The 113,433-nt window shown below is 64.0% G+C and carries 104 protein-coding genes, 8 tRNA genes and 2 pseudogenes (1 of these 114 only partly in view); 42 read left to right on the top strand and 72 right to left on the bottom strand.

The genetic code is table 11. The annotated features are described in order from the left end of the window. Positions 1–486: 486 nt before the first annotated feature. Positions 487–966 (top strand): GNAT family N-acetyltransferase, encoded by a 480-nt coding sequence (locus RTH46_RS18310; protein ID WP_153789230.1) that lies wholly within the window; start codon positions 487–489, stop codon positions 964–966. 9 nt (positions 967–975) lie between these two features. Here RTH46_RS18310 and RTH46_RS18315 read toward each other — a convergent pair whose 3' ends face one another. Next, a complete protein-coding gene (locus RTH46_RS18315) occupies positions 976–1,548 on the bottom strand; it encodes an ACP phosphodiesterase (protein WP_316906291.1) in 573 nt (190 codons plus the stop codon). A 152-nt stretch (positions 1,549–1,700) separates the two neighbouring features. Between RTH46_RS18315 and RTH46_RS18320 the strand changes: the two genes are divergently transcribed. From RTH46_RS18320 to RTH46_RS18330, 3 genes are read left to right on the top strand one after another with little or no spacing between them, the layout of a single operon-like run. Continuing rightward, positions 1,701–2,003, top strand: a complete 303-nt coding sequence (locus RTH46_RS18320; RefSeq protein WP_153789228.1) for an ArsR/SmtB family transcription factor — start codon at positions 1,701–1,703, stop codon at positions 2,001–2,003. A 13-nt stretch (positions 2,004–2,016) separates the two neighbouring features. Continuing rightward, complete coding sequence (locus tag RTH46_RS18325) at positions 2,017–3,186, top strand: MFS transporter (protein ID WP_316906292.1); 1,170 nt, start codon at positions 2,017–2,019, stop codon at positions 3,184–3,186. A 19-nt stretch (positions 3,187–3,205) separates the two neighbouring features. Further along, on the top strand, positions 3,206–4,255 hold the full coding sequence (locus RTH46_RS18330) for an alkene reductase (RefSeq protein WP_153789226.1): 1,050 nt from the start codon (positions 3,206–3,208) through the stop codon (positions 4,253–4,255). 45 nt (positions 4,256–4,300) lie between these two features. Here RTH46_RS18330 and RTH46_RS18335 read toward each other — a convergent pair whose 3' ends face one another. After that, complete coding sequence (locus RTH46_RS18335) at positions 4,301–5,776, bottom strand: helicase HerA-like domain-containing protein (protein WP_316906293.1); 1,476 nt, start codon at positions 5,774–5,776, stop codon at positions 4,301–4,303. Between the two features lie 208 nt (positions 5,777–5,984). Here RTH46_RS18335 and RTH46_RS26330 point away from each other — a divergent pair. From RTH46_RS26330 to RTH46_RS18350, 4 genes and pseudogenes are all read left to right on the top strand, one after another. Then, a pseudogene (locus tag RTH46_RS26330) lies at positions 5,985–6,965 on the top strand (cache domain-containing protein); the annotation flags it as partial. Positions 6,966–7,058: 93 nt separating this feature from the next. Then, positions 7,059–7,823, top strand: coding sequence for a methyl-accepting chemotaxis protein (locus RTH46_RS26335; protein ID WP_371923764.1), 765 nt, complete (start codon positions 7,059–7,061; stop codon positions 7,821–7,823). A 218-nt stretch (positions 7,824–8,041) separates the two neighbouring features. Beyond that, positions 8,042–9,163, top strand: coding sequence for a glycosyltransferase family 1 protein (locus RTH46_RS18345; RefSeq protein ID WP_316906351.1), 1,122 nt, complete (start codon positions 8,042–8,044; stop codon positions 9,161–9,163). Then, on the top strand, positions 9,156–9,920 hold the full coding sequence (locus tag RTH46_RS18350) for a DUF2334 domain-containing protein (RefSeq protein WP_153789224.1): 765 nt from the start codon (positions 9,156–9,158) through the stop codon (positions 9,918–9,920). The genes RTH46_RS18345 and RTH46_RS18350 overlap by 8 nt, the downstream gene beginning before the upstream one ends. 72 nt (positions 9,921–9,992) lie before the next feature. On the opposite strand, the gene RTH46_RS18355 is transcribed toward RTH46_RS18350, so the two are convergent. Continuing rightward, positions 9,993–10,205 carry a hypothetical protein gene (locus tag RTH46_RS18355; protein ID WP_153789223.1) on the bottom strand — a complete coding sequence of 71 codons (213 nt, stop codon included), beginning with the start codon at positions 10,203–10,205 and terminating at the stop codon, positions 9,993–9,995. A gap of 2 nt (positions 10,206–10,207) precedes the next feature. After that, the gene (gene purU, locus RTH46_RS18360; protein WP_153789222.1) at positions 10,208–11,059 is read right to left on the bottom strand and encodes a formyltetrahydrofolate deformylase; all 852 of its coding nucleotides are present in this window, start codon (positions 11,057–11,059) and stop codon (positions 10,208–10,210) included. 298 nt (positions 11,060–11,357) lie between these two features. On the opposite strand from purU, the gene mvaT reads away from it, so the two are divergent. Continuing rightward, the gene (gene mvaT, locus RTH46_RS18365; RefSeq protein WP_110994923.1) at positions 11,358–11,735 is read left to right on the top strand and encodes a histone-like nucleoid-structuring protein MvaT; all 378 of its coding nucleotides are present in this window, start codon (positions 11,358–11,360) and stop codon (positions 11,733–11,735) included. Between the two features lie 73 nt (positions 11,736–11,808). Here the strand turns inward: mvaT and sbcB are convergent, their stop codons facing one another. The 3 genes from sbcB to RTH46_RS18380 form a co-directional block, all read right to left on the bottom strand. Next, on the bottom strand, positions 11,809–13,239 hold the full coding sequence (gene sbcB / locus RTH46_RS18370) for an exodeoxyribonuclease I (protein ID WP_153789221.1): 1,431 nt from the start codon (positions 13,237–13,239) through the stop codon (positions 11,809–11,811). 62 nt (positions 13,240–13,301) lie between these two features. Beyond that, positions 13,302–13,661: a PilZ domain-containing protein gene (locus RTH46_RS18375; RefSeq protein WP_153789220.1), complete on the bottom strand. Its 360-nt coding sequence runs from the start codon at positions 13,659–13,661 to the stop codon at positions 13,302–13,304. A 124-nt stretch (positions 13,662–13,785) separates the two neighbouring features. Then, the gene (locus tag RTH46_RS18380) at positions 13,786–14,169 is read right to left on the bottom strand and encodes a tetratricopeptide repeat protein (protein WP_316906294.1); all 384 of its coding nucleotides are present in this window, start codon (positions 14,167–14,169) and stop codon (positions 13,786–13,788) included. 241 nt (positions 14,170–14,410) lie between these two features. Here RTH46_RS18380 and pyk point away from each other — a divergent pair, with 241 nt between their 5' ends. Beyond that, positions 14,411–15,865 (top strand): pyruvate kinase, encoded by a 1,455-nt coding sequence (gene pyk, locus RTH46_RS18385; RefSeq protein ID WP_153789218.1) that lies wholly within the window; start codon positions 14,411–14,413, stop codon positions 15,863–15,865. 93 nt (positions 15,866–15,958) lie between these two features. Here pyk and RTH46_RS18390 read toward each other — a convergent pair whose 3' ends face one another. Next, positions 15,959–16,879, bottom strand: coding sequence for an iron-sulfur-binding ferredoxin reductase (locus tag RTH46_RS18390; protein ID WP_316906295.1), 921 nt, complete (start codon positions 16,877–16,879; stop codon positions 15,959–15,961). A 375-nt stretch (positions 16,880–17,254) separates the two neighbouring features. Here RTH46_RS18390 and RTH46_RS18395 point away from each other — a divergent pair, with 375 nt between their 5' ends. The 5 genes from RTH46_RS18395 (at position 17,255) to RTH46_RS18415 (ending at position 27,252) form a co-directional block, all read left to right on the top strand. After that, positions 17,255–18,775, top strand: a complete 1,521-nt coding sequence (locus RTH46_RS18395; protein ID WP_110994918.1) for a fumarate hydratase — start codon at positions 17,255–17,257, stop codon at positions 18,773–18,775. Between the two features lie 202 nt (positions 18,776–18,977). Then, entirely contained in the window at positions 18,978–20,990 is a 2,013-nt protein-coding gene (locus tag RTH46_RS18400; RefSeq protein ID WP_153788403.1) for a hypothetical protein, read from the top strand. Between the two features lie 176 nt (positions 20,991–21,166). Next, positions 21,167–22,129 (top strand): hypothetical protein, encoded by a 963-nt coding sequence (locus tag RTH46_RS18405; RefSeq protein WP_316906296.1) that lies wholly within the window; start codon positions 21,167–21,169, stop codon positions 22,127–22,129. Positions 22,130–22,192: 63 nt separating this feature from the next. Beyond that, on the top strand, positions 22,193–24,793 hold the full coding sequence (locus RTH46_RS18410) for a hypothetical protein (protein WP_316906297.1): 2,601 nt from the start codon (positions 22,193–22,195) through the stop codon (positions 24,791–24,793). Then, a complete protein-coding gene (locus RTH46_RS18415; RefSeq protein ID WP_316906298.1) occupies positions 24,790–27,252 on the top strand; it encodes an RHS repeat-associated core domain-containing protein in 2,463 nt (820 codons plus the stop codon). Before RTH46_RS18410 ends, RTH46_RS18415 begins: the two co-directional genes overlap by 4 nt. Here RTH46_RS18415 and RTH46_RS18420 read toward each other — a convergent pair. Then, the gene (locus tag RTH46_RS18420) at positions 27,240–28,124 is read right to left on the bottom strand and encodes a carbon-nitrogen hydrolase family protein (protein ID WP_153788407.1); all 885 of its coding nucleotides are present in this window, start codon (positions 28,122–28,124) and stop codon (positions 27,240–27,242) included. The genes RTH46_RS18415 and RTH46_RS18420 overlap by 13 nt on opposite strands. After that, on the bottom strand, positions 28,121–28,711 hold the full coding sequence (locus tag RTH46_RS18425; RefSeq protein WP_153788408.1) for a GNAT family acetyltransferase: 591 nt from the start codon (positions 28,709–28,711) through the stop codon (positions 28,121–28,123). Before RTH46_RS18425 ends, RTH46_RS18420 begins: the two co-directional genes overlap by 4 nt. A 115-nt stretch (positions 28,712–28,826) precedes the next feature. Here RTH46_RS18425 and RTH46_RS18430 point away from each other — a divergent pair, with 115 nt between their 5' ends. After that, on the top strand, positions 28,827–29,225 hold the full coding sequence (locus RTH46_RS18430) for a nuclear transport factor 2 family protein (RefSeq protein ID WP_125465434.1): 399 nt from the start codon (positions 28,827–28,829) through the stop codon (positions 29,223–29,225). Positions 29,226–29,378: 153 nt separating this feature from the next. Here the strand turns inward: RTH46_RS18430 and RTH46_RS18435 are convergent, their stop codons facing one another. The 6 genes from RTH46_RS18435 to RTH46_RS18460 all read right to left on the bottom strand — a co-directional run bounded on the left by RTH46_RS18435 (position 29,379) and on the right by RTH46_RS18460 (position 34,241). Beyond that, positions 29,379–29,957: a DJ-1/PfpI family protein gene (locus RTH46_RS18435; protein WP_279845856.1), complete on the bottom strand. Its 579-nt coding sequence runs from the start codon at positions 29,955–29,957 to the stop codon at positions 29,379–29,381. Positions 29,958–30,031: 74 nt separating this feature from the next. Next, on the bottom strand, positions 30,032–31,189 hold the full coding sequence (locus tag RTH46_RS18440; RefSeq protein ID WP_153788410.1) for a phospholipase D-like domain-containing protein: 1,158 nt from the start codon (positions 31,187–31,189) through the stop codon (positions 30,032–30,034). Position 31,190: 1 nt separating this feature from the next. Next, complete coding sequence (locus RTH46_RS18445; protein WP_316906299.1) at positions 31,191–31,784, bottom strand: YceI family protein; 594 nt, start codon at positions 31,782–31,784, stop codon at positions 31,191–31,193. Between the two features lie 44 nt (positions 31,785–31,828). Continuing rightward, the gene (locus RTH46_RS18450; RefSeq protein ID WP_316906300.1) at positions 31,829–32,125 is read right to left on the bottom strand and encodes an amidase; all 297 of its coding nucleotides are present in this window, start codon (positions 32,123–32,125) and stop codon (positions 31,829–31,831) included. Beyond that, on the bottom strand, positions 32,122–33,198 hold the full coding sequence (locus tag RTH46_RS18455) for a serine hydrolase (protein ID WP_316906301.1): 1,077 nt from the start codon (positions 33,196–33,198) through the stop codon (positions 32,122–32,124). The genes RTH46_RS18450 and RTH46_RS18455 overlap by 4 nt, the downstream gene beginning before the upstream one ends. 155 nt (positions 33,199–33,353) lie before the next feature. Continuing rightward, on the bottom strand, positions 33,354–34,241 hold the full coding sequence (locus RTH46_RS18460) for an acyl-CoA dehydrogenase (RefSeq protein ID WP_316906302.1): 888 nt from the start codon (positions 34,239–34,241) through the stop codon (positions 33,354–33,356). 146 nt (positions 34,242–34,387) lie between these two features. Here RTH46_RS18460 and olsB point away from each other — a divergent pair, with 146 nt between their 5' ends. Both olsB and RTH46_RS18470 read left to right on the top strand, forming a co-directional pair. Next, entirely contained in the window at positions 34,388–35,143 is a 756-nt protein-coding gene (olsB, locus tag RTH46_RS18465; RefSeq protein ID WP_153788415.1) for an L-ornithine N(alpha)-acyltransferase, read from the top strand. Further along, the gene (locus tag RTH46_RS18470; protein ID WP_316906303.1) at positions 35,143–35,931 is read left to right on the top strand and encodes a lysophospholipid acyltransferase family protein; all 789 of its coding nucleotides are present in this window, start codon (positions 35,143–35,145) and stop codon (positions 35,929–35,931) included. Before olsB ends, RTH46_RS18470 begins: the two co-directional genes overlap by 1 nt. A 3-nt stretch (positions 35,932–35,934) precedes the next feature. On the opposite strand, the gene phnE is transcribed toward RTH46_RS18470, so the two are convergent. The 4 genes from phnE to RTH46_RS18490 are packed head-to-tail and all read right to left on the bottom strand — an operon-like array spanning position 35,935 to position 39,165. Further along, positions 35,935–36,702 carry a phosphonate ABC transporter, permease protein PhnE gene (gene phnE, locus RTH46_RS18475; protein ID WP_316906304.1) on the bottom strand — a complete coding sequence of 256 codons (768 nt, stop codon included), beginning with the start codon at positions 36,700–36,702 and terminating at the stop codon, positions 35,935–35,937. Further along, complete coding sequence (locus tag RTH46_RS18480; protein ID WP_153788418.1) at positions 36,699–37,526, bottom strand: PhnE/PtxC family ABC transporter permease; 828 nt, start codon at positions 37,524–37,526, stop codon at positions 36,699–36,701. Before RTH46_RS18480 ends, phnE begins: the two co-directional genes overlap by 4 nt. After that, positions 37,520–38,314: a phosphonate ABC transporter ATP-binding protein gene (locus tag RTH46_RS18485; protein ID WP_316906305.1), complete on the bottom strand. Its 795-nt coding sequence runs from the start codon at positions 38,312–38,314 to the stop codon at positions 37,520–37,522. Before RTH46_RS18485 ends, RTH46_RS18480 begins: the two co-directional genes overlap by 7 nt. Continuing rightward, positions 38,311–39,165, bottom strand: coding sequence for a putative selenate ABC transporter substrate-binding protein (locus RTH46_RS18490; RefSeq protein WP_153788420.1), 855 nt, complete (start codon positions 39,163–39,165; stop codon positions 38,311–38,313). The genes RTH46_RS18485 and RTH46_RS18490 overlap by 4 nt, the downstream gene beginning before the upstream one ends. A 122-nt stretch (positions 39,166–39,287) precedes the next feature. On the opposite strand from RTH46_RS18490, the gene selD reads away from it, so the two are divergent. Both selD and mnmH read left to right on the top strand, forming a co-directional pair. Next, a complete protein-coding gene (gene selD, locus RTH46_RS18495; RefSeq protein WP_153788421.1) occupies positions 39,288–40,322 on the top strand; it encodes a selenide, water dikinase SelD in 1,035 nt (344 codons plus the stop codon). Next, positions 40,322–41,434, top strand: a complete 1,113-nt coding sequence (gene mnmH / locus RTH46_RS18500; RefSeq protein ID WP_316906306.1) for a tRNA 2-selenouridine(34) synthase MnmH — start codon at positions 40,322–40,324, stop codon at positions 41,432–41,434. The genes selD and mnmH overlap by 1 nt, the downstream gene beginning before the upstream one ends. Before the next feature lie 78 nt (positions 41,435–41,512). Here mnmH and RTH46_RS18505 read toward each other — a convergent pair whose 3' ends face one another. The 4 genes from RTH46_RS18505 to RTH46_RS18520 form a co-directional block, all read right to left on the bottom strand. Beyond that, entirely contained in the window at positions 41,513–41,929 is a 417-nt protein-coding gene (locus tag RTH46_RS18505) for a hypothetical protein (RefSeq protein WP_316906307.1), read from the bottom strand. Between the two features lie 3 nt (positions 41,930–41,932). Next, complete coding sequence (locus RTH46_RS18510; RefSeq protein WP_316906308.1) at positions 41,933–42,373, bottom strand: Panacea domain-containing protein; 441 nt, start codon at positions 42,371–42,373, stop codon at positions 41,933–41,935. 139 nt (positions 42,374–42,512) lie between these two features. Further along, positions 42,513–42,899, bottom strand: a complete 387-nt coding sequence (locus RTH46_RS18515; RefSeq protein WP_316906309.1) for a lysozyme inhibitor LprI family protein — start codon at positions 42,897–42,899, stop codon at positions 42,513–42,515. A 33-nt stretch (positions 42,900–42,932) separates the two neighbouring features. Continuing rightward, positions 42,933–43,853, bottom strand: a complete 921-nt coding sequence (locus RTH46_RS18520; RefSeq protein ID WP_316906310.1) for a LysR family transcriptional regulator — start codon at positions 43,851–43,853, stop codon at positions 42,933–42,935. Positions 43,854–43,944: 91 nt separating this feature from the next. Here RTH46_RS18520 and RTH46_RS18525 point away from each other — a divergent pair, with 91 nt between their 5' ends. After that, positions 43,945–44,412 carry a DMT family transporter gene (locus tag RTH46_RS18525; RefSeq protein ID WP_153788427.1) on the top strand — a complete coding sequence of 156 codons (468 nt, stop codon included), beginning with the start codon at positions 43,945–43,947 and terminating at the stop codon, positions 44,410–44,412. A gap of 30 nt (positions 44,413–44,442) precedes the next feature. Here RTH46_RS18525 and RTH46_RS18530 read toward each other — a convergent pair whose 3' ends face one another. The 3 genes from RTH46_RS18530 to RTH46_RS18540 are packed head-to-tail and all read right to left on the bottom strand — an operon-like array spanning position 44,443 to position 46,182. Further along, positions 44,443–44,982 carry a hypothetical protein gene (locus RTH46_RS18530; protein WP_316906311.1) on the bottom strand — a complete coding sequence of 180 codons (540 nt, stop codon included), beginning with the start codon at positions 44,980–44,982 and terminating at the stop codon, positions 44,443–44,445. Between the two features lie 54 nt (positions 44,983–45,036). Beyond that, positions 45,037–45,579: a hypothetical protein gene (locus tag RTH46_RS18535; protein ID WP_316906312.1), complete on the bottom strand. Its 543-nt coding sequence runs from the start codon at positions 45,577–45,579 to the stop codon at positions 45,037–45,039. Positions 45,580–45,618: 39 nt separating this feature from the next. Beyond that, positions 45,619–46,182, bottom strand: coding sequence for a GNAT family N-acetyltransferase (locus RTH46_RS18540; protein WP_110994889.1), 564 nt, complete (start codon positions 46,180–46,182; stop codon positions 45,619–45,621). A gap of 318 nt (positions 46,183–46,500) precedes the next feature. Between RTH46_RS18540 and RTH46_RS18545 the strand changes: the two genes are divergently transcribed. After that, the gene (locus RTH46_RS18545) at positions 46,501–46,983 is read left to right on the top strand and encodes an Hcp family type VI secretion system effector (RefSeq protein WP_316906313.1); all 483 of its coding nucleotides are present in this window, start codon (positions 46,501–46,503) and stop codon (positions 46,981–46,983) included. Further along, the gene (locus RTH46_RS18550; RefSeq protein WP_316906314.1) at positions 46,980–47,693 is read left to right on the top strand and encodes a DUF4225 domain-containing protein; all 714 of its coding nucleotides are present in this window, start codon (positions 46,980–46,982) and stop codon (positions 47,691–47,693) included. Before RTH46_RS18545 ends, RTH46_RS18550 begins: the two co-directional genes overlap by 4 nt. Positions 47,694–48,149: 456 nt before the next feature. Here RTH46_RS18550 and RTH46_RS18555 read toward each other — a convergent pair whose 3' ends face one another. Together RTH46_RS18555 and RTH46_RS18560 are read right to left on the bottom strand one after the other, a co-directional pair. Next, positions 48,150–48,539, bottom strand: a complete 390-nt coding sequence (locus RTH46_RS18555) for a hypothetical protein (protein ID WP_316906315.1) — start codon at positions 48,537–48,539, stop codon at positions 48,150–48,152. After that, positions 48,532–49,893, bottom strand: a complete 1,362-nt coding sequence (locus RTH46_RS18560; RefSeq protein WP_316906316.1) for a PAAR domain-containing protein — start codon at positions 49,891–49,893, stop codon at positions 48,532–48,534. The genes RTH46_RS18555 and RTH46_RS18560 overlap by 8 nt, the downstream gene beginning before the upstream one ends. 339 nt (positions 49,894–50,232) lie before the next feature. Between RTH46_RS18560 and RTH46_RS18565 the strand changes: the two genes are divergently transcribed. From RTH46_RS18565 to RTH46_RS18575, 3 genes are read left to right on the top strand one after another with little or no spacing between them, the layout of a single operon-like run. Next, positions 50,233–51,471, top strand: a complete 1,239-nt coding sequence (locus tag RTH46_RS18565) for an exonuclease SbcCD subunit D C-terminal domain-containing protein (RefSeq protein WP_316906317.1) — start codon at positions 50,233–50,235, stop codon at positions 51,469–51,471. Continuing rightward, the gene (locus RTH46_RS18570) at positions 51,468–55,112 is read left to right on the top strand and encodes an AAA family ATPase (protein WP_316906318.1); all 3,645 of its coding nucleotides are present in this window, start codon (positions 51,468–51,470) and stop codon (positions 55,110–55,112) included. Before RTH46_RS18565 ends, RTH46_RS18570 begins: the two co-directional genes overlap by 4 nt. Beyond that, entirely contained in the window at positions 55,109–55,702 is a 594-nt protein-coding gene (locus RTH46_RS18575) for a glutathione S-transferase (protein WP_279847179.1), read from the top strand. The genes RTH46_RS18570 and RTH46_RS18575 overlap by 4 nt, the downstream gene beginning before the upstream one ends. A gap of 149 nt (positions 55,703–55,851) precedes the next feature. Here RTH46_RS18575 and RTH46_RS18580 read toward each other — a convergent pair whose 3' ends face one another. The 11 genes from RTH46_RS18580 to RTH46_RS18630 all read right to left on the bottom strand — a co-directional run bounded on the left by RTH46_RS18580 (position 55,852) and on the right by RTH46_RS18630 (position 68,045). After that, entirely contained in the window at positions 55,852–56,028 is a 177-nt protein-coding gene (locus RTH46_RS18580; RefSeq protein ID WP_167409860.1) for a hypothetical protein, read from the bottom strand. Between the two features lie 304 nt (positions 56,029–56,332). Continuing rightward, on the bottom strand, positions 56,333–57,463 hold the full coding sequence (locus tag RTH46_RS18585) for a lactonase family protein (RefSeq protein WP_316906319.1): 1,131 nt from the start codon (positions 57,461–57,463) through the stop codon (positions 56,333–56,335). Then, positions 57,429–57,716 (bottom strand): DUF5629 family protein, encoded by a 288-nt coding sequence (locus tag RTH46_RS18590; RefSeq protein WP_316906320.1) that lies wholly within the window; start codon positions 57,714–57,716, stop codon positions 57,429–57,431. The genes RTH46_RS18585 and RTH46_RS18590 overlap by 35 nt, the downstream gene beginning before the upstream one ends. A gap of 168 nt (positions 57,717–57,884) precedes the next feature. Then, on the bottom strand, positions 57,885–60,278 hold the full coding sequence (locus RTH46_RS18595) for an efflux RND transporter permease subunit (RefSeq protein WP_153788631.1): 2,394 nt from the start codon (positions 60,276–60,278) through the stop codon (positions 57,885–57,887). After that, positions 60,275–61,306, bottom strand: coding sequence for a WD40/YVTN/BNR-like repeat-containing protein (locus RTH46_RS18600; protein WP_153788630.1), 1,032 nt, complete (start codon positions 61,304–61,306; stop codon positions 60,275–60,277). Before RTH46_RS18600 ends, RTH46_RS18595 begins: the two co-directional genes overlap by 4 nt. Positions 61,307–61,540: 234 nt before the next feature. Beyond that, complete coding sequence (pepN, locus tag RTH46_RS18605; RefSeq protein WP_316906321.1) at positions 61,541–64,198, bottom strand: aminopeptidase N; 2,658 nt, start codon at positions 64,196–64,198, stop codon at positions 61,541–61,543. 12 nt (positions 64,199–64,210) lie between these two features. Further along, on the bottom strand, positions 64,211–65,041 hold the full coding sequence (locus tag RTH46_RS18610) for a DUF2797 domain-containing protein (RefSeq protein ID WP_153788628.1): 831 nt from the start codon (positions 65,039–65,041) through the stop codon (positions 64,211–64,213). Continuing rightward, positions 65,038–65,298, bottom strand: a complete 261-nt coding sequence (locus RTH46_RS18615) for a YeaC family protein (RefSeq protein WP_110995859.1) — start codon at positions 65,296–65,298, stop codon at positions 65,038–65,040. Before RTH46_RS18615 ends, RTH46_RS18610 begins: the two co-directional genes overlap by 4 nt. A 13-nt stretch (positions 65,299–65,311) precedes the next feature. After that, on the bottom strand, positions 65,312–66,187 hold the full coding sequence (locus RTH46_RS18620) for a rhomboid family intramembrane serine protease (RefSeq protein WP_153788627.1): 876 nt from the start codon (positions 66,185–66,187) through the stop codon (positions 65,312–65,314). Further along, a complete protein-coding gene (locus RTH46_RS18625; protein ID WP_153788626.1) occupies positions 66,184–67,155 on the bottom strand; it encodes a metallophosphoesterase in 972 nt (323 codons plus the stop codon). The genes RTH46_RS18620 and RTH46_RS18625 overlap by 4 nt, the downstream gene beginning before the upstream one ends. Further along, positions 67,155–68,045 carry an NAD(+) kinase gene (locus tag RTH46_RS18630; protein WP_110995856.1) on the bottom strand — a complete coding sequence of 297 codons (891 nt, stop codon included), beginning with the start codon at positions 68,043–68,045 and terminating at the stop codon, positions 67,155–67,157. The genes RTH46_RS18625 and RTH46_RS18630 overlap by 1 nt, the downstream gene beginning before the upstream one ends. Before the next feature lie 44 nt (positions 68,046–68,089). Here RTH46_RS18630 and RTH46_RS18635 point away from each other — a divergent pair, with 44 nt between their 5' ends. Further along, a complete protein-coding gene (locus RTH46_RS18635; RefSeq protein ID WP_316906322.1) occupies positions 68,090–69,082 on the top strand; it encodes a DUF1853 family protein in 993 nt (330 codons plus the stop codon). Positions 69,083–69,304: 222 nt separating this feature from the next. Further along, on the top strand, positions 69,305–69,850 hold the full coding sequence (locus RTH46_RS18640; RefSeq protein WP_316906323.1) for a cytochrome b: 546 nt from the start codon (positions 69,305–69,307) through the stop codon (positions 69,848–69,850). Here the strand turns inward: RTH46_RS18640 and RTH46_RS18645 are convergent. After that, positions 69,841–70,734 (bottom strand): 1-aminocyclopropane-1-carboxylate deaminase/D-cysteine desulfhydrase, encoded by an 894-nt coding sequence (locus tag RTH46_RS18645; RefSeq protein ID WP_316906324.1) that lies wholly within the window; start codon positions 70,732–70,734, stop codon positions 69,841–69,843. The two genes, RTH46_RS18640 and RTH46_RS18645, sit on opposite strands and share 10 nt — an antisense overlap. Positions 70,735–70,831: 97 nt before the next feature. Beyond that, a complete protein-coding gene (locus RTH46_RS18650; protein ID WP_316906325.1) occupies positions 70,832–72,868 on the bottom strand; it encodes an NADPH-dependent 2,4-dienoyl-CoA reductase in 2,037 nt (678 codons plus the stop codon). A gap of 187 nt (positions 72,869–73,055) precedes the next feature. Between RTH46_RS18650 and RTH46_RS18655 the strand changes: the two genes are divergently transcribed. Further along, a complete protein-coding gene (locus RTH46_RS18655; RefSeq protein WP_153788621.1) occupies positions 73,056–74,174 on the top strand; it encodes a nitrilase-related carbon-nitrogen hydrolase in 1,119 nt (372 codons plus the stop codon). A gap of 4 nt (positions 74,175–74,178) precedes the next feature. Continuing rightward, on the top strand, positions 74,179–75,219 hold the full coding sequence (locus RTH46_RS18660) for an AraC family transcriptional regulator (protein WP_279847189.1): 1,041 nt from the start codon (positions 74,179–74,181) through the stop codon (positions 75,217–75,219). Positions 75,220–75,422: 203 nt separating this feature from the next. Here RTH46_RS18660 and RTH46_RS18665 read toward each other — a convergent pair whose 3' ends face one another. Beyond that, on the bottom strand, positions 75,423–76,292 hold the full coding sequence (locus tag RTH46_RS18665; RefSeq protein ID WP_316906326.1) for a DUF2242 domain-containing protein: 870 nt from the start codon (positions 76,290–76,292) through the stop codon (positions 75,423–75,425). A 742-nt stretch (positions 76,293–77,034) separates the two neighbouring features. Between RTH46_RS18665 and RTH46_RS26340 the strand changes: the two are divergent. Both RTH46_RS26340 and RTH46_RS26345 read left to right on the top strand, forming a co-directional pair. Further along, positions 77,035–77,229: pseudogene (locus RTH46_RS26340) on the top strand (HAMP domain-containing protein); the annotation flags it as partial. A 132-nt stretch (positions 77,230–77,361) separates the two neighbouring features. After that, complete coding sequence (locus RTH46_RS26345; protein WP_410478581.1) at positions 77,362–78,087, top strand: methyl-accepting chemotaxis protein; 726 nt, start codon at positions 77,362–77,364, stop codon at positions 78,085–78,087. Positions 78,088–78,181: 94 nt separating this feature from the next. On the opposite strand, the gene RTH46_RS18675 is transcribed toward RTH46_RS26345, so the two are convergent. From RTH46_RS18675 to RTH46_RS18755, 17 genes are all read right to left on the bottom strand, one after another. Further along, positions 78,182–78,258: transfer RNA gene (locus RTH46_RS18675), tRNA-Asp, on the bottom strand. Between the two features lie 142 nt (positions 78,259–78,400). Next, a tRNA-Asp gene (locus RTH46_RS18680) sits at positions 78,401–78,477 on the bottom strand. 100 nt (positions 78,478–78,577) lie between these two features. Beyond that, a tRNA-Asp gene (locus RTH46_RS18685) sits at positions 78,578–78,654 on the bottom strand. Positions 78,655–78,734: 80 nt separating this feature from the next. Continuing rightward, positions 78,735–78,810: transfer RNA gene (locus RTH46_RS18690), tRNA-Val, on the bottom strand. 238 nt (positions 78,811–79,048) lie between these two features. Then, positions 79,049–79,822, bottom strand: a complete 774-nt coding sequence (locus tag RTH46_RS18695) for an SDR family oxidoreductase (protein ID WP_153789269.1) — start codon at positions 79,820–79,822, stop codon at positions 79,049–79,051. Beyond that, complete coding sequence (locus RTH46_RS18700) at positions 79,819–81,030, bottom strand: O-succinylhomoserine sulfhydrylase (RefSeq protein ID WP_316906328.1); 1,212 nt, start codon at positions 81,028–81,030, stop codon at positions 79,819–79,821. The genes RTH46_RS18695 and RTH46_RS18700 overlap by 4 nt, the downstream gene beginning before the upstream one ends. Before the next feature lie 16 nt (positions 81,031–81,046). Continuing rightward, positions 81,047–82,552: an amidophosphoribosyltransferase gene (gene purF, locus RTH46_RS18705; protein WP_153789271.1), complete on the bottom strand. Its 1,506-nt coding sequence runs from the start codon at positions 82,550–82,552 to the stop codon at positions 81,047–81,049. Positions 82,553–82,594: 42 nt separating this feature from the next. Further along, positions 82,595–83,149 (bottom strand): CvpA family protein, encoded by a 555-nt coding sequence (locus tag RTH46_RS18710; RefSeq protein WP_110995843.1) that lies wholly within the window; start codon positions 83,147–83,149, stop codon positions 82,595–82,597. A 290-nt stretch (positions 83,150–83,439) separates the two neighbouring features. Further along, positions 83,440–84,126: an SPOR domain-containing protein gene (locus tag RTH46_RS18715; RefSeq protein ID WP_153789272.1), complete on the bottom strand. Its 687-nt coding sequence runs from the start codon at positions 84,124–84,126 to the stop codon at positions 83,440–83,442. Then, positions 84,110–85,417, bottom strand: coding sequence for a bifunctional tetrahydrofolate synthase/dihydrofolate synthase (gene folC / locus RTH46_RS18720; protein ID WP_153789273.1), 1,308 nt, complete (start codon positions 85,415–85,417; stop codon positions 84,110–84,112). Before folC ends, RTH46_RS18715 begins: the two co-directional genes overlap by 17 nt. Next, positions 85,417–86,310, bottom strand: a complete 894-nt coding sequence (accD, locus tag RTH46_RS18725; protein ID WP_153789274.1) for an acetyl-CoA carboxylase, carboxyltransferase subunit beta — start codon at positions 86,308–86,310, stop codon at positions 85,417–85,419. The genes folC and accD overlap by 1 nt, the downstream gene beginning before the upstream one ends. Before the next feature lie 228 nt (positions 86,311–86,538). Continuing rightward, the gene (locus tag RTH46_RS18730) at positions 86,539–87,159 is read right to left on the bottom strand and encodes a phosphoribosylanthranilate isomerase (protein ID WP_316906329.1); all 621 of its coding nucleotides are present in this window, start codon (positions 87,157–87,159) and stop codon (positions 86,539–86,541) included. 60 nt (positions 87,160–87,219) lie between these two features. Continuing rightward, entirely contained in the window at positions 87,220–88,074 is an 855-nt protein-coding gene (truA, locus tag RTH46_RS18735) for a tRNA pseudouridine(38-40) synthase TruA (protein WP_316906330.1), read from the bottom strand. A gap of 146 nt (positions 88,075–88,220) precedes the next feature. Beyond that, on the bottom strand, positions 88,221–90,857 hold the full coding sequence (locus tag RTH46_RS18740; RefSeq protein WP_316906331.1) for a FimV/HubP family polar landmark protein: 2,637 nt from the start codon (positions 90,855–90,857) through the stop codon (positions 88,221–88,223). A 72-nt stretch (positions 90,858–90,929) separates the two neighbouring features. Beyond that, entirely contained in the window at positions 90,930–91,934 is a 1,005-nt protein-coding gene (locus RTH46_RS18745) for an aspartate-semialdehyde dehydrogenase (protein WP_316906332.1), read from the bottom strand. A 1,060-nt stretch (positions 91,935–92,994) separates the two neighbouring features. Beyond that, positions 92,995–93,618: a response regulator transcription factor gene (locus tag RTH46_RS18750; protein WP_279914667.1), complete on the bottom strand. Its 624-nt coding sequence runs from the start codon at positions 93,616–93,618 to the stop codon at positions 92,995–92,997. Between the two features lie 11 nt (positions 93,619–93,629). Then, entirely contained in the window at positions 93,630–95,036 is a 1,407-nt protein-coding gene (locus tag RTH46_RS18755; protein ID WP_153788648.1) for a sensor histidine kinase, read from the bottom strand. Between the two features lie 183 nt (positions 95,037–95,219). Here RTH46_RS18755 and RTH46_RS18760 point away from each other — a divergent pair, with 183 nt between their 5' ends. Further along, positions 95,220–96,842 carry an acyl-CoA synthetase gene (locus RTH46_RS18760; protein WP_316906333.1) on the top strand — a complete coding sequence of 541 codons (1,623 nt, stop codon included), beginning with the start codon at positions 95,220–95,222 and terminating at the stop codon, positions 96,840–96,842. A 100-nt stretch (positions 96,843–96,942) separates the two neighbouring features. Next, positions 96,943–98,712, top strand: a complete 1,770-nt coding sequence (locus tag RTH46_RS18765) for an acyl-CoA dehydrogenase C-terminal domain-containing protein (RefSeq protein WP_316906334.1) — start codon at positions 96,943–96,945, stop codon at positions 98,710–98,712. 180 nt (positions 98,713–98,892) lie between these two features. Here the strand turns inward: RTH46_RS18765 and RTH46_RS18770 are convergent, their stop codons facing one another. From RTH46_RS18770 to RTH46_RS18795, 6 genes are all read right to left on the bottom strand, one after another. Further along, positions 98,893–99,123, bottom strand: coding sequence for a hypothetical protein (locus RTH46_RS18770; RefSeq protein WP_316906335.1), 231 nt, complete (start codon positions 99,121–99,123; stop codon positions 98,893–98,895). A 759-nt stretch (positions 99,124–99,882) separates the two neighbouring features. Further along, positions 99,883–102,318 carry a TonB-dependent siderophore receptor gene (locus tag RTH46_RS18775; RefSeq protein ID WP_316906336.1) on the bottom strand — a complete coding sequence of 812 codons (2,436 nt, stop codon included), beginning with the start codon at positions 102,316–102,318 and terminating at the stop codon, positions 99,883–99,885. Between the two features lie 89 nt (positions 102,319–102,407). Continuing rightward, a complete protein-coding gene (locus RTH46_RS18780) occupies positions 102,408–103,373 on the bottom strand; it encodes a FecR domain-containing protein (protein ID WP_316906337.1) in 966 nt (321 codons plus the stop codon). After that, on the bottom strand, positions 103,370–103,906 hold the full coding sequence (locus RTH46_RS18785) for a sigma-70 family RNA polymerase sigma factor (protein WP_316906338.1): 537 nt from the start codon (positions 103,904–103,906) through the stop codon (positions 103,370–103,372). Before RTH46_RS18785 ends, RTH46_RS18780 begins: the two co-directional genes overlap by 4 nt. A gap of 381 nt (positions 103,907–104,287) precedes the next feature. Next, positions 104,288–104,363, bottom strand: a tRNA-Thr gene (locus RTH46_RS18790). 58 nt (positions 104,364–104,421) lie between these two features. Continuing rightward, positions 104,422–104,832, bottom strand: a complete 411-nt coding sequence (locus tag RTH46_RS18795) for a pilin (RefSeq protein ID WP_316906339.1) — start codon at positions 104,830–104,832, stop codon at positions 104,422–104,424. A 210-nt stretch (positions 104,833–105,042) separates the two neighbouring features. Between RTH46_RS18795 and RTH46_RS18800 the strand changes: the two genes are divergently transcribed. Genes RTH46_RS18800 through yacG form a run of 4 tightly spaced genes read left to right on the top strand, consistent with a single transcriptional unit; the run spans position 105,043 to position 107,940 of the window. Further along, positions 105,043–106,251 carry a type II secretion system F family protein gene (locus RTH46_RS18800; protein WP_316906340.1) on the top strand — a complete coding sequence of 403 codons (1,209 nt, stop codon included), beginning with the start codon at positions 105,043–105,045 and terminating at the stop codon, positions 106,249–106,251. 2 nt (positions 106,252–106,253) lie between these two features. Then, positions 106,254–107,120, top strand: coding sequence for an A24 family peptidase (locus tag RTH46_RS18805; RefSeq protein ID WP_316906341.1), 867 nt, complete (start codon positions 106,254–106,256; stop codon positions 107,118–107,120). Continuing rightward, on the top strand, positions 107,120–107,743 hold the full coding sequence (gene coaE / locus RTH46_RS18810; protein WP_316906342.1) for a dephospho-CoA kinase: 624 nt from the start codon (positions 107,120–107,122) through the stop codon (positions 107,741–107,743). Before RTH46_RS18805 ends, coaE begins: the two co-directional genes overlap by 1 nt. Further along, positions 107,740–107,940: a DNA gyrase inhibitor YacG gene (gene yacG, locus RTH46_RS18815; protein ID WP_110991743.1), complete on the top strand. Its 201-nt coding sequence runs from the start codon at positions 107,740–107,742 to the stop codon at positions 107,938–107,940. The genes coaE and yacG overlap by 4 nt, the downstream gene beginning before the upstream one ends. Positions 107,941–108,242: 302 nt before the next feature. Here the strand turns inward: yacG and RTH46_RS18820 are convergent, their stop codons facing one another. Next, the gene (locus tag RTH46_RS18820) at positions 108,243–108,950 is read right to left on the bottom strand and encodes an energy-coupling factor ABC transporter permease (protein ID WP_153789242.1); all 708 of its coding nucleotides are present in this window, start codon (positions 108,948–108,950) and stop codon (positions 108,243–108,245) included. An 86-nt stretch (positions 108,951–109,036) separates the two neighbouring features. Between RTH46_RS18820 and RTH46_RS18825 the strand changes: the two genes are divergently transcribed. From RTH46_RS18825 to RTH46_RS18840, 4 genes are all read left to right on the top strand, one after another. After that, on the top strand, positions 109,037–109,468 hold the full coding sequence (locus tag RTH46_RS18825; protein WP_316906343.1) for a hypothetical protein: 432 nt from the start codon (positions 109,037–109,039) through the stop codon (positions 109,466–109,468). Between the two features lie 55 nt (positions 109,469–109,523). Continuing rightward, positions 109,524–110,153, top strand: a complete 630-nt coding sequence (locus RTH46_RS18830) for a DUF1780 domain-containing protein (protein WP_110991746.1) — start codon at positions 109,524–109,526, stop codon at positions 110,151–110,153. Positions 110,154–110,284: 131 nt separating this feature from the next. Next, entirely contained in the window at positions 110,285–110,458 is a 174-nt protein-coding gene (locus RTH46_RS18835; protein ID WP_110991747.1) for a DUF3094 family protein, read from the top strand. 84 nt (positions 110,459–110,542) lie between these two features. Then, positions 110,543–111,838 carry an NAD(P)/FAD-dependent oxidoreductase gene (locus tag RTH46_RS18840; RefSeq protein WP_153789244.1) on the top strand — a complete coding sequence of 432 codons (1,296 nt, stop codon included), beginning with the start codon at positions 110,543–110,545 and terminating at the stop codon, positions 111,836–111,838. A 198-nt stretch (positions 111,839–112,036) separates the two neighbouring features. Here RTH46_RS18840 and RTH46_RS18845 read toward each other — a convergent pair whose 3' ends face one another. The 5 genes from RTH46_RS18845 to clpB all read right to left on the bottom strand — a co-directional run. Then, a complete protein-coding gene (locus RTH46_RS18845) occupies positions 112,037–112,573 on the bottom strand; it encodes a dihydrofolate reductase family protein (RefSeq protein WP_153789245.1) in 537 nt (178 codons plus the stop codon). A gap of 102 nt (positions 112,574–112,675) precedes the next feature. After that, positions 112,676–112,751, bottom strand: a tRNA-Lys gene (locus RTH46_RS18850). A 6-nt stretch (positions 112,752–112,757) separates the two neighbouring features. Next, positions 112,758–112,834: transfer RNA gene (locus RTH46_RS18855), tRNA-Pro, on the bottom strand. Positions 112,835–112,838: 4 nt separating this feature from the next. Then, positions 112,839–112,914: transfer RNA gene (locus RTH46_RS18860), tRNA-Asn, on the bottom strand. Positions 112,915–113,348: 434 nt separating this feature from the next. Beyond that, a protein-coding gene (gene clpB, locus RTH46_RS18865; RefSeq protein WP_153788155.1) for an ATP-dependent chaperone ClpB crosses the window boundary here: on the bottom strand, positions 113,349–113,433 show its end. 2,480 nt of this gene lie beyond the right edge of the window; 85 of the gene's 2,565 nt are visible here — the last part of the coding sequence; the start codon falls outside the window, past its right edge; the stop codon is at positions 113,349–113,351.

The raw sequence follows: 113,433 nt of genomic DNA on the forward strand, positions 1-113,433 counted from the left end.
AAGCGTTTATTTTGAAGTTTTTTCCGAGAAACTCGTTTGGCTTCAACCGCTTAACTCGCTGCGATCTCTCGTAGCGGGAGGCGAATCATACAGCGTTACAACTTGCTGTCAACCGCCTTGCTGAAGATTTTTACGAAGTTGCTTYTTTCCGAGAAACTCGTTTGGCTTCAACCGCTTAACTCGCTGCGATCTCTCGTAGCGGGAGGCGAATCATACAGCGTTACAACTTGCTGTCAACCGCCTTGCTGAAGATTTTTACGAAGTTGCTTCTTTCAAAACACCTTCAACTTCAACAACTTACTGCCTTTCCCGCTGCGAGCGTCTCGCTGCGGGAGGCGAATAATACAGTATTGAATTGGGCCGTCAACCCCACCAGGTAATTAATTTCCTGGCGAGCTCCCCGCGCTCACTCCAGGAGCTTCCTAAGCCCCCACAAGGCATTACCCTACATAAGCTAATGCCCAACCCTTTCAGGATGAACCCCCCATGCCGCTGACCCACCGCCCAGTTCAAACCACCGACATCCCCGCCATCTGCTGCTTCCCCCAAGGCCAGGACGAACTGTTCTACATGTTCCCAAAAGCCACCTACCCGTTGACGCCCGCTCAACTGACCGAAGCCATCGCCCTGCGCAGCGGTTCGACAGTGATCGAGGAAGACGGCGTTCTACTGGGTTTTGCAAACTTCTATAAAGCAGAACAAGGCGGGATTTGTGCGCTCGGTAACGTGGTGATCGCTCCCGCTGCACGCGGCAAGGGCGTGGCACGCTATCTGGTGCAGTGCATGATCACACTGGCCCGCGAGCAGTTCGCCGCACGAGAAGTCTGGGTGTCTTGCTTCAACCACAACACTGCCGGTTTGTTGCTCTATCCACAGCTTGGGTTCACACCCTTCCATATAGAAGAACGCCGGGCACCGGATCGCAGCAGGGTTGCACTGATACAGATGAAACAAGTGCTGAGCTGATTGCGTGCGTCAGCGGCCCGCCGCCGCAAACGCCTGCAGCTGTGGATAAAACACCCGAAAATCCGCCAGCAGCGGCTCGTACAGTCTCTCCAGTTCCTGCATGACGCCCTGCAGCCCTTCCGGCCGGGATAAGCGCCGGCCGATACCGCTGAACACTTGCTCCAGCGTGGCGAAGTCACCATAGGCCCCCAGCCAATCGTCCGCCGCCATGAACGGCGCAATCCGCGCCAACCGCCCCGGCAGCTGCGGCTCTGCCAACAGCACACGGTAGAAGTCGCCGGTGAACTGCGCCAACGGCTGGTCGGCATACTCCTCCCAGTGCCGCGCCAGGCAGTGGTCGAAAAATACATCCAGGACGATCCCGGCATAACGCCTGCGCTCACGAGGGAAGCGCGCCAGCGCGGCCAACACCAACGGGTGGCTGTCGGTGTAGCTGTCGATCTGCCGGTGCAAGCGGATCGCGGCTTCCAGCTCTGGTGGAAAGCGGCCTTCCAGCGCGCCTTTGACGAAATCGCCATACAGGCTGCCGAGCAGTTGATGCGGCGCCGGGCCGCCGAGGTGCAAGTGTGCGAGGTAATTCATGGCCGCAGTCTAGCACCGCGCCAACCTATATCGTCATAACCCGATATAGCGATTCTCGATCAACTCAGAAGCTTTTCATATTTGTATATCGCGAAATACCGATTTATATTTCGCTCCATCGCGATATACCGCTATACACCACGAGCCTATCCATGCCACTCGATCTCGACGAAATAATAAAAGCCCTGTCCCACCCGGTACGGCGAGAAATCCTCAGCTGGCTGAAGGACCCGGCCGCGCAGTTCCCCGACCAGCATCACAGCACCGAGCACGGTGTGTGTGCCGGGCAGATCGATCAACGCTGCGGCCTGTCGCAGTCGACCGTCTCGGCCCACCTGGCGACCCTGCAACGCGCCGGCCTGATCAGCAGCCAGAAGATCGGCCAATGGCACTTCTTCAAACGCAACGAGGCCACCATCCAGGCGTTCCTCGCGCAGATGAGCCAAGAGCTCTGACAAGGACCTTGCAATGCCCCTTTCCTTATTGATCCTGGCGCTCAGCGCCTTCGCCATCGGCACCACCGAGTTCGTCATCATGGGCCTGCTGCCCGATGTCGCGCAGGACCTGGGGGTCAGCATCCCCGGTGCCGGCTGGCTGGTGACCGGCTACGCCCTGGGCGTGGCCATCGGCGCGCCGTTCATGGCCCTGGCCACCGCCCGCCTGCCACGCAAGGCCGCGCTGGTGGCGCTGATGGGCGTATTCATCATTGGCAACCTGCTGTGCGCGGTGGCCGCCGACTACAACCTGCTGATGTTCGCCCGGGTGGTCACCGCGTTGTGCCACGGCGCGTTCTTCGGCATCGGCTCGGTGGTGGCGGCCAGCCTGGTGCCAGCCAACCGCCGCGCCTCGGCCGTCGCGCTGATGTTCACCGGCCTTACCCTCGCCAACGTACTGGGTGTGCCGCTGGGCACTGCGCTGGGCCAAGTCGCCGGCTGGCGTTCGACATTCTGGGCGGTGACCGGCATCGGCGTGGTCGCACTGATCGGCCTGTTGCGTTTCCTGCCACGCCAGACCGAAGAGCAGAGCGTGAACATGCGCGCCGAACTGGCTGCGCTCAAAGGCGCCGGCATCTGGCTGTCGCTGAGCATGACCGTGCTGTTTTCGGCGTCGATGTTCGCCCTGTTCACCTACGTCGCGCCGCTGCTCGGTGATGTCACTGGCGTGTCGCCACGTGGCGTGACCTGGACCCTGCTGTTGATCGGCCTGGGCCTGACCCTGGGCAATATCGTCGGCGGCAAGCTCGCCGACCGGCGCCTGGGCGCCACCTTGATGGGCGTGTTCACCACCATGGCCGTGGTGTCCACCGCGCTGAGCTGGACCAGCACGGCGCTGGTGCCCGCCGAGATAACCCTGTTCCTCTGGGCCACCGCCGCCTTCGCCGCCGTACCGGCACTGCAGGTCAACGTGGTCACCTACGGCAAGGCCGCCCCTAACCTGGTGTCGACCCTCAATATCGGCGCGTTCAACCTGGGCAACGCCCTGGGCGCCTGGGTAGGCGGCAGCGTCATCGCCCACGGTTTCGGCCTGACCCGTGTGCCGCTGGCTGCGGCGGCCCTGGCTGTGCTGGCGCTGATCGTCACCCTGATCACTTTCAACCAGCGCGGCAGCGACGCCGAACTGGCCACGGTTTCCAATTGATAGCTGCGAGGCAATCGGTATGACCACGCTGTTCGATCCAATCACACTAGGCGACCTGGAACTGCCCAACCGCATCATCATGGCCCCGCTGACCCGCTGCCGTGCCGATGAAGGCCGGGTACCCAACGCACTGATGGCCGAGTACTACGTGCAACGCGCCAGCGCCGGGCTGATCCTCAGCGAAGCGACCTCCGTCACCCCGATGGGCGTCGGCTACCCCGACACCCCAGGCATCTGGAACGACGAGCAGGTACGCGGCTGGCACAACGTCACCAAGGCCATCCATGCCGCCGGCGGGCGCATCTTCCTGCAGCTGTGGCACGTCGGGCGCATTTCCCACCCGTCGTACCTGAACGGCGAGCTGCCGGTAGCCCCCAGCGCCATCCAGCCCAAGGGCCACGTGAGCCTGGTGCGCCCGCTCAGCAACTACCCCACCCCGCGCGCCCTGGAAACCGAAGAGATCGCCGACATCGTCGAGGCCTACCGCAGCGCTGCCGAAAACGCCAAGGCCGCGGGTTTCGACGGCGTGGAGATCCATGGCGCCAATGGCTACCTGCTCGACCAGTTCCTGCAGAGCAGCACCAACCAGCGCACCGACCGCTACGGCGGCTCGCTGGAAAGCCGTGCACGCCTGCTGCTGGAGGTGACCGATGCTGCCATCGAGGTGTGGGGAGCCGGCCGCGTCGGCGTACACCTGGCACCGCGCGCCGATGCCCACGACATGGGCGACGCCGACCGCGCCGAGACCTTCACCTACGTGGCCCGGGAACTGGGCAAGCGTGGTATCGCGTTCATCTGTTCACGGGAAAAGGAAGCCGACGACAGTATTGGCCTGCTTATAAAGGATGCGTTCGGCGGACCGTACATCGTCAACGAACGCTTCGACAAAGCCAGCGCCAATGCCGCCCTGGCCAGCGGCAAGGCCGATGCGGTGGCCTTTGGCATCCCGTTCATCGCCAACCCCGACCTCCCGGCACGGCTGGCGGCCGATGCGCCGCTCAATGCGCCGCATCCGGAAACCTTCTATGGCAAGGGGCCGGTGGGGTACATCGATTACCCGCGGCTCTGATAAAAAGAGAGCGCCGATTGGCGCTCTTCTTTTTTACCGAGCTGCTCAGCGCTTCTTGCCTCCGAGCAACGACCCCATCAACCCTCGCACCAACTGCCGCCCCAGCTGGTTGGCCGCCTGGCGCACCGCCGACTTGATCGCCTGCCCGGCCGCGCTCTGCAGAAACTCGCCGGCCTTGTCGGCCAGGCTTTCCTCATCGGCCTTGGGCTGGGGCGCAGGCTCCAGTGGCGCGCCTTTGCGCTGCAGGAGCATTTCATAGGCCGACTCGCGGTCGATCGGTTTGTCGTAACGGCCCAGCAATGGCGACGCCGCGATCAACGCGCTGCGCTCGGCCGCGCTCAACGGCCCGATCCGCGACTGCGGCGGAGCAATCAGCACCCGCTGGACCATGGCCGGTGTGCCCTTTTCTTCCAAGGTGCCCACCAGCGCCTCACCGATACCCAGTTCGGTCAGCACCGTCAGGCTGTCGAAGGCAGGGTTGGGGCGGAAGCCATCGGCCACGGCGCGCAATGATTTCTGCTCCTTGGCGGTGAACGCCCGCAGGCCGTGCTGGATACGCAACCCCAACTGGGCCAGCACGGTATCCGGGAGGTCGCCGGGCGACTGGGTGACGAAATAAACCCCCACGCCTTTGGAGCGGATCAGCCGCACCACTTGCTCCAGGCGGTCCTGCAACGCCTTTGGCGTATCGTTGAACAGCAAGTGGGCTTCATCGAAGAACAGCGCCAGCACCGGCTTGTCGGCATCACCGCGCTCGGGCAGTTGCTCGAACAGCTCGGCGAGCAGCCAAAGCAGGAAAGTCGCATAGACCTTGGGCGCCTCATGCACCAGGCGGCTGGCGTCGAGCAGATGGATGCGGCCACGGCCGTCGCTACCCGGGTGCAGCAAGTCCTCCAGTTGCAGCGCTGGCTCGCCGAACAGCGCCTCGGCGCCCTGCTGCTCCAGGGTGGCCAGGCGGCGCAGCAGGGCCTGGGTCGAGGCACTGGTCATCAGCGCGCTGTCCTCGCCGAGCAGTTGCGGGTTGTCCTTCAAGTGCGCCAACAAGGCCTTGAGGTCCTTGAGGTCGAGCAACAACAGCCCCTCACGGTCAGCCACCTTGAACGCCGCATACAAGGCCGCCTGCTGGCTGTCGGTAAGCTCCAGCAGGTTGCCCAGCAGCAAGGGGCCCATTTCACTCAGGGTGGTACGCAACGGGTGCCCCGACTGGCCGGCGATATCCCACAAGGTGACCGGGTAGGCCTGCGGGCGATGATTCAGCCAAGGCATCCCGGCGATGCGCTCGGCCACCTTGCCCTGCGGCGTGCCGGCCGCGCCCAGGCCACACAGGTCGCCCTTCACATCGGCGGCGAACACTGCCACACCGGCATCGCTGAACAGCTCGGCCAGATGCTGCAAGGTGACGGTCTTGCCGGTCCCTGTGGCACCCGCCACCAGCCCGTGGCGATTGGCCAGGCGCATGGCCTGGGACACCGGCTGGCCGTCAGGGCCAGCGCCTACAAGCATTTGAAAAGAATCCGGCATCTTGTTCATCCTTTGCTCAAGTTCTGCGTGGTAACGGCCGATATTTCAAAATGATTCCAAACAGAAAGACAGTTACAACCCGAAAAGGACCCCCGGGACCTGTTGCACTGTTTTCCCACCGTGCTTTGTGCGAACGACCCGATAAAAAAACCTTAGCGGACGCGATCACGTCATGAATAAAAGCCTTCGTTTCAGCCACAAGATTCTTATGGCGGCATCACTCATCGTGATCCTCGCCTTCAGCCTGTTCACCCTGTACAACGACTACCTCCAGCGTAATGCCATTCGCGAGAACCTGGAGAATTACCTGGCCGAGATGGGCGAATCCACGTCCACCAACATCCGCAACCTGTTCGAGGGCCGCATCAAGCTGGTCGAGAACGTTGCCCAGAACCTTGCCCAGTACCCACAGAACATCGGCACCCTGCTGGGCCAGAATGCCCTCACTTCCAGCTTTCTGACCATCTACCTCGGCCAGCCCGACGGCACCTTCACCGTGCGCCCGGACACCAAGATGCCCGATGGCTACGACCCTCGCGTGCGCCCCTGGTACAAGGATGGCATGAACGCCAACGGCCCGATGCTCACCGAACCCTACATCGACATGGCCACCAACAAGATGGTCATCTCGATCATCAGCACCGCTTCGCGCTCGGTCGGCGTGGTCGGTGGCGACCTGGCCCTCGACGGCCTGGTCGAGATCATCAACTCGCTGAACTTCGGCGGCATGGGCTATGCCTTCCTGGTCAACGACCAAGGCAAGATCCTGGTGCACCCGGACAAGAACCTGGTGATGAAGTCGCTGTCGGACCTGTTCCCGCAGCACACACCGAAACTGTCCCGTGAGTTGACCGAAGTCGAACTCGATGGCCAGACCCGCCTGCTGACCTTCACCCCGGTCAAGGGCCTGCCTTCGGCCAACTGGTACATCGGTCTGTCGGTAGACAAAGACAAAGCCTTCACCATGCTCAGCAACTTCCGCACCTCGGCGGTCATCGCCACCCTGGTGGCGGTGGTGATCATCATCGCCCTGCTCGGCCTGCTGATCCGTGTGCTGCTGCAGCCGCTGCACACCATGACCCGCGCCATGGAGAACATCGCCGAAGGTGAAGGCGACCTGACTCGCCGCCTGCAGATCGACAACCACGACGAGTTCGGCATTCTCGGCACGGCGTTCAACCGCTTCGTCGAACGCATCCACACCTCGATCCGCGAGGTGTCCTCGGCCACCGAGCAGGTCAACGAAGTGGCCCTGCGGGTGATCAGCGCCTCCAACTCGTCGATGACCAACTCCGACGAGCAGTCCAACCGCACCAACAGCGTCGCTGCCGCCATCAACCAGCTGGGTGCCGCCGCCCAGGAGATCGCCGGCAACGCCGCCCAGGCGTCGCAGCACGCCAGCTCCGCACGCCTGCTGGCAGAGGAAGGCCAACACGTGGTGCAGCGCAACATCGATGCGATGAACCGCCTGTCGGACCTGATCGTCACCTCCAGCTCGCACATCGAGACGCTCAACAACAAGACCGTCAACATCGGCCAGATTCTCGAGGTGATCACCAGCATCTCGCAGCAGACCAACCTGCTGGCGCTCAACGCCGCCATCGAGGCTGCGCGTGCCGGCGAAGCCGGGCGTGGCTTTGCCGTGGTCGCCGATGAAGTGCGCAACCTGGCCCACCGCACCCAGGAGTCGGCGCAACAGGTGCAGACCATGATCGAGGAGCTGCAAATCGGCGCCCGCGAGTCGGTCGACACCATGGGCCAGAGCCAGCGCCACAGCCAGGACAGCATGGAGATCGCCAACCAGGCCGGCGAGCGCCTGGGCAGCGTGACCCAGCGCATCGGCGAAATCGACGGCATGAACCAGTCCGTGGCCACCGCCACCGAAGAGCAGACCGCCGTGGTCGACTCGATCAACATGGACATCAACGAAATCAACATGCTCAACCAGGAAGGCGTCGAGAACCTGCAGGCCACCCTGCGCGCCTGCTCGGACCTCGAGCAGCAGGCCGGCCGCCTGAAGCACCTGGTCGGCAGCTTCCGCATCTGACCGTCCGACCGGGTTGCCTGCTTCGCAGGTGAACCCGCTCCCACAGGATCTGCGCAGTGCCTGAAACTGTCGCGATCACTGTGGGAGCGGGTTCACCCGCGAAGAAGCCAGCGCCGCTTCCCGATCGAACAAACTATCCTTCTGTAAGGTCAACCTTCAGGCGAATCATCGTCGGCGTATCACGCCCGATGACGATCTTGAAGTCGATCCGCGGAGGGATGCTGATCGTGCACATCGCCGACATCACCATGTTCTACGCTCCGGCCAGCGGTGGTGTACGGACGTATCTCGACGCCAAACACCACCGCCTCGGCGCCATGCCCGGCGTACGCCACAGCTTGTTGATCCCCGGTCCCAGCGCCAGCCACACCGATGGCATCCACCACGTCCCCGCCCCACCCCTGCCATTCGGCAACGGCTACCGCTTCCCCCTGCGCCTGGCCCCCTGGTGCAACATGCTGCGCCGCCTGCAGCCCGACCTGATCGAAGTCGGCGACCCCTATCTCACCGCCTGGGCCGCGCTGGAGGCCCGGCGCAAGCTCGCGGTACCGGTGATCGGCTTCTATCACTCCGACTTGCCGCTGCTAGTCAGCAACCGCATGGGCCACTGGTTCGAGCCCAATGTCGAGGCCTATGTGAGCAAGCTGTATGGCAACTTCGACCGGGTGCTGGCGCCAAGCCAGGTGATGGCCGACAAACTGCGTCGGCTCGGGATCAGGGATGTGCACGTGCAGCACCTGGGCGTTGACCTGGCCCTGTTCAACCCGGCCCGACACGACCCCGGCCTGCGCGCCGAGCTGGGCATCGCTGAAACCAGCCGCCTGCTGGTGTTTGCCGGGCGCGGCTCACGGGAAAAGAACCTGCCGGTACTGCTCGACTGCATGCGCCTGCTGGGCCAGCGCTACCACCTGCTGTTGCTGGGTTCGAACATGCCGGCCAGCGTGCCGGACAACGTCAGCGTGATCGACCATTTCTGCCCACCTCAGGAAGTCGCCCGGCTACTGGCCAGTGCCGACCTGCTGCTGCATGCCGGCGATCAGGAAACCTTTGGCCTGGTGATTCTCGAAGCCATGGCCAGCGCCACCGCGGTTGTCGCCGTACGTGCAGGCGCGTTCAGGGAAATCATCAACGAGCAGTGTGGCCGCCTGTGCCGCCCCAACGACAGCCAGGCCATGGCCGACGGGGTACACGAAGCGTTCGAGGACGGCGTGGGCCGCCTCGGTGCCCAGGCCCGCCTGCATGTCGAGCAGCACTATAGCTGGGACCAGGTGGTCAACGGCCTGCTGCTGCACTACCAGGCGGTACTCGGCCACCTGCCGCAGGTACGCGCCCATGGCTGAACCCGACGGCGCCGCACGTAGCCTGATGCTGGTACTGCACGATGTCGCGCCGCAAACCTGGCCCGACTACCAACCCTTCGTGCAGGCCATCGACAGCCTCGGCGGCGTGCCGATGACCTGGCTGGTGGTCCCGGACTTCCATCACCGCAACTACCTGGCCCGCTCACCGACCTTCTGCCGCCTGCTCGAGCGGCGCCTGGCACTGGGTGACGAGTTGGCCCTGCACGGTTACTACCATGCCGACGACGGGCCACCGCCCCGTGGGCCTGGCGAGTACTTCATGCGCCGTGTCTACACCCATGAAGGTGAGTTCTACGGGCTCGACCAGATGGCTGCCTTGCAACGCCTGCAAGCCGGGTTGGCGCTGTTCGGCCAGCAAGGCTGGCCCGTCGCCGGCTTCGTCGCCCCCGCATGGCTGATGAGTGAAGGTACCCGGCAGGCCTTGCGCCAACTGCCGCTGCGCTACACCAGCACTGCCCGATACCTGTATCGCCTGCCGGACTTCACCGCATTCAACGCCCCAGGCCTGGTGTGGAGTGCGCGCAGCGCCTGGCGCCGCAGCCTGTCGAAGCTGATCAACGAATGGCAGTACCGACGCTGGCAGCAGGCCGATACATTGCGCCTGGGATTACACCCGATTGATATGCGCCATCCAGCCTCCCGCAACTACTGGCTGGACACTCTGCACCGGCTGTTGGCCGAAGGCCGCGAACCCCTGACCAAATGCGCCTGGCTTGATCGCCAGGTCACTGCATGAAAGGCACCGACGGGTCTGGGGGTGAAGTTCGGCGGCTGTCGCGGCGATCCTGAGCTGACGCGCGGTTACCTGCTAATTCTCTCGGCTGGCCGAAAGGAGCAACTGCGCGTCCGCAGCTGGAGCGCTGGCGGCCTCAGACGGGTTGAGCGCTTGCCACAACGCAGCGGCACCGGGGAACTCGGTGCCGTCCTCGTCGCGCAGCGCTTCAGGGTCGAAACGCGCCAGGCAACCTTCGCCCAAGGTTGGCGGCGCGCAGGCGCCGGCCTTGTCGCGAGGGCCTGCCATGGTCAGTCGAAGACCACGGTCTTGTTGCCGTGCACCAGCACGCGGTCTTCGAGGTGATAACGCAGACCACGGGCCAGCACCATCTTCTCCACGTCACGGCCGAAACGCACCATGTCCTCGATGCTGTCGGCGTGGCTCACACGCACCACGTCCTGCTCGATGATCGGGCCGGCATCCAGCTCTTCGGTGACGTAGTGGCAGGTCGCGCCGATCAGCTTCACGCCACGCAGGGCAGCCTGGTGGTACGGCTTGGCACCGACGAACGACGGCAGGAAGCTGTGGTGGATGTTGATGACCTTTTCCGCGTAGTCACGGCACAGCTGTGGCGGCAGAATCTGCATGTAGCGCGCCAGCACCACCACGTCGGCACCGTGTTCCTGGACCAGGCGCGAGACCTCGGCGAAAGCCGGGGCCTTGTCCTTCGGGTCGACCGGCACGTGGAAGAACGGAATCCCATGCCACTCGACCATGCTGCGCAGGTCGTCGTGGTTGGAGATCACGCAGGGAATCTCGCAATCCAGTTCATCGGTGTGCCAGCGGTGCAGCAGGTCGGCCAGGCAGTGGGATTCACGGCTGGCCATCAGCACCACGCGCTTCTTCTGCGCCGAGTCGGTGATCCGCCAGGTCATGGAGAACTCTTCGGCGATCGGCGCAAACGCCTCGCGGAATGCATCGATGCCGAACGGCAGGGATTCGGCGCGGATTTCATGGCGCATGAAGAACCAGCCACTCTGTTCATCGGAGTGGTGGCTGGCCTCGTTGATCCAGCCATTATAGAGGGCCAGGAAATTACTGACTTTCGCCACGATGCCGACACGGTCGGGGCAGGCAATCACCAGTCGATAGGTGCGCATGAGGGGGCTCCAGAACTTCGCAAAGGCGCATATTCTAGCGGCCCGGGAAGAAAAACGCAGTATTGATCGACAGGCATCGCAGCGACGGCGACAGGGAAAATTCCCACGCGCCATCTCCCTTCTTCGTAAAGGGGTATGCCGATTAACCTGTCATTTATGTAAATTTTTTTTAACCAAACAGCGATCTGGCCATTCACTGCTATTAATTGATTCGTGACTTTTTAATTGTTTACTTGCGAGTATCGCCTGTCTATTATTGCCCGCACTGTCTCCCTGAACATGCATTAAGGAACACGCCATGTCGCTGATCAACGAATACCGCGCCACCGAAGAAGCCATCAAAGAACTTCAGGCCCGCCTGGCCAACCTGTCCCAGGATGACAAGCTGAAGAAAGAACTGGAGTTCGAAGGCAAACTGCGCACCCTGATGGGCGAATACTCCAAGTCGCTGCGCGACGTGATTGCCCTGCTCGACCCAGAAAGCAAACTGAGCAAGGCCCCGCGCGGTGCGACCAAAGTCACCGCCACCAAACGCGCACGCAAGGTCAAGCAGTACAAGAACCCGCACAATGGCGAGGTTATTGAAACCAAGGGTGGCAACCACAAGACCCTGAAAGAGTGGAAAGCCAAGTGGGGCGGCGACGTCGTTGAAGGCTGGGCCACCCTGCTGGACTGATACGCGTATCACGCAATCAGTTACAACTTGAAAAACGCCGGCAGCTGCCGGCGTTTTTTCTTACTGCTTGGGTTCAAATCTGGAACTGCGTTTTCAATTGCCCGGCATGTACCTGCCAGGCCTTCAATACCGCTCTCCCCGCCTCGTCAGCCTCGGCCCAACTGCTCTGCAACGCCTTCTCGAAGTCACCCAGGGTGTTCGGTGCGCCCAAACCAGGGTCGCTTAAGCGCTGCTGGCAGAATGCCTGCCAACGTGCCTGTTCTTGTGCATCGAGGGTGTCGGCAAAGTTGCGTGCACGATAACGGAACAACAGCTCGGGCAAGCGCGAATCATCGAACATCCAGTGTCCCTTGGCCAATTGCGCCGGGTCTGTGGTACGTACTTGTTCACACAAGCGTCTGTCTCGATCACCGATGAATCCGTCGTACAACTGTTGTTCCGGATCCTCACAGGGGGCAAAGTCTTCCTCCCCGTAAATAATCTCGAGCTTGTCGCGCCAATGGGCCTGCTGACTGGCCAATTGCTCAGCGTGCCTCTGCAGTTGCGCCATATCCAGGCCCAACCGTTGTTGATCGGCGGGACGCACTACCGACAAGGGTGCCAGCACCGGGCAGCGATTGACATGCACCAACTTCAACGGCACCGGTAGTTCGCCTTCAGCCAATGCTTCGCGCCGCGTGTACAACCGCTGACGCAGCACCTCGGCACTTTCCTGCAGCAGCGGCGAAGTTTCCTGCCCCAGGTCACAGACAATCAGGGCGTTGCGATTACGCGGATGCCAGGCCAATGGCAGCACCACACCGATGTAATTACGCTGGGCAGAGAAACGCCCTGATACATGTACCAATGGTTGCAGCAGGCGAATCTGCTCCATCACTTTGTGCTTGCTGCGCAACTGGAACAGCCAGTCATAGAGTTTCGGTTGTTTCTCGCGAATCAGTCGCGCCAGCGCGATGGTTGCCCGTACGTCGGACAACGCTTCATGGGCGTGGCCATGGTCGATGCCATTGGCCTTGCTGAGCAACTCCAGGCGCAGGCTGGTACGTCCCTCCTGCTGCGGCCAGACAATCCCTTCAGGGCGCAGGGCATACGCCGTACGCACCACGTCGATCAGATCCCAACGGCTGTTGCCGCCCTGCCATTCGCGGGCATAGGGGTCGAAAAAGTTGCGGTAAAGGCTGTAGCGGGTGACTTCGTCATCGAAACGCAGGGTGTTGTAGCCGGCACCACAGGTGCCTGGGCGGGCCAACTGCTCATGGATCCGGGTCATGAACTCGGCTTCGCACAAGCCCTGGCTGGCCAGTTGCTGCGGCGTGATACCGGTCACCAGGCACGCGGCGGGGTGCGGCAGGATGTCGTCGGAGGGACGGCAATAGAGGCTGATCGGCGCCTCGATCTCGTTGAGGTCGAGGTCGGTGCGTACACCGGCCACCTGCAACGGGCGGTCGTTACGTGGGTTGATGCCGGTGGTTTCGTAGTCGTGCCAGAAGATGCTGGAGCTCACGGGGTCTTCCTGTAACAAGGTCGACCAGAGTCTAGCGGGCGTAGTGGCGCCAGGGCCAGCGTTCAGGCAGAGGCGTTGAGCGGGCGGAAGCTGAAGTAGTCGCGCAGCGAGCGCACGAAATCATCGTATTCCTGGGGTGCCTGCAGCAGCATGAAGCCGGCATCGTAATGCCCCGGCGTCTCGTCTTCGCGGCACCACAGGCAACTGGCGGTGAGGTTGATCAGTTGCTGCCCGCCGCCGGCCTGCGGCACGCGCAGTTGCAGCTCGAAATCTGGCCCCACCAGCACCGGCAACTGGCTGATCAGCATCAGGCCGTCCTCGGAGGCATTGCCCAGGTACCCGATCTGCTGGTCGGTAAAGCGGTTGTAGACCTTGAGTACGCAAGGCAGTTGGTGGCGTTGTATATGACGTTCGGTAAACATGGTGGCTGTGTATTCCTGTACCCGGAGCCAGGAAGACAAGGTACTGGCAGTGATCGTTACAACTTGTTTAACAGATTAGCCCAGCCCGATGGGCCATTACCATGAAATCGGCGACACCTTGGGATTAACGCCAAGGTGTGCCTTTTACCGGGCTGGCCACTGCCGCTTCACCGCTCAGATAGCCCAGCCTTTCAAGGGTTTGCAGGCGAGCCTGGGCGCGATAGGCGTATTCGTTGCGCGGGTACTGCTGGATCAGGTACTGGTAGGTCTGCGCGGCATCTACGTAAAGTTTCTGCCGCTCCAGGCACTGGCCACGCAGCATCGACACTTCCGGATGGATGAACGGCCGTGCGCGGCTGGTGCGGTCGACCTGCGACAGCTCCAGCATGACCCGCGAGCAGTCGCCACGGTCATAGGCACGGTAGGCATTGTTCAAATGGTGGTCCATGGACCAGCGGGTGCAGCCGACGACACTGGCCGCCATGGTCAAAACGATCAGGGTGCGCATGGGAACTCTCCTTGGATGCCAAGTGTATCGGCGCCTGTGTGAAATTCTCCAGCATCAAGTTACAAGTGGCGAAATGCCTTAATCAGCCACTCATCCATCTGCTTGTAGCGTGCCGCTTGTAGCTTGCGTCTTTCAGCGTGCAAGCGACCGTTGATTCTGCCTCCCGGTAGTGCAACGGAACAATGACTACAGCTCAATTGAGGAGTAGCCTCTCGCTGCGCTTCACTATAGGAGTCTGTGCATGACCATCCGTCGTACCAAAATCGTCGCCACCCTTGGCCCCGCCAGCAATTCGCCGGAAGTGATCGAACAACTGATCCTCGCCGGCCTGGACGTGGCACGCCTGAACTTCTCCCACGGCACCCCGGACGAGCACAAGGCCCGCGCCCGCCTGATCCGCGACATCGCCGCCAAGAACGGCCGCCACGTCGCGCTGCTGGGCGACCTGCAGGGTCCGAAGATCCGCATCGCCAAATTCAGCAACAAGCGCATCGAACTGAAAGTCGGTGACAAGTTCACCTTCTCCACCGCCCACCCGCTCACCGAAGGCACTCAGGACATCGTCGGCATCGATTACCCCGACCTGGTCAAGGACTGCGGCGTCGGTGACGAACTGCTGCTCGACGACGGCCGTGTGGTCATGCGCGTCGAGACCGCCACCAGCGATGCCCTGCATTGCGTGGTGATCATCGGCGGCCCGCTGTCCGACCACAAAGGCATCAACCGCAAGGGTGGCGGCCTGACCGCGCCAGCCCTGACCGAAAAAGACAAAGCCGACATCAAGCTGGCCGCGGAAATGGACCTGGACTACCTGGCCGTCTCCTTCCCGCGTGACGCCAGCGACATGGAATACGCCCGCAAGCTGCGTGATGAAGCCGGCGGCAGCGCCTGGCTGGTGGCCAAGATCGAACGCGCCGAAGCGGTGGCCGACGACGAGACCCTCGACCAACTGATCCTCGCCTCCGACGCGGTGATGGTTGCGCGTGGCGACCTGGGCGTGGAAATCGGCGACGCCGAGTTGATCGCCATCCAGAAGAAGATCATCCAGCACGCCCGCCGCAACAACAAGGCGGTGATCGTCGCGACCCAGATGATGGAGTCGATGATCCAGAACCCGATGCCGACCCGCGCCGAAGTGTCCGACGTGGCCAACGCCGTGCTGGACAACACCGACGCGGTGATGCTGTCGGCCGAAAGCGCCGCCGGCAGCTACCCGATCGAAGCAGTCCAGGCCATGGCGCGGATCTGCTCGGGCGCTGAAAAGCACCCGACCAGCCAGAAGTCCAGCCACCGTCTGCATACCACCTTCGAGCGCTGCGACGAGTCCATTGCCCTCGCGGCGATGTACACCGCCAACCACTTCCCCGGCGTCAAGGCGATCATCGCCCTCACCGAAAGTGGCTACACCCCGCTGATCATGTCGCGCCTGCGCTCGCATGTGCCGATCTTCGCGCTGTCGCCGCACCGTGCCACCCAGGCCCGTGCCAACATGTTCCGCGGCGTCTACCCGATCGCATTCGACCCAGCCTCGCTGCCGGCCGACAAGGTCAGCCAGGCAGCCGTCGACGAGCTGCTCAAGCGCGGCCTGGTGGAGCAAGGTGACTGGGTCATCCTCACCAAGGGTGACAGCTACCACACCATCGGTGGCACCAACGGCATGAAGATCCTGCACGTAGGTGATCCGCTGGTCGGTTGATTCACACGCAGTACCTATCGCGGGGCAAGCCCGGTCCCACGCAGCCGATACAAGTTGCGTGGGAGCGGGCTTGCCCCGCGATCGTTTTAACGCCTAGACATGCTCGGTAAATACATCCGCAAGCACCTGGTTCCTCGGCACTCCAGCAATGAACAGCCGCCGGGAGAACCGCTCGACACGCCCCGGCGCTCCGCACACCAGCGCCATCGTCTGCCGCGATGACGGCCGCAAGGTCGCCAGTGCATCATCCAACTGGTCCGCCAGCACCAGTTCGACACTCACCCCATCCATGCGCATCAACGGTTCGGCCAGGTAGTGCCCTGTCCGATCGCGTGCCACGTGCAGCACCCGAATCTCCCCCTGATGCCCCTGGCGCAACGCTTCGCGCAAGATGCCCCACAATGGCGCCAGCCCCGTACCCGCCGCCAGCAACCAGAGCGGCCGCGTCTGCCAGTCGGGGTCGTAGTGCAAGGCACCACCACGCAGCTCGCCGAGCCTGATTTCATCACCCACGCTCATTTGCCGGGCCCGGTCGCAGAACGCACCGGGGCGGCTGCAATCGATATGAAACTCCAGGCAATCGTCCTCGCCCGGCAAGCTCGCCAGCGAATACGGACGGGCGACATCGCCACACCACAACACCAGATGCTGCCCTGCCCGGTAGCGCAGCGGCCTTTGCGGTTCGAGCCGCAGGCGCAGCACATCGCCGAACCAGTCCAGGGTGCTGACCCTGGCCGGCAAGCCATCGCGTTGCGGGTCGAACACCGCCACCCGCAGGTCACCGGCCACCGTGCACTGGCAGGCCAGTCGCCAGCCTTCGTCGCGCTTGTCGGCGCTCAGTGCCTCGGGTTTGGCATCGACGGGCAGACCGTCGAGGCAGCGCACCAGGCAGGCATGGCAACTGCCGGCGCGGCAACTGTAGGGCACGGCGCAACCGGCGTCGTTGAGTGCATCGAGCAGGTTGCTCGCGGTCGGCACCGTAAAGCGGCGCTCGCCCACGTAGAGTTCGGGCATGTCAGGTTCTCATCAGACTCATATTTGGGCACCACCGCCGGCGAGCGACGCAGGCTGCGTGGGAGCGGGCTTGCCCCGCGATGGGCCGCATCGGCTTTCGCCGCCATCGCGGGGCAAGCCCGCTCCCACGCAGTACTCTCTACGCTACAACGTCGGGCCACTCCATCCAACCGTCACAGCAAAAACGATGCCCGCCCCGCAGCCGACCAAGGTCCAGACCACCCGCAGGTGTTTCCCACGGCGGGGCGCGGTATACTGCCGCGCCTTTTTGCCCCGGCCCGACCAGCCGGAGCCTTGCCAGGCACTGCCGACATACCGGTGTGCGTTGTCGGTGTGCCTATTTGAATGTTCCCGTCTTTAAGAGGAGCGCGCTGCATGACCGTGATCAAGCAAGACGACCTGATTCAGAGCGTTGCCGACGCCCTGCAATTCATCTCGTACTACCACCCCGTCGACTTCATCCAGGCGATGCACGAGGCCTACCTGCGTGAAGAGTCGCCCGCCGCGCGTGACTCGATCGCCCAGATCCTGATCAACTCGCGCATGTGCGCCACCGGCCACCGCCCGATCTGCCAGGACACCGGTATCGTCACCGTGTTCGTGCGCGTGGGCATGGACGTACGCTGGGACGCCACCCTGAGCGTCGACGACATGATCAACGAAGGTGTGCGCCGCGCCTACAACCTGCCCGAGAACGTCCTGCGCGCCTCGATCCTGGCCGACCCGGCCGGTGCCCGCAAGAACACCAAGGACAACACCCCGGCCGTCATCCACTACTCCATCGTCCCCGGCGACAAGGTAGAGGTCGATGTCGCAGCCAAGGGCGGCGGTTCGGAAAACAAGTCGAAGATGGCCATGCTCAACCCGTCCGACTCGATCGTCGACTGGGTGCTCAAGACCGTCCCGACCATGGGCGCTGGCTGGTGCCCGCCAGGCATGCTGGGCATCGGCATCGGCGGTACCGCCGAGAAAGCCGCGGTCATGGCCAAGGAAGTGTTGATGGAGTCCATCGACATTCATGAGCTCAAGGCCCGTGGCCCGCAGAACCGCATCGAAGAGATCCGCCTGGAGCTGTTCGACAAGGTCAACCAGCTCGGCATCGGCGCCCAGGGCCTGGGCGGCCTGACCACCGTGCTCGACGTCAAGATCATGGACTACCCGACCCACGCCGCCTCCCTGCCGGTGTGCATGATCCCCAACTGCGCCGCCACCCGTCACGCCCACTTCGTGCTCGACGGTTCCGGCCCTGCCGAACTGGAAGCACCGTCGCTGGACGCCTACCCGGAAATCGTCTGGGAAGCCGGCCCGAGCGCCCGTCGCGTCAACCTCGACGAAATCACCCCGGAAGAGGTCGCCAGCTGGCAGCCAGGCGAGACCATCCTGCTCAACGGCAAGATGCTCACCGGCCGCGACGCCGCGCACAAGCGCATGGTCGAGATGCTCAACCGCGGCGAAGAGCTGCCGGTCGACCTCAAAGGCCGCTTCATCTATTACGTCGGCCCGGTCGACCCGGTCGGTGACGAAGTGGTAGGCCCAGCCGGCCCGACCACCGCCACCCGCATGGACAAGTTCACCCGCCAGATCCTCGAGCAGACCGGCCTTCTGGGCATGATCGGCAAGTCCGAACGTGGCCCGACCGCCATCGAAGCGATCAAGGACAACAAGGCCGTGTACCTGATGGCCGTCGGCGGCGCCGCCTACCTGGTGGCCCAGGCCATCCGCAAGTCGAAGGTCCTGGCCTTCGCCGAGCTGGGCATGGAAGCGATCTACGAGTTCGAAGTGAAGGACATGCCAGTCACCGTTGCGGTGGACAGCAAGGGTGAATCGGTGCACATCACCGGCCCTGCACTGTGGCAGAGCAAGATCGCCGAAAGCCTGGCGGTGGAAGTGAAGTAATCTTCGTCCACGCGATATAAAACGCCCGGCCATTGCCGGGCGTTTTTATTCAGTTTAATTATTTTCAATCTCATTTCCAGCCTCTCTCAGCATCCGCTACAGGGATACTGCCGGGATTACAACCTGTTATTGTTATCAGGTTTCAGCCGCCAGCTTCTTTAATAAAATCCTACCTGAACGCCCACAATCAGGTCAGGCCATCATGACAAGAATTCGCTCAATCACCGACTGGCTCAATCGCTTTGAAATCACTGTTTCATCCGCCAGCACCTCTGTTTACAACAATAGCCGGCAACAAGTGCAAGTCACCATTTTGGCGAGACCACAAGATGGAGAAACCATTAGCGAAACAGAATTTGCTTCATTGCGTATTGTCAGCCAGCAGGTCGTCGGCACTTACGTCCCACTTCCACAGAATCATGCCTCGGCGCCCTGGTTTTATAGCGACCAACACGACGAGCGATTCGACTATTTCCCCACCTTGACTCTCCCGGTGCCCCCCGAACCACCGACGCCTCCCGGAATGAACGAAAAGAATTTGATCCGTGAGGACAACATGTCCTATTGGCCGAATGACGACGAAACTCGCTACAAGCAGCTTTATATTCATAGTCGAGCGCCGGCTGGCAGCAAAGTGACCCTGCGAGTGGCCATCACCCGGGATGCCGATGGTGGCGGAAAGGGCGAGGACTATTACTCTGACGACGCCTATGAAAGTTCCATTGACCTCTATGCCCATCCGGCGCCCAATTACGCTTTCCCTCAAGACTATCAATGGACGCAGACCCGAAACGAAGGTGACACCGTCGGCGGTTCCCTCTTTATTCACGAGCACCGTTTGACGCCCATTGAAGTACCCTTTTCCTACGCGGCATTCGAGACGGGTGATACCAAAGGCATGATCCGCTGGCAGGATCATCAGCCAGATCAGACCTTCGCATCACACGTCGGCATCGCACTGCCTGGTGACAAGACGGTGCACTACGACACTGGTATCAGTCTGGGCGACCACTTCCCTGCGCGTCAGGTCAAAGAGGTCAAGACCGACAACACCGGCGCGGTCATCGTGCTACTGCAAGGTGACAACCAGATCCCCTACTACACCGCAGGCAGCGATCGCCAGGGCCCTTGCCGAATATCCGCCTATGATCGGCATGGTAACCGTCATCGCTTGTCCATCGCCTTTGACGATACACAGTCGGACCCGTTGGGCCGTCGCGTCAAGCTCACAGTGGTTAACACAAGCGCCCTGGACGAACAGACCACGCCTTCACGTGTCGCCAACATTGCGTTCTTTCAGGTGAAAGGCATCGGCTCGCCGAATAACAACACGGCCTGCAGACTTCACAATAGCGGCAGGCAAGCCACTTACATCGACATCGTGATACGCGCGCTCGATGACCAACAGCAGCCCGTAACCCTCACCCAAGACGAGTTGAGCAGGATCGTACTGGTAAGCTACGACACGGGGGCATTGCTGGGGAGCGAGTATTCGAACTACATGGATTATAACCGGCGTTTCCCAGATGACTTGTTCGATGTCCTGGATGCAGTGGTTTTGGCACCCACAACCTCCATGCAAAATGACCAGACCGTACGATTCTGGGTAAAAACCATCGCCACGACAAATTTGCAGGTTGCAGCTCGCCTGGTATTAGAGGGTGTCACGTACCACACTCATCAAAAAGACTTGCCTTTTGGAGGCAGCACGGTCTCCGGCAAGTCAAATAGCTCGGCAACCCTAAGCCCCGTCAGCAAGAGCTACAATCTCACCCCGTCCAGTTTCAGTTACGGCCGCACCGATCATTCCAACAACGACGGAAAGGACATAGATCTTTACAGGCTGTGGATAACAGATGGCCGGTTTAGATTGTCCTATTCCTCGGAAGGTGACCGATTGCACTACCAAAAATACGCTGATGAACAACAAAAAATCCAGCAACACTACGCGCTCGATCGAAAACGCACCGTCAGAGTGAGCCCACATCACACGGTCACCGCTGAAATAAATGCCATACCTGGGAATGCCTATGGATCACGACTGCTTACAACCGACGAATACAGTATTCCGTACACAGACGTCGGCTACCAGATAACTTACTACGATCAAAATGGTTATGGCTGGAAATTATGGGTTCACAACGAAACAGGCAGCTACGGAAATTCATTGCAATGGAGTGGTGCTAGATTCGTTGATCTAAAACAGGATCCATGATTTCCGCTGGCTGCAAGCAATCCTGTGGGAACGTTCGCTCCGGTATGCGTCCTTGCACGAGGGCGCTCAGGGGATATTGACCAGAATAGACAGGGGCCCAGGCAAGACATATATAACGCTCACCGCGCCCTTGGTCCCACTTTAATGAGCCCTCACCTCCCACAAAGGAAGGGCTCATGACCCACACACCAACCGCCAACCAATGGCTTCGTCGTTTCCGCCTCGATATCACCTCCAGCTCCAACCGCGTCTACGCCAATGGCCGCCAACAGGTGGAGATCACCGTCACCCTCGAGCCTCGGGACGGCGAGACCATCACCGAGCAGAACCTGGCCACCCTGGAACTGCTGCAGGTCGATGACGATGGCAACATCCGCGTCCTGGACAGCGAACTGCGCGCCCATGACGAACGCGACCCGCGCTTTGCCTACCACACGGCATCCGGTGTCGTGCCAAGCCCGCTCATGGAATCGTCCAGCCGTACCATTCGCCGCCGCTTCTACGTGACCTCGACCCTCCCGGGCGGCACCCTGAGCACTGTGTATGCCGGGATCTGGAAGGACGAGCAGAGCCATTTCGAAACCGACGTCGCTCCCTTCAAATCTTCAGTTGTCATCGAATCCATCGCACCACACCACCTACCCGACTCGGCCTTCCAGCTCGTGATGCAAGACAGGATCAGCTACAAGGAAAACAGCGGCAACTACTGGGATGACGAGATAGAGCACGACGTCGGCTACTTCGGTTTCAAGGATCCCAACAATCTCATCATCGAGAGCCTTGCGCGTGCGGTGCCCAGTGGCGAGACATTCTATGTAGCCAACCATTGGGACCATGCGTTGATTTCATTCGAACTCACCAACGACTACAGCCAGACCACCAGGCTTCGGGCCTATGCCGTGGGTGACGCGTTCGAGCTCGACGTCGGTGCGCCCCAAGGCCGACTGACCCAGCGCCCCCATCACATGACGTTGCACCGTTTCTACCGCAGGTTCTACAAGCGTCACTGGAATGGCCACGCCCAGGACCCGAGCCTGTGGACGATCATCGACCGCGACGGCAACGAGCACAGCGTCGAGTTCCTCGCCAGCAATGGCGGTAATGCCATCGACTTCCGAGTTCTCCCGAACCACGCCTGATGTGAATGCCCGTTGCCCTCTGGCTGCGCGACGGGTGCCCTCGGCTCAACTCAGGAGACTTGCATGTCCACCCTGCATACCCAAGCCAGCAACTTTCTGGACTGCTTCAAGACCGGCGTAGACAACCGTACAGGCCAGTTCACTTTGGCCATCGCGTTACCACTGCCCCCCGCCAACCAACTCTGCGGGCCTTCGCTTTCTCTGACCCTGAGCTTCGACATGCTGGCATCGACAGCCAATCGAGGCTATGGCCTGGGGTGGAACCTGGGCCTGTCCGAACTCGACTTGAATCAACAAGCACCGAGTCTGCGGCTGGTGTCGGGCGAACGTTTCGCCATTGACCTGGACGCATCGGCACTGTCGAACAATGGTCAATTGGCATTTTTCGACCTGAAACTGAATACCCTCCGCGTCACCACCCAGGCCGATGGCAGTTTTCGGGTGCAGCGCAAATCCGGGGAAAGCGAGATTCTCAGGCAGCAGGACAGCGACAGCAGTCGTTATCTGCTAAGCGAGTTGCACTCACCCGAGGGCCGTAGATTGTTCGTCGACTGGCTGCCCCACGCCGAAGGCGACTACGTGCTCCATCGCATCCGCGACGAACAGCGCACATTGCTCACACTTGATGAACGCCAGGGCGACCTGCACTTCACGCTCAACCCCCACACCGAACGCGCAGCGACCTTGCGTGCGCAACTGAGCAACGACTGGCTGACTCACCTTTACCTGCCGGGGATGGAACAACCGTTCACTATCGAGTACGAGCCCGTCGACCTGATCGGCGATACCCAATCTTTGCTTCCCAGCCACATCCGCAGCCCCCTGGGCGCCATGGACTTCATCCATTGGGCAATTGGCAGCGAGGGTCACCGTACGCCTGCCGGTTCACCATTGCCCTTCCTGCCACGCGTGGTCGCCTGGACCCACACCGCCGGTAGCCGTGACAACGAGCTCAACCGCAGCTACGAATGGATCGGCGACCACAACTTTCTGGGTTTCGGCAGCGACCAGGCCTTCGAATGGCACAGCGGGCGCGACAACCTGTACCAGGTGCAAAGCGACTATCACTACGAAGTCATCGAAACCCTGACCGACGGCCATGGCCGGACGCTCGGCATGCTCCACTTCACCTGGAACCGCTACCACCTGCTGGTCAGTGAACGGTCGCGCCTGGGGCACTGCGAGACACGCAAGGTCACCACCTATGGTGAAGACCCAAGCCTGGCCTGGGGCCAGCAACCGGCCTCGTGCCAGTTGCCCCATGAGGTCTCCATCACCTACGTAGACCATGCCCAGGGCGGCGCCAGCCGCAGCGAAGTCACTACCTACCGGTACGATGACTGGGGCAACATGCTGCTCGCTCGCCACCCGTCGGGTGTAGAGGAAATCAGCGAGTACTACCCAACGACAGGGGCCGAAGGCTGCCCCGCCGATGCCCTGGGCATGGTGCGGCTGCTCAGCAAGAAGACCGTGAAGCCTGCCCCGGCAGAGGGCCAGGCGCCGACGCTCGGCACCCTCTACACCTACCAGGCCCTGCCTTCGCTGATCGAGGGCGCACCGGCGCATATCGTAGTAGCGAGCGAACAAGGCCTGAGTGATACGGCGCAGCACGTGCTGGAGCACACCGAACAGTCCTATTGCAGGGTGCCAGGCCCACACTATGGGCGCCTGCAAAGCACCGCCACGACCTTGAATGGCAAGACCACCACCACCGAGTACCGCTACAGCATCGCGCAAGACGACCTGGTCACCCAGACCACCGTGATCGGCTTCGAGAACGATGCCGAGAACCGTTCGACCAGCAGTGATGGGCAATCCCTGCTGAGCGGGCTGATCACCTGGCAACGCAGCGAAACAGGTGCACTGGAGCGCTATGCCTACGATGCCCTCGGCCGCATCCTGCTCACGACCACTGCCAGCGCAAGCCCGTACCAAGTCCAGCAGCAGGTGCGCTACCACCTGGGCGACGACCTTGCCCGCCAGGCACGACCAGATGCAGCCCTCAATCCGGTGATGATCGAAAAGACCGAAGCCTCTGGCCGGCGTCGCCGCCAGTGGCTCGACGGCGATGGCCAAGCGGTGTGTGAGGAACTGGAGGACATCGACAAGGCGCCCGGCACCTTCAGAATCCTGGCCCGCATGCAGTACGACGCCCTGGGCCGACGTGTAGGCCAGACCACCTTCGACTGGTTCGACGAAGACCGCCCGGCGCTAAGCCTGACCAACACCCAAGTCTACGACGATTGGGGGCAGCCAGCATTGACCATCAGCCCCGAAGGGATCGAACACCATGTCCGCCATGATCCGGTCACCCAACGCACCGAACGGTGGCAGGCGGTCGCATCACTCAAAGGGCCCAAGCAAGTATTGCAGGTCAATGCTACGGGTAGCCCGATCCAGCAACAGGATTTCGACAGCGATGGCCACCTGGTGCGCACCCTGACGCTGGTGCGCGACGGCCTCGACCGCGTCATCGAGGAACGCCTCGGCGTGCAGGGCAAGCCCGACGACGTGACCCACAGTCGCTACGACCACTACTCGCGCCTGATCGAGCGAACGCTCGCCGACGGCACCCGCCTGGCCTGGACGTACGCGGCCCACAGCGATGACCAGCACATCCAGACCATCGCCATCACCCCAGCACACTCGCAGGCATCCACATGAGCAGCGATACCTTCATCCTCGGTCGTCAGACCTTCGACGGCCTTGGCCGCCAACGCTCGGTCGACGTCGCCGGGCGCACCACCCTCTACCATTACCGCCCCGGCCAGTTGCCGCCCACCGCCAATACCATGGCCGATGGTGTGCAGGTTGCGTTCGACTATGAACCTCAGTTGGGCAATGCGCTGCTGGCCAGCCACAGCGAAGACAGCCCACGCCAACACCTGGAATATCACGCCTCACTGGGGATGCCCGCCAGCGCCAGCGGCGGCGTGGGTAGCCACCACTGGCAGTTCGCCGCCTCAGGCCAGCCTTTGCGCGAGCGCTGGCACGTCGACGGCGAGGAGCATGTGACGCATTGGCGCCACTCGCTGGACGGCCTGCTGCTGGGCTTCACCGACAGTGGCGGCATCGAGCACCAGCGTCATCACGATGCCTTCGGCAGGCTCGCTGAATTGGTGGTCGGCAAGGTGCGCACCAGCATCAGCTATGACGCCTTCTCCCGCCCTGAAACAATCAGCACCCACGACCCTCAGGATGACCGCCATCTGGCCAGGCACCTGAGCTACGACAGCATGGGGCGCGAGCGGCACATCCGTTTCACGCTGACCGATGCCGGGCAGACCCGGACGTACACCCAGACCGTCGCCTATTCCGCTCTGGACCAGATGATCTCGCGGGTCTGGAGTGACGGTGCCAAGCAAGGCACAGAGACCTTCGCCTACGATGTACGGGGTCGCCTGCAGCGCTATACGGCCGACTTGCTGGCGGCGCCAGCGGACCCGTTCGGCAATCCGATCGTCGAGCAGGTTTTCACCTTCACTGCCCTTGACGGACATGACCGGGTCATCACCCACTTCGCCGATGGCAGCCATGATGAGGCGCACTACCGTTACGCCGAGCATGACCCGGCCCAGGTGGTTTCGATCACCCACAGCCACCCGAGTTGGCCAAGCCGGATCGACCTCACCTATGACGCCTGCGGCCGATTGATCGGCGACAGCCTCGGCCGTCGGCTGGGCTGGGATGCCGAAGGTCGACTCGCCCAGGTGGAGCTGCGCGGCAGCACCTGCGGCTATGGCTATGACAGCAACGGCCAGCTTTGCGACCGTGTGCTCGACGGCCAGCTCACCCGTGGTTTCTTCAGTGGCCCGCAACTGACCCATGAACAACAGCCCCGGCAGCGACTCGAGATGATCGGCGAGGGTAGCGCGTTGTTCGCACTGACCAGGCAGGCGGCTGGCGAACGCCAGGTCACCCTGCTCGGCTGCGACGGCCAGGGCAGCGTGCGCCTGGAAGCGGACAGCAACGTGCGCGAACGGCGTTACAGCAGCCATGGCGGCGAACACCACGACGACGCCATGGTGCCGTTCGGCTTCAGCGGCGAACGTCGCGACCCGCTGACAGGCTGGCTGATCCCCGGTGGCTACCGCCCCTACGATCCGCTGTTGATGCTGTTCCTCGCCCCCGACAGTGAAAGCCCGTTCGGACGCGCAGGCCTGAACGCCTACAGCTATTGCGGTGGCGACCCGGTCAACCGCATTGACCCGGATGGCCACAGCTGGGTCACCTGGACCCTGGCCGGCGTAGGCCTGGCCATCGGGGCGGCAGTGACGCTGGCGAGCCTGGGTACCGCCGCACCGGCCGTCGCCACTGTCCTCGCCGGGGGAATGGGTGCACTGAGCGCCAGCAACGCCCTGGCGATCACCACGGCGGCCTTCAACGCGGTCTCGCTCGGCACCGGGGCGGCCAGTGTCGCCCTGCAGGCCAGTGGTAGCGACGAGCGCGCCGCCAATGTCCTGGGCTGGGTTTCCTTGGGTACCGGCATCGCCAGCGTGGCGACCGGGCTGGCGCCGTCCGCCGCGAAGCTCGCAGCCAAGTTCTCGAATGCGACCGGCCGCGCGGCCAGCAAGCTGGCGCACTTCAAGAGCTACAGGGTTGGGCCCGGTAGCGGGCAACGCCCGGCCACGGTGTTGTTCGGCACCAGCAAGGATGGCAGCGACGTGGCCTTCATCCCTCATCTGTACGGCGAGGAAACCGCCGCCTTCATGACCCACGGGCACCCCCTGGGCATGCTCATGAATGCCCAGGGCCAGGCCGACGACGCCGTGAACATCGCCAGGAACCTGATCGCCCCGCGCCTGGCCGAAATGGGCTATCCGGCCGAGCGCAAGCTCGTGCTGCTGGCCTGTTGGGGTGGCAAGAGCGGCGCGGCGCAGAAAATTGCCAACGAGCTGCGCCGCCCCGTGGAAGCCTACAGCCAGAAAATCTTCCTGCAGGGTGCCGCCGCCCTGCAAATGCCTCGAACCTCGGAGCCCCTCTGGAAGGCGAGCATCAACAATCTGCCGGTTTACAAACCCTCATTGGCCACCCGCGCATGGAACCGGTTCAACGGACATTTCCCAGCCTTCAGCGACCAGCCGTACGCACTCGCCAAGAGCAAGCTCTACTACCCACAGTGAGCCGCTGACACCAGGAATTGTCCCGGCCAATCCCGTCTTGTGAGGACCTGCCCCTGCTGCCTCACTCGGCCCAGCTGCGCCAGATCGAGATCGCACAACAACCAAGCGCCACAGGCCGGATCCAGCTCGGCGCTGCAGGCCACGACGCCGTCGCTGGGTAACCCATGATCCGGCGGCACGAACAACCCGGCGCGGCCGACATTCACGTCCAGCGCCGGCGACCAGCTCGCCAGCCCCACGGTGGGGCTCTGCAACACGGCGATCTGGCTCTCCAGAGCCCGGGCCTGGGCGCCGATGCGCACGCGGTGATAACCAGCCTCGGTGTCGGTGCAGCTGGGCGCCAGGATCAGGTCGGCTCCGGCCTCGGCCAGGTGCCTGGCAAGCAAGGGGAATTCATTGTCGTAGCAGATCAGGATGCCCAGCCGCCCCAGCGCCGTATCGAACACCCGCAGCCCCTGACCGGGGGTGATGTCCCACTGCTCGTGCTCGAAACGCGTCATCATCAACTTGTCCTGATGGCCCAAGCGGCCTTCAGGGCCAAACAGCCATGCACGGTTGCGATAGTGACCATCGACATCCAGCACCGGCGCGCTGCCCGGCTGCAGGTAGACGCCGTAACGTCGGGCAATGCCTTCGCACAGCGCCAGCCAGGGTTCGATCAGCGGCTGGATGCCGGCTATCGAGCCCTTCAGGTCACTGCGCTGATCGGCGGGTAACTGGCCGCTGAGCACCAGCCCTGCGTACTCGGGCAACAACAGCAGCTGCGCGCCCTGTTCGGCTGCCTCGGCGCACAGCCGTTCAAGGTGTGCCGCGTAAGCCTCCCAGGTTTCGAACAGCTCGATGGCGTACTGGCAGGCAGCGAGGCGGATCATGCCGGCAGTGCCTTGAGCCAGAACGACATGATCTTGCTCGACTGCTCCTGCTCGTCGAGGTCGCGCCAGCTGTAGGTTGTGCGCAGCGAGGGTTCATGCAGAAAACCACGGTTGCGCCAGAAGCCATGCAAGGGTTTGTAGTCCGAAGGCCGGCGCGGATGCCCGGCCGGGCGCTCCACCGCGCAGAAGGCGCAATAGTCGAACTCGGCCAGCTTGTGGGCATAGGACTCGCGCTCGATGAAAAAGCGCACGCCCAGGCCCTGGCCGCGGTAGGCCGGCAGCAGCACCGACTCCCCGAAGTAGTAGACCGAGGCCGGGTCACGGCCCTGGGCCAGGAACGGCTGCTGAAACTCGGGCGTCTCGTCCACCAGCGGCAGGCCGGTTGAAGCGCCAACCACTTGGCCGCCGTCCAACGCCAGCACTACCAGGCTGCGCCCCGACTGGGCATAGGTGGCCAGGTAATCGGCTTCGTAGGCTTCAGTGCCTTCGTAGAGGTAGGGAAACTCGCGGAACACCGTCAGGCGCAGGCGAGCGAGGTCATCGATGTAAGGCGCGATGGCGGCGCCATGGAGCAGGCGAATTTCCATGGGGGGCGGTCGTTTTGTCGATGTGGATGACGCGCTCGGCTAAGCCGGGCCTGAGGGGAAACCCTATCATCGGGCCCAGGCCATTCCCTTTCCCCTGCGCGACAGGTATTTCTCCATGACCGCTACCGAACTCGTCACCGCCTACTACAACGCCTTCAACGCCGGCGACATGCCAGCCTTCCTCGCCCTGCTCAGCGAGGACGTGATCCATGACATCAACCAGGGCGAGCGGCAGATGGGCAAGGCCAGGTTTGCCGCGTTCATGGACAAGATGAACCGCTGCTACCGCGAGCGGTTGGCCGATCTGGTGGTGATGCAGAACGCCGAAGGCAACCGCGCGGCGGCGGAGTTCACCGTGCATGGCGAGTACCTGGCCGACGATGAAGGGCTGCCGCCGGCCAATGGTCAGAAGTATGTGCTGGCGGCGGGAGCGTTCTTCTACATTCACTGCGGCAAGATTGCCCGGGTGAGCAACTACTACAACCTCAATGACTGGGTCGAGCAGGTGGGTTGAAAGATCAGCAGGCCGCGTACCCTGTGGGAGCGGGTTTACCCGCGAAGCAAGCGACGCGGTACATGGCACCGGCTTCGCCGGTGTTCGCGGCTAAAGCCGCTCCCACAGGCCCCTGCTAAATCAACCAGTCATGTGCAGCTCTGTGGCAGAAGGTCAGGCGATCCGCGTCCCCAGCACCTTGAGAAACGCCGCCAGCCAAGCTGGATGCGCAGGCCACGCCGGCGCGGTCACCAGGTTGCCATCCACATGCGCCTGGTCCACCGCGATGTCGATGAACCGCCCCCCGGCCAGCCTCACTTCCGGCGCGCAGGCCGGGTAGGCGCTGCATTCGCGGCCTTCCAGCACCCCGGCTGCCGCCAGCAACTGCGCGCCATGGCACACCGCGGCAATCGGCTTGCCCGCCTGGTCGAACGCCCTCACCAGCTCCAGCACTTTCTCATTCAAGCGCAGGTACTCCGGCGCTCGCCCGCCAGGGATCAGCAGCGCGTCATAGCTTTCGGCCCGCACCTGGACGAAGTCGTAGTTCAGGGCGAAGTTGTGCCCGGGCTTCTCGCTGTAGGTCTGCTCGCCCTCGAAGTCGTGGATCGCCGTACGCACGGTCTGCCCCGCGATCTTCTCCGGGCATACCGCATGGACGGTATGGCCCACCATGGCCAGGGCCTGGAACGGCACCATCACCTCGTAGTCTTCGACGTAGTCACCGACCAGCATGAGAATTTTCTTCGCCGTCATCGCATCCACTCCTTCCGTTGCATGGGAACAATCCCAGCACGATAGTCCGCTTTGCCGGCCAGCGATATAAGCCGCTAGTCGCGTCGGTTAAGCAGGTTGGCTACTAGCCGGTCCAGCCAGCCCCACAACCGCTGCTGCACCCGCCGCCACAACGGCCGGGCATGCCAGCGGGCCAGGTCGACCTCCAGGCTCTGGGCGAAATCGCGCTCGAAGCTTTCGGCCACGGCGGCGGTCAGCGGCGGGTCGAGTGCTTCGACGTTGGCTTCGAGGTTGAAGCGCAGGTTCCAGTGGTCGAAGTTGCACGAACCGACACTGACCCAGTCGTCCACCAGCACCATCTTCAGGTGCAGGAAGCACGGCTGGTATTCGAAGATCCGCACCCCGGCGCGCAGCAACCGGGGGTAATAGCGGTGGCCAGCGTAGCGCACCGCCGGGTGGTCGGTGCGCGGGCCGGTGAGCAGCAGGCGCACATCGACCCCCTTCTGCGCGGCGCGGCGCAACGAGCGGCGCACGCTGAAGGTGGGCAAGAAGTACGGGGTGGCCAACCAGATACGCTGCTGGCCGCTGTTCAATGCGCGTACCAGCGCATGCAGGATGTCCTTGTGCTGGCGGGCATCGGCATAGGCCACCCGGCCCATGCCCTGCCCCTGCGCCGGCACCTGCGGCAAGCGCGGCAGGCCAAAACCTTCGGGGGGGCGCCAAGCAGTACGCCGTTGGTTGGCGGTCCATTGACGGTCGAACAGCAGTTGCCAGTCGCCGACCAACGGCCCCTGGATACCCACCATCACTTCGTGCCATTCGCTGGTGGCTTCGCCGGGCTGCCAGAACTCGTCGGTGACACCGGTGCCGCCGACCACCGCCCAGCGCTCGTCCACCAGCAGCAGCTTGCGGTGATCGCGGTACAGGTTGCGCAAGCCACGGCGCCAGCGCAGGCGGTTGTACCAGCGCAGGTAGACGCCGGCCGCCAGCAACCTTTGGCGCAGGGCCGCTGGCAAAGCCAGAGAGCCATAGTCATCGAACAGGCAACGCACCCGCACGCCACGTCGGGCAGCCTGCTCGAGGGCGTCCACTACCGCCTCGGCACAAGCGCCGCCTTCAACCAGGTAAAGCTCCAGGTCAACCTGGAACTCGGCGCGCACGATGGCCAGCAGCATGCGCGGAAAGAATTCGGGGCCGTCGATCAACAGTTCGAACTGGTTGCCATCCCGCCAGGGGAAGACCGGCCCCGGCATGTCAGCGGGCGTTGAAGATCAGCACCGCACTCACCGGCACCGACGGGTTGATCGACTTGAGCCCGGCGACCTTGCGCAAACGCTCAAGGCCCGGCAACAGGGCGAAGTCACTGGCGTGCAGGATCAGCGGTTCGAGGGTCACCACCTGGAAACGTCGCTCGTCCAGGCGCGTGGCCAGCAACAGGGTGTTGTAGCTGTGGGTCTGGCCGTGCACGGTGACGTTCACCGGCAGGCGCAGCTCCAGCTGGGCACCATTGGCCAGGTCGTTGATCGGGCGCAGGTCGATCTGCGCCTGCACCTTGCCTTCGGCAAAGCGCTCCACTTCGAACAGTTCGTCCCGCAGGCGCTCGTCGCGCAGCGGGATGCCGCTGCTGACCGAGTCCATCTCGATACTCACCTCGGCCGCGCCCTTGCGGTCGACTTTGCCATGCAGCACCAGGAAGCGGTTCACCTCGGCGATCTCGCCATTTTTACCGGTGACGAAGGACAGCCGTGACGACTCCCCATCCAGGTGCCAATTGGCGTGAGCAGGCAGGCCGACGGCCATGAACAGGGGCAGCAGCAGTGAGGGCAGCAGACGGGACGGCTTGAACATGTGAAATCCTGTTACACAAGGCCGTCAACCTTAACCGCCCGGTTTCACGGCAGCAAGCGGCAGCCTACCCGTGCGCCCTGCCAGGCCGCCTCGTGGCGCCGGCCCAAACCCTCGGCGCTGACCCGGCGGCCAGCGCTGTCTTCCTCAAGCAGGCCCAGCGGCAGCCACTGCTGGACGTAACCCCGGCAGTAAGCCTGGTCGAAGCCCATGACGAAGCGGCACGAACAGTATTCCTTGGCCGAATAGGCCGAGAGGATGCCGGGGAAGTCAGCCAATGCCTGGCGTTCGTGCCAGGCCCAGGCGAGCAGGGCCACTACCAGTAGCAGGGCAATCCGCTTCATGCGCCCTCCCCGGCCAACGCGGCCAGCACGCGCTTGAGCAGCTCGTTGTGGCTGTAGCTACCGTCGCGATCATCCGCGTAGCGCACGATCACCAGCTTCTGCGCCGGCAGCACATACAGGGCCTGGCCCCAGTGGCCGAGGGCCGCGAAGGTATCCGCCGGTGCGTCGGGCCAGGGCAAGGGTTGGCCGGGCAGCGGCCGGTTGAGCCACCAGTGGCCGCCCGGGTTGGCCTCACCGGGTATCGGCTCGGCTTGCGCGAACAGGGTGCGGTTGAAGGTTACCCAGTCGGCGGGCAATACCTGGCGCTTGCCCCAACGCCCATCGCGCTGCATCAACAGGCCGATGCGGGCCAGGTCGCGCGCGCTCAGGTACAGGTAGGAGGAGCCGACCAAGGTGCCGGCGTCATCGCGCTCCCAGACCGCGCCGTCGATACCCAGCGGGGTGAACAGCGCCTGCCAGGGATAGTCATCGTACTGGCCGGCGTCGAGCATGCCATGCAAGGTGGCGGCCAGCAGGTTGCTGTCACCGCTGGAGTAGGCAAAGCGCTGGCCGGGCGCGCTGGCGGCGGGCATGGCTGCGGTGTAGGCCGCCATGTCGGCGTGGCCACGGGTGTAGAGCATGGCCACCACCGATGACTTGAGCGGTGCGTATTCGTAGTCCTCCTGCCAGGCCAGGCCGCTGGCCCAGTGCAGCAGGTCGCGCAGGCGCAGGTCGGGGTGTTGCTGCAAGGGTGGGTAATAGCGGGCAGCAGGTTCATCGAGTTTGAAGCGGCCTTCGCCGTAGGCCACGCCCAGCAACGTGGCCAGCACGCTCTTGCTCACCGACCAGGTCAGGTGCGGGGTGTCGGCGCGGGTCGGGGTGGTGTAGCGCTCATGAATGATGCGGCCATCGCGAATGATCAGCAGGGCGTCGGAGCGGATGCCGCTGCGCTCGGGGGTGCGCGGCGCGAAGGCGTAGGTGTCGACGGCTTGCCAGTCGATGGCGGTTTTGTCGACCGGCCAGTCCAAGGTGGGCCAGTCCTCGGCCCAGGCAGGGCCAACAACAATGGCCAAGGCCAGCAGTATTGCCTTCATTGTGATTGCCTTCAGCTGCTCTTCGACCCATCGCGGGGCAAGCCCGCTCCCACGATATGCACTGCCCCCCCCAAAGATTGGATTGGCATTGAACCTTCCGTGGGAGCGGGCTTGCCCCGCGATGGCCTTGCAAATGAAGCAAGCTTTTCAGGCTTTCATGACAATCCTGCGGCAGTCCAGGCCTTGCCCAGTCGCTTTTCCCGGGCAGCACTGGCCAGCGCCAGCAACCCCTGGTCCCGCTGCCACAACTGCGCCCAATGTTCGGGTCCGGCCTTCAAGGCCTTGTCGATCTCCCCACGCAGGCTGTGAAACTGGGCAAACAAACCGCCCAGCAACAGATGCCCGGCAACGCTGTCGGCACATTGCCGGCTGCCCTCGGCACAACCGGCCAGCAGGCTGACCAGGCGCAAACGCAGGTCCTGCGGCCAGCCACACTCCTGTGCCACGCCATGCAGCCAGGCCACCAGCGCGGCAAGCACATAGAGGTCTTCGAGGGAGCGGAAGGGTTTGACGTAGGCATCCCAGCCGTCGCCGGCCAGCAATTCGCACGCGGCGTCCTTGAGCAGCAGCCGTCCATGACCCACCTCGGGCATCAACGGCAGGGTCGGCAAGGCTTCCAAAGCCACCCCCGGCTCACCCGGGTAGACCACCGCCAGCTGCAACCGCACCGCCTCACCGGGCAGTTCGCTGCGCGCCGCCACCAGCAGCCATTCGGCATCCAGCCCGGCGGTGACGAAATCCTTGCTGCCGGTCAGTCGCAGGCCCTCCAGGCGAGTGTGCATGTCGGCCGGGCGCACGCTGCGCCGCTCGGTGGCGCACAAGGCGCCGAGGCTGGCCGGGGCACTGGGCCAGAGCACACGCAAGGCGGCCTGGTAGCCGACCAGGAACGCCAGCCCCGGCGTGGCCATGGCCCGCCCGCCGAGCACCGCCAGCTCGAACGGGCTGACGGCCCCGAGGCCCTCGAGCAATGCCGCGTAGGTTTCGCCAAGGGTGGCCGCCAGCGGATGACGCAGCGGGTCGTTGAGTCGTTGCAACCAGGCCATCGGACGCTCCTTGAAGAGGGCTTGTGGGTGGGTGTCACGCAAGCATCACCAAAGGTTCACGGGGGTGACACCACCCCTACCTAGGCTGACTTTGCACAACAAAGCCGACCGGCCGCAACCCTTTGGCTGGCTTATGGAGACTCTCAATGACTCGGATCGCTCGCTCTGGCGACAACAGCCCTGAACGCCGTCTGCAAGCCGAACGCCTGGTTGGCGAGGCGGCCCTGCAGGAAGCACAGGCCCTGCGCTACAAGGTGTTCAGCGCCGAATTCAAGGCCAAGCTCAAAGGCGCCGAGCAAGGCCTGGACATGGACGACTACGACATCCATTGCCGCCACATCGGCGTGCGTGACCTGGCCACCGGTAAGCTTGTGGCCACCACCCGCCTGCTCGACCACCAGGCCGCCAGCAGCCTGGGGCGCTTCTACAGCGAAGAAGAGTTCCGCCTGCACGGCCTGCTGCAACTGCAAGGCCCGATCCTTGAACTGGGCCGCACCTGCGTCGATGCCGACTACCGCAACGGCGGCACCATCGCCGTGCTCTGGGGCGAGCTGGCAGAGGTGCTCAACGAAGGCCGCTACAGCTACCTGATGGGCTGCGCCAGCATCCCCATGCAGGATGGCGGCGTGCAGGCCCATGCGATCATGCAGCGCCTGCGCGAGCGCTACCTGTGCACCGAGCACCTGCGCGCCGAACCGAAGAACCCGCTGCCCAACCTGGATATCCCCGGCAACGTCATCACCGAGATGCCGCCGCTGCTCAAGGCCTACATGCGCCTGGGCGCGAAGATCTGCGGCGAGCCATGCTGGGACGAAGATTTCCAGGTCGCCGACGTATTCATCCTGCTCAAGCGCGACGACCTCTGCCCGCGCTATGCCCGCCACTTCAAGGCGGCAGTCTGATGCCGCGCCTGCGGGCCTGCGCCCGCCTGCTGCGGTTGTTCATGGTCCTGGCGCTGGGCCTGGCCATGGCCAGCCTGATCGCCGTGGGCGAACGCCTGGGGCTCAAGGCATCGCTCGAACGCCGCCAACGCTGGACGCGCCTGTTCATGCAGCGCCTGGTCGGCGCCCTGCCCTTCGAGGTGCGGGTGGTCGGCAGCTTGCCGCAACAGCCGATGCTGTGGGTCAGCAACCACGTTTCCTGGACCGATATCCCACTGCTGGGCATGCTCACCCCGCTGTCGTTCCTGTCCAAGGCCGAAGTGCGCCACTGGCCGGTAGCCGGCTGGCTGGCCGAGAAGGCCGGCACCCTGTTCATCCGCCGTGGCGGTGGCGACGGCCAGCGCCTGCGCGAACAGATCAGCGGCCAGCTGCTGCAACAGCAACCGCTGCTGATCTTCCCCGAAGGCACCACCACCGATGGCCGCAGCCTGCGGACCTTCCATGGCCGCCTGCTGGCCGGTGCCATCGACCACGGCACCCCCTTGCAGCCGGTGGCGATCCAGTACCTGCGCGGTGGCGAGCCGGACCCGATCGCCCCCTTCATTGGCGAGGACGACTTGGTGTCGCACCTGATGCGCCTGTTCGGCCAGGACCGTGGCGAAGTAGTCATCCACTTGCTGGCACCGGTCACCAGCGCCGACAAGGAACGCGCCGCGCTGGCCTTCCAGGCCCAGCAGGCGATTCAACTGGCGCTGTTCGGCGCCGAGCCGGTAGAAGCGGCGCCGCGACGCCAGGCGCGTGCAGCTTGAGGTTCAGGCGCGCACGTAGCGCTGGCGCAACAGGTCGCTGAAGGCATCCACCAGCAGCACCAGCACCAGCATGGCGATGATCACCGTGCTGGCCTGGGCCTCCTGGAACAGGCTCAGGGTGGTGTAGAGCATCTGCCCCAGGCCGCCTGCGCCGACAAAGCCCAGCACGCTGGCCATGCGGATGTTGTTCTCCCAGCGGTACAGGCTGTACGCCAGCAACTGCGGCCACAGGTTGGGCAAGGTACCGAAGCAGAACGCCGCCACCTGGCTGCCGCCCTGCAGGCGGATCGCCGCCGCCGGTTCAGGCGGCGCATTTTCCAGCGCTTCGGCGAACAGGCGGCCGAGCACCCCAGCAGTGTGCAACGCCAAGGCCAGGGTCCCGGCATTGGGCCCGAGCCCTGCGGCCAGCACGGTCAGCGCTGCCCAGACCAGTTCAGGGATGGCCCGCAGCGCATTGAGCAGCAGCCGCGTCGCCCCCTGCAAGGGCCAACCGAAGCGGCCTGCGGCCGGCAGTGCCAGCAGCAGGCCGAGGACCATCGCCAGCAAGGTGCCCAGCCCGGACATGGCCAAAGTTTCCAACGCGCCCCAGCCCACCGCGCGCAGATGCCCGGCGGACAGGTCCGGGTACAGGAAGCGCCCGGCGTACTCGCCCATCTGCGCCAGCCCGCCATTACCGACCACCGCCTGCATGTCCAGCTCAAGGTAGGCGAACGAGGCCAGCACCGCGGTAACGATCGCCAGCAGCACCAGCAGGTTGATCGCCCGGTTCATGCCAACCTCCCGCGCAGCAGGCGGCTGAGGATATCGGCGAGCGTCACCAGCGCCAGGAACGCCAGCAGCATGCTCGCCACCTCGGCACCGGCGAACATGCGCATCGACAAATCGATCTGCTGCCCCAGGCCGCCGGCGCCGACGAAGCCCATCACCACCGAGGCCCGCACCGCGCACTCCCAGCGGTACACGGTGTACGACACCACTTCGGCCGCCGCGTTGGGCAGGATGCCGTAGCAGAAGGCCGCCAGCCGCCCGCTGCCGGCTTGCATCAAGGCGTGGGCCGGGCGCTGGTCGACCGACTCGAAGATTTCCGCATAGACCTTGCCGAGCATGCCGCTGTAGGTGATGGCGATGGCCAGCACCCCGGCGGTCGGCCCCAGGCCCACGGCGCGCACGAACAACAGCGCCCAGACGATCTCCGGCACGCTGCGCAGAAACACCAGAAGCCCCCGCACCGGCAGGCGCAGGGTGCGCGACCAGCCACCTGCCCTGCCGCCCCGGGACGCCGCACGCAGCGACAGCGCACGGCTTGCCAGCAGGCTGGCCGGCAGCGCCAGCAGCAGCGCCAGGGTCATCCCGGCGGTAGCCACGGCCAAGGTCTGCAAGGTCGCCTGCCACAGCAGGCCGAGGAATTCGCGGTCATGGGCCGGCGGCCAGAAGCCGGCGACGAAGCTGGCCATCTGCTGACGGTTTTCTGCCTGCAGCAACACACCGGGGTTCAATTCGCTCAACTGCAACCCCGGCCACAGCAAAGCCAGGCACAGCAGCGTCACCAGCAGGCGCGGCAACGCCGCTGGATCGCGGGCGTCCGTATTCAGCATCGCGGGATCTGCACGGTCAGGGTCGGGCCTGGGGCAACAGGTGACCCAAGCTGTTCGTTGGCATAGAGCGCATCGAGCAGGCCTTGGGTCACCGCCGTGGCCGGGCAGTCGAAGGCCACCTGGCCCTCGCGGATACCGACCACGCGCGGGAAGTGCGCCAATGCCAGCTCCACGGCATGCAGGCTGGCCACCAGCGTCACGCCCTGGGCCACGGCGTGGCGGTTGAGCAGTGCCAGGCTGTGATCAGCCAGCACCGGGTCCATCGCCGACACCGGCTCGTCGGCCAGCAGTACCTGCGGCTGCTGATACAGCGCCCGGGCGATACCGACCCGCTGCAACTGGCCACCGGACAACTGACCGCACTGCACGAAAAGCTTGTCCGCCAGGCCGAGCTCGGCCAGCACCTGGCGCACGCCAGGCACATCGCTCGGGTGCAGCAGGTTGAGCAGGCCACGCAAGGTGCTCCACTGCCCCAGGCGCCCGGCCAGTACCGCCGTCACCACCCGCTGGCGGGGCGGCAGCGGCGGCGCCTGGTGCACCAGCGCCACACGCGCACGCAGGCGCTGGCGGGCGCCCGCAGACAGTGCCCAGGGTTGCGTTTGCAGCAGTTCCAGGCGCCCGCCGCTGGGTTGCACAGCCGTGGCCATCAAGTGCAGCAGGCTGGATTTGCCGGCTCCGGACGGGCCGATGATCGCTACCCGCTCGCCGGTTTCGATACGCAGGTCGACTGCGTGCAGGGCCTGGACCTGGCCATGGCGCAGGCCGGCCCCTTGCAGACGGATACTCACTTGAGCAGGCCGGCCTCACGCGCGGCTTGCTCGGTGCCCTGGTAGTTCTCGGGCTTGGTCTCGATGAAGCGGCTGGCGGCCTGTAGGTCGAGGATCACCTTCTGCTCAGGCTTGGCCGGGTCGAGAGCGAGGAAGGCCTGCTTGATCTTTTCCTTGAGCGCCGGGTCCATGTTGCCGCGCACGGTCCAGTTGTAGTCGTAGTAGGTCGGGGTGGTGGCGAACACTTTCACCTTGCTGGTATCGACCTTGCCGGCATCGACCAGCTTCTGCCACACGCTCGCATTGAGCACGCCACCATCGACCTTGCCGGCCGCCACCCAGGCCACGGTGGCGTCGTGGGCACCGGAGTAGGCAACGCGGCTGAAGTAGTCCTCCGGCTTGATGTTGTCTTCTTTCAACATGAAGTAGCGCGGCATCAGGCTGCCGGAGGTGGACGAGATCGAGCCGAAGGCGAAGGTCTTGCCCTTGAGGTCCTTGAGGCTCTTCACCTCGGGGTTGGCGGTGATGAACTTGCTGGTGAACTGGGCGTCCTGCTCACGCTGCACCAGCGGCGTGGCGGTCGGATCCTTGAGGTGCACCTGGACGAAGGTGAAGCCCCCCAGCCAGGCCAGGTCCAGGCGGTTGCTGGCCAGCGACTCGACCACCGCCGGGTAGTCGGCGACCGGGACGAACTTGACCTCCATCCCCAGCTGCTTCTCGAGGTATTCGCCCAGCGGCTTGAACTTGCGCAGCAGTTCGGTCGGCGCTTCATCGGGGATGGCGCTGACCCGCAGTACATCGGCGGCCTGGGCGGCGACGGCGCAGCAGGACAGCACGAGGCCGGCAGCGAGTGCCAGAGGGCGTTTGAGCATGGGGGTTCTCCGGTTCAATAGCGGGGAAGGTGCGGCGATGGCCGACGCAGTGGAATTATAAGAGCCGCTGGCGCAAAGGCCAGCTTTGCTACAATCGCGCCACTATTTGTGCAGAGGTGCGTATGAGCGAGCCGATTCGTCTGACCCAGTACAGCCACGGCGCCGGTTGTGGCTGCAAGATCTCCCCCAAGGTGCTGGACGTGATCCTCGCCGAGAGCGGCACCCAGGCCCTGGACCCGAAGCTGTGGGTCGGCAACGCCTCGCGCGACGACGCCGCCGTGTACGCCCTGGACGACGAGCGCGGCGTGGTCTCGACCACCGACTTCTTCATGCCCATCGTCGACGACCCCTACGACTTCGGCCGCATCGCCGCCACCAACGCCATCAGCGACATCTACGCCATGGGCGGCGACCCGCTGATGGCCATCGCCATCCTCGGCTGGCCGGTCAATGTGCTGCCGCCGGAGGTGGCCCGCGAGGTGATCCGTGGCGGCCGCGCCGTGTGCGCCGAAGCCGGCATCCCGTTGGCCGGCGGCCACTCTATCGACGCCCCCGAGCCGATCTTCGGCCTGGCCGTCACCGGTGTGGTGAGCAAGCGTCACCTCAAGCGCAACGACACCGCCAGCGTCGGTTGCCGCCTGTACCTGACCAAGCCGCTGGGCATCGGCATCCTCACCACGGCCGAGAAGAAAGCCAAGCTGCGTGACCAGGACCGTGGCCTGGCCCGCGACTGGATGTGCACCCTCAACACCCCGGGCAGCCGCTTCGGCAAGCTCGACGGCGTCAAGGCCATGACCGACGTCACCGGCTTCGGCCTGCTCGGCCACCTGGTCGAAGTCGCCGAAGGCAGCCAGCTCACCGCACGCCTGCAGTTCACGGCCGTGCCACGCCTGCCCAGCGTCGACCACTACCTGGCCGAAGGCTGCATCCCCGGCGGCACGCTGCGCAATTACGAAAGCTATGGGCACAAGATCGGCGCCCTGACCGACGATCAGAAACACCTGTTGTGCGACCCGCAAACCAGCGGTGGCCTGCTGGTGGCGGTCAGCCCTGAAGGCGAAGCCGAGTTCCTGGCCGTGGCCGCCGAGCTGAACCTCGCACTGGCACCGATCGGTGAGCTGGTGGAGCGACAGAGCCACGCAGTCGAGGTGATTTGATGCGCCCCGACTGCACCGACCTGAAACAGCTGTTCCTCGACGACGTGCCGATGATGGACATGCGCGCCCCGGTCGAATTCAACAAGGGCGCCTTCCCCGGCGTGGTCAATCTGCCGCTGATGACCGACCAGGAGCGGCAGAAGGTCGGCACCTGCTACAAGCAGCAAGGCCAGGCCGCCGCCATCACCCTTGGCCACCAGTTGGTCAACGGCGCGGTGAAGGCGCAACGTCTGGAAGCCTGGGCGGCGTTTGCCCAGGCCCACCCCGACGGCTACCTGTATTGCTTCCGTGGCGGCCTGCGCTCGCAGATCGTCCAGGGCTGGCTCAAGGAAGCCGGCATCCAGTACCCCAAGGTGGTCGGTGGCTACAAAGCCATGCGCACCCTGCTGCTGGAAACCACCCAGCAGGCGGTCGAACAGTGCGACTTCGTGCTGCTGGGCGGCCTCACCGGCACCGGCAAGACCGACGTGCTGCACCAGCTGGACAACGTGCTGGACCTTGAAGGCCATGCCAACCACCGTGGTTCGAGCTTCGGCAAGCGCGCCACCGCGCAACCGGCGCAGATCGACTTCGAGAACGCACTGGCAATCGACGTGTTGAAGAAACGCGACCGCGGCATCGGCCAGTTCGTGCTGGAAGACGAAGGCCGCATCGTGGGCAGCTGCACGGTGCCACTGGAGCTCTACCAAGGCATGCAGCACTACCCGCTGGTGTGGCTGGAGGACAGTTTCGACAGCCGCGTGGCGCGTATCCTGCGCGATTACGTGACCAACCTGTGCGCCGAGTTTGTTGCGGTGCACGGTGAGGAAGACGGCCGCCGGCTGTACGCCGAGCGCCTGAGCCAGAGCATGGCCAATATCCACAAACGCCTGGGCGGCGAGCGTTTTCAGCGGTTGTCCGCGCTGCTTGGCCAGGCCCTCGACGAGCAGTTGCGCAGCGGTGATGTAAGCCTGCACCGGGGCTGGATCGAAGGGTTGCTCAAGGAATACTACGACCCGATGTACGCCTACCAGCGCGACGCCAAGGCCGAGCGGATCGAGTTTGCCGGGGATGCGCGGGAGGTGCGCGAGTATCTCAAGGCTCGGGCCCGGCGCACCTCGCGTATCAACTGAATCGCGGGGCAAGCCCGCTCCCACGCCACCCGTGCTAGGTGTCGTGGGAGCGGGCTTGCCCCGCGAAGGCTGCGGACATCAGTGGTTGTAGAGTTTGAACTGTCGATCGATCCAGATCACATGAAACACCCGGCCACTGCGATAGCCGACCATCGCCACCAGGTCATAGGCCCTGAACGCCAACAGTCGAACATCCTCGGTAAGGAATGAGGGCAGTGCAGCCTTGATGCTGCCATGGGCGATGGTCTCGGTTCCGTAGCCGTGTCGGTGCAACTGCCGGATGTCCCGCCAGGTGCGCTGGCTGATCTGGCGCAGCCTCTGCAGCATCTTGGCGCGCTCCAGTTGCTGGCAATCCTCAATGCACCATCCCGGTTGCAGGTATTCCAATGAAAAAACCGGGGGCTTCAACTCGGAGTCATCCGCATCGGTAGCGACTTGCCGCGCTTTGATCTGGGCGCTGTGTGCGTCTCGTTCCTTGATCCGCTTGCGTGCCATGGTTCAGTTCACCAAGTGATTCCTGAAATACCGCTCCATTTCGTGCCGAGGTATTTCCCGGCTGAATGCGCCCTCCCGATAGTTGTCCCGCCAAGGGTCTTCCTCGTGGGTCAACTGGCGAAGCTTCCAGGCGGAATACTGGCCATACACTTCGAACACCTCTGCGATCAGCCGCGACTGCTCGCGGGAGAACATCGTAGGTTCGAACAGAGCCGGTGCGGGGATGGGGTTGGAACCATGCTGGCTGAAACAGCGGTACAACTCAGGCACTACCGGGCCGTGCATCCAGGCTTCGATACGGTCCTCGAAAAGTGGCTTGCCCAGCAACGCCAGGCTGAAGCCCTGGGCGTAATAGACCAGCTTCTGCAGCTTGAGATTGGAGATTTCGCCGGCCTCACCTTCCAGCGTGAGGAAGTGGTTGGCGACATCGATGCTGTGAGGCATGACACCCTCCCATAGGTAATGAACCATCCCGGCAGGGCAATCGTTGCCCTGCCGGAGCTGTACAAAAATACAGCTCGAAGCGCATTGATGAAACCCTCAGGAAAGCCTGTGACAACACCAATCTGTAAGCTGATGTGCATCACTGCCCCGGGCTGAGCACCCTCTCCAGCTCCGCCGCGCGGTCCTTGCTCATGCCCATCACGCACATCGCCCCTTCGATGTGATAGAGGCTGCCGTCGCTCAGCTTGCCGTGGAAGGCGCAGTTGCCGTCGCGGTACTTGATCCAGCTGCGCTGCACCTCGCGCAGGTCCTTCTGTTGCTGGCCCTCGAGCTTGGCCATCAATTGCTTGTAGACACGGTTCAGGCGCTCATCCTGCAGTTTGGTCTCGGCCTGGATGCAGGCGCCTATCGCCACGGTGCTGGAAGCCTTGTCCATGCACTGGGTGTAGCTGGACGAGTAGTCTTCGGCCTGGGCCGCAGTGATGGCCAGCAGGGTGCTGCCGGCAAGCAGATAACGCTTGAACATGGGTAGTCCTTTCACGGGTGGTCGGCGCACAGCCTAGCACTCGGCCAATGCCGGGGCCGTACACAAAGTCTGAAGTTGCCTGCGCAGCCAACGGTGCCCGGCATCCCCCTCGCGGCGCGAATGCCAGGCCTGGCAGAAAGTGAATGGCGCGATGGCCAGCGGTGGCGGGAACTGGCGCAAGGCAGGGTCCAGGCGGGCGCCCACCAGGCTGCGGCGGGCCACCGTGAGCACCAGATCGGTACCGGCGAGCAGCCCCTGGGCGGCCCCCCAGTGCGGCAGGCTCAGGGCGATGCGGCGGCGCGCACCGAGCACGCCAAGGGCCAGGTCTATTTCGTTGTCGATCCCCGGGCGCACCGCTACCAGCACATGGGGGCGGGCCAGCCACTGGGCAAAGTCCAGCCCGCCACGCGGCGGGAGCGTGCCACGGTCAGCCAGGCAGACGAACGATTCCTCGAACAGCACTTGCTCGCAGACCTCGGCCGGCAACTCGGGAAACACCCCCAACGCCAGGTCGGTCTCGCCATCGATCAGTTGCCCGAGCATCGCCTCGCGGCTGCCCTGCGACACCACCAGGTCGATGCCCGGCGCCTGCTCGCGCAACAGCCGCATCAGCACCGGCAGCACCACCCGCGCGCCGTAATCCGACATCGCCAGGCGGAAAGTGCGGCGCGCCCGGCCCGGCTCGAAACCGGGGCTGCCGAGCAGGCCATCGAGCTGTTGCAGCGCCTGCTGCAAAGGCTCGCGCAGGGCTTCTGCGCGGGCGCTCAGTTGCAACCCACCGCCCCGGCGGACCAGCAACGGGTCGGCGAAAATCTCGCGCAGCTGGGCCAGCGCGTGGCTGACCGCCGGCTGGCTGCGGTGCAGGCGCAGAGCCGCCCGCGAAACATGCCGCTCGCTGAGCAGGGCATGCAGGGTGAGCAACAGGTTGAGGTCGATGCGGCGCAAATCATCCATGGAACGAATACAGCCTTTGCGTAATTCGAATTTCCATCATTCAAGTGCATATCACAGACTGATACCAGTGTTTCGCACAGGAGTAGACACCATGCCCAACAGCCTTTTTGCCGCCCTGCCTTTGCTGATCGCCCTGCTCGCCGGCGCCGCCGTACCCTTCCAGGCGGGCAGCAATGCCGCCCTTGGGCGCTTGCTGGGGCATCCGTTGTGGGCGGCGGGGGTGTCGTTGCTGGTCAGCCTGCTGATGCTGGTACCCGCCCTGCTGCTGATGCGTGCGCCGCTGCCGCAGGTGCAGAACCTCGCCCAGGCGCCGTGGTGGACGTGGTTCGGCGGGGTCGCCGGGGTGCTTTACATCACCGCTGCGCTGGTGCTGACACCACGCCTTGGCGCTGCCGGCTTCATCGTTTGCGTGGTGGCCGGGCAAGTGCTGTCGTCGCTGTTGATCGACCAATTCGGCCTGATGGGGCTGCCGGAGCGGCCAGTCAACCTGCTGCGCCTGGCGGGGGTGGGGATGATCGTGGTGGGGATGCTGGTGGTGCAGTGGGGGACGGTGCGTTGAATCGCCGATGCGACTTGCCCCGCGATGGCTTCAAAAGGCCTGCGGTTGCTCCGGCGGCATGATCACCTTGTGCGGTTCGAATTGCAGCTCAGGCATCTGCGTGGCGTAGCAGAACGTTGCCCCAAGCGCCGCCATCAACGCCACATCCAGCCAGCGCCAGCCCGGCACATCCGCTGCAGATTTCGCCTTCCAGCACCACCACGCCTGCCCCAGGGTAAATACCAGGATGGCCAACAACCACAGGTAGAACCCAGCGCCAAAACCGCTGAGGTCGTGGAAGGCATAGCTCTGGTTATCCGGCAGGCGCTCGACCGAAATGCTGCTGGCCGCCAGGTACAGCGCCAGCAGGCCGCAGCCCAGCGCCAGCCGCCGGAACCGGCGATGGGCAAGTACCGCCAAAGCCAACAAGGGGTTGGCAAACCACTGGTACAGCCCGAAGGGGATGCCCCACGGCCCATACAGCAGCATCTGCAACGCCGGCAAATGCCGCCCGGCACCGGTCAAGGCACCGTCGAACGCCAGGCTCAGCAGGTACAGGGCCAGGCTTGTGGTCAGGTATAAGGCGGGCAAGAAAGGCACCTGGTAGCAGCGGTAGGAAGTGCGACCTTAACCCAGCCCCCGCTGTCATTCCAAACCCGGTGCAGGTTCCATCGCCGCGGCCGATGGGCTGATCCGTACGCCCAGGCTCGGCATGTTGGTCGCCACAACGATCATCGCCACCAGCACCGCGATCAGTAGCCCATCGAACCAACGCCAGGCCGGCATGCCCTGCGCCGAGCGCGCCTTGCGGCACCACCAGCCCTGCCCCAGGCAGAACAGCAGAATCGCCAGGGCCCAGAGATAGTACCCGGCGCCAAAGCCGGTCAGTGGCAGGAAGTCGTAGCTACGGTTGTCCGGCAGCCGCTCGATGCCCAGGCAACTGAGCGCAAGGCCCAGGGCGATCACTCCTGCGCCCAGCGCCACCCGGCGAAAACGCCGACGGGCGAGTATCGCCAGCCCCAGCAGCGGGTTGGCAAACCACTGGTAGAGCCCGAAGGCAATGCCCCAGGGGCCCATGATCAGGATCTGCAAGGCCGGCATATGCCCATCGACACCCATCAGCAGGCCGTCGAAACACAGGCTCAGCAGGAACAGCACGAGCGTGAAACTCACATAGAAAGCAGGCAACCGCAGGCTCCATCCATCATTCAAAGGCGCTGCCGAAGGTCAGGCGACAGGCGGCTCGAGCAGCAACCCGTAAAGCCCCGAGTCAGACAGCTCGCCGGCCACGCACCAGCGCGCGCGCAGCGTGCCTTCGAGCACGAAGCCCTGGCGCTCCAGGGTACGTGCCGAGCCCAGGTTGCGCGGGTCGATTTCCGCCTCCAGGCGGCGCAGGTGCAGGGTGTGGGCCAGGTAGTCGATGAAGCAGGTCAGGGCTTCGTCCATGTAGCCGCGGCCCTGGACGGACTTGGCCAGGCAGTAGCCGATCTCGCCCCGGCGCGAGCCCTCTTCGAGGTTGAACAGCTGGACCATGCCGATCAGTTCGTCGTTGTCGCGGCGGTACATGCCCAGTTTGAGCAACTGGCCGGCGGCATAGGCTTCACGGTCGGCGGCCAGGGCGCTTTCGGCCTCGGCCAGGGTTTGCCACGGGGCGTGGTACCAGTAACGCATCACTTCGGGGTCGGCCATGATGGTCAGCCATTGCTGGGCATCGCCATGGCGCATGGGGCGCAGCTGCAGGCGTGGGCTTTGCAGGCTCAGGTCGCTGGGGAAACTGCGGGGGTCGGGCACGCCGGGACTCCTGTCCGGTGGTGGGGAGATGACAGTCTAGCGACAGTGTCAGGGTCTGGCATCCGGGAAAACAAGCGGGCAGCGGACATAGACCAGTTATTCCTGTGAGGGTACCGCTGCCCGCCTTGGTGCATGTCTCAAGGCAGTAGCAGCATCAGTCACCTCAGTAGGCTCTGATGTTTATCTGCCAGGCCATCTTGTAGGACCAGAGCCGCACAGGATGCCGCTGTTTCTGAGCCGGCCATCGGAGCCATCCTGCATCCTCGCCGCTGCCATTGCCTTAGGGTCTTACTCTTTTCAACCCAGAGAAGTGAACCCATGGCTTATCTCAGCTACTTGTCCATCAACGGCGACCGTCAGGGCCTGATTTCCGCAGGCTGCTCCACCGAGGCCTCGATAGGCAATCGTTGCCAGGCTGGGCACACCGACGAGGTGCTGGTGCTGTCGGTCGCCCATCAGCTGATCGGTGACGACAGCCAGCGTGCCCTGCACCAACCGGTGCTGATCACCAAATTCGTCGACAAGGCGACTCCGCTACTGGCCCAGGCTCTGGACAGCGGCGAACACCTTGAATGCAACCTCAACTTCTACCGCAACAACCCCGCCGGGCTTCTGGAACGCTACTTCACCCTCAAGCTCGGTGGCGCGGTGCTGGTGGAGCAGCGCGTGGACATGCCCCACAGCATGCTGCAAAGCGACCAGGAGGCTCAGGAACACCTGGCAATCCGTTACCGCGATATCAGCTGGATCCACCACACCGGCAGCACCTCGGCCCATGTCGCCTGGCGAGACCTCACATGAGCGCTCGTCAAGATAACTATCCGCTGGGGCCCGACTATTGGGACGTCAACCAAGCCGCTACGCGCCTGACTGCGTTCGCCTGCACGGTCAGCGCACGGCATTTGAGCCATGGCATGGAACGGATGCAGTTCAACCGGGAGATCGCATACTTTTCCAAACGCATCATGGACGATGTAGCCACACAGCGACTGACTCCAGAAGAGGGCTTGAAGGCCCTGAAAGCAGAACAAGCAAGCTTGCTTAATCAAGCTCAAAAGCTTGCCCTGCCAATCGCTGGCCTTGTGGGAGGAATAAGTCAAGTCGCTACAGGTGCTGGCGCCTGCGTGAAACGCCGAATGTTATGTACATTCTTTGGAGCCCCGCTGCTCGCCCATGGCGCTAACAATCTATATGAAAACGGAAACCAAATTGGCGCACAGCGAAGCGATGTTGTGGGCCCCGTTCGCAGAGGATATCAACAGGCAGCCAAGAAGTTTGGCTATAGCGAACGAGATGGAAACCTACTTTATTACACTGTCGATCTGGGGCTCTCTGGATACGGGGTGTTTTTTCGAAAAGAGCTAAAACCTGGAGCCTGGCGCTTATTTGAATACCACAACATTGACAAAATGCGAGGTTTCCGAATGATGGGGAAACCCACCTTATTATTAGAAGGAGCTGTCAGCGCGGCAACGCTGTACCAATGGATCAAAGAGTATTCTCGCAAATGATTTTTGCGCTTACTCTTTTTGTCGCATCAGACATATGCGCCTCAGTCATCTTGAGGCGCTTCGCTGTTCAAAACCCTCACTCACTAGCCGCCGCTATCACAAGCTACATCTACAACACAGCAACCGCAGGACTTTATTTACACTTGATCGAGCACAAAAGCTTTTTGATTTTCATAGACTTTGAGGAAACCTACATGAATTTCCAAGGCTTGATTTTCTTTTCATCAATATTCATGGTTCTCTTCCACTGCTGGGCGTTTTCAGGAAGTGCTAAAAAATAGCCCATCACTTGCTGAGACCTACCATAAGCGCCGCAGCGGCGAACCACCGCTCCTAGGACAAGGCATGTCCGACATATTATCCAGTGTCAGCCTCCGGTATGGATGCAGACAGCAGAATTCGACGTGCTACGTGATTATAGAAAATCCTGCCGACATGTCCAGCGTGTCCCCGGCCTCAACACTTTATCAGGCAGTAACTTACCGTCAGCAAACATGCCCCTAGGGTGTTGGCCCAAAATGATAGTTGCAGACAACGCTTTAAAAAAATCGGAACAGTCCGATAATCGTATTCACTCAACCAGCCATGACGAATACCAAATTTTGGCCAGACCACACCAACACTTACGCCCGCGACAATCACCACACGCGAGCGGAGTGTCAATGTACCCCATAGTTTCCGATCATCTTCCAAACCACGACTATTCTTGAATGCCTCGCACAGAGCAGAAAAATGCTGCGTACCTGCAACCAGCCACGTCGCGAACATTCCGACTATGATAATTAGCGTGGGCACCAACAATAGAATCAACTTTGCAGCAACAGGCCAATTGGCGGGATCAGTCATAGATGACTCCATGAATGAACTCTCCCAACGCCTCGCCTCCAGCGCCCCCCCCTGAACTACCAGCTAAGGATCCAGCACCAACAACGGCGACACCACAAATAGCTCTGCCATGGGGAGTGAAACGACAGACCGCCTTGATTGCATAGCCTCCCAAGGTTGCTCCTAAAGATCCACCCAATAAACCACCGGTGAAACTGCCTGTCTCAGTGAACCGAATCCGTTTGCACTCTTCGGTCTCCCCCGCCCGGCACGCCTCGTAGATCTTCATGTACGACGAAGTCGCCCCCACCCCCACCGCCACATGCCCGCCGTACTTCAGGTACTTGGTCATCTTCGCCACTTCATCCAGGTGCGTCGCATACCCAGGGATCGCCCCCGGCGCGCCGGCCTTCGACCAGTGATGCACCAGGCTCTTGGTCGAGATCCCCAGCCCCCGACGCAGGTCCTCGTGCTGCCCCAGGTTCAGGTACTTGCCGAGAAACGCGCTGCGCAACTGTGCGTTCAGCTGGCCATACAGCGCCTTGCGCTCGGCGAAGAACTGCGGGCTGTTCAGGTGCCGGTGCGCAACGAACTCGCGCTGGTGCAAACGCTCGATGCCTTTGAGCGTGTCTTCCACCTGCCCCAGCACTCGCGACAGCATGTCCTTGCCCACCCCCATCGACTGGCTCGCGCCGTTGAGCACACCGGCGATCTCGGCCATGTGTCGCATCATGAAGTCGGCTTCTTCGGTGCTGAGCTGCGCCAGCGACGCCCGGGCACTGCGGGCCGCWGCCATCARTTCGGCTTCTTCGCGAGTGCAGGCGTAGCTGTGCTCGGRGGCGCCAAGCACGAATAGCTCGCCCGCCTTGAAGCCCTGGTCRAARGTGGGGTTGAGSCGACGCACCAGCGACAGCGGCAGGTTGCCCGGCWGCGCGGCCAGCTGTTGCAGCACCTGCTCGCCGGTCATGCTGCGCGGCACGATRTAGAAACCGGGTTGCAGCCCTGMAGGGGTCGCCATGGCGRCTTGTGGGGTGRRTGTGGCGCGTTCAGCAGCCACCGGTGAAGTGACAGGCGCCTTGGCCGGGGCGGCCTGGGAGGATGCGATCAGGCGGTTGCTGCCCAGCGGGCAGCCACAGCGCACGCGGGCGCCGTCGACGACGGTGGGTACGCCATCCTGGAGGAAGCGCTGTTCGCCGTCGATGAGGGTGCCCACCTGTCCGCACTTCGGGCAGGCGGTGGTCTGGTCGCCTTCGAGCAGCCAGGCGCGGCCATTCACGTTACCCGCTGCGCGGTCTCCGATGCAGGTGGCACCGGTGGTGGTGCGGTCGCCCACCAGGCCCTGCCCCTTGCCGAGAATCACGATGCGATAGGTCATGGGCGGTCACCTGCGGCGATGCCCTTGATAGGGTTGCGGGTCATGCGGCCTTTCCTTTGTACGCAGAAAGCGCCGAACGCTAGCAGCTTGAGGACGCCTCCGACGGCGTCAGAAGCAGATCAAGAAACGTCCTACAGCAACAGCAGAACACTCACTCGAACATGCCTTGTCCTTAACAAAAAAACTCCGCAAGAACGTATTCATATCTGTCAGAAGCTTTGGCCCACCTTTCGCCCCATTCGCAATCGAGGCGGCACAGCGAAAGCGAGCTTACCCCGCAATGGGTTACCATACCGCCCTCACCCCAATGCCCCCAGCCGCCCATCCAACGGATCTTCCATGCGTCTGTTTCACACCTCCGACTGGCACCTTGGCCAGAGCCTGCATGGCCAGGAACGCGACTTCGAACACGCCTGCTTCCTCGACTGGCTGCTCGGCCAACTGCACCTGCGCCAGCCCGATGCGCTGCTGATCGCCGGCGATATCTTCGACACCGTCAATCCGCCGGTCAAAGCCCAGGAACGCCTCTACGACTTCATCGTCCAGGCCCATGAGCAACAGCCCAAGCTGGATATCGTGATGATCGCCGGCAACCACGACTCCGGCTCGCGCATCGAGCTGCCGGCGCCGCTGATGCGCCGCCTGCGCACCCATGCCCTGGGCCGGGTGCACTGGCTGGACGAAGGCCAGCTGGACGCCGAACGCCTGCTGATCCCGCTGACCAACGGCCGCGGCAAGGTGGCAGCCTGGTGCCTGGCCCTGCCCTTCCTGCGCCCGGCCGAAGTCACAGGCCCGGCACTGGGGGACGACTACCTGCAAGGCATCACCCAGGTGCACGAGCAACTGATCGCGGCAGCGCAGAAAAAGCGCAAGAAGGACCAGGCGCTGGTCGCCATCAGCCATGCGCACATGGCCGGCGGCAGCATCTCGGAAGACTCCGAACGCAGCCTGATCATCGGCAATGCCGAAGCCCTGCCGGCGCGGCTGTTCGACAAGGCCATCGGCTACGTTGCCCTTGGCCACCTGCACAAGCCGCAGAAGGTCAACCGCGAGAACCGCATCCGCTACAGCGGCGCGCCGATCCCGCTGTCGTTCGCCGAGATCAACTACCCGCACCAGGTGCTGGAAGTGGAGCTCGACGGCAGCGAACTGGTCAGCGTCGAGCCGCGCCTAGTCCCGCGCGCGGTGGCCTTGCAGCGGGTCGGCCCGGCCCCGCTGGGCGAGCTGCTGGTGCAGCTCGGCGAACTGCCAGTGATCGACCTGCTCGAAGACCCCAACCGCCAACCATGGCTCGAAGTGCGGGTAGTGCTGGACGAACCGCAGCCCGACCTGCGCCAGCAGATCGAGGGAGCCCTGCAGGGCAAGGCGGTGCGCCTGGTGCGCATCAGCGCCGAGTACGCAGGCGCCGGCCGCCAGGAAGATGACGAACTCGCCTTCGTTGAACTGGCGCAGATGACCCCGCAGGACCTGTTCGGCCGCGCCTGGCAACAGGCCTACGGCAACCCCGCCGACGAGCAGGCCCTGGCCGATTTTGCCGAGCTGCTGCAGGACGTCCTGCACGAAGAGGAGCAGCCATGAAGATTCTTGCCATCCGCCTGAAGAACCTCGCCTCGCTGGCCGGGCCGATCGACATCGATTTCACCGCCGAGCCCCTGGCCAGCGCCGGCCTGTTCGCCATCACCGGGCCTACCGGCGCCGGCAAGAGCACCCTGCTCGATGCCCTGTGCCTGGCCTTGTTCGGCACTGTGCCACGGCTGAACGACATTGCCCGGGAAGCCAAGGTGCCCGACGCCGACGGCGACATCCCCACCTCGGACCCGCGCAACCTGTTGCGCCGCGGCACCGGCAGCGGTTTTGCCGAGGTCGATTTCGTCGGCATCGACGGCGGCCGCTACCGCGCGCGCTGGGAAGCCAACCGCGCCCGCGAGAAAGCCAACGGCAAGCTGCAGAACAGCCGCCAGAGCCTGTACGACCTGGACAGCGAACAGCTGCTTGGCAGTGGCAAGAACGAATACAAGCAACTGATCGAAGCGCGCCTGGGGCTGAACTTCGAACAGTTCACCCGCGCGGTGATGCTGGCCCAAAGTGAATTCGGCGCCTTCCTCAAGGCCGACGACAAAGAGCGCAGCGAACTGCTGGAAAAGCTCACCAACACCGCGATCTACACCCGCCTTGGCCAGCGCGCCTTCAGCAAGGCACGGGAAACCGGCGAACGCCACAACGACCTGAAGAAACAGGCCGAGCACCTGCTGCCGATGGCAAGCGACGCCCGCGCCCTGCTCGACCAGCAACTGGAACAGGCCCAGCAGCAGTTCAAGGCCGACCAGGCCCGCCAGCGCCAACTGGAACAGCAGCGCATCTGGTTCGACGAACAACGCCAGCTGCAAGCCCAGCACGGCGAAGCCCAAACAGCGTTGCACGCCGCCGAGCACAGCTGGCAACAACTGGCCGAACAGCGCCTCGACCTGCAGCGCCTGGAACGCCTTGCACCGCAGCGTCACCAGTTCCATCGCCAGCAGGATCTGGCCGGGCAATTGGCGCCGCTGGCCGTGGCGATTGCCGAACAGCAGCGCCAGCAAGGCGAACTGCACACCCGCACCAGTGAACTGGAGCAGGCACTGGAGTCGGCGCGCCAGGCCCTGGCCCTGCATCAAGCCCAACACAGCGATAACGCCCCGCGACTGCGCCAGGCATTCGCCGCTCAGGGCGACCTGGCCCGCCTCGACAAAGAGCTGGGCGAACAACGCTCAGGCTGTCAGCAGGCCGCGCAGGAAGTCAGCGACGCCGAGCAACACCTGCAGCAGTTGGCCGAAAACCAGCTGCGCAGCCAGCAGCAACTGGCGCAGATCGATGCGGCGCTGGCCGACAGTGAACACCTGGGTAGCCTGGCCAACGCCTGGCAGGCCTATCTGCCGCAATTGAAGCAAGTGATGCTGATCGGCGGCCGGCTGGCCAAAGGCCGCGAGGAGTTGCCCAGCCTGCAGGCCCAGGTGAGCCAGGCCAATGCCCAACTGCAAGCCCAGCGCGACAGCTTCGAGATGCTGTTCCACGAAGCCGGGGCCGAACCCCATGCGCTGGCCGAGCAGATCGACCTGCTCGGCGGCATGCTCCAGGACAACCGCAAGCAGCAGCGCGCCGTCGAGGAGCTTGCCCGCCTGTATGGCCGTGAGCTGGAACTGCGCCAGGCGATCGACGCCCTGCGTGATCGCCAGCAACAGGCCATGCAGCAGCGCCAGCAACTGATCGGCGCGGGCACCGCAGCCAAGGCCGAGCTGGAAAGCGCCGAACAGGCATTGACGCTGACCCGCCAGTTGCTCGAACGCCAGCGCCTGGCGCGCAACACCAGCGTCGAAGAACTGCGCGCGCAGCTGCGCGATGGCGAGCCGTGCCCGGTATGCGGCAGCGCCGAGCACCCGTTCCACCAGCCAGAGGCCTTGTTGCACAGCCTGGGCCGCCACGACCAGGCCGAAGAGGAAGCAGCGCAGAAACAAGTCGAACAGCTCAATGCCAGGCTGGTGGAGCTGCGTACCGAGTTGGGCGTGGTCAACGCCCAGCTGAAGGATTATCAGCAGCAACAGCTCAAGCTGGGCGAACAGCTGCAGCCGCTACTCGAGCAGGTTCAGGCTCATGCACTGTGGCCGGCGCTCGCGCCCCAGGACGACAAGGCTCGCAGCGCCTGGCTCGACGGCCAGTTGCGCCGCCTGGGCGAGGAGATCGACCGCGACGAGAAACGCCAGGCCGCCCTGCTCGCCTTGCAAAAGGACGCCGCTCGCCTCAACCAGCAGTTGCAGGCGGCCAGCGAGGCCCAGCAACAGGCCCAGCGCCACCTCGACCAGCAACACCAGGCCCTGGCCGCCGACCAGCAGCAGCTGGAGCAGGGCCTGAACGACCTGGCCAGCGTGCTGCCCCAGGACATTCTCCAGGCCCTGCGCGACGACCCGGCCCAGGCCTTCCTTGGCCTCGACCAGCAGATTGCCCTGCGCCGCCAGCAACTCGACCAGCGCAAGGACGAACAGGAAGAACAACAGGCGCGCCAGCAACAGCTGGACAAGCTTCGCGACCAGCATCAGGCCCGGCAGCACAATCAGCAGCAACTGCTGCAGAAAATCGCCGCACTGGACGAGCAGCGCCAGCAGGCCCAGGCCACCCTCGGCGAGCTGCTCGGTGAGCAGCCCAGCGCCGAAGCCTGGCAGCAGCATATGGACGCGCAGCTGGAACAGGCGCGCGCCGCCGACGCCGACACTGCCCAGCAATTGCAGGCATTGCGTACCCAGGGCGTGCAACTGGCCGCTGAACTCAACGCCAACAACCAGCGCCAGCAGGCCCTGGAAAACGAGCACCAGCAGTTGCAGGGCGCAATCGACCAATGGCGCAGCAGCCACCCCGAACTGGACGACGCCGGCCTCGACCGCCTGCTGGCCATCGACGACGCCCAGCTCGGTGAGCTGCGCCAACACCTGCAGGCGGCGGAAAAGGCCATCGAGCAAGGCCGGGTACTGTTGCAGGAACGCGAGCAGCGCCTGCAGCAACACGCTGCCCAAGCCCATGGCGAACTGCCGGCCGAAGCACTGGAGCAGAGCCTCGCCGAGCTGCAGCAGCAGTTGGTCGCCCAGGAGCAGCAATGCGCTGAGCTGCGCGCCCAACAGGCCGACGATCAACGCCGCCAGCAGGCACACCAGGCCTTGGCCGAACAGATCGACCAGGCCTATCAGCAGTGGCAACGCTGGGCACGCCTGAACGCCTTGATCGGCTCCGCCTCGGGCGATGTGTTCCGCAAGATCGCCCAGGGCTACAACCTCGACCTGTTGCTGCACCACGCCAACAGCCAGCTACGCCAGCTGGCCCGGCGCTATCGCCTCAAGCGCGGCGGCAGTGCCCTGGGCCTGCTGGTGCTGGACACCGAGATGGGTGACGAACTGCGTTCGGTGCATTCGCTGTCGGGCGGCGAAACCTTCCTGGTCTCGCTGGCACTGGCCCTGGGCCTGGCCTCGATGGCGTCCAGCACCTTGCGCATCGAATCGCTGTTCATCGACGAAGGCTTCGGCAGCCTCGACCCTGAATCGCTGCAACTGGCCATGGATGCCCTCGACGGCCTGCAGGCCCAGGGCCGCAAGGTGGCGGTGATCTCCCACGTACAGGAAATGCACGAGCGCATCCCGGTGCAGATCCAGGTGCGCCGCCAGGGGAACGGCCTGAGCGATGTCGAGGTGAGCGGGTGATTCTCTACTCGTTCCGCCGCTGCCCTTGGGCCATGCGCGCGCGCCTGGCCCTGCGCTATGCGCAGTGCCCGGTGGCGATCGTCGAAGTGGCGATGAAAAACAAACCGCCCGAGCTGCTGGCCCTGTCGCCCAAAGGCACGGTGCCGGTGCTCGATACCGGGGATGGGGTGCTGGAAGAGAGCCTGGATATCATGCGCTGGGCCCTTGCCCGGCATGACCCAGAGGACTGGCGCCTGCTGGCCGACCCGGCAGCAGCGCAACGGGCCGATGCACTGATCGCCCGCAACGACAGCACGTTCAAGGCCCAGGTGAACCTGTACAAATATGCCGAGCGCTACCCCGAGCATTCCCAGGAACATTACCGGCAACAGGCCGAAGCATGGCTCGTGGAACTGGAAAGCCTGCTCGAAGGCAGGCCATACCTGCTGGCCGATCACCCGAGCCTGGCCGATGCCGCCTTGCTGCCCTTGATGCGCCAGTTTGCCGGGGTCGAACCGCAGTGGTTCGCCGAGGCGGCTTATCCGCGGGTGCGGAGCTGGTTGCAGGGCTGGCTGGAATCGGACCTGTTCAAGGCCATCATGGCCAGGTGAGGCATCTCAAAGCGCCAGGATCGGCGCCGACATCAACAACAGCACTACCGCCGTGATACGCCACATCATGCTCTGCCCCTTGGAGAGTCAAAAATTTAGCGTCAAATTAAATCACATGGCGTTGTGCTATTACCAATGGCTTTACACACTCAATTGGAGTGCTTGCTCAGGGCAGCGTGGAAGTGCGCGCTCTGTTGCAGGTATTTGTCGGTGTAGCTGTGGGTAGTAGACGGCTTGCTACTGTGCTCGGCTTGGGCGTGCGCTGGGAGCACGACCGAGGCGGAGATGGCGGAAGCGGCGATGAGCGAGAAGAGATTGAAGTTCATGTGGGCTGACCTCGACTTCGGTGGTTTGACGTTGGCCCGTCGGGGCCTTGGGTCAAAACTTACGCCGATGCAGCCGCTGGCTGAAATTCATTGGGGCAGTAGCGAATATCACGGCAATCGATAATTGCCTCGCCCTGCACTCTGCCTGTGGGCGCGGCGGTGCGCCGCTGCGATTTACCCGCGAAGATGACACCTTGGTGCCTGGCACGGGCTATGCCCGTGTTCGCGGGTAAACCCGCTCCCACAGGAATCGCGCAGCTGTTTGAATGGCGAGCAAGACAGTTGCCCCCACAAGCAAGGCGCATCACTCGAGGAACTTGAGGTCCGACGGCGCCGGCTGGTCGAACTTCTGCACGGTCTGGCCCAGGGTGCCCTTGCGCGGATCACGTTGCATCACCACGATCTGGTTGCTCTTCTGGTTGGCCACCAGCAGGAAGTCGCCACTGGGATCGAGGGTGAACTCCCGGGGATGATCGCCCTCCACCGAACGGCGCTGCAGCAGGGTCAACTGACCGTCGTCCTTGCCCACCGCATACACCACGATCTCGTTGGCCGTGCCACGGTTGCTGACATAGAGGAAACGGTCATCCGCCGACAGATGCAGCCCGCCGGCGGCCTTGGCGGCGGGGTCCTTGAGGTCGGTCAGCGGCAAGCGTTGGCGCTCGCTGAGCGCGCCATCCTGCACATCGAAGACCACCACCTCGGCGCTCATTTCCAGGGTCAGGTAGGCGTGCTTGCCCTTGGCGTCGAACAGCAGATGACGTGGTCCGCTACCCGGCGGCAGCTCGACCGAGGCCGGGATTGCCGGGGTCAAGGGGTGCTCCGGACTGGCGCCGTCATAGCGATAGATGAACACCTTGTCCGCGCCCAGGTCGCAGGCGTACAGGTGGCGACCATCGGGCGACAGCACCAGCGAATGCACATGGGCACCGGCCTGGCGCTCGGGGTTGACCTTGCTCGGCGAATGCCGCGCCTGCTGCACCACCGCTTTGAGCTTGCCGTCCTTGGCCACCGGGATCACCACCAGGCTGCCGCCGGGGTCGGGGGCGACGGCGTAGTTGGCAACGAACAGGTAGCGCTGGTCATGGCTGAGGCTGGCGTGGGTCGGCTCGTCGCCCTGGCTGGGCACCTGGTTCAGCGGCTTGATTTCGCCCTTGGCGCTCAGCGAAAAGCTGCTGGCATGACCTTGCGCAGTCTCGTTGACCGCGAACAGCAGGCGCTGGTCGGCGGACAGCACCAGCCATGATGGGCTGACAGCCTTGACCACCTGCTGGGGCTTGGCATCGATGTGGCCGTTGCGCTCATCAAAACCGTAACGGTAGATGCCCTGGCTGGCGCCATCGGTGTAGCTGCCCACCAGCAAGGTGGCGGCGTGGGCATTGATTGCAAGGGTCATGAGACTAGCGGTCAGCAGGCTCGTCCAGGTCCGATTCATCGTCTTCTTCATCCGGGGCTCGGAAAGCACTCATACAGACTAGACGATGCTCGCCCTCGGCAGAGACCAGCTGCCAGTCGTCGCCCGCGCCGGTGGCGGCGGCGACTTGCTCGGGGGTGAAGGTCCAGCGGCGCAGCTGGCGGCCGTCCATGCACTCGATCACAAGGCCGGTTTCGTCGAAGGTGAAGTCGAAGGCGTGCAGGCTGTCGATCAGCAGCATGTCGCAGGCTGCGAGGGTGGTGGCGAGGGTCATGGGGATACCTAGGGAAAGAAGGCGGCCATTATATCCTCTGGAGCCACTGCACAGGCTGTCGACTTGCCCACCGTGGGAGCGGGCTTGCCCCGCGATGACGTCGGCCTGGGCATCATCTACGCCTGGTCGACCGCCATCGCGGGACAAGCCCGCTCCCACGCTCATTCGTCAGTGGGCGAAGATCGACCCGCCCTCCTTGCCCGCCAGCTTCTCCGGCTTGATCAGGAACCGCGCCAGCGCCGGCAGCAGCCACAGTGCGCCGAACATGTTCCACAACAGCATGAAGGTCAGCATCAGGCCCATGTCGGCCTGGAACTTGATGGCCGAGAAGATCCAGGTGCATACGCCGATGGCCAGGCACAGGCCAGTGAACAGCACCGCCTTGCCGGTGGAGCGCAGCGTCTGGTAGTAGGCCTCCTGCAGTGGCAGGCCTGCGCGCAGGAAGCTCTCCAGCCGGCTGTAGATGTAGATGCCGTAATCCACGCCGATCCCCACACCCAGCGCCACCACCGGCAGCGTGGCAACCTTCACGCCGATGCCCATGAACGCCATCAGCGCGTTGCCCAGCACCGAGGTGAGCACCAGCGGCAGCACGATGCACAGGGTGGCGGCAAAGGAGCGGAAGGTGATCATGCACATCACCGCCACGCACAGGTAGACCAGGATCAGGATGGTCAGCTCGGCCGACTTGATCACTTCGTTGGTCGCGGCCTCGATCCCGGCGTTACCCGCCGCCAGGAGGAACTGCAGGCCGTCCTTGTTGTGGCTGTCGGCAAAGGCCTTGGCCGCGGCGGTGACCCGCTCCAGGGTTTCGGCCTTGTGGTCGTTGAGGAACACCAGCACCGGTGCCAGCGAGCAATCGCCGTTGTACAGGCCGTCGGCACGGGCGATGGAGTTGTTGAGGATGCCCGGGTTGCGCGACAGGGTCTCCCACTTCAGGCTGCCTTCGTTCATGCCCTTGATGACCTGTTTGGACACGGTCACCAGGGAGATGGTCGATTGCACGCCCGGGGTGTTGTCCATGGTCCACATCAGTTCGTCGATGGGCGCCATGGTCGAGTGGATCGAGCAGCTCTCGGCCGGGGTCTTGACCATGATCACCAGCACGTCGGAACTGGTCGAGTAGTTGCTGATGATGAAGCTGTTGTCCTGGTTGTAGCGCGAGTCGGGGCGCAGCTCCGGCGCACCCTGGTCGAGGTCGCCGATCTTCAGGTTCTGGCTGTACCAGAGGCCGCCGGCGAAGGCCAGCAGTGCCAGCACGATGGACACCGGCGCCACCTTGGGGCTTGCGAAGTTGGCCAGCAGGCGCCAGAACGGGTGCTCGCGGGTAGCGTCCTTCTTGCTGCGCTCGATGGCCTTCTGGCTGATGCCGACATAGCTGATGGCCACGGGCAGCAGGATCAGGTTGGTGAACACGATCACCGCCACGCCGATCGAGGCGCCGATGGCCAGCTCGCGAATCACCCCGATATCGATGATCAGCAGGGTGATGAAGCCCACGGCGTCGGCCAGGATGGCGATCATCCCCGGCAGGAACAGCTGGCGGAAGGTACGCCGGGCCGCGGTCAGGGCATTGTCGGCGTCACTGGACTGCAAGGCGATGCCGTTGATCTTCTGCACGCCGTGGGAGATGCCGATGGCGAAGATCAGGAACGGCACGAGCATCGAATACGGATCGAGTCCGAAGCCCACCGCATGCATCAGCCCCAGCTGCCAGACCACCGCCACCAGGGTGGTGATCAGCACTGCGATGGTGCTGCGGATGCACCAGGTGAACCAGTACAGCAGCGCCCAGGTGATCACCAGCGCGATGCCGAAGAACATCGCCACCATCAGCAGGCCGTCGATCAGGTCGCCGACCTTCTTGGCGAAGCCGACGATGTGGATCTTGACGTTGGGGTTCTGCGCCTGGAACTTGTCGCGGATCTTTTCCTCCAGCTGATGGGAGAACTGCTGGTAGTCGAGCTTGACCTGTTTGCCTGGGTCCTGGGGGTCGGGGAAGCTCTCCAGCAACGGAATGTCGACGATGCTGGACTTGAAGTTGTTGGCCACCAGGCGCCCGACCTGGCCGGACTTGAGCACGTTGTCGCGCAGGGTGTCGAGGCTGCCCTGTGAGCCGTTGTAGGTGTTGGGGATCACCTCGCCGCCGGAGAAGCCCTCTTCGGTGACTTCGCTCCAGCGCACGCTGGGGCTCCACAACGACTTGAGACCGGCGCGGTCGACGCCGGGAATGTAGAACACCTCGTCATGGATCTGGCGCAGCGTCTCCATGTAGTCCTTGTCGAAGATGTCACCGTTGACCGCCTCCACCGAGATGCGCACGGTGTTGCCGAGGTTGGCCAGGTCGTTGCGGTGCTCCATCATCTGCTCGATGAAGGGGTGCTGCAGCGGGATCATCTTTTCGAAACTGGTGGACGGGCGGATCTGCGTGGCCTGCCAGAACAGGAACAGGCTCACCAGCACGCAGATGGCGATGACCATGGGGCGGTTGTTGAAGATCAGGCGTTCCAGCAGGGTGGCCTTGTCCTTGTGCTGCATGTCGAAGCTCTCCCGGCTGGTCATGGGCGTGCCTCCTGGGTGCCGTCGGCCGATGCCAGGTGCACACCGCCCTGCCCTACCAGCAGCAGGCCGCCGCCGGCAAGGCCGCTGACCCCGGCCAGGGCGACGCGGTCGGCGCGGTTGCGCACGCTGAAGGTCTGCCCGTCGTCATGGCTGCGCAGCACACTGCCGCCGTTGCCGACCAGCACCACGCTGCCGTCCTCGAGAAGCGTAGCGCTTGCCAGGCCGAATTCGAGCGGGCCACGCTCGGCCTTGAGCTCGATCGGCTGCCAGCTGTCACCGAAATCGGTGGATCGGAACAGGTTGCCGCGCAAGCCGTAAGCCAGCAGGGTGTTGGGCTGGGCAGTACCGATCACGCCAAAGAACGAGCCCTCATAGGGGCTTTCGACTTTCGACCAGCTCTGGCCGTTGTCGCTGGAGCGGAACATGCTGCCCTGCTCGCCGACGATGAACAGGCCGGCGTCCTTCACCAGGGTGATGGCGTTGAGGTGCAATTGGTCGGGGTTGTCCAGGCGCTCGCCGACGTCTTGCCAATGCTGGCCCCCGTCGAGGGTTTCGAGCACCGCGCCATAGGCGCCGACGGCAAAACCCTGTTGCGCGTCGAGCATGCGCACATCGAGCAGCGGGGCTTCGCGGGAACGGTCTTCGAACTGCTTGCTCCAGGTCGCGCCGCCGTCGCTGCTGGCGAGGATCTGCGCGTCATGGCCAACGGCCCAGCCGCGCTTGTCATCGAGGAAGAACACGGCGGTGAGCAGTTGCCGGGTGGGTACCCGGGCCTGGGTCCAGGTCTTGCCCTGGTCGTCGGAGAACAGGATATGGCCGCGATCGCCAACCACCACCAGGCGCTTGCCTGCGTGGGTGGCACCGATCAACAGGCTCTGGCTGGCCTTGGCCGACTCGACCGAGTATTCCTCGGCGGCGACCGCCGCATCGACGCTGCCCGCCCATGCCGCCAGTGCCAGCGCCAGCATCGCGCTGGCCGCCAATGGCCAGGCGCCGTGCCGGCCCCGTGCCGTGATCCGCTCTCTCATGACTGCCCCCTGTTGTGTTCTTGTGCTGGGTCAATCTATTGCCAGGTGCCGAGGAACCCTGTTCCAGAGCCCTGGAATAGCTTTGGGGCATCCTATCGGGGTAATCCGACAGAAAACAACGAGCGGGACGTTATGTTTTGTTAACCGGCAAAAACATCGCGGGGCAAGCCCGCTCCCACGCTGTCGGTGATCGGCGTGGGAGCGGGCTTGCCCCGCGATAGAGCAGAACCAGGATTACGCCAGGCTCTTGCTCACCACTTCATACACATCACTGGACAGCGCGCCCGAAGCGAGAATCCGCTCCAGCTCACCCTTCATCAGCGCCTGACGCTTATCGTCATACTTGCGCCAGCGGGTCAGCGGCGCCAGTTGGCGCGAAGCGATCTGCGGGTTCAGGGCATTGAGTTCGATCACCAGGTCCGCCAGGAAGCGATACCCCGAACCGTCGGCGGCATGGAAGTTGACCAGGTTCTGCCCGGCAAAAGCACCCACCAACGCGCGCACCTTGTTCGGGTTCTTCAGGGTGAAGGCCGGGTGCTGCATCAGCGCCTTGACCCGCGCCAGCCCGCCCGGCAAGGCACTTGCCGCCTGCACGCTGAACCACTGGTCCATGACCAGCGGGTTGTCCTTGAAGTGCTCGGCGAAGGTTTCCAGGGCCTTGGCCCGCTCGGCCTCGAACGGCGAGTTGACCAGCACCGCCAGGGCGGTGAGGCGCTCGGTCATGTTGTCGCACTGGTCGAACTGCTCCAAGGTCGCTTCCACAACCTGCGGCTTGCCGCTCAACATCAGGTACGACAGCGCAATGTTCTGCAGGCTGCGGCGCGCGAAGTGCTCGGCAGAGGCCACATAAGGGGTCTTGCGCGACACGTCGCGGTTGACCTGGTAACGGGCCCACAGGGCGTCGAACAACTGCTCGGCGATCTGCTTGCGGGCAAACTCACGGGCGGCGTGGATGGCGTCCACATCGGCCACCTGGCTGATCTCGGTGAGGTAGGCCTCGCCCGGCAGCGAGAGCATCTCGGCGACCATGGCAGGGTCCAGCGACTCGTTGCCAACCACAGTGCCCAGTGCGGTAATCAGGCGCTGATCTAGCGTGAGCGCTTGGCCACGCTGGTGCTGGCCGATCAGCTCCTGGAGCACCTGCACCGACAACTGCTGCCCCGCTTCCCAGCGGTTGAAGCCGTCGCTGTCGTGCTGCATCAGGAACATCAGTTGGTCGCGGTCGTAGGGGAAGCTCAGCTTGACCGGTGCGCTGAAGCCACGCAGCAGCGACGGCAGCGGCTGGCTGGCAATGCCTTCGAAGGTGAAGGTCTGCTCGGCTTCGGTCACCGACAGCACGCGGCTGGTGCCGGTGGCGGCGCTTTCGCCGGCCAGGCGCAGCGGCAGATCGTTGCCTTGCGCATCCAGCAGGCCCAGTGCCACCGGGATCACGAATGGCAGCTTGTCGACCTGCCCCGGGGTCGGCGGGCAGCTCTGGCGGAAGCTCAGGCTGTAGCGCTGCGCGGCGGCATCGTAAGCCTCGCTGACGTCCAGGCGCGGGGTGCCGGCCTGGCTGTACCAGCGCTTGAACTGGCTCAAGTCGACACCGTTGGCGTCTTCCATGGCCTTGATGAAGTCGTCGGTGGTCACCGCCTGGCCGTCATGGCGCTCGAAATACAGGTCGCTGCCCTTGCGGAAACCCTCGGCCCCCAGCAGGGTGTGGACCATGCCGACTACCTCGGCGCCCTTCTCGTACACCGTCAGGGTGTAGAAGTTGGAGATCTCGATGAAGCTGTCCGGGCGGATCGGGTGGGCCATGGGGCCGGCGTCTTCGGCGAACTGGTGGGTGCGCAGGTAGGCGACGTCCTCGATGCGCTTGACCGTGCGCGAGTTCATGTCGGCGCTGAACTCGGCATCGCGGTACACCGTGAAGCCTTCCTTGAGCGACAGCTGGAACCAGTCGCGGCAGGTCACGCGGTTGCCCGACCAGTTGTGGAAGTACTCGTGGGCGACCACGCCTTCGACGCGCTGGTGGGCGGCATCGGTGGCGGTCTCGGCACGGGCCAGCACACAGCTGGAGTTGAAGATGTTCAGGCCCTTGTTTTCCATGGCGCCCATGTTGAAGTCGTTGACCGCGACGATCATGAAGATGTCCAGGTCGTATTCACGGCCGTAGACCTCTTCGTCCCAGCGCATCGACTTCTTCAGACTGACCATGGCGTGGTCGCACTTGTCGAGGTTCTCTTCCTCGACATAGATGCGCAGGGTCACGTCACGGCCGGACTGGCGGGTGAACTCACTCTCGACACACCACAGGTCACCCGCCACCAGGGCGAACAGGTACGCCGGCTTCTTGAACGGGTCTTCCCAGGTGGCCCAGTGGCGGCCGTCTTCGGCCGGCCCGCTGCCAATCGGGTTGCCATTGGACAGCAGCACCGGGTAGCGATGCTGCTCGGCGATCACCGTGGTGGTGAACACGCTCATCACGTCCGGGCGGTCGAGGTAGTAGGTGATCTTGCGGAAGCCCTCGGCCTCGCACTGGGTGCAGAACATCTTGCCGGACTTGTACAGGCCTTCCAGCGCGGTGTTGCTTTCCGGGTGGATCTTCACGCTGGTGTCGAGGGTGAAGCGCTCGGTTTTCGGCTGCAGGCTCAGGCTGCTGTCGTCGAGCTGGTAGTCGCCCGCCTGCAGTTCCTGGTCATCCAGCGAAGCGCGCAGCAGCTCGAGCTGCTGGCCGTCGAGCACCAGCGGCGGCAGGCCGGCACCGCGCTCGGGGTTGCGGCGCATGACCAGTTGCGCGTGCACCAGCGTGTGGTCCTCGAACAGCTCGAAGGTCAGGTGCGTCTCATCGATCAGGTACTCGGGGGCCTGATAGTCCTTGAGGTAGATCACTTGCGGTTGTTCGGTACGCATGGTGACGATCCTTTACTGGAGCACGGCCAGTTGATAGGCCGTGTACTTGCGAATGTTGATCACGCCGGTGTCGAAGATCAGGTACTGGCCCTTGATGCCCAGCAGCGTGCCTTCCACGACCGGGTCCTTGTCGAGGTTGAAGCTGACGATCTTTTTCGGGTAAGCCTCGACCGGGTAGCGCATCTGCACCACCTCGGCGTCGGGCAGCGGCTGGATGGCCTGCAGGCCAAAGCGCTCCTGCAGCCCACGGATACCCTCGGCGCAGGCGTCGAAAATCTGTTCGCGGATAGCCACCAGGTCGAGCACCTCGGCATCGCCCTTGAGCAATGCACGCCAGTTGGTGCGGTCCGGCACCTGGCTGCGCAGGATATCTTCGACCAGCCCGGACTGTTGCCGGGTGGCCACGCGCATGATCGGCAACGCCTGGCTGGCGCCCTGGTCGAGCCAGCGGGTGGGCAGTTGTGTGGCACGGGTGATGCCGACCTTAATGCCCGACGAGTTGGCCAGGTAGACCACGTGGTCGGTCATGCAGAACTGCTCGCCCCACGACGGCTCGCGACAAGTGCCGGCGTCGTAGTGGCAGCGTTCCGGGGCCATGATGCACACGTCGCACTGGGCCAGCTTGGTCATGCAGGGATAGCAGTAACCCTGGCTGAAGCTGGTCTTGGTGCGCTTGCCACAGTGGGTGCAGTGGATGGCGCCGAGGTACTCCAGGCGGATCGACTGGCCGATCAGCGGGTTCACCGGCACCTGGGTGTCGTCCAGGCGGAAACTGTATTGAACGACCGGTGCTTCCAGACGCACCGCCATCTTGCTCAAGGAGCCACGAGCGAGTTCGATCAATGTACCGAGTCCGACTTGAACAGGATGTTGGCAATCGGCGCGGACTTCGACGCGCACTCTTGCGGGCCCATGTAGCCGGTGCGCTGGTCTTCGGGCAGGTTCTGGATTTCCCAGGCGATCACGGCCTGCAGCGACAGTTCCTTCTGCTCGGCGGTGAGCTTGCGGCCATCGGACCATTTGCCGATTTCGACGGCCGTTTTCAGGCTTTCGTAGATTTCGGGGGTGATGTTTTCGATCATTTGCGCAAAAGTGGACATGGTGTCTCCTCAGTCAGGCCGACAGTCTACGCCGCGCGAGCCATCCACCCAAGAGCCCGGTCAGGCAACCGATGAGCAACCCGCCCACGTGCGCGGCATTGGCGATCTGGCCGAAGCCGAGTTGGCCGACCACGCCGCTCAGGCACACCAGCAGCCAGATCAGCATCATCGCCAGCACGCCCCGGGGCAGGCTGAACTGCGGGTTGGGCGCAAGCTTCTGGTACAGCCAGACATGCCCGAGCAAGCCGTACAGCACACCGGACAGGCCGCCGAACAGGCTCGGCCCGCTGGTGAAGTGCTGGGCCAGGTTGGACACCAGGCTGAACAGCAGGGTCAAGCACAGCAGCATCCACGGGCCCTGGCGCAGTTCGATGCGCTTGCCCAGCTCCCAGTACCACATACCGTTCATCGCCAGGTGCAGTACGCCGAAGTGCAGCAGCATCGGCGACACCAGCCGCCACCACTGGCCTTCGCCGAGTGCCTGCAGAAGCGGAGTGAAATACAGGTACTCGCCCTGCACCTGGAACGGCAGGAAAGTGAACCAGGCGATGGTGGTCAGGTTGTCGCCCAGGCCGGTCAGGCCGGCGACCACCAGGCTCAGGAACAACACCGTGGCGGTCACCTTGCAGGCGATGGCCTGTTCCTTCAAGGAAGGGGCAGCCGGCAGGCTGCCTTGCTCAGGCTCCGGGACGGCTTGCAGATCGGCATTGCCGTCGGGGTAGCGCGTGTACAGCTCGCGAACATCCTCGGCAATCGCCGGCGGCACCCACAGCACCTGCTCCTCGCCCTCCTCGACCACCCGGTGCGGCACCTGCAGGCGCCGCAGCAGGGCGACGAAACCGCTGAGGTCGACCGCCAGCGGCAGGCGCAGCACTTCGATCACATTCATTGATTGGCCTGTGGGCGTTCGACGTCGACCCAGACGAACTTGTGCGGGTCGATGCGGGTTTCGTCATCCAGCCGGTAGGCGGCCAGCTTGCCGTACAGCACGGCACTGTAGTCGAGGCAGGCCAGGTTGCCGCGGATCGGCGCCGGACGGCCGCTGCGCCAGTAGTGGCCGACGAACAGCAGCGGTTCGTCCTCGGTGTAGCGCAACAGGGCGTTCTTCTGGTGATGGCTGAGCGGCGCGCGCGCCACCTCGTCGGGCAACGCGTCGGGCTGGAAGACGATATCGCCGTAGGTCTGCGGGTCTTCTTCCCAGAACTTGGTGCGGAAGAAGGCGCGGGTCAGGCCATCGCCGCCGGTCAGCGTCAGGCCGTCCGGCAGGCGCATGTCGGTGCCGCGCAGCAGGCGATTGCACACGGTAGAGGCGAAGCTGCCGGACACGGCCGAAGCCTGCACGAAGTGCTCGTCGATGCAGCCGTTGTGGTACTGCTGGCGCAGCGGTTCGATCAACTGCGGGTCCCAGCAGGCGTGCACCAGGCGGAAACGCCCGGCGTCGACGAACAGCGGCAGCTCGTAGAACCACTGGATGAAGTCGTGCCAGTCGCCGGGGTGCTGGGCGAACTGGGTGAGAGTCTCGTCGATCAGCCGGGCATGCCGTGGCGTGTGCTCGCGCACGTAGGCCTTGCCACTGCCCGGCAGGGCCGGCGTAACCCAGCCCAGGGCGTTGTATTCGTGGTTGCCCATGATGCAGAAGGCCTGGCCGGCCTCGACCATGTCGTGGACGATGTGCAGCGCTTCGCGAATGCGCGGGCCGCGGTCGACGATATCGCCGAGGAACAGCGCCTGGCGCCGTGGGTGCCGCCAGACACCGCCGATGCGTTTGTAACCGAGGGCGTCGAGCAGGCGCTCGAGGGTCAGCGCACAGCCGTGCACGTCACCGATGATGTCGAAACTGCGCGCCGGATCGAGCATCAGTCGTCCCTGCCCCCCAGGCGGCTGCCCCAGCCAAGCTTGGTGCGGCAGACCTCGTAGTAGTTGTGGTCCAGCGGATGGATCAGGCGCAGCTTCTGCGGCTTCTTGCTCACCGTGATGGTGTCGCCGGGGGCGCAGGTGAAGTGGTTCTGGCCATCACAGGAGACCTGCGGGTAGATCTGCAGGTCATTGGACACCACGATCTTCAGCTCGCTGTTGCCATCCACCACGATCGGCCGGCCCGACAGGGTGTGCGGGTACATCGGCACGATGACGATGGCGTCGAGCTTGGGGTGCATGATCGGCCCGCCGGCGGACAGCGCATACGCCGTGGAACCGGTGGGTGTGGCGACGATCAGGCCGTCGGCCTTCTGGCTGCAGACGAACTGGCCGTCGATGTAGATCTCGAACTCGATCATCCGCGTCGACTTGCCCGGGTGCAACACCACGTCGTTGAGCGCATCGCCCTGGCCGATGGCCTCGTGGTGGCGGCGCACTTCGGCCTGCAGCAGGAAGCGGTTCTCCACCAGATAATGGCCGTCGAGCACCTCGGCGACTTTCTGCTCCAGCTCATCGGGGCGGATGTCGGTGAGGAAACCCAGGTTGCCGCGGTTGATGCCTAGCACCGGGATGTTGTGCCGGGCCAGGGCGCGGGCGGCACCAAGCAGGCTGCCGTCGCCACCGACCACGATGACCAGGTCGCAGACCTCGCCCAGCAGCTTGCGGGTGGAGGTTTGCAGGCCGTGGCCGGGCAGCACTTCGGCGATGGTGTCCTCGAGGATCACGTGCAGGTGGCGCTCGAGGAGGAATTTTTTCAGTCGGCGAATGGTGTCGAGCACCTGGGAGCTGCCAAGGCGTCCGATGATACCGATATTGCGAAATTGCTCCATGGTGCTCCTGCAAGGCTCTGCGGCGGGGTGACTATGCCGGGATTATGGGCGAAAGCACCGGGCAGCGGCAAACCGGCTATGCTCGCGGGATGATGCCCTTCGCCGACCTCGCCTCCCTGCCCCGCCAGTTGCGCCACCCCGCGGTGCGCGACCTGGCCTGGGTGCTGCTCTCGCCCCCGCTGCTGCTGGGCGGCCCGTGCCCGCAGCGCCATCCGCTGGCCGGCAGTGCCTGGGCCGACGAACCGACGCGCCTGGCCAACTGGCTGCACGCACTGGATCGAGATCCCTCGCTGCTGCTCGAATGGCTGGCGCGCCTGAGCAGCCGCCGACTGGGCCTGTATTACGAATACCTGTGGCAGTTCGCCCTGCGCCAGGCCCCGGGCATCGAGCTGCTGGCGGCCAACCTGGCGATCCGCGACGGCGGCCACACCTTGGGCGAGCTCGACCTGCTGCTGCGCGACCGCGACGGCGACCACCACCTGGAGCTGGCGATCAAACTCTACCTGGGGCCACCCGGCGGCGATGGTCTGGACCCGTCGCACTGGCTCGGGCCCGGCTGCCACGACCGCCTCGGCCTGAAACTGGCACACCTGGCCGGGCACCAGTTGCCGATGGCGACCCAGCCTTGCAGTCGCGCTGCCTTGCAGACATTGGGGGTTGTCGATGTGACTTCACACCTGTGGCTCGCCGGCTATTTGTTCTATCCCTGGCCCGGTCACGCCGACGCTCCGAAGGACGCCAACCCCACGCACTTGCGTGGGCGCTGGTTGCATCGACGCGACTGGGCGCGGTATCAGGCCGAAAATCCTTCGGCACGCTGGCGGCCCCTGCCCCGACATGCCTGGCTGGCGCCGGCCAGGGTGGCGGCGGATGAGGACTGGACGCAAAGCCAGTTCGCAGAGTGGCTGGCGGAGCTTGATCTGCATGCGCCGGCGCAGTTGCTGGTCAGGCTGGAGCAGAATGCGAATGGAATTTGGCTGGAGGCCGAGCGGGTATTTCTGGTGGCTGACAGTTGGCCGCAGCTGCCCAGCCCTTGAAGTTGACGGGAGCGGCCCTTTCGCGGGTAAACCCGCTCCCACAGATTCCCGCAACGCCCATGCCTCGTTTGCGCCAGTGGGAGCGGGTTTACCCGCGAAAGGGTCGCAAGCGACAACACCTATTTCACCGACCTGGCGCAACGCTTGATTCGCCACACCGATTAGAGTTGATCCTGAGCGCCAGCAAGAGCGCCAATTGCAACCTGATGACGAGGATCCACCATGGTTTCATCCACCCCTGCCGCCCATTACTCGCGGCTGTCGATCGCCCTGCACTGGCTGATGCTGGTGCTGCTGGCCGCCGTCTACGCCTTCATCGAGCTGCGTGGCCTGTTCCCCAAGGGCAGCGCCGAACGCGATGTGATGAAGGATCTGCACTTCATGCTTGGCCTGAGCGTGTTCGTGCTGGTGTGGCTGCGCCTGGCCCTGCGCCTGTCGCGCCCCACCCCGCCGATCGTGCCCAAGCCACCGGCCTGGCAGACCGGGTTGTCGCACCTGGTGCACCTGCTGCTGTACCTGATGATGATCGGCCTGCCGCTGGCCGGCTGGGCGATCCTCAGCGCCGCCGAGAAACCGATCCCCTTCTATGGCCTGGAACTGCCGGCCATCGTCGCCCCGGCCCCGGACCTGGCCAAGTTCATCAAAGGCTGGCATGAGCGCATCGGCAGCTGGGGCTACTGGTTGATCGGCCTGCACGCCCTGGCCGGGCTGTATCACCACTACGTGCGCCGCGACAACACCCTGCTGCGCATGCTGCCCTACAAGTAACCGCGTCGCCCCTGCAGGCCGCCGGTGTGGAGGAAGACCAGACGGGTGCCGGGCGCGAAGCGTCCGGCCTCGACCTGGTCGCGCAAGGCCAGCAGCGCCTTGCCGGTGTACAACGCCTCCAGCGGCATGCCGGACTGCCGCTCGGTCGCCTCGATGAATGCCAGCAGCTCGGCATCGATCCGGGCAAAGCCCCCACGGCTCGCTTCATGCAGCGTGTATCCGTGCGGGCCCGCCAGGGCCGCGACGGTTTGCGGCACGCCATGATCCAGGGGCACGGCCAGGGCGCCATGCACTGCATGCTTGCCCTGCTCCGCCAGCACCAGCCCCGCCAGGGTGGTGCCGGTGCCGGCGGCCAGCCACCAGGCGTCGTAGTCCTGCCAACCCAGCACGTCCAGTTGCGCCCGGCACTGCTCGACGATCAGCGCGCAGCCTTGGGCACCGGCGGGGCCGCCGCCGCCTTCGGGGATGCAGTGCCAGCCCGGATAACGGGCCTGCCAGGGCTGCCAGAAACCCGCCTGGTGGCGGTCTCGGTAACCTGCGAAACCCAGCCAGTGCAACTGCATGCCCAGCGCCCGAAGGTCGCGCACGGTCGGCGTGTCCTGCTCATGGCCACGCAGCAGCCCCGCAGTGGCGAAGCCGAAGCGCTTGCCGGCAGCGGCCAGGGCATGCAGGTGGTTGGAGTGGTTGCCGCCCAGGCTGATCAGGCCCGGTGATCCGGCTTGCCGGGCTTCGAGCAAGTGGTGGCGCAGCTTGAACCATTTGTTGCCGCTGATCAGTGGGTCGATCAGGTCAAGGCGCAGGACGGCGGCCTCCAGAGCGGCTTGTTGGAGCCAGGGCAGGTCGAGGCGTTGCAGGGGGGCTTGGGGGAGGTCGAACTCGGGCATGGCGCGAGTCTATCAGTTGCCTGGACAAACGCATCGCGGGGCAAGCCCGCTCCCACGATACTTCGTGGGAGCGGGCTTGCCCCGCGATTGCGATGGATCAGAGCTCGGCAGCCAACCTCGAGCCCTGGTTGATCGCACGCTTGGCATCCAGCTCGGCAGCCACGTCGGCGCCACCGATCAGATGCACCGACTGCCCCGCTGCCAACAGCCCTTCGTGCAACTCGCGCAGCGGGTCTTGCCCTGCGCAGACGACGATGTTGTCCACCGCCAGCAACTGCGGCTCGCCTTCACCGACGCGCAGGTGCAGGCCAGCATCGTCCACGCTCAAGTACTCGACGCTGTTGAGCATCTGCACCTGCTTGTTCTTCAGCCCCGTGCGGTGGATCCAGCCGGTGGTCTTGCCCAGGCCGTCACCGACCTTGGTTTTCTTGCGCTGCAGCAGGTACACCTGGCGCGCCGGGGCATGCGGCTCGGGCTTGATACCGGCCACGCCGCCACGGGCCTGCAACTGGCCGTCGATGCCCCACTCCTTCCAGAACGCCTCGCGGTCCTGGCTGGTGGCCACACCCTGGTGCACCAGGTACTCGGACACATCGAAACCGATCCCCCCGGCGCCGATCACCGCCACCCGCTCACCCACCGGCTTGCGCTCCAGCAGCACGTCCAGGTAGCTGAGCACCTTGGCGTTGTCTATGCCGGGAATGGCCGGGGTGCGCGGCGCAATGCCGGTGGCCAGGATGACCTCATCGAAACCGCCCTCGACCAGCGCCGCCACATCGACGCGGGTATTGAGTCGCAGGTCGACGCCGGTGCTCTTCACCTTGTTGCGGAAATAGCGCAGGGTCTCGAAGAACTCCTCCTTGCCCGGCACACGCTTGGCCACATTGAACTGCCCGCCGATTTCGCTGGCGGCATCGAACAGGGTCACCTGGTGCCCACGCTCGGCAGCCACGGTGGCGGCAGCCAGGCCGGCAGGGCCGGCGCCGACCACGGCGATGCGCTTGACGTTGAGCACGGGCAGGTAATTGAGTTCGGTTTCGTGGCACGCACGCGGGTTGACCAGGCAACTGGTCAGCTTGCCGCCGAAAATGTGGTCCAGGCAGGCCTGGTTGCAGCCGATGCAGGTGTTGATCTCGTCGCTGCGGCCTTGCGCGGCCTTGTTGACGAAGTCCGGGTCGGCCAGGAACGGCCGAGCCATCGACACCATGTCGGCGTCGCCTTCGGCCAGCACGGCCTCGGCCACCTCAGGGGTGTTGATGCGGTTGGTGGTGATCAGCGGAATGCTCACCGCGCCGCGCAGCTTGGCGGTGACCTTGCTGAATGCCGCGCGCGGCACTTTGGTGGCGATGGTCGGGATGCGCGCCTCGTGCCAGCCGATACCGGTGTTGATCAGGGTAGCGCCGGCCTGCTCGATGGCCTTGGCCAGCACCACGATCTCTTCCCAGTTACTGCCGCCCTCGACCAGGTCGAGCATCGACAGGCGGAAGATGATGATGAAGTTCGGCCCGACCGCCTCGCGCACCCGGCTCACGATCTCCACCGCCAGGCGCATGCGGTTCTCGTAGCTGCCGCCCCAGCGGTCGCTGCGGTGGTTGGTGTGGGCCGCCAGGAACTGGTTGATGAAGTAGCCTTCCGAACCCATGATTTCGACGCCGTCGTAGCCGGCGCGCTGGGCCAGGCTTGCACAGGTGACGAAGTCGGCGATCTGCTTCTCGATGCCCTCCTCGTCCAGCTCCTTGGGCTTGAACGGGTTGATCGGTGCCTGGATGGCACTGGGCGCCACTAGCTTGGGGCTATAGGCATAGCGGCCGGTGTGAAGGATCTGCAGGCAGATCTTGCCACCGGCTGCATGCACGGCCTCGGTGACGACCCGGTGCTTGTCGGCCTCAGTCTCGGTGTTCAGCTTGGCCGCGCCGGAATACCCCCCGCCCTCTTCGTTGGGGGCGATGCCGCCGGTGACAATCAGGCCGACGCCACCGCGGGCACGCTCGGCGAAGTAGGCCGCCATGCGTTCGAAGCCGCCTGGGCGCTCTTCGAGCCCGGTGTGCATCGAGCCCATCAGCGTACGGTTGCGCAAGGTGGTGAAGCCCAGGTCGAGTGGGGCCAGCAGGTGCGGATAGGAGGTGTTAGCCATGGATAAGCTCCACAGGTGGCGTGATCACGGGATGCGGGAACCTCGAAGGCGGGTCCCGTCGTTTGTCTGTGGCCGACATTAAACAGGCGTTTGAATGCGCTCAATGATCGAAACTGACAACTTATTGATCCTGCTGCACAGCAGGCTTACCCTAACCTCCTCTTTCCCCACTGCGCTGAACCGCTCCATGCGAAAACTGCTAGCCGGCGCCCTGGCGCTGGTCATCATCGCCGGCCTTTGCGGCTATGGCTTCTGGACCCTGCAACGACCGGAAGGCCACTACCTGTCCGACCTGCGTATCGAGCTGGCGCTCAACCAGGGAGTGCCGGGCGAGCACGGCAACCTCCTGGGTGTGGAGCCGCTGCTGTACCCAGGCGACTACCAGAACCTTGCGCGCCTGCACCGCAAGCTGTCGGCGTACCTGCAACAGGCCCGCGACCAGGGCCTGGTGAATGCCCGTACCGTGGTGGTGCTGCCCGAGCATATCGGCACCTGGCTGTGGGCCCGTGGCGAGAAGAACGAGCTGTACCAGGCCACCCGCGACCGCGAGGCCTGGCAATGGCTGGAGTTGAGCAACCCGCTGCGCTACGGCCTGGCGATGCTGTCGGCCAGCGGCGACGACCGACGCAGCGATGCGCGCCTGCGCATGAAGGCCGCGCAGATGGCCGCCGATTACCAGCAGCTGTTCGGCGGCCTGGCGCGGGAATTCGGGGTCACCCTGGTGGCCGGCTCGATCGTGTTACCCGCCCCCTACGTGAAGAACGGCGTGCTGCATGCCGGCAGCGGCCCGCTGTTCAACAGCAGCCTGGTGTTCGCCGGTGACGGCAGCGTGCTGGGGCAACCGCAACTCCAGCGCTACCCGGACAGCGAAACCCGCCGCTACATCCACCATGGCCGCCAGCAGCCGCTGCAGGTGCTGCAGACGCCCGCCGGGCGCCTGGGCGTGCTGGTCGGCAGTGACAGCTGGTACCCGGACAACTACCGGCTGCTGGCCGGGCAGTCGGTGCAGTTGATCGCCAACCCAGTGTTTCTCAGCGGCAAGCAGCGCTGGCAACTACCCTGGCGCGGCAACCGTCACCAAGCCGCGGCGGCCGAACTGCCGTTGCAGCGTGGCGAGGTCAGCGAGCAGGAGGCCTGGCAACGGCTGACCCAGGCGGCCAGCGACGGCGCTACCAGCATGAGCGTGTTCTTGCGCGGACAGTTCTGGGAGCAGAGCGGTGGCGGCCAGGGCTTTGCCAGCGAAGCCGGCACCTTGTGGGCGGGCAGCGCCAGCCAGGGCGCCCGCCTGCTCAACCTGTGGCTGTAACGCCATGCCCCGTCAGCGCGTGCGCCTGGGCGAGTTGTCGGTAGGCTTCGTCCAGCCCCTGGCCGAAGCGCTCGGCCAGCTCGGCCACGATCCGCAGCCACTGCTGCTGCGTTATGGACTGGACAATCGGCGCCTGGCCGAACCCGGGGCACGCCTGTCGATCCCACGCTACATGCACCTGGGCCACGCCGCCATCGCCTTGAGCGCCGAGCCGGCCCTGGGTTTGCACATGGGCCAGCTCAGCCGCCTGGCCCAGGCCGGGTTGGCCGGCGTCACCGCCGCCCAGGCGCCGACCCTCGGCGAGGCCGCACGCACGCTGCTGCGCTTCGAACCGCTGTATGCCGCCAACTACCGTGGCCAGTCGAGCTTTCACCAAGACCCGCAAGGCGCCTGGCTGCGCTTCTACTCCATCAGCCCGTACAACGCCTACAACCGTTTCGTGGTCGACTCGCTGCTCGGCGGCTGGCTGGCGCAGTTGTCGAACCTGGCCGGCAAGCCGATTCAGGCCGAGCGGCTGGAGATCGAGTTCGAAGCGCCGGCTTATGCCGATCAATACCAGCGCCTGTGCAGCACCACCGTGCAGTTTGGCGCCCCGGCCAACCAGTTGCGCCTGGGCCAGGCCACCCTGGCCCTGGCCAACCCGCAACACTGCCCGAGTACCTGGCAGCACCTGTTGCAGCTGTGCGAAACGGAACTGGCCCAGCGCACCCGGGTACGCAGCCTGGGCGAACGCATCACCCACCTGCTGGGGCCGCTGCTCAATGGCGGCCGCGAACCGGATCTGGAGGAAGTGGCGCAGCACCTGCAGATGCCCACCTGGACCCTGCGGCGCAAACTCGCCGAAGAGGGCACGCGCTATCGCAACCTGCTCAACGACACACGCCGCGACCTGGCCGAGACCTATATCCGCGACACGGAGCTGGCCTTCGGCGAAATCGCCTATCTGCTGGGGTTTGCATCGGCCGAAGCCTTCCAGCGCGCATTCAAGCGCTGGACGGGCGTAACGCCGGGGGAGTATCGCCGCCATCAGCGGCAGGTAGGTTAGAGCTCGGTGGCGTCGTCTGCCGGCTCTGGCACATCCAGTTCATAAGCCTGGAATTCGAGCAATTCTTCCTGGTAGTCGTCCATCTGCCTGCTTCCTCGTTCTTCATTCATGGGATCACCGCCACCCTAATCGCAACGGATGACGGAACCATTACAGCCCCATGAACGGTAAACGTAGCAGGCCTGCGGGAAGTTAGCGACAGCTCACGGCGAAGCCGGTGCCGCTTCGCTCTGCGCAGGCTGTTGCTGGACCTGAATCGGGGCCGCTTCGACGGGCGGTGCAACCGGTTGCGAACCCTGGCTGTCGTCCACCACCGGGGCTGCTGGCGCTTCGTGAACGGGCACGGCGGGGGCCGGCTCAGGCGCGACAGGCGTGCTGGCCTGGGCTGCGGCAGGCACGACCACCGGGGTACTAGCCGCCAGAGGCGCCGCATCTGGCTGGGCGGGTGCCAGCGAAGTTGGCGCAGGCTCAGGCAGCCCCAAGGCCGGCGCTGGTTGCTCCACTTTCGGCGGCTCGGCAGGGATATCGGCCTTCTTCACCTTTTTCGGCTTCGGCAGGTAGCCCTCCACCAAGGCGAAATAACGCTCGTAGAACTGTGGCGCGGCCACTGTTTCGCTGGCGACCTTGACCATCGAGTCGTCGCTGGAGCCAATCGGCATCGACACCGAGCCCAGCACCCCGACCCCAAGGCTGGCTGAGGTATTGGATTTTTTCAGGGTGTAGCGGTCCTGCAGGGCGTTGGCGAACATGGTCGAACGCTGCTTGTCGCTCATGTCCGGCACGCAGGTGATGTTGAAGCTGATCTGCATGTGGTTTTCGGCGTTCTGCTGAAAACTCTTGTTGCCGGCCACCTGGTTGGCATCGCTGCTGGTGATGATGTAACCCTGGCTGAGCAGCGCACGCCGGGCAGCTTCGCAGGAGCCCGCTTCGCTGACCGGGAAACTGCGTGAGAAGGTGCCCGAGTCGTCGAAGCTCTCGTGCTCGTACACGGTAGCCTTCTTCGAGGAGCAACCGGATACGCCCGCCAGCACAAGGGCCAGCCCGAGCGCACCGTAGACGGATGATCTGGACATCGTGAATTCCGGGTAAATCGAACGGTTCCTATTGTGCAACACATCCACAAGCCACCGAAACCTTGAAAGGGCCGACATTGTGCAAGGTTCATGTAAAGGCGTGGATAACGCCGGCCGAAGCAACGGGAATCTTCTCGCGATCATTAGCGATTTCTCGCACAGCGGTAACAAAAACCTCCTAACCAGAAAGGGAAATTCCCTCGCTAGACTCATTCGCCCGTTCGAATGCCCAAGGAAATCGCTGATGAAGAATCTGCCGGTCCGCCTGAAACTGCTGCTTAGCCTCGCCCCACTGGTCTTGCTGGTGGCCCTGCTCGTCCTGACCGCAATCTTCGCCCTCGGCACCCTGACCCATCGGGCTGAACGCCTGGTCTCGGTCAACTACATTCTCGACAACCTCAACGACATCCGCGCTACACAGATGGCCTATGCACTGAGCGGTGAACATGCAGAGCTGGAAAACCTGCGCCAGGCCTACCGAAAGGTGAACAGGCTGATCGACGAGAACCTGACGCAGATGCCCTACCCCGAGGCGCAGGCCCATCTTGGTGCCACCCGCAAGATCATGGGCAACTACATGAACTACCTGCAGCACAGCCTCGAGACAGGTACCGAGACATTGGCCGGCCCCACGGGCAAACAGCTCACCACACAAGTGCTGGCGGCCATCGAGCACGTCAACCAGCTCATCACCCAGCAGAACCAGGTCAGTGCCACCGAGCTCGGGCAACGCACGCGCCTCATGCTCGCCGTGTTCTGCGGCACACTGCTGCTGGCCTGCCTGGTAGCCTTGTTGCTGATCCGGCAGATCTGCGCCCCCCTGCAACAGGCCCTGGACATGGCCCGGCGCATTGGCGAAGGCGACTTGAGCGCCAGCGACCTTGGCCCACGCCGCGATGAATTCGGCCAGCTGCTCCAGGCCCTTGAGCGCAGCAGCGCCAATCTGCGTGGCATCCTGCGCCGAATCGGCCAGGCCTGCGGGCAGCTTTCACAGGCCTCGGCGGCCTTGGCTTGCGTGATCGAACGCACCAGCAGCGGCGCCGCCAGCCAGCAGAGCGAAACGCGCCAGGTGGCGGCGGCCATGAGCCAGATGGCCTGCGCCGTGCAGGAGGTGGCGCACAACAGTTCGCTGGCCAGCGAGGCGACCCGTCAGGCCACTGACAAGGCCGAACTCAGCCAGCAGGTGGTGTGCGATACCCAGCGCCAGGTTGCCCAGCTGGCGAGTGACATCAGCAGCAGCAGCGAGGCTGTGCAACAGCTGTCCGCCTCTGCCGAGCAGATCAGCAGCATCATGACGGTTATCCGCTCGGTGGCCGAGCAGACCAACCTGCTGGCCCTGAACGCGGCCATCGAAGCCGCCCGCGCTGGCGAAGCCGGGCGCGGCTTCGCGGTTGTGGCCGACGAAGTGCGCGGTCTGGCCCTGCGTACCCAGCGCTCCACTGCCGAGATCGAAACACTGGTCACCCGCCTGCAGGACGGTGCCCGCCAGGCAGTGGAATGCCTGCAGGGAAACCGCCGCGCGGCCAGCACCACAGTCGAGCTTGCCAATCAGGCGAGCGAGGCCCTGCAGGTCATCACGACCAGCGTTGATGATATCCAAGGCATGAACCAGCAGATTGCAGCCAGTACGGAGCAGCAAAGCACGGCCGTGGTGACCATTCGCCGTAATGTGGAGCGGGTGCGCGATGTCGCCGGCCACTCACTCGATGCCAGCCGGCAAATCGAGGAGGCGTCAATCGAACTGGAACGGCTGGGCGGTGAGCTGAAAGGGTTGATCGGTAACTTCAGGCTCTGAAACAGGCAGCCTGCCAACCGCCAGAAATGAAAAAAGCGACCCGAAGGTCGCTTTTTTGTTGTTCCGAGCTGTTCAAGGGGCTCAGAACTGAAGATGGCGCAGCGGACGGGACTCGAACCCGCGACCCCCGGCGTGACAGGCCGGTATTCTAACCGACTGAACTACCGCTGCGTATCGCTCGGGCTTGCACCCGATTGAAACTGGGATCCAGGCTTTCAAGCGTGTTGGACGCGAAAGCCAGGCACAATAAAAGCGATGCGAGATCGCCTTTATTGTTTTGCTTCGAACTGTTCAAGGAGTTCAAAACACAAGATGGCGCAGCGGACGGGACTCGAACCCGCGACCCCCGGCGTGACAGGCCGGTATTCTAACCGACTGAACTACCGCTGCGTATCGTTCAGGTTTGCACCTGATTGAAACTGGGATCAGCCTCAGGCATATTTGCCTTCGACTTCAGACCGGTGCCAGGCACCCATCTGTTACTGAAAAATGGCGCGGCGGACGGGACTCGAACCCGCGACCCCCGGCGTGACAGGCCGGTATTCTAACCGACTGAACTACCGCCGCGCAGTGTGGACTTGCGTCCTGTTCCTCTCTGACATTCTGCTTCGTTAGAAGCGTCCTGCACCAGGAACGTTCTCAGGAAGTGGTGGGTGATGACGGGATCGAACCGCCGACCCTCTGCTTGTAAGGCAGATGCTCTCCCGGCTGAGCTAATCACCCCCGCGATGTTGCTTGTTGCGTTTGCTTCGCTGAGGCCGCGAAATTTACGCAGGTACCGATGCTAAGTCAATAGCCCCATTGAATTTTTTTTAAAAAAGGGCAAAAAAACAGTAGGCGGCCAGGCGGGCATCCCGGCTGCTGCTGCCGACCCCATCGCGGGGCAAGCCCGCTCCCACGGGACACAGGCAACAAAAAAGGGCCTTGCGGCCCTTTCTCTTGTATCTCAATAACTTACAGCTCAGGTGTAGATCATCTTGCGAGTCATGCCGCCATCGACTACGAATTCCTGGCCGGTGACGAAGCCTGCCTGGCGCGATAGCAGCCATGCAACCAATGCCGCCACATCCTCCACCGTCCCTACCCTGCCCGCCGGATGCTGGGCATGGTCGGCCTCGGTCAAGGGCTCGGCACGGCGCTGCGACGGGTCACGGGCATCGATCCAGCCGGGGCTGACGGCATTGACGCGGATTTCCGGCCCCAGGCTCATCGCCAGGGCGTGGGTCAGCGCCATCAGCCCGCCTTTACTTGCCGCATAGGCTTCTGTATCCGGCTCGGACTGCCGGGCACGGGTAGAGGTCAGGTTGACGATGGCACCGCCATGGGCGCGCAGGTACGGTGCGCAATGCTTGGCCAGCAGCATCGGGCCATTGAGGTTGACCGCCAGCACACGGTTCCACTGGCTTAGCGACAGGCTTTCCAGCGTCTGGTTGTGCGGATTGGCGATGGCCGCATTGCTCACCAGCGCATCCAGCCGGCCGAACTGCCCGAGCACCTCGGACACCCCGGCACTGACCTGGGCTTCGTCGGCAACATCCATGCTGACGAACCAGGCATTGTCGCCCAGCGCCTTGGCCACCTTGGCGCCACGCTGACGGTCCAGGTCACTGAGGACGACTTGCCAACCTTCGCAGATCAGCCAGGCAGCGATGCCCAGGCCGATGCCGCGCGCGGCACCGGTGACCAGGGCCACCCGGCCGTTATGGCCAGGCTCGCCACCCTTCCAGTCGATCACAGCGCCGCCAGACCGCGGGCAAGATCGGCTTGCAGGTCGGCCACATCTTCCAGGCCGACAGCGACGCGGATCAGGCTGTCGCGGATGCCTGCCGCTTCACGTTCCTGCGGCGACAGACGGCCGTGGGAGGTGGTGCCCGGGTGGGCGATGGTGGTCTTGCTGTCGCCCAGGTTGGTGGTGATCGAGATCACCCGAGTCGCATCGATGAAGCGCCAGGCGCCCTCTTTGCCACCCTTGACCTCGAAACTGACCACCGCGCCGAAACCGCTCATCTGGCGCTTGGCAAGTTCATGCTGCGGATGGCTCGGCAGCCCGGCGTAGTGCACCTTCTCCACACCATCCTGCTGCTCGAGCCACTCGGCCAGGCGCTGGGCGCTCTCGCAATGGGCACGCATGCGCAACTTGAGCGTCTCCAGGCCCTTGGTGAAGATCCAGGCATTGAACGGGCTGAGGGTCGGGCCGGCGGTGCGCAGGAAGCCCACCACTTCTTTCATCTGTTCGCTGCGCCCAGCGACCACGCCGCCCATGCAACGGCCCTGGCCGTCGATGAACTTGGTGGCCGAATGGAACACGATGTCGGCGCCAAGCTTGAGCGGCTGCTGCAAGGCCGGGGTGCTGAAGCAGTTGTCCACCACCAGCATGGCACCACGGGCATGGGCGATCTCGGCCAGCGCGGTGATGTCCACCAGCTCGGCCAGCGGGTTGGACGGCGACTCGACGATCAACAGCTTGGTGTTGGCCTTGATGGCCTTCTCCCAACCGTTCAGATCGACCAGCGGCACATAGTCCACCTGCACGCCGAAGCGCTTGAAGTATTTCTCGAACAGGCTGATGGTCGAGCCGAACACGCTCTGCGACACCAGCACATGGTCGCCGGCACTGCACAGCGACATCACCACGGCGAGAATCGCCGCCATGCCGGTGGAAGTACCCACGGCCTGTTCGGCGCCTTCCATTGCCGCCAGGCGCTCTTCGAAGGCGCGCACGGTCGGGTTGGTGTAGCGCGAATAGACGTTGCCCGGCGTCTCGCCGGCGAAACGCGCGGCGGCGTCGGCGGCCGTGCGGAAGACATAGCTGGAGGTCAGGAACAGCGCTTCGCTGTGCTCGCCCTCCGGTGTGCGGTGCTGACCGGCGCGGACCGCCAGGGTGTCGAAACCGACACCCTCGAGGTCACTGTCCAGTCGCCCGGCATCCCATTGATCCGTCATGCCGTCGCTCCCAAAGTCAGTTGTTGTACAGGTCGATGATCGCGCTGACGGCCTGGGTCTTCACCTTGGCCAGGTCGTTACGGGCCTGTTCGATGCGCTCGAGGTAGGCGTCGTCGATGTCGCCGGTGACGTACTCACCGTTGAACACCGCGCAATCGAAGTGCTCGATCTTGATCTTGCCGCCACCGACCGATTCGATCAGGTCCGGCAGGTCCTGGTAAATCAGCCAGTCGGCGCCGATCAACTCGGCCACCTGTTCGGTGGTGCGGTTGTGGGCGATCAGTTCGTGAGCGCTCGGCATGTCGATGCCGTAGACGTTGGGGTAGCGCACCGCGGGGGCCGCGGAGCAGAAGTAGACGTTCTTGGCGCCGGCTTCGCGGGCCATCTGGATGATCTGCTTGCAAGTGGTACCGCGCACGATCGAGTCGTCCACCAGCATCACGTTCTTGCCGCGGAATTCCAGCTCGATGGCATTGAGCTTCTGGCGCACCGATTTCTTGCGCGCGGCCTGGCCGGGCATGATGAAGGTACGGCCGATGTAGCGGTTCTTGACGAAGCCTTCGCGGAACTTCACGCCCAAGTGGTTGGCCAGCTCCAGCGCGGCGGTGCGGCTGGTGTCCGGGATCGGGATGACCACGTCGATGTCATGGTCCGGGCGCTCGCGCTGGATCTTCTCGGCCAGTTTCTCGCCCATGCGCAGGCGCGCCTTGTACACCGAGACGCCGTCGATGATCGAGTCCGGGCGGGCCAGGTAGACATGCTCGAAGATGCACGGCTGCAGCTTGGGGTTGTTCGCGCACTGCTGGGTGAACAGCTGGCCTTCTTCGGTGATGTACACCGCTTCGCCTGGCGCCAGGTCACGGATCAGGGTGAAGCCGAGCACGTCGAGCGCGACGCTTTCCGAGGCGATCATGTATTCGACGCCTTCGTCGGTGTGACGCTGGCCGAACACCACCGGACGGATACCGTTGGGGTCACGGAAGCCGACGACGCCGTAGCCGGTGATCATCGCCACCACCGCGTAACCACCGACGCAGCGGCTGTGCACGTGGGAGACCGCGGCGAACACGTCTTCCTGGGTAGGCTGCAGTTTGCCGCGTACCGCCAGTTCATGGGCGAACACGTTCAGCAGCACTTCGGAGTCGGAGTTGGTGTTGACGTGACGCAGGTCGGACTCGTAGATCTCCTTGGCCAGCTGCTCGACGTTGGTCAGGTTGCCGTTGTGCGCCAGGGTGATGCCGTACGGCGAGTTGACATAGAACGGCTGGGCCTCGGCCGAGGTGGAGCTGCCGGCGGTCGGGTAACGCACGTGGCCGATACCGATGTTGCCGACCAGGCGCTGCATGTGGCGCTGCTGGAAGACATCGCGCACCAGGCCATTATCCTTGCGCAGGAACAACCGGCCGTCATGGCTGGTCACGATACCGGCAGCGTCCTGGCCGCGGTGCTGGAGGACCGTAAGCGCGTCATACAGCGCCTGATTGACGTTCGACTTACCGACGATACCGACGATGCCACACATGCGACGCAACCCCTACTTTGATGAAACTTGAGTGAATAGCGCTCAGGGCTTTGCAGGCCCGAGCAGCTGTTCCTTGAACGGAAGGTCAACGGGTGCGCTGACCCCACTGGACATCCACTGGCCGGTGAACCCGAGAATCAGGTTTTTCGACCAGTCGGCTACCAATAGAAATTGTGGTATCAGGCGTGATTCCTGCCACCACGGATCCTGTTGTACCGGCCCCAGGCTGAGCAGCCCGACAGCCACCACCACCAGCAAGGCCCCACGCGCGGCGCCGAAGGCCGTGCCGAGGAAGCGATCGGTACCGGACAGCCCGGTCACGCGAATCAGCTCGCCGATGAGGAAGTTGAGCATTGCCCCCACCAGCAAGGTGGCGACGAAAAGAATGGCGCAGCCGGCGATGGTGCGCATCGAAGGCGTCTGGATGTAGCTTTCGAGGTAGACCGAGAGCGAGCCACCGAACATCCAGGCCAGCGCCCCGGCGACAATCCAGATGACCAGAGACAAGGCTTCCTTGACGAAGCCGCGCTTGAGACTGATCAGTGAGGAAATGGCGATGATCGCGATGATCGCCCAATCAACCCAGGTAAATGCCACGGTGCTGCCTGCCGACGTTTGAGGCGGCGCATTTTACCAGAGCGGCGGGCTTGGGGTAAGCGGAATGTCAGGTGTTTGAAGGGCTGCGGGCTGACTCCAGGGACAGCTTTGCGCCTTGCCGTTCGGGCTGTAGCGCCTGCCGAGGCCCTATCGCCGGCAAGCCGGCTCCCACAGGGATCACCTGACCTTCAGAACTAATGCCATACCTGAGGGAGCTGGCTTGCCAGCGATAGGGCCAGCACAGGCAATAGCAGACAGTTGCTCCCGCTGCGACTTGCCCCGCGATGGTTTCAGCCGCGCTCCGGCTGGAAGCGCACCAGAATCCCCTTGAGATTCTGCTGGCGATTGATCACGTCACGCACGCGCTCTGCCTCGGCGCGCTCGATCAACGGCCCTACATACACCCGGTTCATGCCACCGGTCGAACGGATGTAGGCGTTGTAGCCCTGGCTACGCAGGGTGTTCTGCAGTTTTTCGGCACCGGCGCGGTTGGACAGGCTGGCCAGCTGGATCGACCAGCTCACCGGCAGGCCGTTGACGTCAATCTTGCCTGGCGCGGCCGGTTTGCTCGCCGCCGCCGTTACTGCCGGGGCAGCTGCCGGCGCGGGCGCAGGTGCTGGACGGGTTTCGACCTTTGGTGTCGGCACCGGCGTCTGCGGCTTGGGAGCAACAGCCACCTGAGCCTGAGGCACTGGCGCAATGGGCTGGCTTGGCGTGGTCACTGGCGCCGTCGATTCATCGATCACCACCGGCGCTGGATCAGCCTGCTCCGGCAATGCTTGCGGCTCGGGCACCTGCACCGGCTCGACCTGCACCTGAGGCAGGCTCGGCATGGCTGGCGCCTGGGGCGCTTCGACGCGCACCTGACGCATCTCGTCCTCGCGGGTGAACAGCATCGGCAGGAAGATCACCGCCAGCGCCACCAGCACCAGCGCACCGACCATGCGCTGTTTCATCCCTTTATCCAGCACTGCCATCTACTCCATCCTCTGGGGCCTGCCGTTCAAGCCAGGCCAGGGCCTCGCCGACGCAGAAAAACGAACCGAACAGCAGGATCTGGTCATCCGCCGTCGCCTGGGCACACTGCCCTTCGAGAGCAGCATCGACGCTGGGGTGAGACTTCACTGTCGCACCGAGGTTCGTCAAGGCCTTGGCCAGCTCCTCGGCCGGGCGGCTGCGCGGCGTATCCAGCGGCGCCACCGCCCAATGCCCAACCAGGCCCTGCAAAGGCTCGATCACACCCTGCAGATCCTTGTCGGCCAACAGACCGAAAACAGCCAGGCGCCGACCTTTCGGCGGGCGGGCCGCCAGGCGGCGCGCCAGATACTCGGCCGCATGCGGGTTGTGGCCCACATCCAGCAGCAACTCAACGCGCTTGCCCTTGAATACCAGCGAGCGCCGATCCAGCCGTCCGGTGATACGGGTGTCCAGCAGCGCCTGCCGCACCAGCGCCTCATCCCACGGCAGGCCCATCAGCGCAAAAGCCTGCAGGGCCAACGCTGCGTTCTCCATGGGCAGGTCAAGCAACGGCAGGTCGCGCAACTCGAGCTGCGTACCGTCGGCCTTGCTGCCACGCCAGTGCCAGTGGGTCTCGGTACTGGCCAGGTCGAAATCGCGCCCGCGCAGGAACAACGGACAAGCCAGCTCACGCGCCTTGTCCAGCAAGGGTTGCGGCGGGTCCAGGTCACCGCACAGGGCCGGCTTGCCCTGGCGGAAGATCCCAGCCTTTTCGAAAGCCACCAATTCGCGGGTGTCGCCCAGGTAGTCGACATGATCGACACCGATGCTGGTGACCAGCGAAATATCGGCATCCACCACATTGACCGTATCCAGCCGGCCGCCCAGGCCTACTTCGAGCACCACGGCATCCAGTTGCGACTGGCTGAACAGCCAGAACGCCGCCAGGGTACCCATCTCGAAATAGGTCAGCGAGGTATCGCCGCGCGCCGCCTCGACGGCGACAAAGGCTTCGCACAGTTGCTCATCGCTGGCTTCGATGCCATCGATGAGCACGCGCTCGTTGTAACGCAACAGGTGCGGCGAGCTGTAGACCCCGACCTTGAGCCCCTGGGCGCGCAGCAGCGAGGCCACGAAAGCACAGGTGGAGCCTTTGCCGTTGGTGCCGGTGACCGTCACCACGCGAGGCGCCAGCTTGCCCAACTGCAGGCGCGCGAGCACCTGCTGGGAACGCTCCAGGCCCATGTCGATGGCCGTAGGGTGCAACTGTTCGAGGTAGGCGAGCCACTCGCCCAGATTGCGCTGGCTCATCACGCTACCGCAGCCGCCTCACGGGCTTCTGCCGGAGTTGCCTGGCCGGTCATCTGGGCCAGCAGGCGCGCCAGGCGCGGACGCAGCTCGTCACGGGAGATGATCAGGTCGATGGCGCCGTGCTCCAGCAGGAACTCACTGCGCTGGAAGCCTTCTGGCAGTTTCTCGCGCACGGTCTGCTCGATGACCCGCGGGCCGGCGAAGCCGATCAGTGCCTTGGGCTCGCCGACGATCACGTCGCCAAGCATCGCCAGGCTGGCGGACACACCGCCGTAGACCGGGTCGGTCAGCACCGAGATAAACGGAATACCTTCTTCACGCAGGCGCGCCAGCACCGCCGAGGTCTTGGCCATCTGCATCAGCGAGATCAGCGCTTCCTGCATGCGCGCACCACCGGAGGCGGAGAAGCACACCATCGGACAGCGGTGCTCCAGTGCGTAGTTGGCGGCGCGCACGAAGCGCTCGCCGACGATGGCACCCATCGAACCGCCCATGAAGGAGAATTCGAAGGCGCTGACCACGATCGGCATGCCCATCAGGGTACCGCTCATGGAGATCAGTGCGTCTTTCTCGCCGGTCTGCTTCTGGGCAGCGGTCAGGCGGTCCTTGTACTTCTTGCCGTCACGGAACTTCAGGCGGTCGACCGGCTCCAGGTCGGCACCCAGCTCGGCACGGCCGTCCTGGTCGAGGAAGATGTCGATGCGCGCACGTGCGCCGATGCGCATGTGGTGGTTGCACTTGGGGCAGACATCGAGGGTCTTTTCCAGCTCCGGACGGTACAGCACGGCCTCGCAGGACGGGCACTTGTGCCACAGCCCTTCGGGCACCGAGCTCTTCTTCACCTCGGAACGCATGATCGAAGGGATCAGTTTGTCTACCAACCAGTTGCTCATGCTTTCTTTCTCCAGTAGTGGCTGGCGGGAGGCGTTGCCTGCCCACCCTGCCCTTGAGCTCAAATTCTGCTTTGAAACGACGATGAGCCGGCCATGACTGCGCCATGTACCGCCCCACCTCCAATAATTACGCCGATGGCCCGGGCCGCTGCCTTGCAGGCGCGGCCTGGCAGCACCGGGCTGCGAAACCTATGGACGATGGCGCGCGGCCAGCCGTCACATCCGCCATCACGCCTGGCGCACCGCCTGCATGAAAGCCTCGATCTTCGCGGCATCCTTGATGCCCTTGGCCTGCTCCACGCCACCACTGACATCCACCGCGTACGGGCGCACCTGGCGAATGGCCTGGGCGACATTGTCGGCCGACAGGCCGCCAGCCAGGATGATCGGTTTGCTCAGGTGTTGCGGTATCAAGGACCAGTCGAACGCTTCGCCGGTTCCCCCCGGGATGCCGGGTACATAAGCGTCCAGCAGGATGCCGCGGGCGCCGGCGTAGTGCTTGCAGGCCGCCTCGAGGTCATCGCCGGGGCGTACACGCAGGGCTTTGATCCAGGGGCGATGGTAACCCTCGCAGTCAGCCGGGCTTTCATCGCCGTGGAACTGTAGCAGGTCCAGTTGAACGACTTCGAGGATCTCGTTCAGCTCGCAGCGCGAGGCATTGACGAACAAGCCCACGGTCGTCACGAAGGGCGGCAACGCCTCGATGATCGCCCGGGCCGCGCGCACGTCCACGGCCCGCGGGCTTTTTTCATAGAACACCAGGCCGATGGCATCGGCGCCGGCCTCGACAGCGGCGAGGGCGTCCTCGATGCGGGTAATCCCGCAGATCTTGCTGCGAACCTTGCTCATGGACAGCGAACCTTGAGTGATCGATGAAAGCGCCGATGGTAGCAAATGACCTTTGCCCCGTCAGTCCAGCAACGCCTCGAAACCGGTGAGAAAGTGTGGGCCGATGTAACGCTGCGGCAGCTCGTACTCGGGCGGGTACTCCACCTTCACCAGGTACAGCCCGTAAGGGTGTGCGGTCACCCCGGCGGCGCGGCGATCACGCCCCTCGAGCACCTCGCGGGCCCATTCCACCGGGCGCTCGCCGGTGCCGATGGCCATCAGCACGCCGGCGATGTTGCGCACCATGTGATGGAGGAAGGCGGTGGCACGCACATCGATCACGATCATCTGGCCATGGCGGGTCACGCGCAGGTGATGGATGTGCTTGACCGGTGACTTGGCCTGGCACTGACTGGCGCGGAAAGCGCTGAAGTCATGGGTGCCGAGCAGATACTGCGCGGCTTCGGCCATGCGCGTGACATCCAGCGGCCGATGGTTCCAGGTCACTCCTTCGGCGAGGTGGGCCGGACGGATCGGGTCGTTGTAGATGACATAGCGGTAGCGCCGCGCATTGGCTTTGAAGCGGGCATGGAAATCCGCAGGCATCGGCCTGGACCAGACCACGCTGATGTCGTGGGGCAGGTTGAAGTTGGTGCCCAGGGTCCAGGCGCGTTCGTCGCGCACGGCCTGGGTATCGAAATGCACGATCTGCCCGCAGCCATGCACCCCGGCGTCGGTACGCCCGGCGCAGATCACACTGATCGGTTCGTTGGCCACCTTCGACAGCGCCTGCTCGAGCGCTTGCTGGACGCTCGGCACACCACTGGCCTGGCGCTGCCAGCCGCGGTAGCGCGAGCCTTTGTATTCCACGCCCAGGGCGATGCGGGTGAAGCCTTCGGCTGCGGATTCGGCGGCAGAGGTGTCGATGATGTCCAAGAACGTGAAACCTGATGATGAAACGGAAAGGCGGGCAGTATAACGGTAAACCGCACGGTGGCCGAAACGATCGCGGGGCAAGCCCGCTCCCACTAAGGCCTGTTTTGCCTCGTGGGAGCGGGCTTGCCCCGCGATAGATTCAGCGATCAAACCAGGCGCGAGAGCATCTCGTTGGCTTCCTGGCGCTGGCCGTCATCGCCGTCCTTGACCACTTCGTCGAGGATGTCGCGAGCGCCGTCATGGTCACCCATGTCGATGTAGGCCCGTGCCAGGTCAAGTTTGGTGGCCACTTCGTCGGTACCGGAGAAGAAGTCGAAGTCCAGGTCATCCAGCGGTTCCGGCTCCTGGGCGGCGTCTTCGGCGGTGAAGCGTGGCGCATCGTCTGGCGCATCGAGGCTTTGCGACAGTTTGTCGAGCTCGGCGTTGACGTCGTCCAGTTCGGAAGCAAATTTCTGCGCCGCCGGCGAGTCGTCATCCAGCGACAGCGAAAGATCGAAGTCGTCCGGCAGCTCCAGCTCGGAGATCGGATCGAACTCGGGCATGGCCTCGAAGGCCGCCAACTCGGCCGCCACATCCACCGCCGGCTCCTCGCTGCTGGCCAAGGCCTCTGGCTCACCCACATCCAGGTCGAAATCGGCCAGGTCATCGATGGCCTGCGGCTGCTCCGGGGCCTGAGCCTGGGCCAACAGGGCTTCAAAATCATCGTCGGCATCGGTTTCGCTGACGGCAGGCGCAGCTTCGGCCTGTGGCTGCGCGGCAACCGACACCGCCTCTTCCAGCGCAGTCAGGTCGAGCGGATCTTCTTCCGGCAGGTCATCACCCAGGCTCAAGTCGAAGGCGCTGTCCAGGTCGTCTTCGGCTACCGGGGCCGGTTCGGGCTCAGGCTCCGGGAAGACCTCGGCAACGGCCTCGGGCTCCACTACCGGCTCAGGCTCAGCTTCGACGGCAGCCGGCGCCGGATCCTGCAACAGGTCCTGGACGTATTGCTCGTCCAGCTCGGCAGCCAGGGCTGCGGCACTGGCCGCCACCGCCGCGACGCCGAGCATGGCCGGGAAGCGCTCCTTGAGCGAGGCGACTTCGGCCTGATTCTGCTCGCCGGGCGCCAGCTTGCGCTCCTGGCCAGCAAAGGCATCCTGGTCACCCTGACGGGCATACACTTCCATCAGTTTCAGGCGCAGGTCACTGCGCTGCGGCTCGGAAGCGACGGCGGCTTCCAGCAGGTCGGCGGCATGGTTCAGGCGACCACGGGCCAGGCTCTCATCAACTTCGGCGAACAGCGCGGCGCGCGGGTCCACTGCGGGCGCCGCAGGCGCTGGCACAGGTGCCGGCATCTCGGCAGCCGTTGCCGCAGCCGCCGAGGCGGCGACCACCGCAGGCGACAGGGTGACGCTGGGCGCCGAGACGTCCAGGCCGTCGAAACTATCCGGCGGCAGGTCCAGGTCCGGGGCACGCTCACCTTCTTCAGACAGGGCGCGCGCCATGCGCAGGTGTTTTTCAGCTTCCTGCTGGGCCTTGCGCTTGCGCGCCAGGAGCAGCAGCAACAGCAACAGGGCGAGGAACGCCGAGCCGGCGATCAGCCCCAGCAGCAGCGGGTTGCCCATCAGCTGATCGAGCGCGCCCGGCTCTTGGGCAGCAGGTGCTTCGCTGGTGGCCGGTGTGGTTTGCGGCGCGGTATCGACCGCCGCAGGTGCTGGCGCCACCACAGGTTCGGCGGGCGCCAACTGGGCATTGAGGGCTGGCTGCGCGGGGGCAGGTTCGCCTGGCTGTGCCTGCGGCGTCGCGCCCTGTGCTTCAAGGCGTGCCAACTGGTCGTTCTTCAGTTCGATCAGCCGCTGCAGCTTGTCCAGTTGGCTCTGCAGATCGGCCATGCGGCTTTTGAGCTCGTCGTTGTCGCGACGGCTGGTGTCCAGGCTCTCCTGGGCCACGGCTAGCTTGTCGCTCAGGGCCTTGGCCTGGCCAGCGGCGCCCTTGCCGCCAGGGGCTACCAGGCGCAGGTTGTCGCCCTGGGCGATACGCGCCGGCGCCTCGCCTGCCTGGCCACGACGGGTGGCGTCCAACTGGCGGGCGCGCGGCCCCAGGCGTCGGCCTTCACGCCAGGCGGCGTACTGCTCGGCCACCTCACGATTGGCTTCGCCCTGGGCAATGCTCTGCACCTGCTGCTGATCGGGCAGGCGCAGCACCTGCCCGGTCTTGAGCTGGTTGATGTTGTTGCCGATGAACGCATCCGGGTTCAACGCCTGGATCGCCAGCATGGTCTGCTGGACCGAGCCGCCCTGGGTATTGCGCGCAGCGATCTGCCACAGCGTGTCACGGCGTTTGGTGGTGTAGCTGCCGGCGCTTTGCGCTGGGTTGATGTTGGCCTGGGACGGCTGGCTGCCCTGGGCCTTGGCCTGGTCGAGCAGCACACTGTAGTCGCGCAGCAGACGGCCCTGCGGCCACATCACCTGGACCAGGAACTTGACCACCGGCTCCGGCAACGCCTTGCTGGAGGTGACGCGCAGCACGCTGCGGCCATTGGGGTTGATCACGGGGGTGAAGGTCAGGTCTTCGAGGTAGGTCGGGTATGCCACCCCGGCCTTGGCGAACTCTTCCGGCGACGCCAGGCTCGGCGCCATCTCGGTTGCGGTGAGGTCGCGCACGTCGAGCAGTTCGATCTCGGCATCCAGTGGCTGGTTCTGTGCCGACTTCAGGGTCAGCTCCCCCAACCCCAAGGCATTCGCCACGCCGGACGACAGCGCCGAGGCTGCCGCGATGGCCAGTACCAGTTTGCGAATTCGAAGCATGAACTCTTCCCTTGTAAGAACCGTCCCAAAAACCCTGTTGTGGTGCAGGACAAAATTGCTGGTCAGTATCTTTTACGCCATGTGTTTAATCAACAATTGCGCCACCTGCACGGCGTTGAGTGCCGCGCCCTTGCGCACATTGTCGGTGGTCAGCCAGAGGTTGAGCTGTTCATCCTCATCTATCCCGTGGCGTACACGACCAACATAGACCACGTCCTGGCCCACTGCGTCACCTACCGGCGTCGGATAATCGCCTGGTTCGACCAGTTCGATGCTCTCGGCCGCTTCGAGCGCGGCGTTCACAGCGCCCAGATCGACCGGGCGAGCGCTCTGCACCGCCACACTGAAGCTATCGCCGAAAAACACCGGGACTTGAATGCAGGACACGGAAATCTTCAATTGAGGCAGGCCCAGCAACTGGCGCAGTTCGCTGACCAGGCGCCGCTCGACGGCGGTGTGGCCCTGCGCGTCGGGTGCGCCGACCTGCGGCAACAGGTTGAAGGCCACCTGGCGATCGAAGAAGCGCGGTTCCAGCGGGCGCGCATTGAGCAGCTCGGCGGTTTGCCGGGCCAGCTCGCTGACCGCCTCCCTGCCCTGGGCCGAAACGGCCAGGCAAGCGTTGACCTGAACGCGCTCGATGTCGAGCAAGCCTTTGAGGGGCGCCAGCGCCACGGCCAGTGCCACCGCGCCTGCACAGGGGCTGGTGACGAGGGCCGGTTGCGGCAGTTCGGCGATGCGTTCGGGGTTGGCTTCCGGCACCAGCGCGACGGCGCCGTCCAGCACGCCGGACAGGTCGATCACGGTGCAGCCGGCTTGCTGTGCTTTGGGTGCGAAGCTGCGGCTGACCGCGGGGCTGGCGGCGAAGAACACCAGTTTCACTTGCTTGAAGTCGAAGCTGTCCACTTCACGGACTTTGAGCTTTTTGCCGGCGAACATGACGCTGCTGCCCGCCGATTCCATGCTGGCCAGCAGGTGCAGGGTGGCCACCGGGAAGGACAGTTCCTCGAGGATCTGCACGAGGGTTTCACCGACTGCGCCGGTGGCGCCTACTACGGCGATGTCTACTGGGGGGGTCATGGCTGGGGTTCCTTCATGTGTTCAGCGGGTGCGGCGGGGAGCGGCACTTTACTTGGATTGTGGGGTGGGAGATAGGTTTGGCTTCGGCTTCGGCTTCGGCTTCGGCTTCGGCTTCGGCTTCGGCTTCGGCTTCGGCTTCGGCTTCGGCTTTCAGAGTGTGGGTTTTGATAGATGTATGCGCATTCGTTGGCGGTGACGACGCATAGTCACCTTTCCGCCCTTACGGCGGGTTACTTTTTTTCTTGGAAAAAAGTAACCAAAAACCGCTCGCTCCATTCATACGGCCCCTGCGCTGCGCTCCGGGGTCCCCTCGCTCCGGTGCCTTCCGGGCCCGCGCGGCCTCCGACTTGCTGCGCAAGTCTACATCTCGCGCCTTCGGCTACGCCGAAGGGTGCTGCGCACCTGGGCCCTCCAGTCACCTCCACTCGGCCTCCTGAAGTCGCAATTTGTGTTGCCTGAACTATCGCGCGCTTAGAAGCAAGATCAAAAGCAGAGCAAGAGCAAGAGCAAGAGCAAGAGCAAGAGCAGTGATACGGTTATCTATGTTTGGCTGTTGTTTATGTATTGTTTGTTCGGGCCCTATCGCCGGCAAGCCGGCTCCCACAGGTACAGCGCAAGTCTGTGAGTTTCGCACTCTTCTGTGGGAGCTGGCTTGCCAGCGATTGACTAATCCAACTAGCGACAGCTAACGCCAGCCCAGGCGCCGCCCCTAACTTCGCGACTTCAGGAGGCTGAGCGTAGGCGTCTGGAGGGCCCAGGTGCGCAGCACCCTTCGGCGTAGCCGAAGGCGCGAGATGTAGACTTGCGCAGCAAGTGCGCAGCGTAGGGGCCGTATGATGGGAGCGAGCGGCTTTGGTTACTTTGGCCAAGACCAAAGTAACCCGCCGTAAGGGCGGAAAGGTGACTACGCGTCGACATCACAAATGAATGCGCATATAAAACTCAAAACCAACAACCAACAACCAACACTGAAACCTCAAACTTGAAACTTGAAACTTGAAACTTGAAACTTGAAACTTGAAACTTGAAACTTGAAACTTGAAACTAACGATAAACCAACTCAAACCTCCCGTAACCCCAACGCCCCCACCACCCCACAAGCAATCGCCATCCCCACCAACTCCGCCAAACTCCCCGCCTGCATCCGCTTCATCACCCGCCCCCGATAAAGGTCAATGGTCTTGACGCTGACCCCCAACCGCTCGGCAATCTCCCGATTCCCCAACCCCTGCACCAACGGAATCAACACATCCCGCTCCCGCGGCGTCAGACTGTCGATCCGCGCCTGCACCTCCTGCACCGCCCCATTCCCCCCCTGGGCACGCCCAAGCGCCGCCTGCACACTGTCCAGCAACAACTGATCGTTATACGGCTTCTCGATGAAATCACAGGCCCCCGCCTTGAACGCCCGCACCACGATCGGCACATCAGCATGCCCGCTGACAAAGATCAACGGCATGTCCAAACCCCGCTGCTGCAACGCCTGCTGCACCGCCAGCCCGCCCATCCCCGGCATGCGCACATCCAGCAACACACAAGCCGGACCACTACCGTCGCAAGCCTCCAGAAACGCCTGGCCGCTGGTGAACGGCAAGGCCTGCAACCCCACCGACTCGAGCAACCACACCGTCGAATCGAGCATCCCCGGGTCATCGTCCACCACATACACCTTCGCTTGCACCACCGCCCCCTCCTTCATGTCCGGTTCACCGCCAGCCGGCAGCACAACACCAACCCGCCGCCCTCACCCACCCGCGCCCAGAGGCTGCCACCCAAGCCTTCGACAATGCTGCGGCTCATGCTCAACCCCAGGCCCAGGCCATCGGCCTTGCTGGTAGTGAACGGCGTAAAGATCGCCTCCAACTGCTCAGGCGCCACGCCAGGCCCCTGGTCGGCCACCTCCACCAGCAGCCCGTCGTCCTGGCGCCAAGCGCCCAGCAGGATACGCGACGGTTGGCCTGCGTGCAGTTCACGGTTGGCGTCGATGGCATTGCGCAGCAGGTTGAGCAGTACCTGCTCCAGCAACACCCGATCGGCGTACACCGTCGGCAGCTGCGGCCCCAGTCGCTGCTCGATGCGCACCTGTGCCGCAGCCGCCTCCCAGGCGCAAAGCCTGAGCGCTTCCCCGGCAACCTGGGCGATATCCAGCGCCTGCAGCTGGCGCGGGCCCTTGCGCAGGAAGGCGCGCAGGCGGCGGATCACCTCGGCGGCGTGAGTGGCTTGCTGGCTGATACGTTGCAGGCCTTGGACAACCCGCTCGCGGGCTTGGGGGTCGTGGTCCAGGTTGTGCAGGTAGCGCAGGCTGGCATTGCTGTAATTGAGCACTGCGGCCAGCGGCTGGTTGATCTCGTGGGCAATGCCCGAAGCCAGCTCGCCCAGCGTCGCCACCCGAGCGCTGTGGGCCAGGTTTTCCTGGGCCTCGATGCGCAAGGTGATGTCGCGGGACACGGCGACGATTTCTACCACTGCACCGGTATAGGTTTCGCGGATCGCCCGGCAGGCGATCTCGAACCAGCGGTAACGGCCATCGGCATGGCGCACGCGGCAGGTCATGGTGTGGTAGCCATCCGCCTCCAGCGCCGCACCGGCCTGCAGCAGCGCCTGGCGGCGCTCGCGCGGGGGCAGCAGGCTGCGCACCGGGCTGCCGCGCAGTTGCTCCGGCCATACACCGAGCAGGCGGAAGGCCGCAGGCGTGGCATCGAGAAAGCGCCCGTCCGGGCTGTGCCGGGATATCAGGTCGGTGGTGTTCTCGGTGATCAGCCGGTACAGCCGCCGTGCCCGGCTGGCCTCACGCTCACCCTGGCGCTCGCCGCTGGCATCGCGGCAGCGGGCCAGCACCTGTTGGCCGCTGTGATCGGGGATGAAGGTCCACAGCAGGATGCGCTCGCCCACCTGAGCCTCGACCTCGCTTATCGCCCGCCCCTGGCGCAGACAGGCGCGCACCAGCGCGGCATGGTTGCCCGGTAGCCAACGGTCCAGCGGCGGCCCTTCGGTAATCAGTGCCTGCAAGGCGGCGTTGAGCTGCACTGGGCTGGCATCGGCCGCCAGCAAAAGGCTCGGTTGCGGGTCCAGGGCAAGCAAGGGGGAGCAGTCAGGCTTCACGGGCAAAGGCTCTTTCTATAGTAGTTTTACTATATTGCTATAGTCGATCTTCCAGATACCATAGCGGCTCGCGTAAAAAAGCGACAGGGAGGCACGCCCCTCCCACACCCTGATCAGAGCTAACAATCAGCCACCGGGGGTCTAGCGCACGGAGTGCGCCTGCCTCCCCTACAGGAACCGCGCATGTCGATCTTCTCCCAGGGCCTGATGCCCGCACCTGTCAACCACGTCGCCCTCACCCCGCTGAGCTTCATCGAACGCACCGCCGCGGTGTATGGCCAGTACCCGGCCGTGGTCCATGGTGCCGTCCGCCGTGACTGGCGCGAAACCTATGCCCGCTGCCGACGCCTGGCCAGCGCCCTGCAGGGCCGTGGCGTCGGCCGTGGCGACACGGTGGCGGTGATGCTGCCGAACATCCCGGCCATGCTCGAGGCGCACTTCGGCGTACCGATGATCGGCGCCGTGCTCAACACCCTCAACGTGCGCCTGGACGCCGAGGCCATTGCCTTCATGCTGCGTCATGGCGAGGCAAAGGTACTGATCGGCGACCGCGAGTTCCACGGAGTGATCCGCGATGCCCTGGCCCTGCTGGAGCACCCGCCGCTGGTGATCGACGTGGACGACCCGGAATACGGCGAGGGCCAGCCGGTCAGCGAGCTGGACTACGAGGCCCTGCTCGCCGAGGGCGACCCGGACTTCGCCTGGGAGTGGCCGGAGGACGAATGGCAGGCGATCTCGCTCAACTACACCTCCGGCACCACCGGCAACCCCAAGGGCGTGGTCTATCACCACCGCGGCGCCTACCTCAACGCCATCGGCAACCAGATGACGTGGGCCATGGGCCACCGCCCGGTGTACCTGTGGACCCTGCCGATGTTCCATTGCAACGGCTGGTGCTACCCCTGGACCGTCACCGCGCTGGCCGGCACCCACGTGTTCCTGCGCCGGGTCGACCCGCAGAAGATCCTCACGCTGATCCGCGAACATCGGGTCAGCCACCTGTGCGGCGCGCCGATCGTGCTCAACGCCCTGGTCAACATGCCCGACGCCGCCAAGGCCGCCATCGAACACCCGGTGCAGGCGATGGTCGCCGGCGCCGCACCGCCGGCCAAGGTGATCGGTGCGGTGGAGCAAATGGGCATCCACATCACCCACACCTACGGCCTGACCGAGGTCTACGGCCCGGTGACCGTGTGTGCCTGGCATGAGGAATGGGACGCCCTGACTTTGGATGAACGGGCACGGATCAAGTCACGCCAGGGCGTGCGCTACCCGACCCTGGACGGCCTGATGGTCGCCGACCCGCAAACCCTCGAACCGGTACCGCGCGACGGCAACACCCTGGGTGAGATCTTCATGCGCGGCAACACCGTGATGAAGGGTTACCTGAAGAATCCCGAGGCCACCGCCGAGGCCTTCCGCGGCGGCTGGTTCCACACCGGCGACCTGGCGGTGTGGCATGCCGATGGCTACGTCGAGATCAAGGACCGGCTCAAGGACATCATCATTTCCGGCGGCGAAAACATCTCCACCATCGAGGTCGAGGACGCCCTGTACCGCCACCCGGCCGTGCTCGAAGCCGCCGTGGTGGCGCGCCCCGACGAAAAATGGGGCGAGACGCCCTGCGCCTTCGTCGCCCTCAAGACTGGCCATGGCGGCACCCGCGAAAACGAACTCATCGCCTGGTGCCGCGAGCACCTGGCCGGGTTCAAGGTACCGAAGACCGTGGTGTTCGGCGAATTGCCCAAGACCAGTACCGGCAAGATCCAGAAGTACGTACTGCGCGACCGCGCCCGGGCGCTCTGAAAGCATCGCGGGGCAAGCCCGCTCCCACGTAGGCAACACGTGGGAGCGGGCTTGCCCCGCGATAAAGCCCCCCGATTTCCTGCCAGTTCATGAGACTCAGATGACCGACTACACCGCCCCCCTGCGCGACATGCGCTTCGTCCTCCACGAGGTGTTCCAAGGCCCTGCCCTGTGGGCACACCTTCCCGCCCTGGCCGAGCGGCTCGACGCCGACACTGCCGACGCCATCCTCGAAGAAGCCGCCCGCCTCACCGGCCAACTGATCGCCCCGCTCAGCCGCAACGGCGATGAACAGGCCGTTCAGTTCGCCAACGGTGAAGTGCGCACCCCCGACGGTTTCCAGCAAGCCTGGCGCACCTACCGCGAGGGCGGCTGGGTCGGCCTGGGCGGTAACCCCGAGCACGGCGGCATGGGCATGCCGAAAATGCTCGGGGTGCTGTTCGAAGAGATGCTGTACGCCGCCGACAGCAGCTTCAGCCTGTATTCCGCGCTCACCGCCGGCAGTTGCCTGGCCATCGACGCCCACGCCAGCGAACAGCTCAAGGCCACTTACCTGCCCGCGCTGTACCAAGGCCGCTGGGCCGGCACCATGTGCCTGACCGAGCCCCACGCCGGCACCGACCTGGGGCTGATCCGCACCCGCGCCGAACCCCAGGCCGATGGCAGCTATCAGCTGAGCGGCAGCAAGATCTTCATCACCGGTGGCGAACAGGACCTCACCGAGAACATTGTCCACCTGGTGCTGGCGCGCCTGCCCGACGCACCGGCCGGCGCCAAGGGCATCTCGTTGTTCCTGGTGCCGAAATACCGGGTCGCCGCCGACGGCAGCCTGGGCGTGCGTAATGGCGCCCACTGCGGGTCGATCGAACACAAGATGGGCATCAAGGCCTCGGCCACCTGCGTGATGAACTTCGACCAGGCCGAGGGCTACCTGGTCGGCGAAGCGAACAAAGGCCTGGCGGCGATGTTCACCATGATGAACTACGAGCGGCTGTCCATAGGCCTGCAGGGCATCGGTTGCGCCGAGGCGTCTTACCAGGCCGCCGCACGCTACGCCAACGAGCGCCTGCAAAGCCGCGCAGCCAGCGGCAGCGACGCCCCCACGCGCAGCGCCGACCCGATCATCGTGCACGGCGATGTGCGGCGCATGCTGCTGACCATGCGCACCCTTACCGAGGGCGGCCGCGCCTTCGCCGTGTACGTCGGGCAACAGCTGGACATCGCCCGCTACGCCGAGGATGCTGGCGAGCGCGAACGTGCCCAGCGCCAGTTGGCGCTGCTGACGCCAGTGGCCAAGGCATTCTTCACCGACAACGGCCTGGAAAGCTGCGTGCTGGGCCAACAAGTGTTTGGCGGCCACGGCTACATCCGCGAATGGGGCCAGGAGCAGCGCGTGCGCGACGTGCGCATCGCGCAAATCTATGAGGGCACCAACGGCATCCAGGCCCTCGACCTGCTGGGGCGCAAGGTGCTGGGCGACGGCGGCCAGGCCCTGGCGGGCCTTGTGGCCGAGATCCGCGCCTTTTGCGTGGACGCCGCGCTGCATCGCGAGGCGCTGCTGGAGGCGTTGGTACGCCTGGAGCGCGTCAGCCAGTGGCTGCAGGCGCAGGCCCGCACGGACGCCAACCTGGTCAGCGCCTCGGCGGTGGAGTTCCTGCACCTGTTCGGGTTGACCGCCTATGCCTATATGTGGGCGCGCATGGCCAACGTGGCGCAGGCCCGGCAGGCGCAGGACCCGGCCTTCCATGGCGCCAAGCTCGACTGCGCGGCGTTCTACTTCCAGCGCGTGTTGCCACGTGGCCTGGCCCTGGAAGCCAGCATTCGAGCCGGCAGCGCCAGCCTGTATGGGATGGCGGCAGAGCAGTTCTGAAACCTCGGCCCATCGCGGATGTGCCCCGCGATGGGCCGAAAGCAGGTACGAGCCATCCTAGGCAGCGAATGCCAAAGCATTGATTAGCATGCTAAGTACATTTTCATTTTGCAGGCCGACAGGCCCATCCGATAGATGGCGCGCGAGAGGGCCGCAAAGCGGCCCCTGTGGCACCTAGCATCAGGCGTTTATATCCCCCTCTTCTCTCATCGACTCCAGCTTGCCGACCTGCTCGCTGGCCAGCCGGCTGATGATCCGGATTGCCTGGTGGATCCCCGCCGTGTTGCGAAAGCTCAGTTGCGGGTTGTGTTCGCATTCCAGCATTTCGTCGTGCTGGACCAGGGCTTCGCCTAGCAGTTCGAGGGTCCAGGCGTAGCTTTGGATGGTGGATAGGCGTTCGTGGTCAGTCATGGGGTACCTCACGGTTGGCGAGGGACTGGCTGTCGATCGGGTAGAAGGTTGGGGATGGGGTGGCCGCGGGGGTTGGGCGGCGGAGAGCGGATGCGAGGATCCTGTACAGATTTGCGATGAGCATGCATGAGGTCCTTTTCGATTGAAGCACCACACCATCGTCGCCAAACGAATAGGGTGGCAGCTGTACGCAGGTTGGCGAACCGAGGAAAAGGAACCCGGCAGACCCGAAGGTCTCCCACGCACAGCCGCCATTACACGAAACTGCGGGCACAAAAAAAGCGCCTGCAATCGTGGTCGGGGCGCCGTTGCGCCTTTATCGGTCGGGTCGCCAAACCCGGTCGCGGAATTGGCCGCGACGGAGGGAATTTATTCCTTGAGGGCTGCTTATGCAAGCTCAGGATGCCTGGGAAAAGGCAAGGGATGTCGCGTGAAATTACCTACACCACAGGTATGAGAGACTCCAAGTTAAGTTGAAACCACCACGCACTGTCGCCAAACAATGGGTGGCCTCTGTACGCAGGTTGGCGAACCGGGAACTTGGAACCCGGCAGACCAGATGGTCTCCTGCGTACAGCAGCCATGTCACGGCAGATGCGTACAGGTTAGCTACATAGCATGGACCTGTAGCTGCCTTTCGTAGGCGCGCCTTCAGCCGCGAACACCGGCAACGCCGGTGCCATCCACCGCCGTGAATGCTCCGCGGGTGAACCCGCTCCCACAAAGCGCCGCCAATGAGTTTGCCGGCGCATCAGCCAGTTAGAACCTTGCCCGCAGCGCCAGGTTGAAATTGCGCGGCTCGCCATAGAAGTTCCAGTAGTTGGGGTTGCCCAAGGTCTGGTAATACTTCTTGTTGAACACGTTATCCAGGTTGTACTGCACTTCGAGGTTCTTGTTGATCTCGTAGATCGCATGCAGGTTGGTCAGGTGGTAGGCGTCCTGCTGGATCTTGTAGTCTTCGCCGACTTCGGTCTGGGTCATCTTGCTTTGTGCATAGAAGCTGCCACCCACACGCAGCTGATTGAGCGCGCCCGGCAGGCGGTAGTCGGTCGCAACCTTGAACAGGTGGCGGGGCGAGGCGCCGTTGAAGTCCTCGCCTTTCTGCTCACCACCGATGTACTTGGACTGGGTATAGGTGTACCCCGCCGACACGTTCCAGTCCGGCAGCACCTCGCCGGTCAGCTCCAGCTCGATGCCTTTGTTGCGCACCTTGTCGGATGCACGGTAACAGGCAAAGGTCTGCGCACAGGTCACCCGTTCGGCACGGCCTGACTGGTCGGCCTGGAACAGCGCAATGGAGGTTTGCAGGCGCTTGTCCATGAACTCGCCCTTCAAACCGATTTCGTAGTTGGTGCCGGTCATCGGCAGGAGCGTGTTGCCATCTGGGTCCTGCGAACTCTGCGGCTTGAAGATTTCGGTGTAGCTGGCGTAGGCCGACCAGTTTTCGTTCAGGTCCTGCACCAGGCCGGCATAGGGGGTGACTTCGCCACTCTTGGAGAAGTGCTTATGGTCTTTGGGCTCACGCACGCCATTGGTGTCGTCCAGCGCATCGTGGCTGTACCAGCTCCAGCGGCTGCCGAGGATGAGCGTGGTGCTGTCGGTAAGGCTGAACCGGCTGGCCGCATACACGCCCTTCTGCTCCTGGGTGCGGTTGTATTGCCACTGGTTGACGTTGAGGGCGGTCGGGCTGGGCGGGTCGAACGCGGCCAGGTTGTTCATGTCGACGATGTAGCGGTATGTGGCATCGCGCCCGCCGTGATAGTCGAAGTCGTCCTTGTTCCAGTTGCCGCCAACAATCAGCTCATGCTGGCGGCCCAGCAGCTGGAACGGGCCGGTGAAGTAGCCGTCGATGCTGGTCTGAGTGTCATCGAAGTGAAAATGACGCGGGTTGAGGGTGAACAGGTCGGTGCCACCACCTGGGAAGGTGTAGTTGCCCAGGAAGTCCGACTTGGCCCACATCTGGTTCACCGCCACCACACCCTTCCAGCCGTTGGCGAAGGTGTGCTGGATATCGGCAAACACGGTGGTATTGCGCTTGTCCAGGTGGTTCCAGTCGCCGGTCAGCGAGGTAGAACGCGAAATGGGGTAGAACGCGCCGCTCTCCTGGCTGGGCAGGCCCGACCAGTCATAGCCCGAGTTGCGGTCCTTCTGGTAGGTGAAACCGAAGGTGGCCAGGGTCGACTCATCCAGGTCGGCTTCGAGAATGCCGTAGAACAGCTGGTTTTCCTTCTGGGCCGTGTCCAGGTAGCTGTTGGCATTGTTGTAGGTAATGACCGAACGGCCGCGCAGGGTACCTGCTTCGTTCAGCGGTGCAGACAGGTCGACCATGGTCTTGTAATCGTCCCACGATCCGACCGACGTCTCGATCAACGCCTGGCGCTCGGCCGTGGGCCGCTTGCGAATCAGGTTGATGGACGCCGACGGGGTACCCGCGCCTTCCATCAGCCCGGTGGCGCCGCGCACCACTTCCACGCGGTCGTAGATGTCGGTGTTGGGCTTGGAGATGGTGTCCATCGAGTACGGGTTGCCGATGTTGGTCGGCACGCCATCAATCTGCAGGTTTTCGACTGTCTGCCCGCGGGCCTGGTACAGCGAGCGCTCGCCGCCGTTCTTGATGATGGTGACGCCAGTGGCATTGCGCATCACGTCATCGAGGTTTTGCATGTTCTGGTCATCCATGCGTTGGCGGGTGACCACGGTGACCGACTGCGGCGTTTCGCGCAGGCTCATGGGTAGCTTTGTGGCGGTGGACGAACGGCCCGTGGCGTAAGCCCCCGTGCCCTCTGTCACATCGCCCAGGCCCTGACCGGAGATGGTGGTGCTGCCCAGGGTCACTACACCCGCTGAGTCCTCGGCCTGACGCACCAACTGGAATTCCCGCTCGCCGGTGCGCACCGCTTGCACACCAGTGCCTGCCAGTATCTGCGCAAGCGCCTGCTCCACGCTGGTAGCGCGCACCGCCTGACTCTGCTTGTTGGCGGTGAGCGTGGCATCACCGCCAATCAACAACCCGGCCTGGCTAGCCAGCAGGTTCAGTTGCCGCGCCAGCGGCCCGGCCGGAATGTCATACACCACCCCTTGTGCCGCTGCGCCGTTGCTGTCGGCCTGGGCGGCAGCAGTGTGGCAGCCAAGGGCAAGGAAAATGGCCAGCGCCAGCGGGTGACGGCGCGAGGAAGCAGAGTCGCGAAGCAGCATGAAGGGGTCCTTGCGGAAGTAGGATGAAGTAGCGTCATCCCACCAAGCGCATGAGCACCTCAAAACCAGAAAAAGAATTTTGTCTTATTTCAGTTCGCCTCGACGGAGACCCACCAAGGCAAGGTGCGTACTACCCGAATGGGCAACGCACGCTCAAGCATTGCCAGGGTTCGGTCCGTGTCCAGCAACGGGAAGGTACCTACCGCGCGCAAGCTGTTCAGCGAAGGGTCGATGCCCAGGTGGCCATGGCGGTAGTCGCGCAGAACGTCGATCACCTGGTCCAACGGCATGTCTTCTGCAACCAGCACTCCACGGCTCCAGTCCTGGCGCAAGGCTTGTGCAGCCGTGGATGTGCTGGCCTGCTGCGCATCGAACACCAGCATTTGCCCGGCGCCCAGCGTGGTTTGCAAACCACTGTTGGAACAGGTTGCCTGCACGGCGCCCTCGAACACGCTCAAGGTCGTTTGCAAGCCCTGATCCCGCACGCTGAAGCGCGTGCCAAGCGGTTGCATGCGGCCTGCCCGCGTCGCCACGGCCAGGGGCCGAGGGTCTTTGCCGGTTTGAATCAGGATTTCACCGTGATACAGGCGCAGCTGCCGCACGCCCTCATCAAACTGCACATCCAGCGCTGTTTCGCCGTTCAGCCACAGCTGGCTGCCATCGGCCAAGGTGAGCGGCCGCACCTCGCCCAAGCCGGTGCGGTAGGTGGCAAACCAGGCCCGTGGCGAGTCCACCCAACCTCGCTGCCAGCCGCCCCACCCCAACAGCCCTGCTGCACCCGCCACGCAGAGGCTGCCAAGCACGGCACGGCGCGATTGCTGGCCTCGGCGGACGCTGTCGAACACCTGTCGCGCCTGCTCTGTTTGGCCGTCGAGGGTACCGAAACGCTGGTTGATGTTTTCTACATAGGACCAGGCCAGGCGGTGGCGCGCATCTTCGTTCAGCCAGGCACGCCATTGCGCGTTGGCAGCGGGGTCATGCTGCGCTGCGTACAGCCGCGCAAACCATCCGGCAGCCGCTTGCAGCACGGCATGGTCCAGTTGTGTCCTGCTCATTTCAGCGCGTCATCCAGCTGCACTTCCAGCAGCAAGCACTGGTACATCGCCTGGGCCAGGTATGTGTTCACGCTACGCTCGCTCACGCCCAGTTGCTCGGCGATCTCGCGTTGCTTCATGCCCTGCAGCTGCGCCATGAAAAACGCCTCGGCCACCCGCTTGGGCATGCGTTCGAACATCGCCTGCAATTGCCCCAGCGTTTCGAGGATGACCGCCTGATGCTCCAGCGATGGCACCAGATGCTCTGGCTGGGCTGCCAGCACTTCCAGGTAGGCCTGTTCCACCCGTCGCCGCCGCCAGAAATCCACACAGGCGTTGCGCGACATGCGCCCCAGGTACGCACGGGCATGCTCGTGGTCATTGAAGGCGTGGGGTTTGGTCAGCAACCGCACGAACACATCCTGCGCCAGCTCCGCTGCATCATGGGCATTGCCGAGCTTGCGCTGTAGCCACTGGCGGATCCAGCCGTGGTGGGCACGGTAGAGTGCCTCCAGTTCGAAACCCGGGGCTGGAGCACTGGGAGGGGCATTCATGGGGGGACGCCATTATGCTAATAGGAATTATTAGCAATGGTAGCTTGGATGAATGGCCGTGGGCAATTGGGGCGAAGGGCTGCGGACCGGGTGTTTGTCTTGCATTTTTCAGGAGGGTTCACAGGCTAGGCCAGCGCCGTACACCGCGTTGTATTCTTCGAGGGCAAGCCCGTTCCCACGATGGTATGCGGTGACTCTGTAAAAATTTATCCTCACATGGGTGTTGGGTCAAAAGTCTGGGGAATCGCCTCCAGCCTGATGAAGTGTTCAATTTGTTGGCTTGCTACCCATCAACGAGACAGACAGAAACAGCAAAGCCCGCACTAGGCGGGCTTTGCGGGGTGTTTCGTAGATAGCCGTAGACTTCTAGAAACTGATCTCTGGTGCCGGAGACAGGAATCGAACCTGCGACCTTCGCGTTACGAGTGCGCTGCTCTACCGACTGAGCTACACCGGCGTGTTGCGCAACGTACCACTGCCGTGTGCGTTACGCAAACCCCTGTTTCACCTCACTTTCACTGCGCCTTGCAGCCATTCGGGGCGAGGTCTTCCTCGACCGTGGTGGTGCAGCTCCAGCCGGCCTGGGTGCGGGTGAGCGTGAGGGTTTTGCCGAGCACGTTGGCGGGGGCTTCGGCCAGGGTGCAGAGGATGCTGCCGGAGCCGTCGGCTGCGGTGCCGGTGGCGGTGATGGCACAGTGGGCGGTGGCGGCCTGGCCGCCGAGGCTCGCGACGTCGGGGACGTTCTTGCCGTCGTTCAGGCGGATGTCCATCGGGGTCTTGAGGGCGGAGATTTCCAGCAGGGCGGCCGCGGTTTTGGCGCGGGCCTGGTGGTTGGTGTACATCGGGATGGCGATGGTCGCCAGGATGCCGATGATCGCGACGACGATCATCAGTTCGATCAGGGTGATGCCGCGTTGCCCTTTCATAGGCGGTATTCCTTCGTAATGCGTGGAGGCGCGGGGGCGCTGGGCCCTGCCGGCAGGCGCGCAGTAGGCCTGAACCGACACCTTTTGTCACCCCTGGCTGGCGGGGCGGGCTTGGTGCTGAACTACTCTAGTGACCGTCATGGGATCGCGCCCGCTGTCGGGCCCGGCAAGCTGTTACGGGGCTTGTCGCTTCACTGCAAAGGACTTTGCATGCCACCGTCTACCCGCCTCTACGCCTGGGAGGGCATCGATGCCGCCGGGGTTCGTCAACAGGGCCAGCAGCCTGGGCGCAGCCCGGCGTTCGTGCGGGCGTGGCTGCAGCGCCAGGGCATTCGCGCTACGCGGGTGCAGCCGGCGGGGGGCTGGCGATGGCGCTGGCCGCAGCGCGAAGGCAAGGCGGATGCGCCGGGGTTCAGCCGGCAGCTGGCGACCTTGCTGACGGCGGGTGTGCCGCTGTTGCAGGCGTTCGAGGTGATGCTGCGTAGCAACGCGGGCAGTGCGATGAGTGGGCTGCTGGCGCAGTTGAAACGGGATGTGGCGGCGGGGCTGGGGCTGGCGGAGGCCTTGCAGCGCCACCCGGCGTGGTTCGATGCGCTGTATTGCAACCTGGTGCGGGTGGGCGAGCACTCCGGCACGCTGGAGCGGCAACTGGAACAGATGGCGACGATGCTGGAGAAACGCCAGGCGCTGCGGCAGAAGGTGCGCAAGGCGATGTTGTATCCGGCGCTGCTGCTGTTGACCGGGTTGGGGGTGGCGGCGTTGTTGCTGCTGGAGGTGGTGCCGCGGTTCCAGAGCCTGTTCGCCAGTTTCGACAAGGCATTGCCGGCCTTCACTCAGTGGGTGATCGACTTATCCACAGCGCTGGGCAATCACGTGGTGTGGTTGGCGGTGCTGGTGGCGGCATTGGGGCTGGGCACGCGCGCGCTGTATCGGCGGCATGTGCCTGCGCGCTTGTGGATGTTGCGGCTGATCTTGCGGGTGCCGGTGGTCGGGCGCTTGCTGGGCCATGCGGCGTTGGCGCGGTTCGCCCGTTGCCTGGCGACCTCCTATACGGCGGGGGTGGCGTTGCTGGATGCGTTGCAGACGGTGGCGCCGGTGAGTGGTGACAGCCTGCACGAGCGGGCGATCCTGGCCCTGCGCCAGGGCGTGGCGAACGGGCTGGGCTTGCACCAGGCGATGGAGGCGGACGCGCTGTTCCCGCCATTGTTGCGCCAGCTGGTGGCGGTCGGCGAGGCCAGCGGCACGCTGGACCAGATGCTCGACAAAGCCGCGCTACATTATGAGGAGCAGGTGAGCCAGGGGCTGGAGCAGTTGACCACGCTACTGGAGCCGGCCATCGTGCTGATCCTCGGGCTGCTGGTCGGCGGCCTGGTGGTGGCGATGTATCTGCCGATTTTCCAGTTGGGTAGCCTGATCTGAACATGAATGCCTGGACCTTGATCCTCGAACATCCACCGTTTTTCTACAGCCTGGTCGTGGTGCTGGGGTTGTTGGTGGGCAGTTTTCTCAACGTGCTGGCCTACCGGTTGCCAATCATGCTCGAGCGCCAGTGGCAGCGGGAGGCGCAGGAAGTGCTGGGGTTGCCGGGGGCCGCGCACGAGCGCTTCGACCTGTGCCTGCCGGCCTCTCGCTGCCCCCATTGCCAGCACCGGATTCGTGCGTGGGAGAACATTCCTGTCCTGAGTTACCTGGCGTTGCGCGGTCGCTGTTCGGCGTGCAAGGGGCGGATCAGCGCGCGCTATCCCTTGGTGGAGCTTGGGTGTGGACTGCTTTCGCTGCTGGTGGCCTGGCATTTCGGGCCGGGCATCGAAGCGTTGCTGGTGATGGTGCTGACCTGGGGCCTGATTGCCTTGAGCCTGATCGATGCCGAGCACCAGTTGCTGCCGGATGTACTGGTGCTGCCGCTGCTGTGGCTGGGGCTGGTGGTCAATGCCTTCGGGCTGCTGGTGCCACTGGCCGATGCAGTTTGGGGCGCGGTGGCTGGCTACCTGAGCCTGTGGTCGGTGTTCTGGGTGTTCAAGCTTTTGACCGGCAAGGACGGCATTGGCCAGGGCGACTTCAAGCTGCTGGCGATGCTCGGCGCCTGGGGCGGCTGGCAGATCCTGCCGCTGACGCTGATGCTCGGGTCGTTGGCCGGGGCGTTGATCGGGCTGATGCTGGTGCGCCTGCGCCGGGCGCAGATGGGCGTTGCGCTGCCCTTTGGGCCTTATCTGGCCATTGCGGGCTGGATCGCAGTGCTCTGGGGTGATGAAATAGTCGCCTCATACCTGCAACTGCTTGGAACCTGATGAGCACAGCGCCCTTCACCCCCTGGATTCTCGGTTTGACCGGCGGCATCGGCAGCGGCAAGAGCGCCGCCGCCGAGCGCTTCGTCGAGCTGGGCGTGCACCTGGTCGATGCCGACCAGGCCGCGCGCTGGGTCGTCGAACCCGGCCGCCCTGCCCTGGCCCGTATTGTCGAGCGCTTCGGCCCCGGCGTGCTGCAGGCGGACGGCCAGCTCGACCGCGCCGCCCTGCGCCAGCTGATCTTCGCCGACCCTGCGCAGCGGCAGTGGCTGGAGCAATTGCTGCACCCGCTGATCGGGCAGGAGATTTTCAGTTACCTGGCCAAGGCCGAGTCGCCTTATGCGGTGTATGTCTCGCCGCTGCTGATCGAGTCGGGGCAGTTCAACAAGGTGCAGCGCATCCTGGTGGTCGATGCCCCTACCGAGTTGCAGGTGCAGCGCACCTTGCAGCGCGACAACACCAGCCCCGAACAGGTGCAGGCGATTCTCAAGGCCCAGTTGGCCCGGGAAGAGCGCCTGCGCCATGCACATGATGTGGTGGTCAACGATCGTGACCTGCAATCGTTGCACGACGAGATTGGCCGCCTGCACCACTTTTACCTGACTTTGCGAGGAGGCCAGCCATGAGCCAGCCGATGACCGTTGATTGCCCGACTTGTGGCGCGCCTGTGGAATGGGGGGAGCAGAGTCCGTTTCGGCCGTTTTGTTCCGACCGTTGCAAGTTGATCGACCTGGGGGCTTGGGCGGCTGAGGAGCATAAGATTGCGGGCTCTGATGAGTCTGAGGATGAGCTGTATTCGGGGGATCTGGAGCCGCGGCATTAAGCTGGGCTCGGTGGTGTGAGTACCAACGTAATCGCGGGGCAAGCCCGCTCCCACGAGTGATACGCCATTGGCTGCCTCTCGGGAGTGGGCGGCACTAAGCTGGGCTCGGTGGTATGAGTACCACCGTAATCGCGGGGCAAGCCCGCTCCCACGAGTGATACGCCATTGGCTGCCTCTCGGGAGTGGGCGGCACTAAGCTGGGCTCGGTGGTGTGAGTACCACCGTAATCGCGGGGCAAGCCCGCTCCCACGAGTGATACGCCATTGGCGGCCTCGTGGGAGCGGGCTTGCCCCGCGATGCTTTCAGCGGTCGTCATCCTTCCACGGCGCCTGCAGGTAGCGGGTGCGGTTGAACGTCTCCAGCCACTCCGGGCTGAACACCACCAGCGCACTGATCACCGTGCCGTTGATGAACGCCTCGGGGAACATCATCAGCCACAGGTAGCCGACGAAGTCGCTCAGCCACTCCGGCATGGCGAAGCGCTCGTCCATCCACAGCAACCCCAACCCGGCCATCAAGCACACCAGCACCGTCAGGGCGGCGGGGAAAAAACCGCAACAGAAGATGTAGACGAACAGGTTACGCGGCTGGGCGCGTTCGACCAGGATCGCGCACACCTCGGTGACCAGCACCGGCAGGCCTACGATCAACAGGCCATTGACCCCGATTGCGGCCAGGTCCTGGCGGCCCAGCAGCAACAAACCGAGTTGGGCAAGAAAGCCGCCGAGCACCGCCAGCGGCCAGTCCAGCAGCAGGGTCACGGCGGTCATGCCGATGAAGTGATAGGACACGCCAGTGTCGAAGTCGCGGCGCACCAGCCACAGGGCAAACAACGCGAACACGGTGCCGAACAGCAGGTGCTGGCGGCGCGTATCGGTGAACAGCTCGACCCAGCGGGTGCGGCTGATGGCCCAGACCAGCAGGGGCACGTAACCGAGCCAGCCAAGGGTGAGGCTGGTGCTGGACAAGACCTGTGCGCTGATCACCTGAGCAATATCCCTGTCGGCCATGTGGACAAGCCTGAGTCTACACCCATTCTCCCTTTCGTCCGGTTGCTATAGGCTGGCACCTCCATTCGATGCAGGAAGCGTCCGCCATGCCTGAAGGGCTCAACCTCCCACTGCTGTTGGGCGCGGCATTCAGCGCGGTCGCGGGCCTGCTACACCTGGCGATCATCCTGGTCGGGCCGCGCTGGTACCGCTTGTTCGGCGCGGGCGAGCGCATGGCAAGGGCCTCCGAGCAGGGGCGCCGCTACCCGGCACTGGTCACCACGGCCATTGCGCTGGTGTTGCTGGCCTGGTCGGCCTATGCGCTGTCGGCTGCCGGGCTGATCAAACCCCTGCCCTTCCTGCTGCCGGTGATCTGCCTGATTACCCTGGTGTACCTGGCTCGTGGCCTGCTGGGCCCGGTGCTGCTGGCCGGCACGGGGCGGACTCGGCGGTTTATCGCGGTCAGTTCGGTGATCTGCCTGGGGGGCGGGTTGCTGCATTTGCTGGGGATCGTTCAGCAATGGCTGGTACTGGCCTGATTCCCACGCACAAACAGCATCTTACCGTCATCGTTTAGCGACTAAGCTTGTCCCCATGGATGACTCCGACTACTTGCGCCTGCTTACCATCCAGGCCGAACAAGCCAATGCCTTTCTCTCCAATGCGCGCAAATGGGAGCGCGAGCGTTGGGTGTGCCAGCGCCTGCTGCAAGGGTTGAACATTGCCTACCGCAGCGAGGACTTCACCCCGGCCGGGCAGGAGCCGCCGGATGTGCTGTTTCGCGATGCGGCGTTCGAGGTGTTCTTCGTGCTCGACGAGGGCCGGCGGCTCAACGACGAATGGCGCGAGGAGCTGCAACGCCGGCGCAGTGCGTTTTCCCTGAGCCAGTTGGTGCGCCGCGAAGCACGGCCGCGGCGCATCCCTGCCCAGGAGCTGCTGGCGCGCCTGGCGCCGACCTTGCGCAAGAAGGCGCACAACTACCGGGAGCGCGGGCTGGACTTGAGCGAGCTGGACATCATTGCCTTCGCCAGCCTCAAGCGCGAGGTGCTCGACCTCAACAGCCATTTCCCGCCACCCACCGAATACCTGCGCCAGGGCTGGCGTTCGCTGTCGCTGGTGGGGCCGACCTTTGCCCGGGTGCTGTTCGCCCACCCGGATGCGCCGGATTTCTTGCGGGGCAACCTGGGGCGCAGCATCGTGTTCGATGTAGGCATCAGTCTTTGATCCAGTGCCGAGAGTCTTTGCGATCACGTACACTCGGCGCCAGAGATAGAACGCATTATCATTCGTTCCACGCGTTTGCGTGAACGCTGTGGCGTACACGCAGTCAGAAACGTCTATCTACGAGGCCCACCATGACCAGCCGCCTGAATCCTGAAGATCAGCGTCGCGTCGATGAGTACTTGAGTGCCCCCCAGCATCGTGTCGAGCGCAGGCCTTTCCGGCCGTTGCTGCTCCTGTTGCTGGTGGTGGCCGTGACCATCGGTCTGGGCCTGTTGAGCCGCCTGTTGAGTGGACTGGTGCTATGAGCTGCCTTGCGCTCGCCCTCCCCTCGGCTGCGTTGCGGCCGGGCCTTGTGCCCACGAATTCCGTAAAACTTGTGAGATATCCCTATGACTCATCGCATCGTGATTGTCGGCGGCGGCGCCGGCGGCCTGGAACTGGCGACCCGCCTGGGTAAAAGCCTGGGCAAGCGCAAACAGGCCGAGATCACCCTGGTTGATGCCAACCTGACGCACATCTGGAAGCCACTGTTGCACGAAGTGGCGGCCGGTTCGCTGAACTCCTCGGAAGATGAACTGAACTACGTAGCCCAGGCCAAGTGGAACCACTTCAACTTCCAGATGGGCCGCATGAGCGGCCTAGACCGCGAGACCAAGCAGATCCAGCTGGCTGCGACCCTCGATGACGAGGGCCGTGAGCTGCTGCCTGCGCGCACCATTGGCTACGACAGCCTGGTGATCGCCGTGGGCAGCAACACCAACGATTTCGGCACCCTGGGCGCGGCGCAGCACTGCCTGTTCCTCGACAGCCGCAAGCAGGCCGAGCGCTTCCACCAGCAACTGCTCAACCACTACCTGCGCGCCCATGCGGGCGATGTGGCCAGCGAGAAGATCAGCGTGGCCATCGTCGGTGCCGGTGCCACGGGTGTCGAGCTGGCGGCCGAGCTGCACAACGCCGCCCATGAGCTGGCGGCCTATGGCCTGGACAAGATCCAGCCGAAGGACATGCACATCACCCTCATCGAGGCCGGCCCGCGCGTACTGCCGGCGCTGCCCGAGCGCATCAGCGTGCCGGTGCACAAGACCCTGGAAAAACTCGGGGTAACGGTGATGACCAACGCCGCGGTCAGTGAAGTGACCGAGGATGGCCTGAAGACGGCGTCCGGCGAAGTGATCCAGGCCAGCCTGAAGGTGTGGGCGGCGGGTATTCGTGCGCCGGGCTTCCTGAAGGACATCGACGGTCTGGAAACCAACCGCATCAACCAGCTGGTGGTGCGCCCGACCCTGCAGACCACCCGCGACGACAATATCTTCGCCTTCGGCGATTGCGCCGCCTGCCCGCAGCCGGGCAGCGACCGCAACGTGCCGCCACGGGCCCAGGCTGCGCACCAGCAGGCTTCGTTGCTGGCCAAGAGCCTGAAGGCTCGCCTGGAGAACAAGGCGCTGCCGACCTATGAGTACAAGGACTATGGCTCGCTGGTGTCGCTGTCGCGCTTCTCGGCGGTGGGCAACCTGATGGGTAACCTGATGGGCAGCGTGAAGCTGGAAGGCTGGCTGGCGCGGATGTTCTATGTGTCGCTGTACCGCATGCACCAGATGGCGTTGTATGGCTTCTTCCGCACGGCGATGCTGATGCTGGGTAGCAAGATTGGGCGCGGGACCGAGCCTCGTCTGAAGCTGCACTGACAGCCGCACCGCGGCTCAAGGTAAATACGAAGATCTTGTGGGAGCGGCGGTGCGCCGATGCGACTTGCCCCGCGATGACGTCAGCTCAGGCGCCATCGTTGTAACGGCTGGCACCATCGCGGGGCAAGCCCGCTCCCACGTCATGATTTCTGCACGGTAGCGCGGCTCCCACAAGATACACATGGCCAATCGGCGACGTTAACGGACCACGCGATACGTGCTCTGCACGAACCCGCTCTCGTAACTGGTCGTCTTCATGTGCTGCAACAGCACATCCTTCGCCAACTCGCCAAACAGCGGTATCCCCTGCCCCAGCAACACGGGAATGCGGGTGATGGTCAGCTCGTTCACCAGCCCCTCACGCAAGAACCCCTGAATCAACTTGCCGCCATCCAGGTACAGGCTTCTCGCGCCCGTGGCCTGCAAGTGCTCGAGCAGCTCAGGGATCGGCCCGGGGTGCAGCTCGACTTGCCCCGGTGCATTGGCGGGCAACGCTGCCAGGCTGGCGCTGACCACCACCACGCGGGTGTCCGGATAGGGCCACTGGCCGAAGGTCATTACCTTGTCGAAGGTGCCACGCCCCATCACCAGCGTATCGACGCCGGCCATGAACCCCGCATAGCCATGGTCATCGGCCGACTCGGTCGCCCCCATCAACCAATCAAGGCTGCCGTCCTCCCTGGCGATGAAGCCATCCAGGCTGGTGGCGATGAACACACTGGCTTTCAAAGGCATGCTGCGGCGCTCCTGCGGGCAAAGCGCACAGGGTAGCAAGGGCGGGAATATAAATCGCGGGCAAAAGAAAAAGGGCATCTCTTTCGAGATGCCCTCTTTACATGGTGGGTCGTGTAGGATTCGAACCTACGACCAATTGGTTAAAAGCCAACTGCTCTACCAACTGAGCTAACGACCCTGAAAATGGTCGGGGTGAGGGGATTCGAACTCCTGACATCCTGCTCCCAAAGCAGGCGCGCTACCGGACTGCGCTACACCCCGAGATTGGCTCCGCGACCTGGACTCGAACCAGGGACCCAATGATTAACAGTCATTTGCTCTACCGACTGAGCTATCGCGGAACTGAACTTCGGTACAACTTACTTCACTGCTACTCCGAAGGCTGTGTTCGCTTCGGGCTCTTTAGCTTCGCTGCTTTCGCTTTGTCGCTGCTGAGGCCGGCTATTCTACATTCTTCGTTTTGCTTGTCAACCCCTTTTTTTCATTCAACTTACTGATTTGTAAGTTGTTTTGCGGTCACCGGTGTTGCTGGTGATTCGCTTAGTGGCTGACAACGCGGCGTATATTAGGGGCACTTCTTTTTCCTGGCAAGCGTTTTTTTCAAAAATTTCAGCAAGTTATGAAAAAAGGTCGGGAAGAGCCGATTTTGCTGGGCCGCACCGGCCCTATCGCGGGGCAGGTGGTGCAGGCGTGGGAGCGGGCTTGCCCCGCGATGCTGTCGACCCAAGCACAAAAAAAAGCCCCGCTTTCGCGGGGCTCTGCATTTCAACAGTGATCAGGCAAAGACGATTTCGTCGCCTTCCACCTTTGCCGTGATCGCCGCACCAGGCAGGAACTGCCCACCAAGGATCAACTGCGCC

The sequence above is a fragment of the Pseudomonas sp. zfem004 genome, assembly GCF_032621715.1.
GTDB lineage: Bacteria > Pseudomonadota > Gammaproteobacteria > Pseudomonadales > Pseudomonadaceae > Aquipseudomonas > Aquipseudomonas sichuanensis.

Bases quoted from the DNA above. Each gene is read 5' to 3' on its own strand.
- RTH46_RS18310 (WP_153789230.1), top strand. From the start codon at position 487: ATGCCGCTGACCCACCGCCCAGTTCAAACCACCGACATCCCCGCCATC.
- RTH46_RS18315 (WP_316906291.1), bottom strand. From the start codon at position 1,548: ATGAATTACCTCGCACACTTGCACCTCGGCGGCCCGGCGCCGCATCAA.
- RTH46_RS18320 (WP_153789228.1), top strand. From the start codon at position 1,701: ATGCCACTCGATCTCGACGAAATAATAAAAGCCCTGTCCCACCCGGTA.
- RTH46_RS18325 (WP_316906292.1), top strand. From the start codon at position 2,017: ATGCCCCTTTCCTTATTGATCCTGGCGCTCAGCGCCTTCGCCATCGGC.
- RTH46_RS18330 (WP_153789226.1), top strand. From the start codon at position 3,206: ATGACCACGCTGTTCGATCCAATCACACTAGGCGACCTGGAACTGCCC.
- RTH46_RS18335 (WP_316906293.1), bottom strand. From the start codon at position 5,776: ATGCCGGATTCTTTTCAAATGCTTGTAGGCGCTGGCCCTGACGGCCAG.
- RTH46_RS26335 (WP_371923764.1), top strand. From the start codon at position 7,059: ATGACCAACTCCGACGAGCAGTCCAACCGCACCAACAGCGTCGCTGCC.
- RTH46_RS18345 (WP_316906351.1), top strand. From the start codon at position 8,042: ATGCTGATCGTGCACATCGCCGACATCACCATGTTCTACGCTCCGGCC.
- RTH46_RS18350 (WP_153789224.1), top strand. From the start codon at position 9,156: ATGGCTGAACCCGACGGCGCCGCACGTAGCCTGATGCTGGTACTGCAC.
- RTH46_RS18355 (WP_153789223.1), bottom strand. From the start codon at position 10,205: ATGGCAGGCCCTCGCGACAAGGCCGGCGCCTGCGCGCCGCCAACCTTG.
- purU (WP_153789222.1), bottom strand. From the start codon at position 11,059: ATGCGCACCTATCGACTGGTGATTGCCTGCCCCGACCGTGTCGGCATC.
- mvaT (WP_110994923.1), top strand. From the start codon at position 11,358: ATGTCGCTGATCAACGAATACCGCGCCACCGAAGAAGCCATCAAAGAA.
- RTH46_RS18375 (WP_153789220.1), bottom strand. From the start codon at position 13,661: ATGTTTACCGAACGTCATATACAACGCCACCAACTGCCTTGCGTACTC.
- RTH46_RS18380 (WP_316906294.1), bottom strand. From the start codon at position 14,169: ATGCGCACCCTGATCGTTTTGACCATGGCGGCCAGTGTCGTCGGCTGC.
- pyk (WP_153789218.1), top strand. From the start codon at position 14,411: ATGACCATCCGTCGTACCAAAATCGTCGCCACCCTTGGCCCCGCCAGC.
- RTH46_RS18390 (WP_316906295.1), bottom strand. From the start codon at position 16,879: ATGCCCGAACTCTACGTGGGCGAGCGCCGCTTTACGGTGCCGACCGCG.
- RTH46_RS18395 (WP_110994918.1), top strand. From the start codon at position 17,255: ATGACCGTGATCAAGCAAGACGACCTGATTCAGAGCGTTGCCGACGCC.
- RTH46_RS18400 (WP_153788403.1), top strand. From the start codon at position 18,978: ATGACAAGAATTCGCTCAATCACCGACTGGCTCAATCGCTTTGAAATC.
- RTH46_RS18405 (WP_316906296.1), top strand. From the start codon at position 21,167: ATGACCCACACACCAACCGCCAACCAATGGCTTCGTCGTTTCCGCCTC.
- RTH46_RS18410 (WP_316906297.1), top strand. From the start codon at position 22,193: ATGTCCACCCTGCATACCCAAGCCAGCAACTTTCTGGACTGCTTCAAG.
- RTH46_RS18415 (WP_316906298.1), top strand. From the start codon at position 24,790: ATGAGCAGCGATACCTTCATCCTCGGTCGTCAGACCTTCGACGGCCTT.
- RTH46_RS18420 (WP_153788407.1), bottom strand. From the start codon at position 28,124: ATGATCCGCCTCGCTGCCTGCCAGTACGCCATCGAGCTGTTCGAAACC.
- RTH46_RS18425 (WP_153788408.1), bottom strand. From the start codon at position 28,711: ATGGAAATTCGCCTGCTCCATGGCGCCGCCATCGCGCCTTACATCGAT.
- RTH46_RS18430 (WP_125465434.1), top strand. From the start codon at position 28,827: ATGACCGCTACCGAACTCGTCACCGCCTACTACAACGCCTTCAACGCC.
- RTH46_RS18435 (WP_279845856.1), bottom strand. From the start codon at position 29,957: ATGACGGCGAAGAAAATTCTCATGCTGGTCGGTGACTACGTCGAAGAC.
- RTH46_RS18440 (WP_153788410.1), bottom strand. From the start codon at position 31,189: ATGCCGGGGCCGGTCTTCCCCTGGCGGGATGGCAACCAGTTCGAACTG.
- RTH46_RS18445 (WP_316906299.1), bottom strand. From the start codon at position 31,784: ATGTTCAAGCCGTCCCGTCTGCTGCCCTCACTGCTGCTGCCCCTGTTC.
- RTH46_RS18450 (WP_316906300.1), bottom strand. From the start codon at position 32,125: ATGAAGCGGATTGCCCTGCTACTGGTAGTGGCCCTGCTCGCCTGGGCC.
- RTH46_RS18455 (WP_316906301.1), bottom strand. From the start codon at position 33,198: ATGAAGGCAATACTGCTGGCCTTGGCCATTGTTGTTGGCCCTGCCTGG.
- RTH46_RS18460 (WP_316906302.1), bottom strand. From the start codon at position 34,241: ATGGCCTGGTTGCAACGACTCAACGACCCGCTGCGTCATCCGCTGGCG.
- olsB (WP_153788415.1), top strand. From the start codon at position 34,388: ATGACTCGGATCGCTCGCTCTGGCGACAACAGCCCTGAACGCCGTCTG.
- RTH46_RS18470 (WP_316906303.1), top strand. From the start codon at position 35,143: ATGCCGCGCCTGCGGGCCTGCGCCCGCCTGCTGCGGTTGTTCATGGTC.
- phnE (WP_316906304.1), bottom strand. From the start codon at position 36,702: ATGAACCGGGCGATCAACCTGCTGGTGCTGCTGGCGATCGTTACCGCG.
- RTH46_RS18480 (WP_153788418.1), bottom strand. From the start codon at position 37,526: ATGCTGAATACGGACGCCCGCGATCCAGCGGCGTTGCCGCGCCTGCTG.
- RTH46_RS18490 (WP_153788420.1), bottom strand. From the start codon at position 39,165: ATGCTCAAACGCCCTCTGGCACTCGCTGCCGGCCTCGTGCTGTCCTGC.
- selD (WP_153788421.1), top strand. From the start codon at position 39,288: ATGAGCGAGCCGATTCGTCTGACCCAGTACAGCCACGGCGCCGGTTGT.
- mnmH (WP_316906306.1), top strand. From the start codon at position 40,322: ATGCGCCCCGACTGCACCGACCTGAAACAGCTGTTCCTCGACGACGTG.
- RTH46_RS18505 (WP_316906307.1), bottom strand. From the start codon at position 41,929: ATGGCACGCAAGCGGATCAAGGAACGAGACGCACACAGCGCCCAGATC.
- RTH46_RS18510 (WP_316906308.1), bottom strand. From the start codon at position 42,373: ATGCCTCACAGCATCGATGTCGCCAACCACTTCCTCACGCTGGAAGGT.
- RTH46_RS18515 (WP_316906309.1), bottom strand. From the start codon at position 42,899: ATGTTCAAGCGTTATCTGCTTGCCGGCAGCACCCTGCTGGCCATCACT.
- RTH46_RS18520 (WP_316906310.1), bottom strand. From the start codon at position 43,853: ATGGATGATTTGCGCCGCATCGACCTCAACCTGTTGCTCACCCTGCAT.
- RTH46_RS18525 (WP_153788427.1), top strand. From the start codon at position 43,945: ATGCCCAACAGCCTTTTTGCCGCCCTGCCTTTGCTGATCGCCCTGCTC.
- RTH46_RS18545 (WP_316906313.1), top strand. From the start codon at position 46,501: ATGGCTTATCTCAGCTACTTGTCCATCAACGGCGACCGTCAGGGCCTG.
- RTH46_RS18550 (WP_316906314.1), top strand. From the start codon at position 46,980: ATGAGCGCTCGTCAAGATAACTATCCGCTGGGGCCCGACTATTGGGAC.
- RTH46_RS18555 (WP_316906315.1), bottom strand. From the start codon at position 48,539: ATGACTGATCCCGCCAATTGGCCTGTTGCTGCAAAGTTGATTCTATTG.
- RTH46_RS18565 (WP_316906317.1), top strand. From the start codon at position 50,233: ATGCGTCTGTTTCACACCTCCGACTGGCACCTTGGCCAGAGCCTGCAT.
- RTH46_RS18570 (WP_316906318.1), top strand. From the start codon at position 51,468: ATGAAGATTCTTGCCATCCGCCTGAAGAACCTCGCCTCGCTGGCCGGG.
- RTH46_RS18580 (WP_167409860.1), bottom strand. From the start codon at position 56,028: ATGAACTTCAATCTCTTCTCGCTCATCGCCGCTTCCGCCATCTCCGCC.
- RTH46_RS18585 (WP_316906319.1), bottom strand. From the start codon at position 57,463: ATGAATCGGACCTGGACGAGCCTGCTGACCGCTAGTCTCATGACCCTT.
- RTH46_RS18590 (WP_316906320.1), bottom strand. From the start codon at position 57,716: ATGACCCTCGCCACCACCCTCGCAGCCTGCGACATGCTGCTGATCGAC.
- RTH46_RS18595 (WP_153788631.1), bottom strand. From the start codon at position 60,278: ATGACCAGCCGGGAGAGCTTCGACATGCAGCACAAGGACAAGGCCACC.
- RTH46_RS18600 (WP_153788630.1), bottom strand. From the start codon at position 61,306: ATGAGAGAGCGGATCACGGCACGGGGCCGGCACGGCGCCTGGCCATTG.
- pepN (WP_316906321.1), bottom strand. From the start codon at position 64,198: ATGCGTACCGAACAACCGCAAGTGATCTACCTCAAGGACTATCAGGCC.
- RTH46_RS18615 (WP_110995859.1), bottom strand. From the start codon at position 65,298: ATGTCCACTTTTGCGCAAATGATCGAAAACATCACCCCCGAAATCTAC.
- RTH46_RS18620 (WP_153788627.1), bottom strand. From the start codon at position 66,187: ATGAATGTGATCGAAGTGCTGCGCCTGCCGCTGGCGGTCGACCTCAGC.
- RTH46_RS18625 (WP_153788626.1), bottom strand. From the start codon at position 67,155: ATGCTCGATCCGGCGCGCAGTTTCGACATCATCGGTGACGTGCACGGC.
- RTH46_RS18630 (WP_110995856.1), bottom strand. From the start codon at position 68,045: ATGGAGCAATTTCGCAATATCGGTATCATCGGACGCCTTGGCAGCTCC.
- RTH46_RS18635 (WP_316906322.1), top strand. From the start codon at position 68,090: ATGGGCGAAAGCACCGGGCAGCGGCAAACCGGCTATGCTCGCGGGATG.
- RTH46_RS18640 (WP_316906323.1), top strand. From the start codon at position 69,305: ATGGTTTCATCCACCCCTGCCGCCCATTACTCGCGGCTGTCGATCGCC.
- RTH46_RS18645 (WP_316906324.1), bottom strand. From the start codon at position 70,734: ATGCCCGAGTTCGACCTCCCCCAAGCCCCCCTGCAACGCCTCGACCTG.
- RTH46_RS18650 (WP_316906325.1), bottom strand. From the start codon at position 72,868: ATGGCTAACACCTCCTATCCGCACCTGCTGGCCCCACTCGACCTGGGC.
- RTH46_RS18655 (WP_153788621.1), top strand. From the start codon at position 73,056: ATGCGAAAACTGCTAGCCGGCGCCCTGGCGCTGGTCATCATCGCCGGC.
- RTH46_RS18660 (WP_279847189.1), top strand. From the start codon at position 74,179: ATGCCCCGTCAGCGCGTGCGCCTGGGCGAGTTGTCGGTAGGCTTCGTC.
- RTH46_RS18665 (WP_316906326.1), bottom strand. From the start codon at position 76,292: ATGTCCAGATCATCCGTCTACGGTGCGCTCGGGCTGGCCCTTGTGCTG.
- RTH46_RS18700 (WP_316906328.1), bottom strand. From the start codon at position 81,030: ATGACGGATCAATGGGATGCCGGGCGACTGGACAGTGACCTCGAGGGT.
- purF (WP_153789271.1), bottom strand. From the start codon at position 82,552: ATGTGTGGCATCGTCGGTATCGTCGGTAAGTCGAACGTCAATCAGGCG.
- RTH46_RS18715 (WP_153789272.1), bottom strand. From the start codon at position 84,126: ATGGCAGTGCTGGATAAAGGGATGAAACAGCGCATGGTCGGTGCGCTG.
- folC (WP_153789273.1), bottom strand. From the start codon at position 85,417: ATGAGCCAGCGCAATCTGGGCGAGTGGCTCGCCTACCTCGAACAGTTG.
- accD (WP_153789274.1), bottom strand. From the start codon at position 86,310: ATGAGCAACTGGTTGGTAGACAAACTGATCCCTTCGATCATGCGTTCC.
- RTH46_RS18730 (WP_316906329.1), bottom strand. From the start codon at position 87,159: ATGAGCAAGGTTCGCAGCAAGATCTGCGGGATTACCCGCATCGAGGAC.
- RTH46_RS18740 (WP_316906331.1), bottom strand. From the start codon at position 90,857: ATGCTTCGAATTCGCAAACTGGTACTGGCCATCGCGGCAGCCTCGGCG.
- RTH46_RS18745 (WP_316906332.1), bottom strand. From the start codon at position 91,934: ATGACCCCCCCAGTAGACATCGCCGTAGTAGGCGCCACCGGCGCAGTC.
- RTH46_RS18760 (WP_316906333.1), top strand. From the start codon at position 95,220: ATGTCGATCTTCTCCCAGGGCCTGATGCCCGCACCTGTCAACCACGTC.
- RTH46_RS18765 (WP_316906334.1), top strand. From the start codon at position 96,943: ATGACCGACTACACCGCCCCCCTGCGCGACATGCGCTTCGTCCTCCAC.
- RTH46_RS18770 (WP_316906335.1), bottom strand. From the start codon at position 99,123: ATGACTGACCACGAACGCCTATCCACCATCCAAAGCTACGCCTGGACC.
- RTH46_RS18775 (WP_316906336.1), bottom strand. From the start codon at position 102,318: ATGCTGCTTCGCGACTCTGCTTCCTCGCGCCGTCACCCGCTGGCGCTG.
- RTH46_RS18780 (WP_316906337.1), bottom strand. From the start codon at position 103,373: ATGAGCAGGACACAACTGGACCATGCCGTGCTGCAAGCGGCTGCCGGA.
- RTH46_RS18785 (WP_316906338.1), bottom strand. From the start codon at position 103,906: ATGAATGCCCCTCCCAGTGCTCCAGCCCCGGGTTTCGAACTGGAGGCA.
- RTH46_RS18795 (WP_316906339.1), bottom strand. From the start codon at position 104,832: ATGAAAGGGCAACGCGGCATCACCCTGATCGAACTGATGATCGTCGTC.
- RTH46_RS18800 (WP_316906340.1), top strand. From the start codon at position 105,043: ATGCCACCGTCTACCCGCCTCTACGCCTGGGAGGGCATCGATGCCGCC.
- RTH46_RS18805 (WP_316906341.1), top strand. From the start codon at position 106,254: ATGAATGCCTGGACCTTGATCCTCGAACATCCACCGTTTTTCTACAGC.
- coaE (WP_316906342.1), top strand. From the start codon at position 107,120: ATGAGCACAGCGCCCTTCACCCCCTGGATTCTCGGTTTGACCGGCGGC.
- yacG (WP_110991743.1), top strand. From the start codon at position 107,740: ATGAGCCAGCCGATGACCGTTGATTGCCCGACTTGTGGCGCGCCTGTG.
- RTH46_RS18820 (WP_153789242.1), bottom strand. From the start codon at position 108,950: ATGGCCGACAGGGATATTGCTCAGGTGATCAGCGCACAGGTCTTGTCC.
- RTH46_RS18825 (WP_316906343.1), top strand. From the start codon at position 109,037: ATGCCTGAAGGGCTCAACCTCCCACTGCTGTTGGGCGCGGCATTCAGC.
- RTH46_RS18830 (WP_110991746.1), top strand. From the start codon at position 109,524: ATGGATGACTCCGACTACTTGCGCCTGCTTACCATCCAGGCCGAACAA.
- RTH46_RS18835 (WP_110991747.1), top strand. From the start codon at position 110,285: ATGACCAGCCGCCTGAATCCTGAAGATCAGCGTCGCGTCGATGAGTAC.
- RTH46_RS18840 (WP_153789244.1), top strand. From the start codon at position 110,543: ATGACTCATCGCATCGTGATTGTCGGCGGCGGCGCCGGCGGCCTGGAA.
- RTH46_RS18845 (WP_153789245.1), bottom strand. From the start codon at position 112,573: ATGCCTTTGAAAGCCAGTGTGTTCATCGCCACCAGCCTGGATGGCTTC.